The organism is Aminobacter sp. BA135, from assembly GCF_050859125.1.
In the GTDB taxonomy this organism is placed as follows: Bacteria; Pseudomonadota; Alphaproteobacteria; order Rhizobiales; family Rhizobiaceae; genus Aminobacter; species Aminobacter ciceronei.
This window is the reverse complement of record NZ_CP139572.1, coordinates 111,136-222,925: the sequence shown is the minus strand read 5'-3', so window position 1 is coordinate 222,925 and position 111,790 is coordinate 111,136. Positions and strand designations below refer to the sequence as shown.

Annotated in this window: 110 protein-coding genes, 1 tRNA gene and 2 riboswitches (2 of these 113 running past the window's edge); of the genes, 62 read left to right on the top strand and 49 right to left on the bottom strand. The window is 63.8% G+C overall.

Going from position 1 to position 111,790, the window contains the following annotated elements; translation table 11 throughout:
- A protein-coding gene (locus tag SLT36_RS01110) for an Hsp20 family protein (RefSeq protein WP_109575873.1) crosses the window boundary here: on the bottom strand, positions 1-32 show its start. It extends 394 nt beyond the left edge of the window; only the first 32 of its 426 coding nucleotides appear in the window; it begins with the start codon at positions 30-32; its stop codon lies beyond the left edge, outside the window.
- Between the two features lie 129 nt (positions 33-161).
- Between SLT36_RS01110 and SLT36_RS01105 the strand changes: the two genes are divergently transcribed.
- Entirely contained in the window at positions 162-1,103 is a 942-nt protein-coding gene (locus SLT36_RS01105; RefSeq protein ID WP_432285405.1) for a nucleoside hydrolase, read from the top strand.
- A gap of 72 nt (positions 1,104-1,175) precedes the next feature.
- On the opposite strand, the gene SLT36_RS01100 is transcribed toward SLT36_RS01105, so the two are convergent.
- The 7 genes from SLT36_RS01100 to SLT36_RS01070 form a co-directional block, all read right to left on the bottom strand.
- Entirely contained in the window at positions 1,176-1,790 is a 615-nt protein-coding gene (locus SLT36_RS01100; RefSeq protein ID WP_067954851.1) for a LysE family translocator, read from the bottom strand.
- A 67-nt stretch (positions 1,791-1,857) separates the two neighbouring features.
- A complete protein-coding gene (locus tag SLT36_RS01095; RefSeq protein WP_432285404.1) occupies positions 1,858-2,757 on the bottom strand; it encodes a ribokinase in 900 nt (299 codons plus the stop codon).
- A 66-nt stretch (positions 2,758-2,823) separates the two neighbouring features.
- The gene (locus SLT36_RS01090; RefSeq protein WP_432285402.1) at positions 2,824-3,291 is read right to left on the bottom strand and encodes a hypothetical protein; all 468 of its coding nucleotides are present in this window, start codon (positions 3,289-3,291) and stop codon (positions 2,824-2,826) included.
- Positions 3,288-3,785, bottom strand: coding sequence for a hypothetical protein (locus SLT36_RS01085; RefSeq protein ID WP_432285400.1), 498 nt, complete (start codon positions 3,783-3,785; stop codon positions 3,288-3,290). Before SLT36_RS01085 ends, SLT36_RS01090 begins: the two co-directional genes overlap by 4 nt.
- Complete coding sequence (locus tag SLT36_RS01080; protein WP_432285398.1) at positions 3,752-4,141, bottom strand: hypothetical protein; 390 nt, start codon at positions 4,139-4,141, stop codon at positions 3,752-3,754. The genes SLT36_RS01085 and SLT36_RS01080 overlap by 34 nt, the downstream gene beginning before the upstream one ends.
- Positions 4,142-4,175: 34 nt before the next feature.
- A complete protein-coding gene (locus SLT36_RS01075; RefSeq protein WP_432285396.1) occupies positions 4,176-4,649 on the bottom strand; it encodes a hypothetical protein in 474 nt (157 codons plus the stop codon).
- Positions 4,650-5,259: 610 nt separating this feature from the next.
- Positions 5,260-5,526, bottom strand: a complete 267-nt coding sequence (locus SLT36_RS01070; protein WP_067954840.1) for a hypothetical protein — start codon at positions 5,524-5,526, stop codon at positions 5,260-5,262.
- Positions 5,527-5,744: 218 nt separating this feature from the next.
- On the opposite strand from SLT36_RS01070, the gene SLT36_RS01065 reads away from it, so the two are divergent.
- Entirely contained in the window at positions 5,745-6,659 is a 915-nt protein-coding gene (locus tag SLT36_RS01065; RefSeq protein WP_432285394.1) for an EamA family transporter, read from the top strand.
- Here the strand turns inward: SLT36_RS01065 and SLT36_RS01060 are convergent.
- Both SLT36_RS01060 and SLT36_RS01055 read right to left on the bottom strand, forming a co-directional pair.
- Positions 6,589-7,515 carry a methylated-DNA--[protein]-cysteine S-methyltransferase gene (locus SLT36_RS01060; RefSeq protein WP_432285393.1) on the bottom strand — a complete coding sequence of 309 codons (927 nt, stop codon included), beginning with the start codon at positions 7,513-7,515 and terminating at the stop codon, positions 6,589-6,591. The genes SLT36_RS01065 and SLT36_RS01060 overlap by 71 nt on opposite strands.
- A gap of 62 nt (positions 7,516-7,577) precedes the next feature.
- A complete protein-coding gene (locus SLT36_RS01055; protein WP_432285392.1) occupies positions 7,578-8,072 on the bottom strand; it encodes a DUF2244 domain-containing protein in 495 nt (164 codons plus the stop codon).
- A gap of 22 nt (positions 8,073-8,094) precedes the next feature.
- Between SLT36_RS01055 and nth the strand changes: the two genes are divergently transcribed.
- Positions 8,095-8,901 (top strand): endonuclease III, encoded by an 807-nt coding sequence (gene nth / locus SLT36_RS01050; RefSeq protein ID WP_432285391.1) that lies wholly within the window; start codon positions 8,095-8,097, stop codon positions 8,899-8,901.
- Here the strand turns inward: nth and SLT36_RS01045 are convergent.
- Complete coding sequence (locus tag SLT36_RS01045; protein WP_263005227.1) at positions 8,895-9,335, bottom strand: DUF2214 family protein; 441 nt, start codon at positions 9,333-9,335, stop codon at positions 8,895-8,897. The genes nth and SLT36_RS01045 overlap by 7 nt on opposite strands.
- A 541-nt stretch (positions 9,336-9,876) precedes the next feature.
- Between SLT36_RS01045 and SLT36_RS01040 the strand changes: the two genes are divergently transcribed.
- Positions 9,877-10,437: a GNAT family N-acetyltransferase gene (locus SLT36_RS01040; protein WP_432285390.1), complete on the top strand. Its 561-nt coding sequence runs from the start codon at positions 9,877-9,879 to the stop codon at positions 10,435-10,437.
- On the opposite strand, the gene SLT36_RS01035 is transcribed toward SLT36_RS01040, so the two are convergent.
- Both SLT36_RS01035 and SLT36_RS01030 read right to left on the bottom strand, forming a co-directional pair.
- On the bottom strand, positions 10,417-10,989 hold the full coding sequence (locus tag SLT36_RS01035; RefSeq protein ID WP_432285389.1) for a transglutaminase-like cysteine peptidase: 573 nt from the start codon (positions 10,987-10,989) through the stop codon (positions 10,417-10,419). The two genes, SLT36_RS01040 and SLT36_RS01035, sit on opposite strands and share 21 nt — an antisense overlap.
- Positions 10,990-11,122: 133 nt before the next feature.
- Positions 11,123-11,719, bottom strand: a complete 597-nt coding sequence (locus SLT36_RS01030) for a hypothetical protein (protein ID WP_432285387.1) — start codon at positions 11,717-11,719, stop codon at positions 11,123-11,125.
- Positions 11,720-12,055: 336 nt separating this feature from the next.
- Between SLT36_RS01030 and SLT36_RS01025 the strand changes: the two genes are divergently transcribed.
- From SLT36_RS01025 to SLT36_RS01005, 5 genes are read left to right on the top strand one after another with little or no spacing between them, the layout of a single operon-like run.
- Positions 12,056-12,727, top strand: a complete 672-nt coding sequence (locus SLT36_RS01025; protein ID WP_432285386.1) for an amino acid ABC transporter permease — start codon at positions 12,056-12,058, stop codon at positions 12,725-12,727.
- Positions 12,727-13,398, top strand: coding sequence for an amino acid ABC transporter permease (locus SLT36_RS01020; protein ID WP_432285385.1), 672 nt, complete (start codon positions 12,727-12,729; stop codon positions 13,396-13,398). Before SLT36_RS01025 ends, SLT36_RS01020 begins: the two co-directional genes overlap by 1 nt.
- On the top strand, positions 13,399-14,130 hold the full coding sequence (locus SLT36_RS01015) for an amino acid ABC transporter ATP-binding protein (protein WP_067954817.1): 732 nt from the start codon (positions 13,399-13,401) through the stop codon (positions 14,128-14,130). It begins immediately after the preceding gene.
- 1 nt (position 14,131) lies between these two features.
- Positions 14,132-15,055 (top strand): isoaspartyl peptidase/L-asparaginase, encoded by a 924-nt coding sequence (locus SLT36_RS01010; protein ID WP_432285383.1) that lies wholly within the window; start codon positions 14,132-14,134, stop codon positions 15,053-15,055.
- A gap of 20 nt (positions 15,056-15,075) precedes the next feature.
- Positions 15,076-15,873 (top strand): transporter substrate-binding domain-containing protein, encoded by a 798-nt coding sequence (locus SLT36_RS01005; protein ID WP_154384579.1) that lies wholly within the window; start codon positions 15,076-15,078, stop codon positions 15,871-15,873.
- 47 nt (positions 15,874-15,920) lie between these two features.
- Here the strand turns inward: SLT36_RS01005 and SLT36_RS01000 are convergent, their stop codons facing one another.
- A complete protein-coding gene (locus SLT36_RS01000; RefSeq protein ID WP_067954807.1) occupies positions 15,921-16,919 on the bottom strand; it encodes a LacI family DNA-binding transcriptional regulator in 999 nt (332 codons plus the stop codon).
- 84 nt (positions 16,920-17,003) lie between these two features.
- Between SLT36_RS01000 and SLT36_RS00995 the strand changes: the two genes are divergently transcribed.
- Together SLT36_RS00995 and SLT36_RS00990 are read left to right on the top strand one after the other, a co-directional pair.
- Positions 17,004-17,918: an ROK family protein gene (locus tag SLT36_RS00995; RefSeq protein ID WP_432285382.1), complete on the top strand. Its 915-nt coding sequence runs from the start codon at positions 17,004-17,006 to the stop codon at positions 17,916-17,918.
- Positions 17,911-18,636: a copper homeostasis protein CutC gene (locus tag SLT36_RS00990; protein ID WP_432285381.1), complete on the top strand. Its 726-nt coding sequence runs from the start codon at positions 17,911-17,913 to the stop codon at positions 18,634-18,636. The genes SLT36_RS00995 and SLT36_RS00990 overlap by 8 nt, the downstream gene beginning before the upstream one ends.
- Before the next feature lie 7 nt (positions 18,637-18,643).
- Here the strand turns inward: SLT36_RS00990 and SLT36_RS00985 are convergent, their stop codons facing one another.
- Genes SLT36_RS00985 through SLT36_RS00975 form a run of 3 tightly spaced genes read right to left on the bottom strand, consistent with a single transcriptional unit; the run spans position 18,644 to position 23,498 of the window.
- Positions 18,644-20,200 carry a SpoVR family protein gene (locus tag SLT36_RS00985; protein WP_067954801.1) on the bottom strand — a complete coding sequence of 519 codons (1,557 nt, stop codon included), beginning with the start codon at positions 20,198-20,200 and terminating at the stop codon, positions 18,644-18,646.
- A gap of 9 nt (positions 20,201-20,209) precedes the next feature.
- Positions 20,210-21,526: a YeaH/YhbH family protein gene (locus SLT36_RS00980; protein WP_432285379.1), complete on the bottom strand. Its 1,317-nt coding sequence runs from the start codon at positions 21,524-21,526 to the stop codon at positions 20,210-20,212.
- Between the two features lie 22 nt (positions 21,527-21,548).
- Positions 21,549-23,498 (bottom strand): PrkA family serine protein kinase, encoded by a 1,950-nt coding sequence (locus SLT36_RS00975; RefSeq protein ID WP_432285378.1) that lies wholly within the window; start codon positions 23,496-23,498, stop codon positions 21,549-21,551.
- Positions 23,499-23,902: 404 nt separating this feature from the next.
- Here SLT36_RS00975 and SLT36_RS00970 point away from each other — a divergent pair, with 404 nt between their 5' ends.
- The 11 genes from SLT36_RS00970 to SLT36_RS00920 all read left to right on the top strand — a co-directional run bounded on the left by SLT36_RS00970 (position 23,903) and on the right by SLT36_RS00920 (position 34,952).
- The gene (locus SLT36_RS00970) at positions 23,903-24,340 is read left to right on the top strand and encodes an OsmC family protein (protein WP_067965774.1); all 438 of its coding nucleotides are present in this window, start codon (positions 23,903-23,905) and stop codon (positions 24,338-24,340) included.
- Between the two features lie 135 nt (positions 24,341-24,475).
- Positions 24,476-25,426, top strand: coding sequence for a sugar-binding transcriptional regulator (locus SLT36_RS00965; protein WP_067954795.1), 951 nt, complete (start codon positions 24,476-24,478; stop codon positions 25,424-25,426).
- A 200-nt stretch (positions 25,427-25,626) separates the two neighbouring features.
- Positions 25,627-26,937, top strand: coding sequence for an ABC transporter substrate-binding protein (locus SLT36_RS00960; protein ID WP_154384584.1), 1,311 nt, complete (start codon positions 25,627-25,629; stop codon positions 26,935-26,937).
- Between the two features lie 93 nt (positions 26,938-27,030).
- Positions 27,031-27,903, top strand: a complete 873-nt coding sequence (locus SLT36_RS00955; protein WP_432285377.1) for a carbohydrate ABC transporter permease — start codon at positions 27,031-27,033, stop codon at positions 27,901-27,903.
- 10 nt (positions 27,904-27,913) lie between these two features.
- Positions 27,914-28,738 carry a carbohydrate ABC transporter permease gene (locus tag SLT36_RS00950; RefSeq protein WP_154384586.1) on the top strand — a complete coding sequence of 275 codons (825 nt, stop codon included), beginning with the start codon at positions 27,914-27,916 and terminating at the stop codon, positions 28,736-28,738.
- Positions 28,739-28,759: 21 nt separating this feature from the next.
- Positions 28,760-29,758, top strand: coding sequence for an ABC transporter ATP-binding protein (locus SLT36_RS00945; protein ID WP_154384587.1), 999 nt, complete (start codon positions 28,760-28,762; stop codon positions 29,756-29,758).
- Positions 29,755-30,531: an L-iditol 2-dehydrogenase gene (locus SLT36_RS00940; RefSeq protein ID WP_432285376.1), complete on the top strand. Its 777-nt coding sequence runs from the start codon at positions 29,755-29,757 to the stop codon at positions 30,529-30,531. The genes SLT36_RS00945 and SLT36_RS00940 overlap by 4 nt, the downstream gene beginning before the upstream one ends.
- Before the next feature lie 179 nt (positions 30,532-30,710).
- Positions 30,711-32,189, top strand: a complete 1,479-nt coding sequence (locus SLT36_RS00935) for a mannitol dehydrogenase family protein (RefSeq protein WP_432285374.1) — start codon at positions 30,711-30,713, stop codon at positions 32,187-32,189.
- A gap of 160 nt (positions 32,190-32,349) precedes the next feature.
- Positions 32,350-33,921, top strand: a complete 1,572-nt coding sequence (locus SLT36_RS00930; protein WP_432288207.1) for an FGGY-family carbohydrate kinase — start codon at positions 32,350-32,352, stop codon at positions 33,919-33,921.
- A gap of 41 nt (positions 33,922-33,962) precedes the next feature.
- Positions 33,963-34,553 (top strand): isochorismatase family protein, encoded by a 591-nt coding sequence (locus tag SLT36_RS00925; protein WP_432285373.1) that lies wholly within the window; start codon positions 33,963-33,965, stop codon positions 34,551-34,553.
- Positions 34,554-34,727: 174 nt separating this feature from the next.
- Positions 34,728-34,952: a hypothetical protein gene (locus SLT36_RS00920; RefSeq protein ID WP_432285372.1), complete on the top strand. Its 225-nt coding sequence runs from the start codon at positions 34,728-34,730 to the stop codon at positions 34,950-34,952.
- 311 nt (positions 34,953-35,263) lie between these two features.
- On the opposite strand, the gene SLT36_RS00915 is transcribed toward SLT36_RS00920, so the two are convergent.
- From SLT36_RS00915 to SLT36_RS00900, 4 genes are all read right to left on the bottom strand, one after another.
- On the bottom strand, positions 35,264-36,106 hold the full coding sequence (locus SLT36_RS00915) for a ChaN family lipoprotein (protein ID WP_432285371.1): 843 nt from the start codon (positions 36,104-36,106) through the stop codon (positions 35,264-35,266).
- 5 nt (positions 36,107-36,111) lie between these two features.
- Positions 36,112-36,837: a hypothetical protein gene (locus SLT36_RS00910; protein ID WP_432285370.1), complete on the bottom strand. Its 726-nt coding sequence runs from the start codon at positions 36,835-36,837 to the stop codon at positions 36,112-36,114.
- Between the two features lie 9 nt (positions 36,838-36,846).
- Complete coding sequence (locus SLT36_RS00905) at positions 36,847-38,583, bottom strand: ABC transporter ATP-binding protein/permease (protein ID WP_432285369.1); 1,737 nt, start codon at positions 38,581-38,583, stop codon at positions 36,847-36,849.
- A 65-nt stretch (positions 38,584-38,648) separates the two neighbouring features.
- Entirely contained in the window at positions 38,649-40,952 is a 2,304-nt protein-coding gene (locus tag SLT36_RS00900; RefSeq protein ID WP_432285368.1) for a TonB-dependent hemoglobin/transferrin/lactoferrin family receptor, read from the bottom strand.
- Positions 40,953-41,358: 406 nt separating this feature from the next.
- Here SLT36_RS00900 and SLT36_RS00895 point away from each other — a divergent pair, with 406 nt between their 5' ends.
- The 9 genes from SLT36_RS00895 to SLT36_RS00855 all read left to right on the top strand — a co-directional run bounded on the left by SLT36_RS00895 (position 41,359) and on the right by SLT36_RS00855 (position 56,216).
- A complete protein-coding gene (locus SLT36_RS00895) occupies positions 41,359-42,297 on the top strand; it encodes an IS481 family transposase (protein ID WP_432285367.1) in 939 nt (312 codons plus the stop codon).
- Positions 42,298-42,336: 39 nt separating this feature from the next.
- Complete coding sequence (locus SLT36_RS00890) at positions 42,337-44,097, top strand: peptidase domain-containing ABC transporter (protein ID WP_432288206.1); 1,761 nt, start codon at positions 42,337-42,339, stop codon at positions 44,095-44,097.
- Between the two features lie 74 nt (positions 44,098-44,171).
- Positions 44,172-44,382, top strand: a riboswitch (cobalamin riboswitch).
- Positions 44,383-44,492: 110 nt separating this feature from the next.
- Positions 44,493-47,378 (top strand): ribonucleoside-diphosphate reductase subunit alpha, encoded by a 2,886-nt coding sequence (locus SLT36_RS00885; RefSeq protein WP_432285366.1) that lies wholly within the window; start codon positions 44,493-44,495, stop codon positions 47,376-47,378.
- A 27-nt stretch (positions 47,379-47,405) separates the two neighbouring features.
- On the top strand, positions 47,406-48,533 hold the full coding sequence (locus tag SLT36_RS00880; protein WP_154384598.1) for a ribonucleotide-diphosphate reductase subunit beta: 1,128 nt from the start codon (positions 47,406-47,408) through the stop codon (positions 48,531-48,533).
- Positions 48,524-48,757, top strand: coding sequence for a hypothetical protein (locus SLT36_RS00875; protein ID WP_263005210.1), 234 nt, complete (start codon positions 48,524-48,526; stop codon positions 48,755-48,757). Before SLT36_RS00880 ends, SLT36_RS00875 begins: the two co-directional genes overlap by 10 nt.
- Positions 48,754-49,512 carry a precorrin-6A synthase (deacetylating) gene (cobF, locus tag SLT36_RS00870; RefSeq protein WP_432285365.1) on the top strand — a complete coding sequence of 253 codons (759 nt, stop codon included), beginning with the start codon at positions 48,754-48,756 and terminating at the stop codon, positions 49,510-49,512. Before SLT36_RS00875 ends, cobF begins: the two co-directional genes overlap by 4 nt.
- A 186-nt stretch (positions 49,513-49,698) precedes the next feature.
- Positions 49,699-53,436, top strand: a complete 3,738-nt coding sequence (gene metH, locus SLT36_RS00865; protein WP_432288204.1) for a methionine synthase — start codon at positions 49,699-49,701, stop codon at positions 53,434-53,436.
- Between the two features lie 87 nt (positions 53,437-53,523).
- Positions 53,524-53,730, top strand: a riboswitch (cobalamin riboswitch).
- Between the two features lie 118 nt (positions 53,731-53,848).
- Entirely contained in the window at positions 53,849-55,096 is a 1,248-nt protein-coding gene (locus SLT36_RS00860) for an aromatic ring-hydroxylating oxygenase subunit alpha (RefSeq protein WP_432285364.1), read from the top strand.
- A gap of 22 nt (positions 55,097-55,118) precedes the next feature.
- Positions 55,119-56,216: a 2Fe-2S iron-sulfur cluster-binding protein gene (locus SLT36_RS00855; RefSeq protein ID WP_432288530.1), complete on the top strand. Its 1,098-nt coding sequence runs from the start codon at positions 55,119-55,121 to the stop codon at positions 56,214-56,216.
- 49 nt (positions 56,217-56,265) lie between these two features.
- Here SLT36_RS00855 and SLT36_RS00850 read toward each other — a convergent pair whose 3' ends face one another.
- The 16 genes from SLT36_RS00850 to exbB form a co-directional block, all read right to left on the bottom strand.
- Entirely contained in the window at positions 56,266-57,024 is a 759-nt protein-coding gene (locus SLT36_RS00850) for an iron ABC transporter ATP-binding protein (RefSeq protein ID WP_432285363.1), read from the bottom strand.
- The gene (locus SLT36_RS00845; protein ID WP_432285362.1) at positions 57,021-57,962 is read right to left on the bottom strand and encodes an iron chelate uptake ABC transporter family permease subunit; all 942 of its coding nucleotides are present in this window, start codon (positions 57,960-57,962) and stop codon (positions 57,021-57,023) included. The genes SLT36_RS00850 and SLT36_RS00845 overlap by 4 nt, the downstream gene beginning before the upstream one ends.
- Positions 57,955-58,917 carry an ABC transporter permease gene (locus SLT36_RS00840; RefSeq protein WP_432285361.1) on the bottom strand — a complete coding sequence of 321 codons (963 nt, stop codon included), beginning with the start codon at positions 58,915-58,917 and terminating at the stop codon, positions 57,955-57,957. Before SLT36_RS00840 ends, SLT36_RS00845 begins: the two co-directional genes overlap by 8 nt.
- Positions 58,917-59,822: a siderophore ABC transporter substrate-binding protein gene (locus tag SLT36_RS00835; protein WP_432285360.1), complete on the bottom strand. Its 906-nt coding sequence runs from the start codon at positions 59,820-59,822 to the stop codon at positions 58,917-58,919. The genes SLT36_RS00840 and SLT36_RS00835 overlap by 1 nt, the downstream gene beginning before the upstream one ends.
- Positions 59,823-59,894: 72 nt before the next feature.
- Positions 59,895-60,740, bottom strand: coding sequence for a sugar phosphate isomerase/epimerase family protein (locus tag SLT36_RS00830; RefSeq protein WP_432285359.1), 846 nt, complete (start codon positions 60,738-60,740; stop codon positions 59,895-59,897).
- A complete protein-coding gene (locus tag SLT36_RS00825; RefSeq protein WP_432285358.1) occupies positions 60,737-62,038 on the bottom strand; it encodes a DUF6005 family protein in 1,302 nt (433 codons plus the stop codon). The genes SLT36_RS00830 and SLT36_RS00825 overlap by 4 nt, the downstream gene beginning before the upstream one ends.
- Complete coding sequence (locus tag SLT36_RS00820) at positions 62,038-63,306, bottom strand: AMP-binding protein (RefSeq protein ID WP_432285357.1); 1,269 nt, start codon at positions 63,304-63,306, stop codon at positions 62,038-62,040. The genes SLT36_RS00825 and SLT36_RS00820 overlap by 1 nt, the downstream gene beginning before the upstream one ends.
- A gap of 10 nt (positions 63,307-63,316) precedes the next feature.
- Entirely contained in the window at positions 63,317-65,029 is a 1,713-nt protein-coding gene (locus SLT36_RS00815; protein ID WP_432285356.1) for an IucA/IucC family protein, read from the bottom strand.
- Positions 65,013-66,794, bottom strand: a complete 1,782-nt coding sequence (locus SLT36_RS00810) for an IucA/IucC family protein (protein WP_432285355.1) — start codon at positions 66,792-66,794, stop codon at positions 65,013-65,015. The genes SLT36_RS00815 and SLT36_RS00810 overlap by 17 nt, the downstream gene beginning before the upstream one ends.
- Positions 66,795-66,886: 92 nt before the next feature.
- Positions 66,887-67,171 carry a DUF2218 domain-containing protein gene (locus SLT36_RS00805; RefSeq protein WP_432285354.1) on the bottom strand — a complete coding sequence of 95 codons (285 nt, stop codon included), beginning with the start codon at positions 67,169-67,171 and terminating at the stop codon, positions 66,887-66,889.
- Positions 67,172-67,230: 59 nt separating this feature from the next.
- Positions 67,231-69,507: a TonB-dependent receptor gene (locus tag SLT36_RS00800; RefSeq protein ID WP_432285352.1), complete on the bottom strand. Its 2,277-nt coding sequence runs from the start codon at positions 69,505-69,507 to the stop codon at positions 67,231-67,233.
- 130 nt (positions 69,508-69,637) lie between these two features.
- A complete protein-coding gene (locus tag SLT36_RS00795; RefSeq protein ID WP_432285351.1) occupies positions 69,638-70,609 on the bottom strand; it encodes a FecR family protein in 972 nt (323 codons plus the stop codon).
- Between the two features lie 112 nt (positions 70,610-70,721).
- Complete coding sequence (locus SLT36_RS00790) at positions 70,722-71,225, bottom strand: RNA polymerase sigma factor (RefSeq protein WP_432285350.1); 504 nt, start codon at positions 71,223-71,225, stop codon at positions 70,722-70,724.
- 374 nt (positions 71,226-71,599) lie between these two features.
- A complete protein-coding gene (locus SLT36_RS00785; protein WP_432285349.1) occupies positions 71,600-72,511 on the bottom strand; it encodes a TonB family protein in 912 nt (303 codons plus the stop codon).
- A complete protein-coding gene (gene exbD / locus SLT36_RS00780; protein ID WP_067954728.1) occupies positions 72,508-72,969 on the bottom strand; it encodes a TonB system transport protein ExbD in 462 nt (153 codons plus the stop codon). Before exbD ends, SLT36_RS00785 begins: the two co-directional genes overlap by 4 nt.
- Positions 72,970-72,979: 10 nt before the next feature.
- Complete coding sequence (gene exbB / locus SLT36_RS00775) at positions 72,980-74,032, bottom strand: tonB-system energizer ExbB (protein WP_432288529.1); 1,053 nt, start codon at positions 74,030-74,032, stop codon at positions 72,980-72,982.
- A 421-nt stretch (positions 74,033-74,453) separates the two neighbouring features.
- Here exbB and SLT36_RS00770 point away from each other — a divergent pair, with 421 nt between their 5' ends.
- From SLT36_RS00770 to SLT36_RS00740, 7 genes are all read left to right on the top strand, one after another.
- Positions 74,454-74,849, top strand: coding sequence for a cupin domain-containing protein (locus SLT36_RS00770; protein WP_115729520.1), 396 nt, complete (start codon positions 74,454-74,456; stop codon positions 74,847-74,849).
- A 29-nt stretch (positions 74,850-74,878) separates the two neighbouring features.
- Positions 74,879-75,874 carry a hypothetical protein gene (locus SLT36_RS00765; protein ID WP_432285348.1) on the top strand — a complete coding sequence of 332 codons (996 nt, stop codon included), beginning with the start codon at positions 74,879-74,881 and terminating at the stop codon, positions 75,872-75,874.
- Between the two features lie 10 nt (positions 75,875-75,884).
- On the top strand, positions 75,885-76,577 hold the full coding sequence (locus SLT36_RS00760) for an HpcH/HpaI aldolase family protein (protein WP_432285347.1): 693 nt from the start codon (positions 75,885-75,887) through the stop codon (positions 76,575-76,577).
- Positions 76,574-76,924, top strand: a complete 351-nt coding sequence (locus tag SLT36_RS00755) for a RidA family protein (protein ID WP_067954718.1) — start codon at positions 76,574-76,576, stop codon at positions 76,922-76,924. Before SLT36_RS00760 ends, SLT36_RS00755 begins: the two co-directional genes overlap by 4 nt.
- Positions 76,925-77,031: 107 nt before the next feature.
- On the top strand, positions 77,032-78,207 hold the full coding sequence (locus tag SLT36_RS00750; RefSeq protein ID WP_432285346.1) for a Gfo/Idh/MocA family protein: 1,176 nt from the start codon (positions 77,032-77,034) through the stop codon (positions 78,205-78,207).
- Positions 78,204-79,031 (top strand): sugar phosphate isomerase/epimerase family protein, encoded by an 828-nt coding sequence (locus SLT36_RS00745; RefSeq protein WP_432285345.1) that lies wholly within the window; start codon positions 78,204-78,206, stop codon positions 79,029-79,031. Before SLT36_RS00750 ends, SLT36_RS00745 begins: the two co-directional genes overlap by 4 nt.
- Before the next feature lie 13 nt (positions 79,032-79,044).
- Entirely contained in the window at positions 79,045-80,514 is a 1,470-nt protein-coding gene (locus tag SLT36_RS00740) for an amidase (RefSeq protein ID WP_432285344.1), read from the top strand.
- A 3-nt stretch (positions 80,515-80,517) separates the two neighbouring features.
- On the opposite strand, the gene SLT36_RS00735 is transcribed toward SLT36_RS00740, so the two are convergent.
- From SLT36_RS00735 to SLT36_RS00715, 5 genes are all read right to left on the bottom strand, one after another.
- Entirely contained in the window at positions 80,518-82,227 is a 1,710-nt protein-coding gene (locus tag SLT36_RS00735) for a glycoside hydrolase family 3 N-terminal domain-containing protein (protein ID WP_432285343.1), read from the bottom strand.
- Between the two features lie 110 nt (positions 82,228-82,337).
- A complete protein-coding gene (locus SLT36_RS00730) occupies positions 82,338-83,138 on the bottom strand; it encodes an ABC transporter permease (RefSeq protein ID WP_432285342.1) in 801 nt (266 codons plus the stop codon).
- Positions 83,131-84,051: an ABC transporter permease gene (locus tag SLT36_RS00725; RefSeq protein WP_432285341.1), complete on the bottom strand. Its 921-nt coding sequence runs from the start codon at positions 84,049-84,051 to the stop codon at positions 83,131-83,133. The genes SLT36_RS00730 and SLT36_RS00725 overlap by 8 nt, the downstream gene beginning before the upstream one ends.
- Complete coding sequence (locus SLT36_RS00720) at positions 84,048-85,097, bottom strand: ABC transporter ATP-binding protein (protein WP_432285339.1); 1,050 nt, start codon at positions 85,095-85,097, stop codon at positions 84,048-84,050. Before SLT36_RS00720 ends, SLT36_RS00725 begins: the two co-directional genes overlap by 4 nt.
- Before the next feature lie 30 nt (positions 85,098-85,127).
- A complete protein-coding gene (locus SLT36_RS00715; protein WP_432285338.1) occupies positions 85,128-86,189 on the bottom strand; it encodes an ABC transporter substrate-binding protein in 1,062 nt (353 codons plus the stop codon).
- Between the two features lie 402 nt (positions 86,190-86,591).
- On the opposite strand from SLT36_RS00715, the gene SLT36_RS00710 reads away from it, so the two are divergent.
- Together SLT36_RS00710 and SLT36_RS00705 are read left to right on the top strand one after the other, a co-directional pair.
- Positions 86,592-86,972 carry a hypothetical protein gene (locus tag SLT36_RS00710; RefSeq protein WP_432285337.1) on the top strand — a complete coding sequence of 127 codons (381 nt, stop codon included), beginning with the start codon at positions 86,592-86,594 and terminating at the stop codon, positions 86,970-86,972.
- A 492-nt stretch (positions 86,973-87,464) separates the two neighbouring features.
- Positions 87,465-87,617, top strand: coding sequence for a hypothetical protein (locus SLT36_RS00705; RefSeq protein ID WP_245431856.1), 153 nt, complete (start codon positions 87,465-87,467; stop codon positions 87,615-87,617).
- A 13-nt stretch (positions 87,618-87,630) separates the two neighbouring features.
- On the opposite strand, the gene SLT36_RS00700 is transcribed toward SLT36_RS00705, so the two are convergent.
- Positions 87,631-88,320, bottom strand: coding sequence for a TetR/AcrR family transcriptional regulator (locus SLT36_RS00700; RefSeq protein ID WP_432285336.1), 690 nt, complete (start codon positions 88,318-88,320; stop codon positions 87,631-87,633).
- A 328-nt stretch (positions 88,321-88,648) separates the two neighbouring features.
- On the opposite strand from SLT36_RS00700, the gene SLT36_RS00695 reads away from it, so the two are divergent.
- The 3 genes from SLT36_RS00695 (at position 88,649) to SLT36_RS00685 (ending at position 90,031) form a co-directional block, all read left to right on the top strand.
- The gene (locus SLT36_RS00695; protein WP_432285335.1) at positions 88,649-89,137 is read left to right on the top strand and encodes a RidA family protein; all 489 of its coding nucleotides are present in this window, start codon (positions 88,649-88,651) and stop codon (positions 89,135-89,137) included.
- A gap of 319 nt (positions 89,138-89,456) precedes the next feature.
- A complete protein-coding gene (locus SLT36_RS00690; RefSeq protein ID WP_115729494.1) occupies positions 89,457-89,666 on the top strand; it encodes a cold-shock protein in 210 nt (69 codons plus the stop codon).
- A 140-nt stretch (positions 89,667-89,806) separates the two neighbouring features.
- A complete protein-coding gene (locus SLT36_RS00685; protein ID WP_432285334.1) occupies positions 89,807-90,031 on the top strand; it encodes a hypothetical protein in 225 nt (74 codons plus the stop codon).
- Between the two features lie 41 nt (positions 90,032-90,072).
- Here SLT36_RS00685 and SLT36_RS00680 read toward each other — a convergent pair.
- Positions 90,073-90,162 (bottom strand) — tRNA-Ser (locus SLT36_RS00680).
- Between the two features lie 347 nt (positions 90,163-90,509).
- On the opposite strand from SLT36_RS00680, the gene SLT36_RS00675 reads away from it, so the two are divergent.
- From SLT36_RS00675 to SLT36_RS00655, 5 genes are all read left to right on the top strand, one after another.
- The gene (locus SLT36_RS00675) at positions 90,510-91,223 is read left to right on the top strand and encodes a hypothetical protein (protein ID WP_432285333.1); all 714 of its coding nucleotides are present in this window, start codon (positions 90,510-90,512) and stop codon (positions 91,221-91,223) included.
- A gap of 70 nt (positions 91,224-91,293) precedes the next feature.
- Positions 91,294-91,614 (top strand): hypothetical protein, encoded by a 321-nt coding sequence (locus SLT36_RS00670; RefSeq protein ID WP_067954665.1) that lies wholly within the window; start codon positions 91,294-91,296, stop codon positions 91,612-91,614.
- A gap of 46 nt (positions 91,615-91,660) precedes the next feature.
- A complete protein-coding gene (msrA, locus tag SLT36_RS00665) occupies positions 91,661-92,326 on the top strand; it encodes a peptide-methionine (S)-S-oxide reductase MsrA (RefSeq protein WP_432285332.1) in 666 nt (221 codons plus the stop codon).
- 194 nt (positions 92,327-92,520) lie between these two features.
- A complete protein-coding gene (locus tag SLT36_RS00660) occupies positions 92,521-93,510 on the top strand; it encodes a BMP family lipoprotein (protein WP_432285330.1) in 990 nt (329 codons plus the stop codon).
- Positions 93,511-93,591: 81 nt separating this feature from the next.
- Positions 93,592-93,963, top strand: coding sequence for a VOC family protein (locus SLT36_RS00655; RefSeq protein WP_432285328.1), 372 nt, complete (start codon positions 93,592-93,594; stop codon positions 93,961-93,963).
- A gap of 20 nt (positions 93,964-93,983) precedes the next feature.
- Here the strand turns inward: SLT36_RS00655 and SLT36_RS00650 are convergent, their stop codons facing one another.
- Complete coding sequence (locus SLT36_RS00650; RefSeq protein ID WP_432285327.1) at positions 93,984-94,193, bottom strand: SlyX family protein; 210 nt, start codon at positions 94,191-94,193, stop codon at positions 93,984-93,986.
- Positions 94,194-94,375: 182 nt separating this feature from the next.
- On the opposite strand from SLT36_RS00650, the gene SLT36_RS00645 reads away from it, so the two are divergent.
- The 6 genes from SLT36_RS00645 (at position 94,376) to deoA (ending at position 100,661) form a co-directional block, all read left to right on the top strand.
- Positions 94,376-95,908 (top strand): ABC transporter ATP-binding protein, encoded by a 1,533-nt coding sequence (locus SLT36_RS00645; RefSeq protein ID WP_432285326.1) that lies wholly within the window; start codon positions 94,376-94,378, stop codon positions 95,906-95,908.
- Entirely contained in the window at positions 95,905-97,047 is a 1,143-nt protein-coding gene (locus SLT36_RS00640; protein WP_432285324.1) for an ABC transporter permease, read from the top strand. The genes SLT36_RS00645 and SLT36_RS00640 overlap by 4 nt, the downstream gene beginning before the upstream one ends.
- Before the next feature lies 1 nt (position 97,048).
- Complete coding sequence (locus tag SLT36_RS00635; RefSeq protein ID WP_432285323.1) at positions 97,049-98,020, top strand: ABC transporter permease; 972 nt, start codon at positions 97,049-97,051, stop codon at positions 98,018-98,020.
- A 2-nt stretch (positions 98,021-98,022) separates the two neighbouring features.
- Positions 98,023-98,415 carry a cytidine deaminase gene (cdd, locus tag SLT36_RS00630; protein WP_432285322.1) on the top strand — a complete coding sequence of 131 codons (393 nt, stop codon included), beginning with the start codon at positions 98,023-98,025 and terminating at the stop codon, positions 98,413-98,415.
- The gene (locus SLT36_RS00625; RefSeq protein ID WP_432285320.1) at positions 98,412-99,218 is read left to right on the top strand and encodes a purine-nucleoside phosphorylase; all 807 of its coding nucleotides are present in this window, start codon (positions 98,412-98,414) and stop codon (positions 99,216-99,218) included. Before cdd ends, SLT36_RS00625 begins: the two co-directional genes overlap by 4 nt.
- A gap of 123 nt (positions 99,219-99,341) precedes the next feature.
- Positions 99,342-100,661, top strand: coding sequence for a thymidine phosphorylase (deoA, locus tag SLT36_RS00620; RefSeq protein ID WP_432285319.1), 1,320 nt, complete (start codon positions 99,342-99,344; stop codon positions 100,659-100,661).
- 33 nt (positions 100,662-100,694) lie between these two features.
- Here the strand turns inward: deoA and SLT36_RS00615 are convergent, their stop codons facing one another.
- On the bottom strand, positions 100,695-101,909 hold the full coding sequence (locus tag SLT36_RS00615; RefSeq protein WP_432285318.1) for an MFS transporter: 1,215 nt from the start codon (positions 101,907-101,909) through the stop codon (positions 100,695-100,697).
- A gap of 75 nt (positions 101,910-101,984) precedes the next feature.
- On the opposite strand from SLT36_RS00615, the gene SLT36_RS00610 reads away from it, so the two are divergent.
- Positions 101,985-102,941 carry an AraC family transcriptional regulator gene (locus SLT36_RS00610; RefSeq protein ID WP_432285317.1) on the top strand — a complete coding sequence of 319 codons (957 nt, stop codon included), beginning with the start codon at positions 101,985-101,987 and terminating at the stop codon, positions 102,939-102,941.
- A 3-nt stretch (positions 102,942-102,944) separates the two neighbouring features.
- Here SLT36_RS00610 and SLT36_RS00605 read toward each other — a convergent pair whose 3' ends face one another.
- The 3 genes from SLT36_RS00605 to SLT36_RS00595 form a co-directional block, all read right to left on the bottom strand.
- The gene (locus SLT36_RS00605; protein ID WP_432285315.1) at positions 102,945-103,487 is read right to left on the bottom strand and encodes a retropepsin-like aspartic protease family protein; all 543 of its coding nucleotides are present in this window, start codon (positions 103,485-103,487) and stop codon (positions 102,945-102,947) included.
- A 100-nt stretch (positions 103,488-103,587) separates the two neighbouring features.
- Entirely contained in the window at positions 103,588-104,214 is a 627-nt protein-coding gene (gene upp, locus SLT36_RS00600; RefSeq protein WP_067954623.1) for a uracil phosphoribosyltransferase, read from the bottom strand.
- 102 nt (positions 104,215-104,316) lie between these two features.
- On the bottom strand, positions 104,317-105,291 hold the full coding sequence (locus SLT36_RS00595) for an adenosine deaminase (protein ID WP_067954616.1): 975 nt from the start codon (positions 105,289-105,291) through the stop codon (positions 104,317-104,319).
- A 110-nt stretch (positions 105,292-105,401) separates the two neighbouring features.
- On the opposite strand from SLT36_RS00595, the gene ubiE reads away from it, so the two are divergent.
- The 7 genes from ubiE to kdpA form a co-directional block, all read left to right on the top strand.
- The gene (gene ubiE, locus SLT36_RS00590) at positions 105,402-106,178 is read left to right on the top strand and encodes a bifunctional demethylmenaquinone methyltransferase/2-methoxy-6-polyprenyl-1,4-benzoquinol methylase UbiE (RefSeq protein ID WP_432285313.1); all 777 of its coding nucleotides are present in this window, start codon (positions 105,402-105,404) and stop codon (positions 106,176-106,178) included.
- Between the two features lie 13 nt (positions 106,179-106,191).
- Complete coding sequence (gene ubiB, locus SLT36_RS00585; protein ID WP_432285311.1) at positions 106,192-107,766, top strand: 2-polyprenylphenol 6-hydroxylase; 1,575 nt, start codon at positions 106,192-106,194, stop codon at positions 107,764-107,766.
- A 7-nt stretch (positions 107,767-107,773) separates the two neighbouring features.
- Positions 107,774-107,998, top strand: a complete 225-nt coding sequence (locus tag SLT36_RS00580; protein WP_432285310.1) for a hypothetical protein — start codon at positions 107,774-107,776, stop codon at positions 107,996-107,998.
- A gap of 9 nt (positions 107,999-108,007) precedes the next feature.
- On the top strand, positions 108,008-109,225 hold the full coding sequence (gene coaBC / locus SLT36_RS00575; protein ID WP_432285308.1) for a bifunctional phosphopantothenoylcysteine decarboxylase/phosphopantothenate--cysteine ligase CoaBC: 1,218 nt from the start codon (positions 108,008-108,010) through the stop codon (positions 109,223-109,225).
- Positions 109,226-109,351: 126 nt separating this feature from the next.
- Complete coding sequence (gene gstA / locus SLT36_RS00570) at positions 109,352-109,957, top strand: glutathione transferase GstA (protein ID WP_432285306.1); 606 nt, start codon at positions 109,352-109,354, stop codon at positions 109,955-109,957.
- Positions 109,958-110,325: 368 nt separating this feature from the next.
- A complete protein-coding gene (gene kdpF, locus SLT36_RS00565) occupies positions 110,326-110,415 on the top strand; it encodes a K(+)-transporting ATPase subunit F (protein WP_067954606.1) in 90 nt (29 codons plus the stop codon).
- Positions 110,416-110,446: 31 nt separating this feature from the next.
- Positions 110,447-111,790, top strand: partial view of a potassium-transporting ATPase subunit KdpA gene (gene kdpA, locus SLT36_RS00560; protein WP_432285305.1) — the 5' portion only. Its footprint extends 360 nt past the window's final position; 1,344 of the gene's 1,704 nt are visible here — the first part of the coding sequence; its start codon is at positions 110,447-110,449; the stop codon falls past the right edge of the window.

Here is a 111,790-nt window from a genome sequence, read left to right as displayed (position 1 = left end):
AGCGGGCTCGAGAAGGGCGTCATACGGCTCATGTTACAGCTTGTCCTCCGAGAGCGACATAATGCGGAAAAACCCGGATGGCATTTTCCCGTCTGTTGTTGATATGGTCCGCGCCGTCGGCAACTTCAAGACTGCAAAAAACTGCCCAACAAGGAAAGAAAATGCCCGTACCGCGCAAGATAATCATCGACACTGACCCCGGTCAGGACGATGCCGTCGCCATTCTGCTGGCGCTGGGGAGCTCCGAGCTCGACATTCTGGGAATTACCGCTGTCGCCGGCAACGTGCCGCTCAAGCTGACCGAAAACAATGCCCGCAAGATCTGCGAGTTGGCAGGCCGTCCCGACATCAAGGTCTATTCCGGCGCCATCAGGCCGCTGATCCGCGAACTGGTCACCGCCGAGGAAGTGCACGGCAAGACCGGCCTGAACGGCCCCGATCTGCCCGAACCTACAATGAAGCTGCAGGAACAGCATGCCGTCGACTACCTCGTCGAGACGCTGATGCGCGAGGAAGCCGGCACCATCAGTTTGTGTCCGCTCGGCCCGCTCACCAACGTCGCGCTCGCCCTCATCCGCGAACCCAGGATCGCCCCGCGTATCAAGGAGATCGTCCTGATGGGCGGCGGCTTCTTCGAAGGCGGCAACGTCACCCCTGCCGCCGAGTTCAACATCTATGTCGATCCGCATGCGGCCGACGTGGTGTTCCGCTCGGGCGTGCCGATCGTCATGATGCCGCTCGACGTCACCCACAAGGCGCTGACCACGACCAAGCGCATCGACGCCTTCCGCAAGCTCGGCACCAAGGTCGGCCTTGCCACGGCGCAGATGCTGGAATTCTTCGAACGCTATGACGAAGGCAAATACGGCACCGACGGCGGCCCGCTGCATGATCCGTGCGTCATTGCTTACCTTCTCAAGCCGGAGCTGTTCCAGGGCCGCCACTGCAATGTGACAGTGGAAACCTCCTCGGAGCTGACCATGGGCATGACCGTCATCGACTGGTGGGGCGTCACCAAGCGTCCGAAGAACGCCATGGTGATGCGCGACATCGACCATGACGGCTTCTTCGCGCTGCTGGTCGAGCGCCTCGGCCGGCTGTAAAGCCGCCAATGTTTGGATGAAGAAGGGGCGGCACACGGCCGCCCCTTTTGCATTGCCGATCTGGCGAAAGATCTACCGCGTCCGCGAAAACGCCAGCCAGACGCCGCCGCCGACAAGGAACGTGCCCGAGATGCGGGTCATCAGCTTGAGGCGTTTGGCCGACAGGAATTTGCCGGCGCGGCCGGCGGCAATCGCGTAGGCCGAATCCGACATCGCCGCGAAGACCATCGCTGTGACGCCCATGATGACGATCTGCTGGGCGTAGTTGGCGCTCGGGTCGATGAACTGCGGGATGAAGGCGCCAAAGAAGATCAACGTCTTGGGGTTGCTGATCGCAACCAGGAAGCCCTGCAGGAAAAAGCCGCCGCGCGGCCGCCTGGGCGTGCCGTCGGCGGCAAGCTCGCCTCCCGAGCGGAACATCTGAATGCCGAGCCAGATCAGATAGGCGGCGCCCAAAAGCCGGACCCACTCGAACCAGTGCCCCATCGCCTCGATCATCTGGTTGAGGCCGATGCCGACGATGGCGATCATCATGGCGACGCCGATCTGCGTGCCAGCGGCGTTGGCGAGGCCGGCGCGCGTGCCGTGCCTGATGCTGGACGCGATGATCAGCGTGACCGTCGGCCCCGGTATCAGCACGATGACGATGCAGGCGACGACATAGGCGGCGTAGAGTTCAAGCGACATGTTCCGTTCCTCCGGCGGTCGCCCGACACTAAACACGCGGAGTTTTTGCGTGTCCAGTGGGCGGAACTCAACCCTTGAGTGCTGTGTCCACCTCGGTGGCCAGCGGGATCGCCGGCTGGGCGCCTGGCTTCAGGCAAGCGAGCGATCCGGCGGCGGCGGCGCGGCGGAGCGCGTCCTTGAGGTCGAGTCCCGCGGACAGGCCGGCAGCGAGATAACCGCAGAAGGTGTCGCCGGCACCGACGGTGTCGACCGGCGTGATCTTGAGCGCCTCGACATGGATGAGCTCGTCGCCCCTTGCCGCCAGGACACCATCCCCGCCGAGCGTGACGATGACAGTGGCGCCGGTGCTGCGGGCGAATTCGCCCATCCGCTCCGGCCGTTCGCCCGCGGGCAGCGAAAGCGCCTCGGCGTAGAGGTCGAATTCGGTTTCATTGGCTACGACATAGTCGGCCTTGCCGACGAAGCTTGCCGCCTCGGCGCGGAAGGGGGCAGTGTTCAGCATGGTCACAGCGCCTGCCTTGCGCGCCGCCTCGAGAGCTGCATCGACGGTGGCAAGCGGGATTTCGTGCTGCAGCAGCACGATATCGCCCTTCTTGAACTGGGCCTTGGCGAGATCGCCCGGCACCACCGAGCCATTGGCGCCCGGCACCACCGCGATCATGTTCTCGCCGTCACCGTCGACAAGGATCAGCGCGATGCCGGTGGCAGCCTGGATTTCGGCCACGCCGGAAAGGTCGACGCCGCCGCTCTTGAGATATGCGACAGCCTCGCCGGCGAAGGCATCCTTGCCGACCGCGCCGACCATGCGCACCTGAGCGCCCGCGCGCGCTGCGGCCAGTGCCTGGTTGGCGCCCTTGCCGCCGGGCGCCGACTTGAAGTCGCCGCCGGGTACGGTCTCGCCCGGGCCGGGAAGGCGGCCGACGGTTGCGATGAGATCGAGGTTGATGGATCCGACAACGGTGATCACGGCAGTCTCCTGAAAAGTCAGCCGGAAACTACATTGTGTCGCGGTCGCTTGCCAGATGGTGCCTGGTCATTCGCAGCGGAAGACGACCTGGGCCTGGTAGGTGCCGGCCGGGAAGATACCGGTCGACTTGGTGGCTGTCAGGTTCACCGGGATGATCCTGGTTCCGTTAGACACCCGCGTGATGGTGCTGCCGCCATAAGTCACACTATCCACCGTGTAGGTGGAAGCGAAGGTGACGTTGGCATCGCCGCCGCTTGGCGCCGAGAGGAAGTTGACCGGGGCGGGCGCCGACAGGCCGTAGCAGTCGAGCAGGTTAAGCAGCGAGCACAAGAGGGAGCTGGTGGTCACGCTGACCGAGGCGGCCGAGCCGCCGGCCTGGGTCGAGCCGAAAACGTTGATCGTCGGATTGGGCGACAGCGTGCCTGTGGTCTGGACGTTGATGGTGCAGGTGCCGATGATCGCCGCCTGCGCAGGCGCAGCGGTGAGCCAGAGGCTCAAGATCCCCAGGACCGAAGCGCCGCCGCGCATGGTCATTGCCCGGTCTGGTTCTGGGGTGGTGCCTTGCCGTCGGTCCAGCCGGTATCTGCCCAGCCGGCCTTGGAATGCTGCACCGAGCCGGTGACGTCGCCGCCGCCCTGCGCGCCCAGACCCATCTTCAGCAGCTTCAGCTCCATTTGCAGCCGCGCCACTTCGAGCTCATAAAGTTTGGAGCAGTCGAGCCGTTTCGGCGTGCGCCCGATCGGGATGACGACGCGGCCATAGGTGGCGATGTCGTTGTTTTCGCGGTTGTTGCCCTGGATCACGCCGACATCGAGATAGGCGCCGCTGCCCGATACGGCCGAACGGCAGGTGGTGCCATCTGCGGCACGCACCTCGTCCTGGCCCTGCGGCAATGTCACGCCCGGCAAGGAGAAGCCGCTCTGGTTCTGGTTGAGATTGTAGACGTCCTCTGCCCAGGACGCGCAAGGCGTCAATGCGGCCAGGCTCGTGAGCGTCAGAAACGCCGCGTTCCGAGAAATTTTCCGCATATCTGAGCCTTGATCTGCGTCTGTTCATTTGGAAATGGCACGCTTTCCGTACAAATACGCACTTTACGCTCATTGTTGCCGTCAAACGGCACAACCACCAGGACCGGCCGTGACGCCTCGGCGCCCAGCATGAAGCTGTCGGGCGCTATTCTTGCGTCGACCGGCTGGAAATTCTGGTCGTAGACCCGGACATCGATCCTGATCTTCTTGTTGTAGGGATTGGACGGAAACACCCTGACAGCGAAGGCGTCGGTGAAACTCGTCACCTCGCCGCGCATCGGCGACATCGACTGGGCGTGCGCCGCGGTTACCGCCAGCGCCAATCCGAAGAACGGAATTGCAAGACTTCGTGACATCAAGCTCCCCCTATCTTTCCTGTCTGCGCAGGCGTTACTGGCATGTGACCGTGACGGTGGCCGAATAGTTGCCGGCGGCGAAGATGTCGGAGCCGGTCTTGGTGCCGGTGAGGTGGACGGTGACGGTGTCGACGCCGGGCGTCGTCAGGTTCGCAGACGCTCCTGTTTCCGCAACCGTATGGGCGCCTGCCACGGAATAGGTCGGCGACCAGGTGATCGGGGTGACATCGGCCGGCGGCACGGTGATGGCAGTTGGCGCGCCAACGCTGATCGTGACATTGCCGGTCGTGGTGGCCGTCATGGTGCCGGCCACGCCGCCCGCATTGTGCGAGCTCAGCGACTGCAGGCCGGGGCTTGCCGTCATCGTGCCGCTGCCATTGGTGACCACCAGCGTGCAGATCGCCGCGACCGTGCCGTTGAAGGTGACGTTGCCGGTGGCCGCGAGTGCCGGCTGGGCAATCGAGCAAGCCGCTACGGCAAGACCTGCAGTGAGAATGCAGTATTTCATTCTGCTCTCCGGGACCGCGATAAATGCATCTGTCCTGGAGGCGACGGTGATCCAGTATGGTTAATTTGATATTAACGCCAAACTCTGACCAAAAGTTCGTTTGTATGCATATAATTTATTCTACATGACTTCGAGATTTTCGACACGGTGTCAATCTCGTTTGCTGTGTTGAATTAAAGTATATTTTTGAAATTGTTTTATCGAAGCAAATTATTTGCTCGAAATGAGTGGCCATGCCGTTAAGTATCTGTGCGTTACGGTTGAACCAGCCGTGAGGTGACTATGGTCCACAGCAGCAAGAATATGCTCGTCGACTAAGCATGGCGAGATTTTGCCGCAGTCTCTTTCAAACAATATGATCGATGGCTGATATAATCTCGCCATGGCGCGCAGCACAAGCATACGAGCTTATGCGGCGTCAGGCCCGCAGTTGATCCAAAGGCAGCGGGCGCGAGTTAGCCAGGCACAACCAACCAATGACGATTGGCGAACCAGCTGATTAGATTGAGCTTGAAAAGCGTCGCCTGGAACTCGATACCTTCAAGGAGCCAAGACGAAAACACGATTTCGTCACCGCCGGAGGCGGACCGTCATCATTTGCAGATCGGTGCTACTGCTTGGAGCCGCCACTGGGTTGCTTTGACGCTTCGATCAGGTCCGCCTGGCGGACGAGACCTTCTGCGATTTTCCGTGCCTGGTGCGGCTTTATCAGAAGTTCCACACTCTCAGCCGTGGCCTCTCCACGACGAACCCGCTCGATATGCTCCTGGGAGGTCACATACTCAAGACGAACAATAAGGTTCCCCGGCTCCAGCGCGTTGATATGCACGTTGATCAGGTTCGGTGTGTTGGTCGTGTTTTCAAATTTTGCAGGCATGGGCGTTCCTTCCGAATCTGCGGATCATGCCGCTCCACCAACCAATAGTCTACCAGCCGCCTCAACGCACTTCTCGCCAACGAGTGCGATCGACCGTGGTCAGAGATGAAACCCGAAGCCGGCGCAATGGTCAGGTCTTTCCCTCCGGGTCATCATCGTATAGGATAAAAAGTCAATAAATCCAAATATTTGATCGATAGCGTCAGGAAAATTGAAGCATGCGCCCGCGCCATCTGCTGCTCGCACTGAGCATTGTTCTGATCTGGGGCGTCAACTTCGCCATCATCAAGATCGGCCTCAAGCAGGTGTCGCCACTGGCCCTCGGCGTCGCCCGCTTCTTCCTTGCTGCCTTCCCGTGGGTCTTCTTCATCAAGCGCCCGAATGTGCCGCTGTCGATGATCGCCACCTATGGCCTGCTGATCTTTGCACTGCAGTTCGGCTTCCTGTTCACCGGCATGAAGATCGGCATGAGTGCGGGGCTGTCGTCGCTGATCCTGCAGTTGCAGGTGTTCTTCACCATCGGCCTGTCGATGATCCTGCTCGGCGAGCGGCCGACACCCTGGCAGTTGGCCGGCGCTGCGCTGGCGTTCAGCGGTGTCGGGCTGGTTGGGCTGCATGTCGGTGGTGACGTGACCATGGTCGGATTGTTGCTGCTGATCGCAGCGGCTGCTGCCTGGGGCGGCGGCAACGTCGTTTCCAAGCAGATTTCGCAGCGTGCCGCCACGGCACCTAACATGCTCGGCCTCGTCGTCTGGGGCAGCCTCTTCGCCTTGCCGCCGCTGCTGGTCGTGGCGCTGGTCCTCGACCCCGAGCATTTCGTCAGCAGCTTCACCGGGCTCGACTGGGCGTCGGTCGGCTCGATAGCCTATATCGTCTATCTCTCCACGCTGTTCGGCTTTGCGGCCTGGAGCGGGCTCCTGGCGCGCTATCCGGTTTCGACCGTTGCGCCCTTCACCTTGCTGGTGCCGGTGTTCGGTTTCCTCGGTTCGGCGGTGCTGCTGGGCGAGCCGCTACAAGACTGGAAGCTGGTGGCTTCCAGTCTTGTCATCGCCGGTCTGTGCATCAACCTGTTCGGGCCACGGCTGTTTTCGCGTCCGCAGCGGTCAGTTGCCCCGCCTCCCAGCCCAGAATAGCCCGCTTGCGTGTCAGACCCCAGTGGTAGCCGGTCAGCGCGCCTGACTTTCCAAGCGCCCGGTGGCAAGGCACGACGAACGACAGCGGGTTGGCTCCGACGGCAGCGCCAACCGCCCGGCTTGCCTTGGGCGAGCCAACTTCCGAGGCGATCGCAGAATAGCTGCAGGCCCGACCCATCGGGATCTTGAGCAGCGCCTCCCACACCCGCACCTGGAAGTCGGAGCCGATCATGACCACGCGCAAGGGCTGATCCTGGCGCCAGCGGGTCGGGTCGAAGATGTGTGCGGCATAAGGGGCCGTCGCACTCATGTCCTCGACATAGGTGGCGTTCGGCCAGCGGCCGGACATGTCGGCGAATGCGGCGCGCTCTTCGCCTGCGTCGTTGAAGGACAGGCCGGCGAGGCCGCGGTCGGTGACCATGACAAGTGCCACGCCGAAGGGTGAGATGTGGAAGCCGTAGCGGATGGTAAGCCCGGCGCCGCGTGTCTTGTAGTCGCCCGGCGACATCGCCTCATGGGTGACGAACAGGTCGTGCAGGCGGCCCGGCCCCGACATGCCGACCTCGAATGAGGTTTCGAGCAGCGGCAGGCCGTCGTCGAGCAGCTTGCGGGCGTGGTCGAGCGTCACCGCCTGCAGGAAGGCTTTTGGCGACAGGCCGGCCCAACGGCTGAACAGCTTCTGCAAGCTTGTCGGTGTCTCGCCGACCTCGGCGGCCAGCGTATCGAGCGACGGCTGGTCGCGATAGTCGAGGCTGATCTTTTCGATTACCCGGCGCACAGTCTCATACTCCGAACCGGTCGGCGTGATGTCGTGCTGCAGCGTGGCGACAGGTTTCATCTGCGTCTGGGCGTTCATGGCTTGATCTCCTTGGACGCCAATATCGCGTTGGCTGTGGGTATTTCCCACCCGATTCCTGCTCATCTGCTCCTTGCGGTTGCAAGAGCCCGCGAAAAAGCCGTGGCAAAGCTCTCGCGGTCATCGGGGTTGAGGAAACTTCCGATCGCTACGCTGTTGTCACGCGTCTCGACCGCCATGCCGATGATGCCGATCTCGTCATGACGGGAAACTGCGAATCGCGCCCAGAACGGATTGAAATGGTATTGCTCCGACTTGCCCGACGGGGCGGTCTTGAGGATGTCGAGGCTGGTGCGGGAGACGCTGACCTCCTCTCGGGCGCGCGCGGCGCGATAATTGAGGCGGAAGGCGACATAAAGGGCTGCGACGTCGAGGCCGAGGAAGCCGAAGATCGGCCAGGCACCGTGGCTGAGAAATATGGCGCCGGTGACCATGCAGCCAAAGGTCAGCGTACCCATCAGGATCATGAATCCGGTGTGCCCGAGCGAGCGGTGCGGCAGAAGCAACGCTTTGAAGAATGGCTCGTCAGCGGCAAAAGTGGCGTTTGTCTCGCTCATGCCGGTTAATTATAGAGGGGCGATGAAAAACCCCAAGCCCAAAGATAAGGCCAAGGCCCTGCCGAAAGGCCGCACGTCCGGTGCCGCAGCCAAACCGCGCGCCACGCGCCGCCGTTCACTCTATTCGGCGGCCGAAGTGCGCGAGATCTTCCGCCGCTTTTCGGTCCAGCGGCCGGAGCCGAAGGGCGAGCTCGAACACGTCAACGCGTTCACGCTTTTGGTTGCAGTGGTGCTGTCGGCGCAGGCGACCGACGCCGGTGTCAACAAGGCGACGCGCGCGCTGTTTGCCATCGCCGACACGCCCGGGAAGATGCTGGCACTGGGGGAGGAAATCGTGGGCCAGCACATCCGCACCATCGGTCTGTGGCGCAACAAGGCCAAGAACGTGATCGCCCTGTCCGAGGTGCTGATCCGTGATCATGGTGGTGCGGTGCCCGACGACCGTGACCAGCTCGTCGAGCTGCCCGGCGTTGGCCGCAAGACCGCCAATGTCGTGCTCAACATGGCCTTCGGCCAACACACCATGGCCGTCGACACCCACATATTGCGCATCGGCAACCGCATCGGTCTGGCACCTGGCAAGACGCCCGAGCAGGTCGAAGATACGCTGGTCAGGATCATCCCTGACGAGTTCATGCGCCATGCCCATCACTGGCTGATCCTGCATGGCCGTTATGTCTGCAAGGCACGCAAGCCCGACTGCTGGCGTTGCGTCATCGCCGATATCTGCAAGTCGCCTGAAAAGTCGACCAACGAACCGGCGCCGCTGGTGCCTCTCGACGACATCGACCCGATCGAGGTCGCCGAAGCCGAAGTGGCGGCTCAGTAGCCGCGCGCCATCGCCGCCGCAAATATCGGGATCAGCGCGAACACGGCGATCTCGGCCTTGAGGAAGTTGCGCACCCTGGCAATCTCGGCATCCGGGACGACATAAGCCTCGCCACCGCCGGCGCCGCGCCAGCGCGCGATACGGATCGTCGGTGCAATCGACAGCAGGCCTACGGCCGCGAACGCCACCATCTTGGCCCAGAAGGTCGGGTTGTAGATATAGAACTCCCAGCCCTTCAGCCCGAAATAGACACGCGACGCGCCGATGAGCACCAGCAGTGCTGCCAGTCCACCATAGACCGCGTCGATGCGTCCGAGCAGTGCGAGATTGCGCCGGCCGAGCCCGGGGCGAACCAGTATCACCTCGGCAGCGAGCACGCCCGCAAGGGAGAATGCCAGGAGGTGGTGAATGATGGTCAGGATAAGGTCAGTCATCAGTGCCTCGTGATGCGACTCGACCGCGGCACCTTAGCAACGGACCTAGGGCAAGCATATGACGAGGCAGATGTCAGCAAACGTCAGCTGTCTGTCACTTGTCGAATTGACGAAGAGACTGAGGAAATACACGTTTCAACCATGGCGCTGACACGACAGATCAACCCGATGCCCGACTGGATCCACAACGAGCTCGTCTCGCGTGGCTTGGTCGGCGCCTATGAGGGGCGGCCAGACTACCAGCGCAATGATTATCTTGGCTGGATCGATCGCGCCAAGCTGGCGACGACCCGCCGCGGCTCGACCAGATGCTGGATGAGCTCGATCGTGGCGACGTCTATATGCGGATGGCCTGGCACGGTTAGAGCATGGTTCCGAAAGCAGGGACGGTTTCGGATAAGACCCCACCAGGAAGCCCGGGCCGTTCCATTTTTCGGACCAGGACAGGTTGACCACTGGCGGACAGCGTCACCGGGTTCTGGCCTGCTGTTCTGCCGGCCATCTGTGCTAGACCCGCTGTCATTGTCCATGGAGATCGACGATGGCCGCCTTTTCCCTTGCCGACATTCCCGTCATCGAGACCGAGCGAACGGTGCTGCGGCCGCATCGGCTTGAAGACTTCGATGCCTATGCCGGGATGTGGGCCGATCCGGTCGTCACGCGCTTCATCGCCAAGCCGCGCACACGCGAGGAAAGCTGGCAGCGTTTCCTGCGTCATGCCGGTTCATGGTCGCTGATCGGCTACGGTTTCTGGGCGATCGAGGAAAAGGCGACGGGCCGCTTCATCGGCGAAGCGGGTTTCCACGATCTCAAGCGTGACATCACGCCTTCGATAGAAGGTATCCCTGAGGCCGGCTGGGGTTTTGTCGCTGGCATGCACGGCAAGGGCATCGCCAGCGAGACGGTCGCGGCGTTCGTGCGCTGGGCCGACAGCCGCTTTGCCGGCCCTACCGTCTGCATCATCGATCCGGCAAACGGTGCGTCATTGCGGGTCGCCGAGAAGAACGGCTACCGCGAGACTGGCCGGACCACCTACCACGGTGAGCCGACCATCCTGCTAGAGCGGAGAGGCTCGGTTGGGTCAGCCGCCCACGGCGGTTGAGGTGACCGGCTTGGCGCCGCCGATGCGTTCCCAGCTTTGGCCGTTGCCCTGAGCCTGGCGTGCGAAATAATTGTAGGGCGTGCTGGACCAGTCGCGGACCGAACTGGTCAGGTTGTCCAGGATCAGGTCGCCCTCGTTGGTGCGTACCGTCAGCACCGTGTGGCCCTGGCCGCGGTAGCGGGCCACCGTCAAAAGCAACGCCGAAGCGGGCCAGCCCCGCTTCAGCAGCTCGCGCTTCTTCAGGATGGCAAAATCCTCGCAATCGCCATAGGCGACAGGTATGCGCCAGTCGTCGCCGGTGTCGTTGCGTTCCTTGATGCGTGAATTGACGGAGCGGTTGACCTGCTTGAGCTCGGCGGAGAGCTCCGGCTGCAGGGTCACGACCTTTTTACCGCCCGATGTGCTGCACAGCCGAGGCTCGCGCGCACAGAACGGAGAGAAGGCCGGCGGCGCGAAAGCCGGTCCGGCGGTTGTCATCAGCGTGCCGGCCTGGGCGGCAAAAGTACAGGCAAACGACGCCGATAACGCGATCAGCGCGACAAAACGTTTCACAGTGATAGTCCCCGATGCGTGAGTCTAAGAATGGGCCAATGCAGTTAATGAGCGGTTGCTAAAATGATGCCGGGGCCGAAAAGTGTCCAAATCCTTAACAAATTGTAACTTGAATACATAACATTTGAAGCGGCTAGATGGCCGTGGTTGCGGCGCAGTCCCATGGAGACAGGCAATGTCTGCAATCCGGAAATCCGTAGCTGAAGCTTTGTTCATAGTACTTTCGCTGTCGACTTCTTCTCTCTATTTGGCGGGAAATGCCCAAGCGGCGGTTCGACCGATGATGTCGGTCGCAAAATGCAGTCCGCTGACTGGTTCCAATTACCAAAGCTGTTGCATTGCTTTGAACAGGAGCCAGATCCTCACCCCTTACGAGCTTAATCAATGTCCGCCCCTGGCGACGGCGGTCATCGGCGTCGCCAACGGTCAGAGTGGTGACGAAGAGCGTTCGAGCGGCGATGGCAACCGTCCTTCGGGCGGGACAAGCGGCGGCGGTGACAATGGCGGCACCGGCGGCGGAGACAATGGCGGTGGCAACAACGGCGGCGGTGGCAACAATGGCGGCGGTGGCCACGACCGCGACCACCACCACCATGATCATGACCACCACGGCGGCGGCGACGATCACCATGGCGGCGGCGACGATCACCATGGCGGTGGCGACGATCACCATGGCGGCGGCGACGATCACCATGGCGGCGGCGATGATCACCACGAAGGCGGCGATCAAGGCCACAACAAGTAGGCACTTGCAGCCGGCCAGGGATCAGCCAGGTACAAAGCGGAGCATATCCACGGTCCGCTTTGGGGTTGAGCCGGCGACATCGAGTGAGTGATTGCTTGGGGGAGCGCGCAGGCCGGGCGTCCGGTCACCCGAGGCAATTCGAGGTGCTTCGGTGGACGCCCAGTTTATCGTCTGCATGCTGGAGCCGGCAAGTTGATGCAGCGCCTCCATCGTGGGCGCATCTCTTTCCTCGAAAAACTGAAGGCATGGCTGTGCCAGGCGTTGACATCGCCTCGGCTGTTTTGCAGAGTGAAACCGGTTTCACTTTTGGGAACATGCCGCTTGAAGTTCGACCTGTCGATCCTTGCCAAGCATATCCCCTTCCTGTTGGAAGGGGCGTTGCTGACGTTGCAGGCCTGCACGCTTGCCGTCGTCGGCTCGCTGGTGCTGGGTCTTGTCGTTGGCGCGATGCGCACCTCGGCGTTGCCGCTGCTCAATCGGGTGGCTGCCGTCTATATCGACATTTTTCGCAACATCCCGTTCATCGTGCAGCTGTTCTTCTTCTATTTCGGCCTGCCCGAGATCGGCATCTACATCGACGCCTTCACCACCGGCGTCGTCGCGCTGTCGATCGCCGGCGGCGCCTTCACCTCTGACGTCATCCGCTCGGGCATCCTGGCAATCGACCCGGGCGTCATCGAGGCAGCGCAGGTCAGCGGTCTGAGGAAGATCACAATCTTCCGCAAGATCATTCTGCCGATTGCCCTGCGCGCCTCGGTGAGACCTTTGGGCTCGGTCTTCATCAACCTGATCCTGACATCGTCGATCCTGTCGACGATCACGCTCAACGAACTGACCGGCTCGGCCAAGATCGTCGCATCGAACACCTTCCGTCCGTTCGAGGTCTATTTTGTCCTGCTGGTTGCCTACGCCGCGCTGACCTATGCCGTCTCGATCCTGATCGGCATGCTGCACCGCTACCTCAACCGTCACCAGGAAGAGGGAGCCGTCTGATGCGCTACGGGGATTTCACGCCGTTCGACATCATTCTGCTGCTGCAGGGTCTTGGCGTTTCGCTGGCCTTGTTCGTCTCGACCACGCTGATCGGCCTCGTCATCGGCACCGCATGGGCGGTGGTCCGCTTCTACCGCGTGCCGGTGCTGATGCAGCTCGTCACCTTCGTCGCCGAGCTGCTCAAGAATTCGCCTGTCCTGGTGCAACTGTTCCTGGTGTTCTTTGGCCTGCCGGCGTTCCTCAAGATCAACGTCACACCGACCGAAGCCGCCGTCATCACGCTCTCGGGCAACAGTGCCGCCTTCATCTACGTCATCGCCGTTTCGGCCATCGAGTCGGTCGGTCGCGACCAGATCGAGGCCGCGCGGGTCTTCGGCCTGACGCGCTGGCAGATCCTGCGCCGGGTGATCGCGCCGCAGGCGACAGCCTTTGCCATCGGGCCGCTGACCGGCCTTCTGGTCAACCAGTTGCAAGTCACCTCGCTGATCTCGGTCATCGGCGTGATGGATGTGACCAAGGTCGGCAACATTCTCAACCTGCGCACGCTGAAGCCGTTCATCGTCTGGACCGCCGTAGGCCTGCTCTATTACCTCACCGCCAAGCTGGTGACCTATGCCGGCGCGCGCTTCGAGAAGCGGCTTCGCGCCCATACTGCCTGGAAGGGTCTGTAAATGATCAGCATCACCGGCCTGCGCAAATCCTTCGGCGCCGCCACCGTGCTCAACGGGATCGACCTCGAGATCCGCCAGGGCGAGGTCGTCTCGGTGCTCGGCTCGTCCGGCTCGGGCAAGTCGACGCTGATCCGCTGCATCAACGGCCTGGAGAAGATCGACGCCGGCAAGATCACTGTCGACAATTTCGACGTCTCCAAGCCGCGCGAGCTTGCCGAGGCGCGCAAGCGTTCGGGTACCGTGTTCCAGCTGTTCAATCTTTATCCGCACATGACGGCGGTGCAGAACGTGGCACTTGCCCCGGTCGAGGTGCTGAAGGTGCCGCGCAAGCAGGCCGAGGCAGAGGCGCGCGAGCTGTTGAATTCAGTCGGGCTTTCCGAGCGTGCCGACGCCTATCCGTCGCAGCTCTCAGGCGGCCAGCGCCAGCGCGTCGGCATCTGCCGCGCGCTTGCGATGAAGCCGAGTTACCTGCTGCTCGACGAGGTCACCAGCGCGCTCGACCCCGAGATGACGTCTGAGGTGTTGTCGATCCTGGCCAATCTCGCCAAGGGCGGCACGACGATGGTCTTCGTCACCCACGAGATCGAGTTCGCGCGCTCCATCTCCTCGCGTATCGCCTTCCTCGACAAGGGCCAGCTCATCGCCGACCTGCCGACCGAAGATTTCTTCTCCGCCACGGGCATGGCCCTGCCGCGCGTGGCCCAGTTCCTCTCCAAGATGCGTAAAGACTGAAATGATCCTGCTTGCCAATTCCGAGGCCTGGCCCGGCTTCTCCAAGAGCGTCGACCTTCTGAAGGCTGGCCGCCACGGCATCGATGCCATGGTTGCCGGCATCAGCGAGGTCGAGCGCGAGGTCAAGGTCCGTTCGGTCGGCTTCGGCGGCTGGCCGAACATGCTCGGCCGCATGGAGTTCGACGCCGGCGTCATGGACGGCACGACGCGCGAAGTCGGCTCGGTCGGTGCGGTGCCCGACACCATCCCGGTGGCAGCGCTCGCCCATGAGGTGATGAAGAGGCTGCCGCACGTCATGCTGACCGGCGACGGCGCCCGCCGCTTCGCCACCGAGATCGGCTTCGGCGTCGACGAAACGCTCTACGAAGACAGCAAGCGTGTCTGGTGGCAGCGGCTCGAGAAGGAACTGTCGCCGGAGGAGCTGGCGAAGTTCCCGGACATCGCGCTCGCGCCGCTCAGCCGCACCATCACCGACCCCGAACGGGTGCGCGACACCACAGTGTTCCTGTCCAAGGACAGCCTTGGCGGGCTCAATGTCGTGACCTCGACGTCGGGCTGGGCGTGGAAATATCCCGGCCGTCTCGGCGACTCGCCGATCCCAGGCGCCGGCTTCTACGCCGACAGCCGTTTCGGCGCCGCCGCCTGCACCCATACCGGAGAGATGACCATGCGCTGCGGCACCGCGCGCACCATCGTGCTCGCCATGCGCCTCGGTCATTCGCTGGAGCAGGCCATAGCCCTTGCCATCGACGAGCTGCGCGAGCTGAAGGACGGCTTCTTGGCCGGCGTCGTCATCCACGCGCTCGACGCCAAGGGCAACCATATGGTCGTCAGCCTGAATTGCGAAGAGCAGATCAAATACTGGTTCTGGGACACCGATTTGCCCGAACCGGAACATCGCTTCGCCGAACCGTTCACATCCTAACAACCCGAGGGAGAGGGAATATGAAGAACCTGATCACGAAACTCGCCGGCATGGCCCTGGCCGTGGGCCTTGCGGCCACCGGGGCTGCCCAGGCCGGCAAGATCGACGAGATCCGCGAGCGCGGCACCGTGCGCATCGGCGTGTCGCTTGGCGGCGAGCCGATCGGCTTCCGCGACGCCCAGAACAACCCGGTCGGCTATGACGTCGACGTTGCCACCCAGCTCGCCGAGAAGCTCGGCGTGCCGGTCGAATTCGTCGACGTGTCGGGCGATGCCCGCATATCGATGCTGGTGTCGGGCCAGATCGACATCGCCGTTGCCAACACCTCGGCGACGCTCGAGCGCGCCAAATCGGTGGATTTCTCGATCCCTTACAACCGCGCCGGCCTGCGCATCATCGTCCAGAAGGACGCCGGCATCACCTCGCTGGAAGGCCTCGCCGGCAAGAAGATCGTCGTCGGCCGCGGCTCGACCGGCGAGACCTTCATCAAGAAGGCAGCACCTGAGGCCGAGCTCGTTTATACCGACAACTTCTCGCCGGAAGGCGTGCTGCTCCTGCAGCAGAAGCGTGTCGACGCGGCCATCGAGGACTCCTCGCTGCTCGACTATCTCGCCACCAAGAACGAGAACCTGGTGACGCTACCGGGCCTGCACTCCAACGACCCGATCGGCATCGCTGTCGCCAAGGGCGACGAGGGCTTCGTCCGCTGGATCGACATGTTCGTCTCCGACTACATCCAGAGCGGCGCTTATGAGACCAACTACAAGAAGTGGTGGGGCGAAACAGCCAACCCGCCGGCACTGACCCCGCTCTGGTAAGACAGGGCTGAGGCAGCGGGCAGGCGGGAAGCCTGCCCGTTTTGCATTCAGGACGTTGCCCTTGCCACGAAGAAGGTCGGCACCGTCACCTCGGCATGGCCGTTGCCAAACTGCTCCGGCGTCGCCAGGAAGCGCAGGATTTCGCCGACATAGGTCTTCTTGTCATAGCCGATCGACGAGATCGGGTAGGCCTCGAAATCGGTCAGCGACAGATTGTCGAAGCCATAGAGGCGGAAGCGCTCTGGCCTGTTGCCGGGAAAGGCATCGCGGTGGACGTCCATGATGCCCATGGCCATCGCATCCGAGGTGCAGAACACCGCGTCGGTCGTTGGCCATTCGGGCGACAGCGCGACGTGGCGGCCGCTCTGGTAGGAGTAGTCACCGCGCAGTTCGGCAACCAGCCTTATGCCGCGCTTGGCCATCTCGGCCTTGTAGTTGGCGATGCGCTGCTGCTCGACCGGCGAGGACACGCGGCCGGTCACAAGCGCTGCGGTGGCAACGCCCTTGCTGGCGGCGTCGGCGACAGCTCCGGCAATGCCGGTCGCTTCATCGGGTACGACTGAAGGCGACGAGCCGTCATGCATGCCGTTGAGCATCAGAACGTCGTCGCTGCGGAACATCTTGCGTACGCTTTCGGCGTCGGCGAAGTCGGAAAACACCAGTGCGGCATCGACATGATAGGCAACGCCGTTGCGCAGGAACTCCTCGATGCGCTCGACCGAGCCGACGCGCAGGAATATCACCTGCTTGCCGATCGACTGGATGTCGCTGATCAGCAGGTCGAACAGGTCGAGGTCGGAGAAGTCGTGGATGTGGTTGACGATGACGGCAATCAGGTTGACCGTCTTGGTGGTCAGGCTGCGGGCCAGAAGATTGGGCTTGAAGCCGAGCTTGTCTGCTGCTTCAAGCACACGCGCGCGCTTGTCGGCGGAGACGGGACGGCTTTCGCTCGACAGCGCCCGCGAGGCGATCGCGCGCGACACGCCGGCCAGCTCGGCGACATCGGCGATGGTCGGCGAGGTGCGTCGTTTGCGCGAACTGTCCATAAGTGCCTTTGCGAGTTTTGGTCTTGATTTTCGGGCGCCGTGGCCAGACGTCCCGCAGCATTCATCCATCCGGGAACTGATTTCATGCTTACCTGCTTCGACATTGGCGGTTCAACGATAAAAAGCGCCCGGGCGCGCTCGGCCGGCGAAATCGAGATCATCGACCGGGTGAAGACACCGCTCGACGACTTTGCGGCCTTCGCCGCCGTCATTGCCGAACGCGTGGCGCTGGATCGCTGCGCAACACGGGGCGTTGCCATTTCGATCGCCGGCGTCGTCGACCCGGCCTCCGGCAGCCTGAAATGCGCCAACATCCCTTGCGTCGACGGCCGCATCATCGCCGCCGATCTCGAGGCTGAGATCGGCCTGCCGGTGTGGATCGCCAACGATGCCGACTGTTTTGCCATGGCGGAAGCGACAGAAGGGGCAGGGCGCGGCCATCGCAATGTCTTCGGCATCATCCTTGGAACCGGCGTCGGCGGCGGGCTGGTCATCGACGGGCGCTTGGTCACCGGTGCTGGCGGTTACGCCGGCGAATGGGGCCACGGCCAGGCGCTTGCCACAAGGGTCGGCACGCCGCCGGTCGACATCCCGCATTTCGCCTGCGGCTGCGGCCAGGTCGGCTGCGTCGACACCATCGGCGGGGCGCGCGGGGTCGAGAAGCTGCATCATTTCCTGTGCGGTGACGCGCTGTCGAGCACCGAGGTCATCGACCGCTGGCGCGAAGGGGAGCCGAAGGCGCGCCGCACCATGGACATCTATCTCGAGCTCGTCGGCGTTCCGCTGGCGCTGACCATGAACATCATCGGCTCGTCCATCGTTCCCGTAGGTGGCGGCCTGTCCAACGTGCCCGAGCTGATCGAGGCGCTCGACAACCAGGTGCGCAGCCGCACGCTGCGGCGTGCGCAAGGTCGGCTGGTGGTCAAGGCCGCCTTGACCACCGAACCGGGCCTCATCGGCGCCGCAGCCGTCGGTTTCCAGGAGCTCGCCAATGTCTGAGAAAATCCGTCTCGAAGTCTGCGTCGACAGCCCGCAAAGCCTGGCTGCGGCGATTGAAGGCGGTGCCGACCGCATCGAATTGTGCGCGGCGCTCGAAACCGGCGGCCTCACGCCGTCGCCCGGCCTGATGGCGCTTGCCGCCCAGGCGCCGATCCCGGTCTATGCAATGATCCGCACCCGCCCCGGTGCCTTCGTCTTTGACGATGCGGATGTTGTTACCTTGCTGGCCGACATCGACGCGGTGCGTGCCGCCGGGCTGGCGGGTGTCGTGCTCGGCGCCAACAGGCCGGACGGTTCGCTGGACCACGAGTTACTTGCGCGCCTGGCCGGCAAGGCCAAGGGGCTCGGCATGACGCTGCATCGCGCCTTCGACCTTGCCGGGCCTGATTTCAGTGAGGCGGTCGAGCTCGCCGTCGATCTCGGTTTCGAGCGCATCCTGACCTCGGGCGGCGAAACCACGGCATTGAAGGGCCTCGACGCGCTGGCCAGGTGCTTCGATCATGCGCAAGGCCGCATCGTCATCATGCCGGGGTCGGGCGTCAATCTCGATACTGTCGGCGCGATCAAGGCGCGGCTGCCGCTGCGCGAAATCCACTCGTCCTGCTCGGTGGCATCAGACGCGCCCGCGGACAAGGCGCTGGAACTCGGCTTTGTCGCGCCCCGGCCAAAGCACACCGACACAAGCGTCGTGCGCAGGATGAAGGCGGCACTGGCGTAGGATAGGCTTAGGCCTTCTCGCCCAGTTCCTTGGACGAGACCTCGTAGAGCACCTTGTCGGTCTGGGCATCAACACCGACAAGGCTGACCTCATGGCCCCAGAGCCGCTGGATGTAGCGTATCGTCTCGTTGCGCGTTTCCTCGACCAGCGTCGCGCCATTGTGCACGGTGTGCTTGATGCGCAGCTTGCGGTCGCCCTTGAGGTCGGCATCCACTGCCTGGATGTCGGGCTGGGTCATGCCGACATCGTAGCTGTTGGCGAGGCTCGAACGTACGCGTTCGTAACCGCGCTCGTCGTGGATCGCCATCACCTCGTAATAGGGGTCCGACGATTCTTCCTGCAGCGAAAACAGCCGCATGTCGCGGATCAGCGCCGGGCTCAGGAACTGCCGGATGAAGGATTCGTCGCGGTGCGTCGCCCAGGCGTCGAGCAGTGTGCCGCACCAGTCGCCATTGCCGGCGAAGTCGGGGAACCAGTCGCGGTCTTCCGCCGTCGGTTCGGTGCAGATGCGCTGGATGTCGCGCATCATGTTGAAGCCCAGCGTATAGGGATTGAGCCCACCATAGCGCGGGTCGTCGAAATGCGGCTGGAACACGACGTTGGAATGGTTCTGCAGCACCTCCAGCATGGTGCCTTCGCTGATCTGGCCCTTGTCATAGAGGCTGTTCATGATTGTGTAGTGGACAAAGGTGGCGCAGCCCTCGTTCATCACCTTGGTTTGCCGTTGCGGGTAGAAATACTGCGCGATGACCCGGACGATGCGCAGAATCTCGCGTTGCCAAGGCTTGAGCACCGGGCTGTTTTTCTCCAGGAAGTAGAGCAGGTTCTCCTCGGGATACTCGATCGCCGACTGCCGTTCCGACATGTCGGTCTGGACCTCGCGCGGGGCTTCTGCCTCGGCCGCTTGCGGCAGGGTGCGCCACAGGTCGCTGAAGGTGCGCTCTTCGTGCTCCAGCCGCTCTCGAATGCGTGCCCGCTCGCGCTCGACCGACAGGCGCGGACGGCGGCGGTAGCGGAACACTGCCTGCGGCATCAGCGCGTGCGCTGCATCCAGAACGGCCTCGACGGCAGCCGGGCTGTAGCGTTCCTCGCAACGCGCGATGAAGCTCTTGGCAAACTCCATATAAGGGAGGATTGCGCCAGCGTCGGTCCATTGCTGGAACAGGTAATTGTTCTTGAAGAAGTGATTATGGCCGAACGACGCATGCGCGATGACCAGCGTCTGCAGCGCCATGGTGTTTTCTTCCATGAGATAGGTGATGCAGGGATTGGAGTTGATCACCAGCTCATAGGCGAGTCCCATCCGCCCCTTGCGATAGAGGTTGGACTCGTGGACGAAATGTTTGCCGAATGACCAGTGCTGGTACATCAGCGGCATGCCGATCGAAGAATAGGCGTCGAGCATCTGCTCGGACGAGATCACCTCGATCTGGTTGGGGTAGAAGTCGAGGCGAAGCTCGTTGACCGCGATCTCGCGGATCGCGTCATAGGCGCGCGACAGGTCGTCAAAGTTCCAGTCGGAACTGGTGAACAGCAGCGGCAACTGTTTCGAACGTTTTTCCAACTTGCATCCTCATCCGCGTTTGGCCGCGGCTGGCGCCTTGGCGAACAACTCGTGAAAGACGGGATAGATGTCGGACGGCTTGGCAATGCGTGTCATCTCGAAGTTCGGCCATTCGGCGCTGACTTCGCGGTAGGCATTCCACAATGACGTGCCGTTGTCGGCGTGGCGGAACATCTCGCTTTCGCGCTCGTCGATGATCTCGACATAGGCGTAGTACTGGCAGAGCCGCATCAGCGTGCTGTCGAGCATCGACACGCATTTTTCTGAATCGTTGGGGATGTTGTCGCCGTCGGATGCCTGGGCGGCGTAGATGTTCCACTCCTTGGCCGGATAGCGCTCACGGATGACGCGCAGCATCTCGTCAAGTGCGGTGGAAACGACGGTGCCGCCGCTCTGCGTGCTGTAGAAGAAGGTGTCTTCGTCGACCTCGGAAGCTTCGTGGGTGTGGCGGATGAAGACGATGTCGGTCTTGGCGTAACGCCGCTTGAGAAACAGGTGCAGCAAGACAAAGAAGCGCTTGGCGAGGTCCTTCTCGCGCTCGCCCATCGAGCCGGAGACGTCCATCAGGCAGAACATGACGGCATTGGCATTGGGCACCGGCTGCGGCTCGAACCGGTTGAAGCGGATGTCGATGGGGTCGATGTAGGGGATCAGCTTTCGCCGCCGCGCGAGTGTTGCAAGCTCCTCGCGCAAGGCCGCGATGCGTTGCAGAATGGCGGCGCTTGGCCGCCTCTCACCCTCCAGCTTGGCGAGCTCCGCCGCGACCGCGTCGATCTCGGCCTGCCGCGGCCGCCGCAGCGCGATGCGCCGGCCGAAGCTGTTGAACATGGTGCGCCCGACACTGATGCTCGTCGGGTTGCCGCTCATCGTGAAACCTGCCCGGCGCGGCCGGAATGTCACCACTTCCTTGAGGTTGAGCTTGACCAGGTCGGGCAGTTCGAGGTCCTCGAAAAACAGGTCGAGCACTTCCTCACGCGACAGCACGAAATTGAAATCGTCCTCGCCGTCTCCCGAAGACGACGGGTCCGAACCCTTGCCGCCGCCGGCGGCCGGGCGCGGAATGCGGTCGCCGGTACCGAAGGACTTGTTGCCAGGAAGGACCTCCTCCCGGCGGCCCGAATGCGGTGCGCGTTGGAATGTCGGCTCGCCTATCCCCTTGCGCGGGATCGGGATGACCTGGTCTTCCCCCACCGCGTCGATCTTTCCGGATCTGACTCGGTCGTTGATCGCCCGTTTCAACTCGTCCCGGGCGCGTTTCAGAAAACGCTGCCTGTTGCCAAGGCTCTTGTCCTTGGGATTGAGGCGCCGATCGATGAAGTTCGGCATTTCGGTCCCCGCTCGCTCCCGGTCAGCCTGCCTTGTTGACCCGCATGTACCAATCGACGAGACGCCTGACCTGGCGCTGCGTGTAGCCGCGCTCGGTCATGCGCTCGACGAATTCGGCATGCTGCTTCTCGGTGGTGCTGTCGCGCTTGGCACCGAAGCTGATCACGGGCAAAAGGTCCTCGACCTGGCCGAACATCCGCTTCTCGATCACCTCGCGCAGCTTCTCATAGCTCGTCCAGGACGGGTTACGACCATTGTTCTTGGCGCGTGCCCTGAGCGTGAACTTCACCACCTCGTTGCGGAAGTCCTTGGGGTTGGCGATTCCGGCTGGCTTCTCGATCTGCGACAGCTCGGAATCGAGGATGCCGCGGTTGAGGATCTGTCCGGTATCGGGGTCCTTATAGTCCTGGTCCTCGATCCAGGCGTCGGCATAGGCGATGTAGCGGTCGAACAGGTTCTGGCCGTACTCGCTGTAGGATTCGAGATAGGCCTTCTGGATCTCGTGGCCGATGAACTCGGCATAGCGGCTGGCGATCTCCGACTTGATGAAATCGAGATAGGAGGATTCGATCTCGCCGGGGAACTGCTCGCGCTTGATTGCCTGTTCGAGCACATACATCAGATGCACTGGGTCGGCGGCGATCTCCTTGGTGTCGTAGTTGAACGTCTCCGACAGCACCTTGAAGGCAAAGCGCGTGCTGACGCCGTTCATGCCTTCGTCGACACCGGCGGCATCGCGATACTCCTGCATCGACTTGGCCTTCGGGTCGACGTCCTTCAGGTTCTCGCCGTCATAGACGCGCATCTTGGTGTAGAGCGGTGAGTTCTCGTGTTCGGAGAGCCGCGTCGACACGGTGAAGCGGCTCAATATGTCGAGCACCTCCGGCGCGCATGGGTTGCTCACCAGCTCGCTCTCGCGCAGCAGCTTCTCGTAGATCTGGCGCTCTTCAGTGACACGCAGGCAGTAGGGCACCTTGACCACCAGTATGCGGTCGAGGAACGCCTCGTTGTTCCTGTTGCTCTTGAACTGCAGCCATTCGGACTCGTTGGAATGCGCCAGCACGATGCCCTGGTAGGGGAAGGCGCCGAAGCTCTCGGTGCCGTTGTAGTTGCCCTCCTGTGTCGCGGTCAGCAGCGGGTGCAGGACCTTGATCGGCGCCTTGAACATCTCGACGAATTCGAGAAGCCCCTGCGTCGTCCGGTTGAGGCCGCCGCTATAGGAGTAGGCGTCGGGGTCGGCCTGGCTGAAATTCTCCAGCTTGCGGATGTCGACCTTGCCGACGAGCGCCGACACGTCCTGGTTGTTCTCGTCGCCGGGCTCGGTCTTGGCGATGCAGATCTGGCGCAACCGCGACGGCATCAGCTTGACGACGGAAAATTTCGAAACGTCGCCGCCGATTTCTTCGAGCCGCTTGGCGGCCCATGGCGAAATCAGACCGGTTAGCCGGCGCCGGGCGATGCCATACTTGTCTTCCAGAAGGCCGGCCATGCGTTCGGGATGGAACAGGCCGAGAGGTGATTCGAATATCGGGCTGAGCTGGCCGTTGACCTTGAGCGTGTAGATCGGCCGCTCCTCCATCAGCTTCTTCAGCCGCTCCGCGAGCGACGACTTGCCGCCGCCGACGGGGCCGAGCAGATAGAGGATCTGTTTGCGTTCCTCGAGCCCTTGCGCGGCGTAACGGAAGTAGCCGACGATGCGCTCGATCGTGTCTTCCATACCGTAGAATTCGGCAAACGCCGGATAAACCTTGATAGTTCGGTTCGCAAAGATACGGCCCATGCGCGGGTCGGCACTGGTGTCGATCAGCGTTGGCGCGCCAATTGCGTCGACCATTCGTTCGGCTGCCGTGGCGTACATGGCAGGCTGGTCGCGGCAGGCGAGCAGATATTGCTGGAGGCTCATCTCCTCGGTCGTCTGACTGCTGTAGATTTCCGAGAAGAGGTTGAAGACGTCGTTTTCACGTGTTTGCATGGCACCCTCACAATGCCGAAGACGGTGGCAGTGTAACACCACTTCGACCTTTTGCCTTCCTCTCAACTTCCCTGAACAGGCAAAGTTCCGCACAGAATGTCGTGATTGAAGATTTAGTTTGCACGCGTCGAATTGTGGCACGGCACGGGCTTCGATCTGCCTCGGCCGTGGCCTGATTCCACGGGCACTCGGTCAGGTTTTCGTCTCAACTTTCGGCTGCACGCGACGCAGCCTCTCGAACACACGGTCGCTCGGCAAGACAAGTTTCGGGTCGGCGACCGCGACGATTTTTCCGGCTCAAAAGGCCCCCCCACTCATGGCCAAGTACTCGACGCTCCGGCCAGCATCCGGCTATGAACGTTGACCGCAGTCGCGGAACGTTTTTGCAGGGAAGGATCGCCGTCATGAAGGCACGCATCAAATGGGTTGAGGATCGCACCTTCGTCGGTCAGTCGGGCAGCGGGCACAAGATCGTGCTCGGGACCTCCAAGGAACCGGGTGGCGAGACGCCTGGTCCGAGCCCGATGGAGCTGATGCTGATCGGCGCCGGCGGCTGCTCGGCCTATGACGTCGTCCACATCCTGGAAAAGGGCCGCGAGGCGATCGAGGACTGCTCCGTCGAGCTCGATGCCGACCGCGCCGACACCGACCCCAAAGTGTTCACCCGCATCCACATGCATTTCGTCGTCAAGGGCCGTGGCCTGGCGCCGGCCAAGGTCGAGCGCGCGGTCAACCTGTCGATCGAGAAATACTGCTCGGCTTCGGCGATGCTCGCCAAGTCCGCCGTCATCACCCATGACTTCGAGGTCGTCGACACCTCCGCGCCGGCCAGCGCCGACTGACCCGCGCCGACTGGGCGTGGCCGTCGCTGCCGCGTTCTGTCCAGAATTGATATCGAGCAAATGCGCGATTTCAGGGCAATTGCGCATTTCCGAAAACCCTGCGAAACTGCCTCGGCAGATGAAGAGGCGTGACGCATGAGTTCCCGGAGCGAAAACCCAAGGCTCGACGAGGCAGCCCGCGCCGGCTGGCTCTATTATGTCGCCGGCAACACCCAGGACCAGATCGCAACCAAGCTCGGCGTCTCGCGCCAGACCGCGCAACGGCTGGTGTCGCTCGCCATGTCGGAAGGCCTGATCAAGGTTCGGGTCGACCATCCGATCGCCAACTGCCTCGATCTTGCCGCCAAGCTTCGCTCGCGCTTCGCGCTCGACCTCGTCGAGGTCACCCCAAGCGATCCTGATTCGTCGTCGACGACGATCGGCATCGCCCAGGCCGCCGCCGCTGAAATTGAAAAGTGGCTGCGTTCGCCCGAGCCGATCGTGATGGCGATCGGCACCGGCCGCACGCTGAAGGCTGCGATCGAGCAACTGCCGCCGATGGAGTGTCCGCAGCACAAGGTGGTGTCTTTGACCGGCAACATCTCGCCGGACGGTTCGGCCGCCTTCTACAACGTCATCTTTACCATGGCCGACACCATCAAGGCGCGCAGCTTTCCCATGCCTTTGCCGGCGATCGCCTCGTCTTCCGACGAGCGTCGCATGCTGCATGGCCAGCCACTTATCCAGCCGACGCTGGCGCTCGCCGCCCAGGCCGACGTCACCTTCGTCGGCGTCGGCGACATGGGCCCACAGGCGCCGCTCTATGAAGACGGCTTCATCACCGAGGCCGAGCTCAAGGCGCTGCAGAAGGCCGGCGCCGTCGGCGAGATCGTCGGTTGGGCCTTCGACCGCGACGGCAAGCTGATCGAAGGTATCACAAACGATCGCGTCGCCTCTGCACCGCTGCCGTCGCGCGAGCGCTCGCTGGTGGTGGCGCTGGCCATGGGCGAGCGCAAGCTGCCAGGCATCCTCGCCGCCGTCACCCGCCGCCTCGTCAACGGGCTGATCACCGACGAGCGCACCGCGGCGGCATTGCTCGCCGGCTAGCACCGTCCTTTTCCGAATTGCCCGGTGCCGCGCTTCAGTGCGCCGTCGTACGCCATTTCCCGGCATTCTTTCCCGCGCGTCGCCCGCCGGACTAGCGGTTGCACTGTCATGTCCAGATTCTCGCTTGACATAAATCACGTCAGATGAATAATTGCCCACAGCCAAGGCAAATGCTCACTTTGGCTTTTGGGAGGAATTCGATGAAACTGAACACGCTCTTCCTGGGCCTGTGCGGAGCGAGCGCGCTTGCGTTTGCCGCTCATGCCGAGACCATCACCATCGCCACTGTCAACAATGGCGACATGGTCCGCATGCAGAAGCTGACGGACGACTTCACCGCCAAAAATCCCGACATCCAGCTCGAATGGGTCACGCTCGAAGAGAACGTGCTGCGCGAGCGCGTCACCACCGACATCGCCACCAAGGGCGGCCAGTATGATGTGATGACCATCGGCACCTACGAGGTTCCGATCTGGGCCAAGCAGCAGTGGCTCTTGCCGCTCGACAACCTTGGTGCCGACTACGACGCCGCAGACATCATCCCGGCCATCGCCGGTGGCCTTTCGGCTGATGGCAAGCTCTACGCCGCACCCTTCTATGGCGAGAGCTCGTTCGTCATGTACCGCAAGGATCTGATGGAGAAGGCAGGGCTGACCATGCCCGACGCGCCGACCTGGGATTTCATCGCCGACGCGGCGCGCAAGATGACCGACCGCGCCGCCGACATCAACGGCATCTGCCTGCGCGGCAAGGCTGGCTGGGGCGAGAACATGGCCTTCCTGACCGCCATGTCCAACTCGTTCGGCGCGCGCTGGTTCGATGAGAAATGGCAGCCGCAGTTCGATCAGCCCGAATGGAAGAAAACACTGCAGTTCTATGTCGACCTGATGAAGGACGCCGGCCCGTCCGGTGCCTCCTCCAACGGCTTCAACGAGAACCTGGCGCTGTTCCAGCAGGGCAAGTGCGGCATGTGGATCGATGCCACCGTCGCTGCCTCCTTCGTCTCCAATCCGAAGGATTCGACGGTCGCCGACAAGGTCGGCTATGCGCTTGCTCCCGACACCGGTCTCGGCAAGCGCGGCAACTGGCTGTGGGCATGGTCGCTCGGCATTCCGGCCGGCACGCAAAAGGCCGAGGCGGCGCAGAAGTTCGTCTCATGGGCGACCGGCAAGGGCTATCTCGACCTCGTCGCCTCGAAGGAAGGTTGGGCCAACGTTCCGCCCGGCACGCGCACCTCGCTCTACAACAACCCCGAGTACCAGAAGGCCGCGCCCTTCGCCAAGATGACGCTCGACTCGATCAACTCGGCCGATCCGACCAAGCCCACCGTCAAGCCGGTGCCTTATGTCGGCGTCCAGTTCGTCGCCATTCCCGAGTTCCAGGGGCTGGGCACGACCGTCGGCCAGCTGTTCTCGGCGGCACTGGCCGGCCAGTCGAGCGTCGATGACGCGCTTGCCGGTGCACAGACCGCAGCGGTCCGTGAGATGACCCGCGCCGGTTACATCAAATAGGCAGATCCTCCCTGCCTGGCCGTCCGGTCTCCCAGTCCGGACGGCCCCTTTCGGTGACCTGAAACCTCATCTGTCCGAACCGGGGTGATCGCCATGGCTACTCGACAGACCAGTTCGCTGGCGCGCCTGATGATGGCGCCTTCGGTGATCCTCCTTTTCATCTGGATGATCGTGCCGCTGGCGATGACCCTGTGGTTCTCGTTCCAGAACTACAATCTGCTCAATCCGGCCAATGTCAGCTTTGCCGGCCTGTTCAACTACAAGTTCTTCTACACCGATCCGGCCTTCTTCCTATCGATCTGGAACACGCTGGTGCTGGTGGTCGGGGTGTTGTTGATCACCGTCGTTGGCGGCATCGCGCTGGCGCTTTTGCTCGACCAGCCGATGTTCGGCCAGGGCATCGTCCGCATCCTTGTGATCTCGCCTTTCTTCGTCATGCCGCCGGTGGCCGCACTGGTGTGGAAGAACATGATCATGCATCCGGGCTATGGCGTGTTCGCCGACATCGCCAAGTTCTTCGGCGCCCAGCCGGTCGACTGGTTCGCGCAGTACCCACTGTTTTCGATCATCATCATCGTCGCCTGGCAATGGCTGCCATTCGCGACGCTGATCCTGTTGACGGCGCTGCAATCGCTCGACGTCGAGCAGAAGGAAGCCGCCGAGATGGACGGCGCAGGCTTCGTCAGCCGCTTCATCTATCTGACGATCCCGCACATCTCGCGCGCCATAACGGTCGTCATCCTGATCCAGACGATCTTCCTGCTCGGCGTCTATGCCGAGATTCTTGTCACCACCAATGGCGGCCCGGGCTACGCCTCAACCAACCTGCCATTCCTGATCTACCGCACGGCACTGCTCGGCTACGACGTCGGCGGCGCTTCGGCCGGCGGCATCATCGCAGTCATCCTTGCCAACATCGTCGCCTTCTTCCTGATGCGCGCCGTCGGCAAGAACCTGGACAAGTGAGGAGGAGACGATGGCACGCGCAGTTTCGACACGCCGCAAGATCGGCTTCACCGTTGCAGCCTGGGTGGTCGCCCTGCTGATCTTCTTCCCGATCCTCTACACCATCATCACCAGCTTCAAGTCGGAGACCGAGGCGATCGCCGGCTTCAGCCTGGTGCCTTCGGGCACGCTGGAGAGCTACGCCGAGGTTCAGGCGCAGAGCAACTATTTCAAGTTCTTCCTGAACTCGGTGGTCATCGCTGTCGGCTCGACGATCCTGGCGTTGCTGATCGCCATTCCGGCCGCCTGGTCGATGGCGTTTTCGCCGACCAAGCGGACCAAGGACATCCTGATGTGGATGCTCTCCACCAAGATGATGCCGGCTGTCGCCGTACTGGTGCCGATCTACCTGATTTTCCGCGACGCCAACCTGCTCGACACCCGCATCGGGCTGACGGTCATGCTGATGCTGATCAACCTGCCGATCGTGGTGTGGATGCTCTACACCTACTTCCGCGAAATCCCCGGCGAGATTCTTGAAGCCGCACGCATGGATGGCGCCACCCTGTGGGGCGAAATCGTCCATGTGCTGACGCCGATGGCGGTACCCGGCATCGCCTCGACCATGCTGCTCAACATCATCCTGGCGTGGAACGAGGCATTCTGGACGATCCGCCTGACAACCACCAACGCAGCACCGCTGACCGCCTTCATCGCTTCGTTCTCCAGTCCACAGGGGCTGTTCTGGGCGAAACTGTCGGCGGCATCGACGCTGGCCATCGCACCGATCCTGATCATGGGCTGGTTCTCCCAGCGCCAGCTCGTCCGCGGCCTGACATTCGGCGCCGTGAAGTAGTCGACCCCGCGGGAGGAAACCATGGGAAACATCACCCTCAAGAAAGTGTCGAAGTCATTCGGCGCAACGACAATCATCCCGGAGATCGATCTCCAGATCGAGGACGGCGAATTCGTCGTCTTCGTCGGGCCATCGGGCTGCGGCAAGTCGACCTTGCTCCGGCTGATCGCAGGATTGGAGGACACGTCAGGCGGCAGCATCAGCATCGATGGGCGCGACGTTACCGGCGAGGCGCCGGCCAAGCGCCGGCTGGCGATGGTGTTCCAGTCCTACGCGCTCTATCCGCATATGACTGTCTACAAGAACATCGCCTTCCCGCTGAAAATGGCGGGCGAGGACGCAGCCGTCATCGACAAGAAGGTCAAGGACGCGGCGCGTGTGCTGAACCTGACCAACTATCTCGAGCGCCGTCCCGGCCAGCTCTCGGGCGGCCAGCGCCAGCGCGTCGCCATCGGCCGCGCCATCGTGCGCCAACCCTCGGCCTTCCTGTTCGACGAGCCGCTGTCCAACCTCGACGCCGCGTTGCGCGGCACGATGCGGCTGGAGATCAGCGAGCTGCACCACCAGCTCAAGACGACGATGATCTACGTCACCCACGACCAGGTCGAGGCGATGACCATGGCCGACAAGATCGTGGTGCTGAACGCCGGCAACATCGAGCAGGTCGGCTCGCCGATGGAACTCTACAAGACGCCGAAGAACCTGTTCGTCGCCGGCTTCATCGGTTCGCCCAAGATGAACCTGATCAACGGCACCGCCGCCGCTAAGCATGGCGCGACGACGATCGGCGTGCGACCCGAGCATCTGGGCATCTCGACCACATCAGGCGAGTGGAAGGCGACAGTCGGCGTCGCCGAACATCTCGGCTCCGACACCTTCCTGCATGTCCAGGCAGGCGACGTCGGCACGCTCACGGTACGGGCCGATGGCGAGCTTGGCGTGCGCCATGGCGAAACTGTCTACCTGACACCGAGCCCGAACAAGATCCACCGTTTCGGCGCCGACGGGAGGGCCATGTGAGCGGTCGTCTCGAGGGCAAGTCGGCGCTCATCACAGGGGCCGCGCGCGGTATCGGCAGGGTGTTTGCCGAGGCCTACATCCGCGAGGGGGCTAGGGTCGCCATTGGCGACATCAATCTCGACGCGGCGATGAAGACGGCAGCCGAAATCGGCCCGTCGGCCTATGCCGTCAGCCTTGACGTCACCAACCAGAGCTCGATCGAGGCGGCGATCAAGGTCGTCGAGCAGAAGACCGGCGGGCTCGACATACTGGTCAACAATGCCGCCCTGTTCGACCTCGCGCCGATCGTCGAGATTTCCAGAGCGAGCTATGACCGGCTGTTTTCGGTCAATGTCGCCGGCACCTTGTTCACCTTGCAGGCCGCCGCCCGCGCGATGATCGCGCGCGGCAAGGGCGGAAGGATCATCAACATGGCGAGCCAGGCCGGGCGTCGTGGCGAAGCGCTCGTCGCCGTCTACTGCGCCACCAAGGCGGCCGTCATCAGCCTGACCCAGTCGGCGGGGCTCGACCTGATCAAGCATGGCATCAACGTCAACGCCATCGCCCCCGGCGTGGTCGAGGGCGAGCACTGGGAGCATGTCGACGAGCTGTTCGCCCGCTACGAGAACCGACCCCGCGGCGAGAAGAAGCGCCTCGTCGGCGAGGCCGTTCCCTTCGGCCGCATGGGCACCGCCGAAGACCTCGTCGGCATGGCGATCTTCCTCGCCGGAGCCGAGAGCCAATATGTCGTCGCCCAGACCTACAACGTCGATGGCGGCAACTGGATGAGTTGAAATGTCCTTCTCCCCTGGGGAGAGGGTGGCCGAGTGGAGCGAGGTCGGATGGGGGTGTTCCAGTGTGACGCTCCGCCCAGCAACCCTCATCCGTCTCGGCGCTGCGCGCCGATCCACCTTTTCCCGCAAGGGGAGAAGGTGTCGCGAAAGTCGGCGCCTAAACAGGAAAGCGTCGAACCATGACCGTGAAGCTCTCCCTCGCCACGCTGCCGGATTTGCCTGCCAAGGTCGCGCGCCCGACTTACGACCGCGCCGCGCTGAAGGCCGGTATCGTCCATTTCGGCGTCGGCAACTTCCATCGCTCGCACCAGGCGATCTATCTCGACGAGCTGTTCAACACCGGCCTCGGTCATGACTGGGCGATCGTCGGCGCAGGCGTGTTCGAAGGCGAGAAGGTCGGACACGCGAAACTCGCCGGACAGGACTGGCTGACTTCAGTCGTCGAGCAGGACAGCGGCCATATGAGCGCCCGCGTCACCTCCGTCATGGTCGATTTCCTGACCCCTGGCGATGCTGCGGCCATCATCGAACGGCTCGCCGACCCGGCGATCCGCATCGTTTCGCTGACCATCACCGAGGGCGGCTATTTCATCGATCCGGCGTCCGGCATCTTCAATCCGACGCACCCCGACATCGTTGCCGATGCCCAGAATATTGCCGCGCCCCGGACCGTCTTCGGCATCATCCTTGCCGGCCTCCGGCGTCGTCGCCAGGATGGCATCGTGCCTTTCACAGTGATGTCCTGCGACAACATTCCCCACAATGGCCGCGTCACAGCCGATGCGGTGATCGGCCTGGCGCGGCTCGCGGACGAAACCTTCGCCGACTGGGTCCGCGACAACGTGGCTTTCCCGAACTCCATGGTCGACCGCATTACGCCCGCCACAACCGACCGCGAGCGCGGCATTCTCGCCAGCGACTTCGGCGTCGAGGACAATTGGCCGGTGTTCTGCGAGCCGTTCAAGCAATGGGTGATGGAAGACCATTTCACTGACGGCCGTCCGGCGCTGGAAAAGGTCGGCGTCCAGTTCGTCCATGACGTCGCTCCGTTCGAGCTGATGAAGATTCGCATCCTCAATGGCGGCCACGCCACGATCGCCTATCCCGCCGGGTTGATGGACATTCATTTCGTCCACGAGGCGATGGAAAATCCACAGGTGCGCGCCTTCCTGGCCAAGCTGGAGCGCGAGGAGATCATGCCCACGGTGCCGCCGGTACCCGGCGTGGTGCTGGAGGAGTATTGCCAGCTCATCGAGCGCCGGTTTTCCAATCCCAAGATCGGCGACACCGTCCGCCGCCTCTGTCTCGACGGTTCTAACCGGCAGCCGAAATTCATCATCCCAACCATATCGGATCGCCTGAAGGCGGGCGCTGGCATATCGGGGCTGGCGCTCGAATCGGCACTCTGGTGCCGCTATTGCTTCGGGGTGACCGATTCCGGTGCCATCATCGAACCCAATGACCCGAGCTGGGATCGCCTGCAGCAGACAGCACAGGCAGCAAAGAATGCGCCGTCGGCCTGGCTTGCGATGGAAGACATCTATGGCGATGTCGGCCGGTCGGCGATCTTCGTTGAAGCTTTCGGCGACAGCCTCGGCATGCTCTGGCAACTGGGCACCAAGGAGACGTTGATGCGGTATCTCGGCGGTCGTCTCTGAGCCAAATCCAGGCCGCCGCTGACAGCTGGAATTGGCCATGGTGCGCATATAGACTACGCGTCATGATGTTGCTCCGTGCATCCTTTCATCGGCTGAAACCGCCACCGGCATGCCCTGGTCATGGCACCTCAATCGCGCCGTTCGGGGCGTCGTCGTTCTGATGGCGGCCTATCTGTGTGCGGTCGATGTCGGTACCGGCAGCGCGCGCTCCGGCATTTTCGATGGCTCAGGCAAGCTGCTCGGACGCGCCGAACATTCGATCGCCATGAACCGCTCGGCATCGGGTCATTGCGAACATGATTCCGAGCAAATCTGGTCGGCTGTCTGTCAGGCAGTACGCGGTGCCCGCAAGGCTGCCAGCGTCGACCCAGCCGAAATCGTCGGCATCAGCTTTGACGCGACATGCTCGACGGTGTTCCGCGGCAAGGCAGGCGAACAGGTCGGCGTTTCGAAAAGTGGGGAACAGCGTTGGGACACCATCGTCTGGCTCGACCATCGCGCCCTGGCCGAAGCCGACGAATGTACCGTCACCCGCCACGACGTGCTCGGTTATGCCGGCGGGGTGATGTCGCCCGAAATGGCGACGCCCAAGCTGATGTGGGTCAAGCGCCACCTGCCACAAAGCTGGGCGCGAACCGGCCAGCTTTTCGATCTCGCCGATTTCCTAAGCCACAAGGCCTCAGGCTCGCTCGCCCGCTCGCAATGCACGCTGACTGCCAAATGGACCTATCTGGCCCATGAGCGCGAGGCCTGGCGCCACGATTTCTTCGCTGCCGTCGGCCTCGCCGACATCTTCGAGCATGCCGCTCTGCCCGAGCGCGCCAGCCCGGTCGGAGCCGACCTTGGCCCGCTCACCCAGACGGCTGCCGAAACGCTTGGGCTGACCACCGCCTGCCGTGTCGGCGCCGGCATGATCGATGCCTTTGCCGGCGCCATCGGCGTCATCGGCGGGCTGTCCGGCATCGAACGCCACCTCGCGCTGATCGCCGGCACGTCGAGCTGCGTCATGGCGATGTCGCCCGAGCCGCGCGCTTTTGCCGGTGTCTGGGGGCCGTATTTCGGCGCGGCTCTGCCCGGCCTGTGGCTGAGCGAGGGTGGCCAGTCGGCGACCGGTGCACTGCTTGACCATGTCATCCGCTGGCACGGCGCTGGCGGCGAACCCGACGCAGCCCTGCACCGGCGCATCACCGAACGCATCATGGAGCTGCGGGCGGTCGAGGGCCTCGACCTCGCTGGTCGCCTTCATGTACTGCCCGACTTCCACGGCAACCGCTCGCCGCTCGCCGACCCGCATGCACTCGGCGTGATCAGCGGGCTGACGCTCGATGCCTCCTTCGACAGCCTGTGCCGGCTCTACTGGCGCACGGCTGTCGCCATCGCGCTCGGGCTTCGCCATGTGCTCGACGCGCTCAATGCCAATGGCTACGGCATCGACACGCTGCACGTTACCGGCGGCCACACCCGCAATCCTGTGCTGATGGAGCTATACGCCGACGCCACCGGCTGCACCGTCGTCGAGCCTCTGGGCGGCGATGCCGTGCTGCTGGGAACGGCGATGGCCGCTGCTGCAGCCGCCGGCCTCTATCCGAGCCTCACCGACGCTTGCAGGGCGATGCGCCAGGAAGGCCGCGCGCGGCAGCCGAACCCCTCGGCACGGCAACGCTTCGACCGGGATTACCGCGTGTTCCTGGAAATGCACCGCCAGCGCAAGGCGCTTGATGACATCGCCTGAAGCGCTCCCCATATCCCGTGTTCATTCAGACGGGGGGATCGGTGGAGGCAAATCGCGAAACGGACAGGGACCAAGCTCGGAGCGCCGAGGCACTGATCATCGTCGACGTCCAGAGCGCGTTTGTGTCTGGCGCCGAGGCGGTACCGGGTCACGTGAGGCTTCTGGCTGCGGTGACGACGCTGCTCGAGAGGGCGCGTGCGTCTGATGTACCCGTCATCTTCATCCAGAACGACGGTCCGACAGGTGCCGTCGATGAGCCGCATACACCGGGTTGGCAGCTGCATTTCATGCCTTTGTCAGGCGAACATGTCGTGCGCAAGCAGGTCGACGATGGCTTCGATGGCACCGGTCTGAACGACCTTCTGGCGGCCGCTGGCGTCGAAACCATCGCCTTCTGCGGCATGCTTTCGGAGATGTGCCTGGCGGCGACGGCGCGAACCGCGATGTCGATCGGATACGGCGTGATCCTGCCACATGACGGCCACGCCACCTACGACGTGCCGCCCGGCCCAGGCGGTTCCGAAGGCGTTCCGGCGCAGCTCGCGGCACGGGCCGCGGAATGGTCGCTTGGCGATGAGATTGTCATTGTTCCGTCGGCTGCGGATGTCGGATTTTCCGAACGAACGGCGTGAATAGGCGTCATCCAAAAAGTATCTGAAAATAAACTCTTGAAATGCGCTTTTGAAACGATGGCCTGGCATTAAATATGCCATTCAATTGAATTTTGCCCCGGGAATCCTTATTTAAGCGAAGAATGATTTTTATCTCCTCCGCCACGAAGAAGATTTCAAAAATTGGGTGAAGATATGGACAGTTTTCTGGATAAAGCTCAGTTGCGTTCGATAGAGGCGCAGAAGAAGACGGCAGAGCGCAACAGCGCCATGGCCGAGTATCAGTCCGAAGCCAAGGCGCGGGCCGCCAAGACTGCGAAACTGCGCGAGTTGCGCCTTGCCCGGGAAGAGGCCGACCGAGCGGCCGAGGCTCTCAATCCCGAGCCTAAGAAAAAGCGTGCCGTACGCGCCGCGAAGTAGGCACCGAACCAGGCATCGTTGGTCGACGCCTCGGGGTTGACCCCGGTGAGGCGGCGGCCAATAGGGATCGTGCCCCTTGTTATCTCCACTCGGTATCCCTATATGGGGTCCATCGGCATTCCGCCGGGAGCGAAACGCTCATCGAGATACGATGTCGGGTTTTGCCGCGGGATGCTGCATTTGCCCTGATTGACAGCTGGCCGACCACGAATGTACCGGCGGCATGCAAGTCTCAGGAGCCAGAGGGAAGCGGGCCTATGCCCGCTTTTTTCTTTTCTGGACAGCTTTTGCCAAAACCAGCTCCTGCCGCATCAGCCCGCCGGTCTGGCGTCGGCTTGCGGTTGCAGCCGGAACAGCGCCCGGGCAATTCCCTCGACCTTGCCCGGGTCGAGCTCCGCCGTGTCGTTGGGCAGCAGCGTCGTCACCTTGTCGATGCCGAGATCCTTCAGCTGGATCGGCGTGCCGTGGCCGAATTCGAGATGGCCGCAGCCGATGATGCCGATCACCAGAGGCGGAGTGTTGGTTGCCTGCGCCCTGGCGATGTTGCAGGCAAAGGCCCGATCCCATGTCTGCTGCGCCCTGACGAAACGGTCGAATTCCGGCGCTTGCGGCGAGGTCACCTTGCGCGCCGGCGAGCCGCCGCCGGTGATGTCGAACAGATATTGCCGGTAGGCCGGCGTCGCGTTTGCCGAGGGCGTAAGCCCGTCGCGCTCGTCGACAGGGATGGCATCCCAACCTTCCTTTCCGACCCGCGTCACCAGTTCGCGGTAGCAGTTGAGTGCCAGCATCGGCACGCCGAACTCACGGCAGAAATGGAAGATCGGCAGATAGAGCTCGGCCGGGAACCCCCAGACCTTGCCCCATTCGGCGGCCTTGAGGAATTCGTCGCGCTCCATGTCGCCGGCGACCCACTGGTCGAGCACCGGCTGCAACCGGTGCGGAAACATCTCGAAGCCGATGGCGATGTCGTTGCGCAACGTCCGCATCGCCGAGCAGACATGCAGCTGCCAGCGATGGATGTCGTAGCGGTCGTGCGTTTCGCCGAGCAGCAGCACGTTGCTCTGTGCAACCTCCCGCATCAACGTGGGATGGTCGAGCAGCGCGCCGCTGTCGGGGTCGAGCCAACTGGCGACAGGGTGGTTCCATTTGGTCATGACGGTCACCCGAAGCTCGCCGGCGCACCAGTGACGGTGAGCCCCGTCTCGGCGCCGTCAGCGGTGAGGGCTACGAAACGCAACTGGTCGATACCGTCCTCGCGCCGCCAGCCGCCGACCGAGCCGCCTTTGAGATGGAGATGGAAGTCCGGCTGCATGACGTTCACGTAGCCCATGACGGGCTTGACCGCCGGCATGTCGCCTTCCCAGGCCTGCCAGAAGGACGGACGGCTGAACTCGATCTTGACGCGGCCACCGCGGCGCTCGGCAGCCGCGAACGGCTCGAGGCCTGCATCCTCGGCGTCGAGTTCCTTGCGCTCGTCCAGGCTGCTGCTGCGCCGCTCTTCGATAGCAAGCTCGGTGCCTTGCGGGAAGGCCGCAAGCACGGCGTCGAAAGGGTCGAGCCCCTCGAAGCCGGTGACGTTGGCGATGCTCTCGCCGTCGGCGCCACGCAGTTCGATACGCGGATAGGATTTCTCACGCATCACCGACGTGCGGTCGACGATGACGGTGGCGATCGCCGCCAGCTCGATGCGGGAGTCGTGCTCGGCACCTTCGCATACAAGCCAGCCATCCTCCATCCGGACCTTCTCTACCGAGCCGATGCGCTCATGGGTGGCGCCCAGCCGTTCCGAATTGATCATCACCCGGCCGATGGCCGGCAGCCGCGCAAGCAGGGCGGCGGGTGCGACGTCGAGGCGTTCGCGTTTGTGGGGCGTGCGGGCGGTCATGGGCATTTCCTATGCGAATTGCAGTGCTGGATTTTCGTTCGCCGCTTCGGCTTTCGGCTCGAGATCGATGACACGAATGGTCCCCAGCGCCTTCGGGCTGCGGTGCGCGACGATAACGAATGTCGTGGCCGGCAACTCTTTCTTGAGCACGGAAAACAGTTCGGCCTCGGCCGTCTCGTCGAGCGCGCTGGTGGCTTCGTCGAGGAACAGCCAGTCCGGCTTCAGCACAAGCGCGCGAGCCAGCGCCAAGCGCTGCAGTTCGCCGCCAGAGAGGCCAGACAACACCAGCGGATGGCCTTCCCAGGCATCTTCGAGCCGCAGCATGTCGCTGTCGCCGAAGCCGACGGCTTCGATAGCCTGTCGCAATTCCTGTCGCGTGAAGGCCTCGGCTGGCGCGGGGTAGGCGACCGCTTCGAAGACGTCGCCTTGCGGGAAATGGGCCTTCTGCGACAGGAACAGCTTGCTTGCCGAAGGCATCTCGATGCGGCCATCGCCATGATCCCAGCCGCCGGCCATCGCCTTGAGCAGAGTGGTCTTGCCGAGCCCCGACTGCCCGCGCAGCCACACTGTTTCGCCGGCGCCGATATCGAGGCGCGGTAGCGGCAGCAGCTTGCGCCCCTCCGGTGTCCGCAGCGTAAGCTTGTGCACATGCAGTCCGCCGGACGACGCCTCTTGGACGATGCCCGAAGCACGGCCGCGCACCGCCTCGGTTGCGGCGAGGAAGCCATCGAGACGGGAAGACGCGGCGACGAGGTTCGACAGCGGCTTGTAGGAGAAGATGAACCAGGACAGCGTGGTGACGACGTTGGAAAACGCCATGGCGATCTGCATCAGGCCGCCAAGCGCGATGCTGCCGGCGAGAAAGCCGGGCAGGGCAACGAACAGCGGGATGCGCAGCACCGTGTGCGAATAGGGAAAGGTGAAGCAGCCGAGCAGGAATTCGCGGCCCGCCATCTTGCGCCAGTTCTGCGCGATGCCGTCGAAGCGGCGGTCGAGCCCGGTGCGCTCGACGTTCTCGCCACCCATCAGCGCGATCTCGTCGGCCGACTGGCGAATGCGCGCCATGGCGAAGCGGAAATCGCCTTCGCGCTTCTGCTGCGTGTAGAACAGCGATTTCAGCGGCCGGCCGAGCAGATGCGTCAGCCCGCTCGACAAGGCGACATAGATGAACGCCGCCCAGACCATGTAGCGTGGGATCGAGATGTCGAAACCGAACAGCGAGAAGCTGAGCGGGAAGGTCGACAGCCCCCACAGCAGCGCGAGAAAGGAGAAGATGCCAACGATCTTGGTAATCAGTTCAATGCCTTCGTCGAGGATACCCTTGACGAACAGGCCGCAATCGTCGGCGATGCGCTGGTCGGGATTGTCGACGTCGCGCGGGCAGTCGCCCTGGGTCAGCCGCCAATAGGCGCGATCGGCGAACCACGAGCCGAGTGCTGCCTCGGTCAGCGACTTGCGCCACCTGATGTGCAACATTTTCTGCAGGTAATCTGCCGTCAGTGAGCGCACCGAATTGGCCGCGACGATGCCGGCAAAAATCCAGATCTGCCAGACCGCCGCCTTGGCGTCGACCTTTTCCAGCGCACCGTAGAATTCCGAGGTCCAGCTCACCAGCCTGATGGTGAAATAAATGCCGGCAAGTTGCAGCGCGATGACCGCGGCGAGATAGACGAGGCTCGTCTTGCCACCCTTGCCGGCAATGCAGAGCTTGAGCAGGCGAACGAACTGCCTGAGGACGTTGGTCACCGCGAAGGCCTTTCATGCAGAGACGCAGGGCAACGTGCCCTGCGTCGGATCGCTGTCGATTTGGCTCAGAAGCGCACGGTTGCACCGAGCTTGAAGGTGCGGCCTGGCGCCACCTGCATTTCCGGATTGTTGGCGTTGGCCACCGACCCCGAGATCACGTTGGTGACGCCAGTGAGGGTGTTGGGGAAATAGCGGCGGTCGAAGATATTCTGAATGCCGAAGTCGACATCGACATTTTCGGTCGGCTTCCAGCGGGCATAGGCGTCGAACACAGCATAACCGCCCGGCTTGAAGGCGTTGGGGTCGGCGCGTTCGGTGACGCCATGGGCGAAGGTGGCGACGAGCTCGGTCTCGAGGTTCCAGTCGGGGATGAGGTAACGGCTGCCGAGCACCGCGGTCAGCGGCACGGCGCCGTCGAACGCAGTTTCGGCGGCACCCGCCGAAATCCGCTGCGTTCCCTTCTGGTAGGAGATCGAGGCATTCAGGAAAAGGTTGTTGTAGACCTCGTATTCGCCGCCGAACTCGATGCCCCAGACCTTGACGTCCTCGACATTGTCGGAGGTGTATCGCTCTGTTGGGCCGGGCAACGGCTGCAGCGAGCGGATGAAGTCCTTGTAGTCGGCGTAGAAGCCGGTGAGGCTGAAGTAACCCTTGTCGAGTTCGCCTCGCACGCCGACCTCATAGCTGCGAACGAATTCCGGCTTTAGATTGGGGTTGGGGATCACCTCGACGAGCCCGGTGGAACCGATCGACAGGGACGACACGAACAGCTGCTGCGACGTCGGCATCTTGAAGCCTTCGCCATAGCCGGCATAGATCGAGTAGGTATCGTTCAGTTCGTACATTGCGCTGATGCGTTTGATCAGCCTGGTCTCGTCGATCTTCTTCGGCTGAAAGCCGGGCAGCGGAACGTAGTCCTTGTCGCCGGTCGGATCGATCGAATAGTGCGCCAGGCGTGCGCCTGGCGTGATGGTCAGCCGATCGTCGAGCAGCTTGATCTCGTCCTGCAGGTAGAGGTCGGCGCGGACGGTATCGACTTCGGGGAAGTTGAAACCCTGGTTGTTGGCAGTCGTCGAAGTGCCGGTGGTCAGGTTATTGGTGATGTTGTAGCCGGAATAGCTACTGTTGGTCAGGTCGCCGTCGAAGCCGTAGGTCAGCTTGTGCGACAGGCCGCCCAATTCGAAGGACGAGTTGGCCTGAACGTCTGCCTCTAGGAAATCCTCTCCGTAGTTGCGGACCTGGATGTTCTGCTGGCGGCGTGTCGGATAGGTGCGCAGCTGGTTGCTGTAGGTGTCGCGCTTCTGCGGCGAATAGGAGACCTGCCACTTGATCTCGTCGAGCCAGGGCGCATCGACCTTCCAGTCATGCGAGATGGCGAGCCTGTAGCGCTCCATCTCCAGCTCCCGCTGCCAGTTCGTGTTGGCGTAGCCTCCGAGTGCCGCGCTGGAATCATACATCTGCTGGATCGTCGTGTTGCGGTTGAACCACTCACCGGTCAGCTTGACCTCGTGATCCTGGGTCGGGTTCCACTGCAGCTTCATCAGGCCGTTGAAGGCGTCGGTGTCGGCTGGGAACGCCTTGTTGCAGGGCCAGATCGCCTGGCGCGGGCAGCCCCACTGGCCGCCATCGGCCCGGCTGTTGCTGAAATCGCCTTCCGACGCCCCAAGATGGCCGAAGCTGCCGAGAAACTTGAAATCGCCGGATTCGGCGGCGGCACTCACCTGCTTGCGGAATGAATCGTCGTAGCTGTCATAGGCGGTCTTCATTTCGACTGCCCATGGCTTCGAGCCGTCGAGCAGGTCGTCGGGGTCGAGCGTGCGGAAGGCAACGGCGCCGCCGAGTGCGTCGGCGCCCTGGAGCACCGAGTTCGGGCCGCGCACGATCTCGGCGCTGCGCATGGTGAACGGGTCGACGAAGTCGCGGCTGCCGTCGATGATCTGCTCCTGGATGCGGCTGCCGTCGACGGACATCTGGACGCGGTTGCCGCCCATGGCACGGATGTTGAAGCCGGTCAGCTGGCCGAACGGATTGGTAAGCGATGTCGTGCGCGAGACGGTGACGCCCGGCTCGTAGCGCACCATGTCCTGGATGTCGCGGACGACATGGCGTTGCAGCGTCTCGCGGTCGATGACAGAGACCGACATTGGAATGTCGAGCACCTTGCCGGTGGTACGCGCCGAGGTGACGACGAGCCTGTCGAGCACGATGCGCTCTTCATTGCTCAGCAGCGGCTTGACTTCCTCTGCCTTCTTGGCCGGTGTCGTTGCCGTCTGGGCACTGACGATGCCGGCCGACTGCAGCAGCAACAGCGAAACGCCGGCCAGAAGCATTTGCGACCGCGAACCGCGACCGGTGTGAACGTTAGACATGACAGCCCCCTCGAAAAATCTGGAAAAGCTGGCTGTCCGCGAACGAAGGGCTGGCGTAAGTTAATATGAGTCTATGACTCAAGATTATTGATGGCTGTATAATGGGTCCTGCGGTGTGTGCAAGCCGGAGGATGCGCGGCGCGACACCTGGCCTCACCCGGAACAGGCACATGCCGGCGCCGGCCAGCTACGGCTGGCGAGGATTTGGAAGACTTGTTTTGCGCGTCGTTCCGTGTGGCGGGCGATTTTCGCCGAAGCGTTTCATAAAAATATGACTATCATTGTCATATTATTTGACAGGAAAGCGCGAATGACCTAGCTGTCGAAGCTATGAAGGTTGTTCATTCGAGGATGGACTGAGAAGCTGGGGTTGCGAAGCCAACCAACCTTCAGTGGAGCTCCCCGAATGAACGTTCATAAGAATGCGCTTTTGACGCCTTCAGGTCGAGTGCTTTTGGTTCAACGCATTGAACAGGGCTGGAGCGTGCGGCGTGCTGCCGGTTCGGCCGGGGTTTCGGAACGGACGGCCTATCGCTGGCTCGGCCGCTACCGGGCCGGCGACCGGGTTCTGCACGATCGCAGTTCAGCGCCGCACCGCTGCCGGCATCGGCTGGCAGCCATGCAGGTGTCTCGGATCGAGCAGTTGCGCCGCCAGCGTATGACGGGGCCGGCGATTGCCCGGTCCTTGGGCCTGGCGCGCTCGACGGTGGGCCTGGTGCTGCGCCGGCTGGGACTGAACCGGCTGGCCTGGCTTGATCCCCGGCCGCCGGTGCTGCGCTACGAGCGGCAGCGACCGGGCGAACTGATCCACATCGACATCAAGACCCTGGGCCGCATCGACGGCGTTGGCCACCGGATCACGGGCCAGCACCAGGGCCATCATCGCGCCCGAGGTATCGGCTACGAACACCTGCATGTCGCCATCGACGATGCCTCGCGCCTCGCCTATGTCGAACTGCTGCCAAGCCTGGGCCGGGAAGATGCCACCGGTTTCCTCAACCGGGCACTGGCCTGGTATGCCAGGCTGGGCGCCAGGGTTGAGCGGGTGATGACCGACAACGGCTCGGCTTATCGCTCCAAACTGTTCGCCCAGGCGCTCCAAGGTGCCGGTGCCCGACACATCCGCACAAGACCCTACACCCCGCGCACCAACGGCAAGGCCGAGCGCTTCATCCAGACTTCGCTGCGCGAATGGGCCTATGCAAGGCCATACGCCTCATCGAACGAACGCGCCAAAGCCATCCACCATTGGGCAGCCAACTATAACCTGGAACGCCCACATTCCGCCCTTGGCGGCATCAGCCCGTTCCAAAGACTGAACAACCTTCTTGGAAACGACACCTAGCGAACCCGTCCCTGTTGTTCGAGCGGCGTCGGGCTGGTGATGAAATTTCGAGAGAAACTGAACGCCTTGCGCAAGATACCGCTCGGCGATTGGCGGATACTGATGCGGATCATGGGCATCTACCGCCGTAAATTTTTTCTTGCCATTGCGCTTTCGCTGGCCGGAATCGTGCTCTCGGTGACCGTTCCGATCCTTTCGCAGAAGATCGTCGACAGCGTCATGGTCGGCAAGGACGGTTGGGCAGCGACCCAGTTCGCCGCCATCGCCATCGTGGCGGCGGTTATCAGGCACATGACCTCACGCTGGCACAACTCGCTGATCAACGACGTGGACGCAAGGTTCACCGCCCGGCTGTCGAGACGCATCTACTTCCGCCTCATGCGCATCCCCTATGAGAGTTCGGCATCCGCAGGCGGAAGCACGATCAACCTGCTCAACGAATCCCAGCGTGTCGCCAGCTTCATGCTGAGCGCTGCGCCGAATTTCTTCCTCACCATCTTGGGTGCTGCCGTCTCGTTCGCCGTGGCGCTGTACTACGACTATATCATCTGCCTGCTGGCCTTTGTCGTTGCCCTGATCTTCGCCGTCTTTGCCCGCAAGACTAATGCCCAGCTGGGCGAGGCCAGCCGCAGCTCGTTCCGCCTCAACGGCGCCCTGCAGGGGGCGACCGCTGAAACGGTAGGCAACATCCGCGGCATCAAGTCGAATGCGGTGGAGCGCTTCTTCATCGGGCGCTGGTCCGCGAAGTCGGCCGAAGCCATCAAGGCGCGCTGGCACATACTCGACCTCTCGCACTCCTATTCGTTCACCCTTGGCCTGCTGAGCGAGATCCTGACGCTGCTCGTCGTTCTTGTCGGCTGCTGGCGCATCCTGCGCGGCGATCTGACGATCGGTGGCCTGCTTGCGCTGCAGCTGCTCGTCACCCGGGCGACCATGCCGATGCTGACCAGTGCCGGCATCCTGATCCAGTTCCATTCGGTCAGCGCCACCATCTCGGCCCTCGCGTCTTTCCTCAAGCGCCAGCCGGAGCGCGCCATCGTTGCCCCGGCGCTGCGTACTGCTGATTTCGGCCCGATCACGGTCGAGGATCTGACCTTCCGCTATCCCGAGGCGACGGCTGCGGCACTCAACGGTGTCAGCCTGGTGCTGCCGGCGACCGGCGTCGTGGCGATCGTCGGCCGCAACGGTTCCGGCAAGTCCAGCCTGTTGCGTGTGCTTTTGGGGCTCGAGCGCGATCATGCCGGCAAGGTGGCAATCGGCGGCATCGACGTCCGTGCCTACAATCCGCGCTGGCTGCGCGGCCGAATCGGTGTCGTCGACCAGGAGACGTCGCTGTTTTCGGGTACCATCCGCGAGAACCTTCAGGCGTCGCTGCCGCGCCCGCTTCGCGACGACGAGATCGATAAGGCGCTGGCGTTTTCCTCTGCCGACAAGTTCACCGCCGGCCTGCCCAAAGGCATCGACACCGAACTGGTCCAGGCAGGGCAGAACCTCTCCGGCGGCCAGCGCCAGCGCCTGGCGATTTCGCGCGCCGTGCTGCGCGATCCGCACATCGCCGTTTTCGACGAACCGACCTCGGCGCTCGATGCCGAATCGGCGATGGCGCTCGAGCGTGAGTTGCTGGCCTTCGGCCGCGACCGCCTCGTCATCATCGTCACGCATCATCTCTTTTCGGCGCGTTCGGCCGACATGATCGTCGTGCTCGACGATGGCAGGATCGTCGGCACGGGCAGCCATGAGGCCCTGAGTTCCGAGTGCGCGGTCTATCAGGCGCTGTGGCGCGACTACGTCAGGGATTGATCGGCCGCCGGCGTTGATCGGTCGATGAGGTGGAAATGACTCTTCCACCTGTTGACACGACACCCGTCAGTCATACTACATGTAGACATCGTGGTCTTCCGAGTTGATTCCAGCTCGGGAGCTAAGAGGGAAGCCGGTGCGCGATTTCGCAATGCCGGCGCTGCCCCCGCAACTGTAAGCAGTGAGTTGCTGTCGCATACGCCACTGGCGCCAATGGGCGCTGGGAAGGCCAGACAGCGGCAATGACCTGCGAGCCAGGAGACCTGCCGCGATCGAGTCTGAACGTCCACGGGCGGGGTGTCCGGTGGTGCGCTTGCGTTCTGCCGGCTTGCGCCGGCCGAAATCCGGCATGCGTCCGCCCAAGGCCCTTCGCCCCCAAACCATCGGGGAAGATGATGCCGGCGACCTCCACACTTCAATCCAGCGGAACCAACAGCGTTCCGTCCACTCTCAGCCAGGGTTCCGAGACTGCGTCCGAGTCTGGCTACCGTGTCATCCGGCGCAACGGCGCGGTGACGCCGTTCGACGCGACCAAGATCACTGTGGCACTGACCAAGGCGTTTCTCGCCACCGAGGGTTCGGTGGCCGCCGGTTCGCGCCGCGTCCACGACGTCGTCGAGGAACTGGCCGTCCAGGTGTTCGCCGCGCTGACCAGGCGGGCAGATAGCAGCCGCACCTTCCACATCGAGGAAATCCAGGACCAGGTCGAACTGGCGCTGATGCGCTCCGAGCATCACAAGGTCGCCCGCGCCTATGTGCTCTACCGCGAGGAACGTGCCCGCGAACGCGCTGCCGCCAAGGTCACGTCGGTCGAGGTCGCCGCACCGCCGCTCCAGGTCAAGGCCGATGACGGCAGCCTGGCACCGCTGGACGAGACGCGCCTGGCCCGCATTGTCGACGAGGCCTGCAGCGGGCTCGAGGCCGTCTCGGCGGATGCGATCCTGGCCGAGACAAGGCGCAATCTCTATGACGGCATCACCGTCGACGAGCTTTCGCTGGCGCCGATCCTGGCCGCCCGTACGCTTGTCGAAACCGAACCGAACTACGCCTTCGTCAGCGCCCGGTTGTTGCTGGACCGGTTGCGGCGCGAGGCACTGAGCTTCGTCTCGGCCAGGTCTGAGCAGGCCACGCAGGCCGAAATGACCGAGCGCTATGCCACCTATTTCCCCGCCTTCATCGCCACCGGCATCAAGGCCGAATTGATCGACCCCGAACTTGGCCGTTTCGACCTTGCCAGGCTCAGTGCCGCGCTGAAGCCCGAGCGCGACCTGCAGTTCCAGTATCTGGGTCTGCAGACGCTCTATGACCGCTATTTCCTGCACAGCAAAGGCAAGCGTTTCGAACTGCCGCAGGCCTTTTTCATGCGCGTGGCGATGGGCCTGGCAGGCCGCGAGATCGACCGCGAGAGCCGCGCCATCGAGTTCTATGATCTTTTGTCGTCCTTCGATTTCATGGCCTCGACGCCAACGCTGTTCAACTCCGGCACGCTGCGCCCGCAATTGTCGTCCTGTTTCCTCACCACCGTCGCCGACGATCTCGACGGCATCTTCAAGGCGGTGAAGGACAATGCGCTGCTCGCCAAATATTCCGGCGGGCTCGGAAATGACTGGACCCCGGTGCGCGGCCTCGGCGCCCACATCAAGGGCACCAATGGCGAGAGCCAGGGTGTGGTGCCGTTCCTCAAGGTTGCCAACGACACGGCGATCGCCGTCAATCAGGGCGGCAAGCGCAAGGGTGCTGTCTGCGCCTATCTCGAGACCTGGCACGTCGATATCGAGGAGTTCCTCGACCTCAGGAAGAACACCGGCGACGACCGCCGCCGCACCCACGACATGAACACCGCCAACTGGGTGCCGGACCTGTTCATGGAGCGCGTCGAGGCCGATGGCGCGTGGACGCTGTTTTCGCCCGACGAGGCGCCCGACCTGCACGATCTCTATGGCACGGCATTCAAGGCGGCCTACGAAAGCTACGAGGCCAAGGCTCTGGCTGGTGGCATCAAGGTGTTCCGCACGGTCAGGGCGCTCGACCTGTGGCGCAAGATGCTGACCATGCTGTTCGAAACCGGGCATCCGTGGATCACCTTCAAGGACCCGTGCAACATCCGCTCGCCGCAGGGCCACATCGGCGTCGTGCATTCGTCGAACCTCTGCACCGAGATCACCCTCAACACTTCGAAGGATGAGGTCGCCGTCTGCAATCTCGGTTCGGTCAATCTTGCCAATCATATCGCAGCCGAGGGGCTCGACATCGACCGTCTGGCCCGCACCGTGAAGACGGCGATGCGCATGCTCGACAATGTCATCGACATCAATTTCTACACCATCCCCGAAGCCAGGCGCTCCAACCTGCAGCATCGTCCTGTCGGCCTCGGCCTGATGGGTTTCCAGGATGCACTTCAGGCGCTGAAGATCCCCTATGCGTCAGACGCTGCCGTGGCCTTCGCCGACGCCAGCATGGAGGCGATCTCCTACAACGCGATTTCGGCGTCCTGCGACCTTGCCGCCGAACGCGGGCGTTATCCGAGCTTTGACGGTTCGCTGTGGTCGAAGGGCATCCTGCCGATCGATTCCATCGACCTCTTGGCCAAGGCGCGCCCCGGTGTCGACATGGACGACGCCTCGACGCTCGACTGGGATGCCTTGCGCAAGCGCGTCAGGAAGACAGGTATGCGCAACTCCAACACCATGGCGATCGCGCCGACGGCGACCATCTCCAACATTTGCGGTGTCGCGCAGTCGATCGAGCCGGCCTACCAGAACCTGTTCGTCAAATCGAACATGTCCGGCGACTTCACCGTGGTCAACGCAGCACTGGTGCATGAGCTCAAGGTGCGCGGCCTGTGGGACGAGGTCATGGTCTCCGACCTCAAATATTTCGACGGCTCGATCGGCCGGATCGACCGCATCCCCGACGATCTCAAGGCGCTCTTCGCTACCGCCTTCGAGATCGACAGTGCCTGGCTGATCGAGGCGGCATCGCGTCGGCAGAAATGGATCGACCAGGCCCAGTCGCTCAACCTCTACATCGCCAATCCGAGCGGCAAGAAGCTCGACGCGCTCTACCGCCTGGCATGGAACAAGGGCCTGAAGACGACCTACTATTTGCGCTCGCGCTCGGCCTCGCATGTCGAGAAGTCGACGCTGAAGGGCACCGACGGCAAGCTCAATTCCGTCTCCGCTGTCGCTGTTGCAGCGTCAGCCCCAATCATCGTCAACGCCGATGTCGCATGGGGCAAGGCCTGCGCCATCGACGATCCCGAATGTGAAGCCTGCCAGTAAGCGGCGATCAGGAAAAGGAACAACAAGATGCTCGACTGGTCCGAACCAAAGGCTGCCGCCGCAACCATCCACCCCGCCTTCACAGGCGACGTCCCGCTTGCCGATGCCACGGGGCTGGGTGTGATCGAACGCGGCGGTGGCCGCGTCCGCGTCGACGACAAGCGCATGATCAACGCCCGTGCCGACGTGAACCAGCTTCTGCCGCTCAAATACCGCTGGGCCTGGGAGAAATATCTCGCCGGCTGCAACAATCACTGGATGCCGACCGAAGTGTCGATGCAGGCCGACATCGGCCTGTGGAAGTCGAAGGATGGGCTGACCGACGACGAACGGCGCATGATCAAGCGCAATCTCGGCTTCTTCGCCGCGTCGGAGAGCCTGGTTGCCAACAACATCGTGTTGGCCATCTACCGCCATCTGACCAATCCGGAATGCCGGCAATATCTGCTGCGCCAGGCCTTCGAGGAGGCGGTGCACACCCACACCTTCCAGTACATCGTGGAGAGCCTCAGCCTGGACGAAGGCGAGCTGTTCAACATGTACCGCGAGGTGCCCTCGATCACCGACAAGGCGGCATGGGCGCTGAAGCACACCCAGCATCTCGACGATCCGGATTTCAGGACCGGCACGCCTGAAGCCGATCAGGCTTTCCTGCGCGACCTCGTCGCTTTCTACGTCATCTTCGAGGGCATGTGGTTCTACACCGGTTTCGCCCAGATATTGTCCTTGGGCCGGCGCAACAAGATGGTCGGCATTGCCGAGCAGTACCAGTACATCCTGCGCGACGAGTCGATCCATCTGAACTTCGGCATCGACGTCATCAACCAGATCAAGCACGAGAACCCGCATCTGTGGACGCCGGCGTTCCAGGACGAGATCCGTGGCATGATCCGCACGGCGGCCGAGCTCGAGGCCTCCTATGGCCGCGATACGATGCCGCGCGGTTTCCTTGGCCTCAATGCAGCGCTTTGCGAAACCTATATGCACTTCATCGCCAACCGGCGCTGCGCCCAGCTCGGCCTGCAGCCGGTCTTCGCCGAAGTCGAGAACCCATTCCCATGGATGTCCGAGGCGATGGATTTGAAGAAGGAGAAGAACTTCTTCGAGACCCGTGTCATCGAATACCAGAATGGTGGAGCGCTGGCATGGGACTGACCTGGAACCGTCCCACCATTGCATCGGTCATGCCCGAACCCGAACAGGTGTTCCTGGCTTGGCTGGTCGCGCAGCCTGAAGGCGGCAACCTCCACGAGGCCGCCTCGCGGCAGGCCACTCGGCTCGCCGAATATGGTGGCAGGCATCCGGGGCCGCGCCGGCTCAGGCAATTGTTCCTGGACCTTGCCGCCGAACTCGGCGGCGGCAGGGCCATGCCGTCATGAAGCGAAAGATCCTTGTCATCGGCATCGGTGCGGGCAATCCCGACTATGTCACGATCCAGGCTGTCGATGCGCTCAACCGGGTCAACGTCTTCTTCATCCCCGACAAGGGTATCGAGAAGGACGGGCTGGCGCGGATCAGGCGCGAGATCTGCGAACGCTTCATCCGCGACCAGAGCTATCGCACCGTCGCGTTCGAGGTTCCTCGCCGCAGGCCGGCGGCGGAGGACTACGGCACCGCCGTCGCAGATTGGCATGACGCTGTCGAAGGCGTCTACCAACAGCTGCTCATGGAGGAACTCGAGGAAGACGAGTGCGGCGCGTTCCTCGTCTGGGGCGATCCGACGCTTTACGACAGCACCCTGCGCATCCTCGACCGGCTGCAGGCCAAGGGCGGCTTCGAACTCGAATATGATGTCATTCCGGGTATCACCAGCGTCCAGGCGCTTGCCGCCCGGCACAAGGTCACGCTGAACAGGATCGGCCAGTCGATCGCCATCACCACCGGTCGCAAGCTTGCGGAGGGTTTTCCCAACAATGCCGACAGCGTCGTCGTCATGCTCGACGGCGAAGGTGCCTTCGCCGGTCTCGATGGTGATCTCGACATCTGGTGGGGCGCCTATGTCGGCACGCCGGATGAAATCCTGGTGTCGGGCAAGTTGCGCGAGGTCGTCGGCGACATCGAGCGCATCCGCAAACAGGCGCGCGAGCAAAATGGCTGGATCATGGACACCTATCTGCTGAAGCAGCCGGACTAGCCGGCAGGCTGGTCGTGTTGCGCGTGGTCGCAAACGCAACAACGACGCACTCGACATATTGACATAAAGATGTCTTTATGTGACCTGACGGCTTTGTCGCCGAAAGGATGAAAAGTGTCGCAAAACGCCACCTCGCTCGACGCCCTGTTTGGGCCGGTTGCCGCCAAGCCAGATGGTTCGGAGGTGATGGCAGCGCTGAAAGCGGCGGCGCGCGAGCGCATCCTGATCCTCGATGGCGCGATGGGTACCCAGATCCAGGGGCTCGGCTTCGACGAGGACCATTTCCGCGGCGACAAATTCACCGGTTGCGCCTGCCATCAGCAGGGCAACAACGACCTCCTGATCCTGTCGCAGCCCAAGGCGATCGAGGAGATCCACTACAAATACGCCATCGCCGGCGCCGACATCATCGAGACCAACACCTTTTCGTCGACCTCCATCGCCCAGGCCGATTACGGCATGGAGGACATGGTCTATGAGCTCAATCGCGACGGCGCGCGGCTGGTCCGCCGCGCCGTCGTCCGGGCGCAGCAGGAAGACGGCAAGCGCCGCTTTGTCGCCGGCGCGCTCGGGCCGACCAACCGCACCGCCTCGATCTCGCCTGACGTCAACAATCCCGGCTACCGCGCCGTCACCTTCGACGATTTGCGCATCGCTTACGGCGAACAGCTGCGCGGCCTGATCGACGGCGGCGCCGACATCATCCTGATCGAGACCATCTTCGACACGCTCAACGCCAAGGCGGCGATCTTTGCCTGCGACGAGATTTTCATCGAAAAGGGCGTGCGCCTGCCGGTGATGATTTCGGGCACCATCACCGACCTGTCCGGCCGCACATTGTCCGGCCAGACGCCGTCGGCCTTCTGGAATTCGGTCCGCCATGCCGATCCGTTCACGGTCGGCCTCAACTGCGCGCTTGGCGCGGCCGCCATGCGCCCGCATCTGGCCGAACTGTCCGATGTCGCCGAGACCTTCATCTGCGCCTATCCCAATGCCGGCCTGCCCAACGCCTTCGGCCAGTATGACGAGAGCCCCGAATTCATGGCCTCCCAGGTCGAGGAATTCGCGCGCGAGGGTTTCATCAACATTGTCGGCGGCTGCTGCGGCTCGACGCCTGAGCATATCCGCGCCATCGCGCAGGCTGTCGCCAAATATCCACCGCGCCAGGTGCCGGAGCTCAAGCCGCAGATGCGCCTGTCGGGCCTCGAGCCGTTCACGCTCACCGACGAGATTCCCTTCGTTAATGTCGGCGAGCGCACCAACGTCACCGGCTCGGCCAAGTTCCGCAAGCTGATCACCGCAGGCGACTATGCCGCCGCCCTCGACGTCGCCCGCGACCAGGTCGTCAATGGCGCGCAGATCATCGACATCAACATGGACGAGGGCCTGATCGACTCGAAGAAGGCGATGGTCGAGTACCTCAACCTGATCGCCGCCGAACCCGATATCGCCCGCGTGCCCGTCATGATCGACAGCTCCAAATGGGAGGTGATCGAGGCCGGGCTGAAATGCGTCCAGGGCAAACCGATCGTCAATTCGATCTCGATGAAGGAAGGCGAGGAAGCCTTTCTGCATCATGCCCGGCTGTGCCGGGCCTATGGCGCTGCCGTCGTCGTCATGGCATTCGACGAGCAGGGTCAGGCCGACACCAAGGCGCGCAAAGTCGAGATCTGCACTCGCGCCTACAAGCTCTTGACCGAGCAAGCCGGCTTCGCGCCCGAGGACATCATCTTCGATCCCAACATCTTCGCTGTCGCCACCGGCATCGAGGAGCACGACAATTACGGTGTCGACTTCATCGAGGCGACAAGGCAGATCACCCAGACCTTGCCGCATGTCCATGTCTCGGGCGGCGTGTCGAACCTGTCGTTCTCCTTCCGCGGCAACGAGCCGGTGCGCGAGGCGATGCACGCCGTGTTCCTGTATCACTGCATCCAGGCCGGCATGGACATGGGCATCGTCAATGCCGGCCAGCTCGCCGTCTATGAATCGATCGACCCGGAGCTGCGCGAGGCCTGTGAGGACGTCGTGCTCAACCGCCTGCCCAAGGCCGGCGGCACCGCCACCGAACGGCTGCTGGATATCGCCGAGCGCTTCAAGGGAGCAGCCGGCAAGGAGGCCAAGGAGCGCGACCTTGCCTGGCGTGACTGGCCTGTCGAGCAACGCATCAGTCACGCTCTGGTCAACGGCATCACCGAGTTCATCGACGCCGATACCGACGAGGCGCGGCTGAGGGCAGAGCGTCCGCTGCACGTCATCGAAGGCCCGCTGATGGCCGGAATGAATGTCGTCGGCGACCTCTTCGGCGCCGGCAAGATGTTCCTGCCGCAGGTGGTGAAATCTGCCCGTGTCATGAAGCAGGCGGTGGCCGGCTTGCTGCCACATATGGAGGCGGAGAAGGCGGCCAACGCCGCCAATGGCATCGACAATGGCGAGCGCCAGAGCGCCGGCAAGATCCTGATGGCGACCGTCAAGGGCGACGTGCACGACATCGGCAAGAACATCGTCGGCGTCGTGCTCGCCTGCAACAATTACGAGATCATCGACCTCGGCGTCATGGTTCCGGCAACCAAGATCCTCCAGGTCGCCAGGGACGAGAAGGTCGACATCATCGGCCTGTCGGGCCTGATCACGCCCTCGCTCGACGAGATGGCGCATGTCGCTGCCGAAATGGAGCGCGAGGGGTTCGACATTCCGCTGCTGATCGGCGGCGCCACCACCAGCCGCGTCCACACGGCGGTGAAGATCCACCCGCGTTACGAAAAGGGCCAGACCGTCTACGTCACCGATGCCAGCCGCGCTGTCGGTGTCGTGTCCAACTTGCTGTCGCCTGAGGCCAAGGGCGGTTACGTCGAACAGGTGCAGGCCGAATACAAGAAGGTCGCCGACGCCCATGCCCGCTCGGAAGCTGACAAGCAGCGACTGCCGCTGGCCAAGGCGCGTGCCAATGCGCACAAGGTCGACTGGACTACCTATGCGCCGCCTAAGCCAACCGTCCTCGGCACCAAGGTGTTCGAAGCCTGGGACCTGGCCGAGCTTGCCCGCTACATCGACTGGACGCCGTTCTTCCAGACCTGGGAGCTCAAGGGCCGCTATCCAAAGATCCTCGACGACGAAAAGCAGGGTGCCGCGGCGCGCCAGCTGTTCGAGGACGCGCAGGCGATGCTGAAGAAGATCATCGACGAGAAGTGGTTCGCGCCCAAGGCCGTCATCGGCTTCTGGCCGGCCAATGCCGTTGGCGACGACGTCAGGCTGTTCACCGACGAGGCACGCAGCGAGGAGCTTGCCACCTTCTTCACCTTGCGCCAGCAACTGACCAAGCGCGACGGCAAGGCCAATGTCGCGCTGGCGGATTTCATCGCTCCCGCCGACAGCGGCAAGCCGGATTATCTCGGCGGCTTCGTGGTCACTGCAGGCATCGAGGAAGTGGCGATCGCCGAGCGCTTCGAACGCGCCAATGACGACTACTCCTCGATCATGGTCAAGGCACTGGCCGACCGTTTCGCCGAGGCCTTCGCCGAGCGCATGCACGAGAAGGTGCGCAAGGAGTTCTGGGGCTACGCGCCTGATGAAAACCTCGCGCCCGACGACCTGATCGGTGAGCCCTATCGCGGCATCCGTCCGGCGCCGGGCTATCCCGCCCAGCCCGACCACACCGAAAAGGTGACCTTGTTCCGCCTGCTCGATGCCGAGAAAACCGCCGGCGTCAGCCTCACCGAAAGCATGGCGATGTGGCCGGGCTCGTCGGTGTCGGGCATCTATCTCGCCCACCCCGAAAGCTATTATTTCGGCGTCGCCAAGGTCGAGCGCGACCAGGTCGAAGACTATGCACGGCGCAAGGACATGACCGTCGCCGAGGTCGAACGCTGGCTCGGGCCGATCCTCAACTATGTGCCGGCATCGTTCGCCGAAGCGGCCGAATAGCAACACGATGACATCACATGGGCTCTGTCGCCTTTGCGCTGAGCCCGTGTCGTTTTCATGCTCGTGCCCGGCCACCAATCCGTGGTCTGATCCGGTCATGTTCAAGGTGCTGCTTCGAGTGTGAGACGAAGCGGAGAATTGGGAAGCCGGTGAGAAGCCGGCGCTGCCCCCGCAACGGTGGCGGAGTTATTGTTTCGACGGGAGACCACTGGGCCAGCCGGCCTGGGAAGGTGTCGAGACAGTCCGAAAGGACAGCTCCGAAGCCCGGAAACCAGCCTTGAACCTGACAGAACTCGACTGATCGCGGTGGGCGGTCAAGAGGCGGATCGTTGCTGCACGGACCTCTGCGTCCGCCGGCTGGCGTTCTTCCCAAATCAAGCCACCCGTTCAGTCCTTGGTGCGAGGACAGGACATGGATGCGAAGAACGAAATGCTGAAGCTGCTGCGCGGACGCCGCGACGGGTTCAGCCTGGCACAGCCCTTTTACACCGACCCGGATTTCTACCGGCTCGACCTCGAGCTGATCTGGTACCGCGACTGGCTGTTTGTCGGCCATGACTGCGAACTGGCCAAGCCGGGCAGCTTCTTCACCGTCCAGGTCGGCGACTATCCCGTCGTGCTCGTCCGCGACCAGAAGGGCGAGCTGCGCGCCTTCCACAATTCCTGCCGCCACCGCGGCAGCCGCGTCTGCACCACAGAAAAGGGCACCGCGGCAAAGCTCGTCTGCCCCTATCACCAGTGGACCTACGAACTCGACGGCCGCCTGCTGTTCGCGCGCCAGATGGCGGAAGGCTTCGACAAGAGCCAGTTCGGCCTGAAGCCGGTCGCCTGCGAATCCGTCGGCGGCTACATCTTCATCTGCCTCGCCGACGAGCCCGCCGACTTCGCGCCGATGCGGGCCATGGTCGAGCCGTACCTGCTGCCGCACCGGCTGCGCGAAGCCAAAGTCGCCTTCGAAAGCACAATCGTCGAGAAGGGAAACTGGAAGCTGGTCTGGGAAAACAACCGCGAGTGTTACCACTGCGCCGGTAATCACCCTGAGCTGTGCAAGACCTTTCCCGAGGCGCCGAACGTTACCGGCGTCAATGGCGCCGAAAGCGATCCCGAAATGCTGGCGCACTGGGCAAAGTGCGAGGCGGTGGGGTTGCCGAGCAAGTTCCGCATCGATGCCGGCGGCCAGTACAGGGCGACACGCGCGCCACTGCTGCGTGACGCGGTGAGTTACACCATGTCGGGCAAGCGCGCAGTGCGGAAGAACCTCTCCGACAGCGTCTCGGCCGACAGGATCGGCACGCTGCTGCTCTATCACTATCCGACAACCTGGAACCATGTGCTCGGCGACCATGCCGTCACCTTCCGCGTGCTGCCGATCAGCGCCACGGAAACCGCCGTCACCACCAAATGGCTGGTTCACAAGGATGCCGTCGAAGGCGTCGACTACGACCTGGCCGAACTGACCCATGTCTGGACAGAGACCAACGACCAGGACCGCCGCATCGTCGAGGAAAATGCCTTCGGCATCAAATCGCCGGCCTACGAGCCCGGGCCTTATTCGGAGGAACACGAGGGCGGCGTCATGCAGTTCATCGAATGGTACGTCGGCTTCATCGAACCGCGGCTGGCCGACGGCGGCAAGCCGGTCCTGCGCAACGTCGCCTGACCGGGAGAGGGGCATGAACGCGATGACCGAGCTTGGCCTTTACCGCAACCTCGACGAAATGGCGCCCTGGAACGACCGGCTCCAGGTGCTGGAGGTCATCGGCGTCACCGACGAGGCGCCCGACGTCAGGACCTTCACCTTCCGCTCCGACAACCAGACCTGGTTCCGCTACAAGCCGGGCCAGTTCGTGACGCTCGAACTGCCGGCCGAACCGGCACCCGTCATGCGCACCTACACGCTGTCGTCCAGCCCGTCGCGGCCGTTCTCCATCGCCGTCACCGTCAAGGCGCAGGCGGGCAGCGTCGGCACACGCTGGATGTTCGACCATCTGAAGCCGGGCGGCCGCATCAAGGCCTATGGACCTTCAGGCGATTTTTCGCTGCACCAGCATCCGGCCGCCAAATACCTGTTCGTCTCGGCCGGGTCCGGCATCACGCCGATGATGTCGATGCTGCGCTGGCTCAACGACTGCGCGCCGTGGACGGACGTTGCCTTCGTCAACTGCGCGCGCCGTCCGGAAGAAATCATCTTCCGGAAGGAGCTCGAACTGCTGGGCACACACATGCCCGGACTGTCGCTCGGCTTCATGATCGAGGAGCGGTCGAGCCGCGAAGGCTGGTTCGGCCATATGGGCCGCATCGATGCGGTGCGACTGCCGTTGCTGTCGCCCGACTTCCGTGAGCGTGAGGTGTTCTGCTGCGGCCCAGATCCCTTCATGCGCGCCGTGCGCGGCATGCTCGAGTCTTCCGGCTTCGACATGTCCCGCTACCATCAAGAAAGCTTTGCCGCACCTGCCGTCGAGGAGGTCCCCGCGCCGTTCTCGACGCCGGGCGGGGACAGCGAGACTGTGCCGGATGCCGTCCTGCCGGTCCGTTTCGCGTTGTCTGATGTCGACGCCGACTGCCTCTCCGGCCAGACCGTGCTGCAGACGGCGCGTGCTTCGGGCGTGCGTATTCCGGCGGCCTGCGAGTTCGGCCTATGCGGCACCTGCAAGGTCAGGAAGCTCTCCGGCGAGGTCGAGATGAGCCACAATGGCGGCATCCTCGACCACGAGATCGACGATGGCTTCATCCTTGCCTGCTGCTCGAAGCCGCTGTCGGCGATCGAGGTCGAGGCGTAGCGCAAGTCAGGAAAACCGTGCAGCGGTTTCCGTCCGGAGTTGGGAAAAGTCAGCGGTGGTGCAGCACCAGCGGCGCGCCGCCGACGTCGATGACGTCCATGCCGTAGCCGAAGACGCGGGCCAGCATGTCGGGCTGCAGCACCTCCGCCGGCGATCCGTCGGCGACGACGCACCCCGATTTCATTGCAACGATCCGGTCGGCATAGACGGCGGCGTGGTTGATGTCGTGCAAAACGACGATGACGGTGCGCCTGTCGTTGTCGGCGGCCGCGCGCAGGTCGCGCATCAACTGGCGGGCAAACAGCATGTCGAGATTGTTCAGCGGTTCGTCCAGCAGCATGTAGTCGGTGCCCTGGCAGAAGGCCATGGCGACCATGGCGCGCTGGCGCTGGCCGCCCGACAGATTGTCGAGGAAGCGGTCGGCGAGATCCATCAGGCCGAACTGCTGCAAGGCCGCCTCAATCAGCTTCATGTCGTTTGCGTCGATTCGCCCGCGCTGGTGCGGAAAGCGGCCGAAGCCGACGAGTTCGCGCACCTTGAGCCGGCTTGCCACCGCCGGGTCCTGGCGCAATATGGCGAGCGTCCTGGCCAGCTGGCGGCTTGGCGTCGTGTCGACCGGCAGGCCGTCGACCGAGATCGATCCGCTCTGCAGCGGCTGCAGCCGGGCGATCAGCGACAACAGGCTCGACTTGCCGGCGCCGTTGGGGCCGACCAGCGCCGTCACCCCGCCCTTGGGCATGGTCAGCGACACATCCTCCAGGATTTGCGTGTCGCCGAGGCGCAACGAAACATTCTTGATCTCGATCATCGCTTGCTCGTTGTGATCAGCATGGCCAGGAAGACGAGGCCCCCCACGAATTCGATGACGACGCCGAGCGTCGCGGCACCGCCCAGAAGATGCTGCAGCACCATCTGGCCGCCAAGCAGCACGATGACGGCGGTCAGCATCGCCGCCGGCAGCAACAGGTGATGGCGGCGGCTGTCGACGATGCGCTCGGCCAGCGCCACCACCAGAAGCCCGAAGAAGGTTACCGGCCCGACCAGCGCCGTCGACACCGCAACCAGGGCAGCCACCAAAAGCAGCAGCCCGGTCAGCGCCTTGGTCCATGACACGCCAAGCCCGGTGGCACTGTCGGCGCCCAGGGCGACGATGTCGAGCAGGTGGCGCTGGCGCCAGAGGATGATGGCGGCAATCGTCGTCACCACCAGGCCGATGACGACCAGGTCCGGCCGCACCGTGTTGAAGTCGGCGTAACTCGAACCCTGGACGACGGCGAATTCGTTCGGGTCGATCAGCCGCGCGATCAGCGAGGCGAGGCTGCGGAACAGCACGCCGAGCACGACGCCGGTCAGCAGCAGCAGGCCGATGTCGAACCGCCGCCGCAGCATCGGCAGGAACAGTACCAGCGCCATGACCATCATCAGGCCGGCCTCGCCGGCGAATTTCAGGCGCGGGTCGAGCGCGACGTAACCGACGCTGCCGAGCGCCAGCACCAGCGCCATCTGGCCGAACAGGTAAAGCGCGTCGAGCCCCATGATCTGCGGCGTCAGCACCCGGTTGGCGGTCACCGTCTGGAACACCACCGTCGAGATTGCGATTGCCAGGCCGACCTGAATCAGCGTCACCAGCCGCACGGCGCGCAGTTCGAGCGCGAAGGCGATGTTGCCGCGCAGGCCGATGGTCATGAAGGCAATCACCGCGATCAGGGCCGCGACAGCCATTATCAGGAGACGTTTGTCAGGCACGCTGCGCTCGCCCGAACAGGATCCACAGGAACAGCCCCGAACCGACGACGCCGAGCACGGTACCTACAGGAATTTCGTAAGGGTAGCGGATGACGCGGCTGACGACGTCACAGGCCAGCAGGAGCGTAGCGCCGGTGACGGCGACCCAAGGCAGGGCGCTCTTCAGATTGTCGCCCATCAGGCGCGAAACGAGATTGGGTACCACCAGTCCAACGAAAGGGATCATGCCGACGACGACGACGGCCAACGACGAGATCACCGCCACCATGACCAGGCCGAGCTGGACGATGCGTTGGTAGTTGAGGCCGAGCCCGAGGCTGACCTCGCGCCCCATCGCGGCGATGGTCAGCCGGTCGGCGACCCACCAGGCCAGCGCCACCATGCCAGCCGTGATCCACAGCAGCTCGTAGCGTCCGCGCAGCACGCCGGAGAACTCGCCATTGGTCCAGACGTCGACATACTGCAAAAGGTCGGTCTGCCAGGCGGTGAACGTCACCGCAGCCCCGATGACGCCGCCATAGACGAGGCCAAACAGCGGGATGAGAAAGGGCTGCGTCGGCGGCAGCCGATGCGCGATGCCAAGGAAGATCGACGTGCCGGCAAGTGCGGTCACGCTGGCGCCAAGCGTCTTCATCGCGATCGAGGCGGTCGGAAACAGCAAGGTCACGGCAAGCACGCCGAGTGCGGCGCTCTGGCCGGTGCCGGTGGTGATCGGCTCGACGAAGCGGTTGCGCACCAGGATCTGCAGCACCAGCCCCGCAATCGCCAGGCCGGCGCCGGTCAGCACCACGGCCACGGTTCGCGGAAGGCGGCTGACCAAAAGAAGCTGCAGTGCGCCAGCGTCGCTGAACACGCTGCCCATCGGCAGATCATCGACGCCGATGCTCAGGCTGACGGCAAAAAGCCCGACGAGCCCGGCGGCGACGAGCAGCCGGGCGTTGGGCAACGCTGCCATCACTTGGCCTTGGAGAAGGCTTGCTCGATGGTGGACAGCACGCGATGCGTCGACTGCACGCCACCGGCGGCGATGTAGAAGTCGGGCGACGGCAGGAAGATCACCTGGCCCTTCTTCCATGCGGTCGTCTGGGCCACCAGCTCGTTGTCGAGCGTTGCCTTGGCGCCCTGGTCGTTCGAGCCGATCGCCGCGGCGCGGTCGAGCACCAGCAGCCAGTCCGGGTTGGTCTTGCTGATGAATTCGAACGAGATCGCCTCGCCATGCGTTGCCGCCTCGACGTCGGCGACAGCCGGCTCCAGGTCGAGCGTCTTGTGCACCCAGCCGAAGCGCGAGCCGGGGCCGTAGGCGGTGATCTTCGGGCCGTTGGTCATCAGGATCAGCGCCTTGCCCTTGCCCTTGACGGCCTGCCTTGCGGCTTCGACCGCGGCGTCCAGCTCCTTGGCGGCAGCGGCTGCTTCGTCAGGTTTGGCAAACAGCTCACCATAGGCGGCGAGGCGCGCCTTGGCCTGGGTCACCAGGTCGTCGCCATCCATCGTCATGTCGATCGTCGGCGCCACGCGCGACGTCGCCTCGACCTGCGTCGACGAACGGCCGCCGACGATCACCAGATCGGGGGCGAGCGCATTCAGCGCCTCGAGATTCGGCTCGAACAGCGTGCCGACGACGGCAGCGCCCTTGGCGACGCCGGCGAGTTCCGGCACGAACAGCTTGTCGGGGATGCCGGCCGGCTCGATGCCGAGGCGGTTCAGCGTATCGATCGCGGCGATGTCGTAGACGGCGACCTTGGCCGGTACCTTGTCGATGGTCTTGGGGCCGGTCGCGGTGGTGATCTCGACTGCAAGGGCGGGTGCGGCGGCAATAGCCAGTGCCGCCGAAAGAGTGGCCAGCAGGCGAACAAACTTCATCTGTTATCTCCGTCCTTGACGATGGGCGTTGGTTGGATAAAACCTTCGCTAAATACTCTTCTTTTGCGCATATCAGAAGCTGCCGGTGCGCAGCAAGACTTCATTGGGGCTTTTCAGACGCTTGATTGCTTGTCGGTCACTGCGCAGGACATTGAAACAATCATTGCCGAACCATTCGAGCGAAGCCTCGACAGTGGGGTCGTCGCGCAGCTCTGCAAGGAAGCGCCGGTAGTCGACCTTGCCGTCGAACAGCGGCGTCATGCCTTCGCGGCTACCGGCTGCAGCATAGACATTAGCCGGCTCGAAGACCCTGAGATCGGCGCGCGAGCGCACATTCTTGAGATGGTAATGGCGGATATGCGGACGCATCGCTGCATGCGCGGCGACGGGGTCGTCGCCGCCTTCCCAGACATGCAGCGTGTCAAAATTGATCTTGAACGCCGGATGGTCGACCTCGGCGACCAGCCTGAGCGTCGAGGCGCCGCAATCGGCCAGCGTGCCGGGATGCGTTTCGGCCAAAAGTTCGAGGTCGAAATCCGCGGCGATCCCGGCAACCTCGTGCAGCCGCGCGGTGAGGATACGCCTGACCTCGGCCGGGGTATCCCGGCTGCCGCGGCTGCCGGCAAAGGTGCGGATCTTGCCCGCCCGCCAATGCCGGGCGAGGCGGCACAGGTCGACGGTCTTCTTGCGCAAGGTTTCGGCGTCGCCATCGAGCGGCAGGTAGTCGCTGACCATCGGCACATTGAGCCCTTGCCCGGCCAGCCAGTCGGCGTCGCATTGCGGCTGGTAGGCCAGGTTACGCGCATGCGCCCCCCACAGCTCGATGCCCTGGAAGTCGTTGGCCCCAGCCCATCTGGCGATGTCCTCGAGCGAGACGAGGTGATGGCGGAAGGTGATGGTGCAGAGCGAGATTTTCATTCGGCTGCTCCGAGCAGTTCGGCGGGAAGTGTGTGGGGAATGCCCTTTGTGGCGCACCAGGCCTGGAAGACCTCACCGAGCCTGGCCTTGATCCGCCTTTCGAGCCCGTCCAGTGTGTCGAGCCGTAGCAAGACGTCGTCGGCGAGGCTGCGGTCCCCGGTCTGGGCCAGCTTCATGACGGCGTAGTGCAGCGCCTTGAAGTCCTGGATCACCCGCTCGATCTCGTCGCACCAATGGTCGAAATCGGCATTGGCCAGCTTCATCTCGCGCCAGAAGAAGGCGAAGCCGTGCTCATAGGCATATTTGCGGATCGAGATGACAGGCACCTCGCGCAGTGCCGCGCCAAGATCGGCGAGCTTGACGCCGTCCCTGCCGTCGAGATGGGCTGAAACGATGCGGCGCACCCCGTCGACCAGCGGATTGTGGTCGGGCTGGTAGCAGGCAAGGAAGAAGTCGCGCAGGTCGGTGGCGGTCGGCACGCGCGCTTCCAGCCGGTCGAAGATGTAGCCGCCGCCGACGGTTGGCTGGCGGATGGCGTGGATGACCTTGTCGCGGGCGATCTGACCTTCCCAGCGGAAGTCGGGATCGTTGACCTGCCAGATCTTGGGATCGTCGGTCTTCTCGATCATCAGATAATGCGGGAAGGGGTTCTGGTTGAACTTGTTCTCCCGCTCCGGCAGGTGGAACAGGTCCAGCATCACCATCAGATATTCACTGTCGCGCTTGCGCTCGAGCAGGTCGAGCATGACGACGATGTTCTGGTCCTTCGACCGTGCCGGGTCGTACCAACAATGCATGCCGACGCCGTAGAGCCGCTGGTACCAGGCGCGGAAGAAATCGTGGTTGATCGACTTGTCGTGATAGGCGAGCTGCCAGCGCTCGTTGATGGCGAAGCCGGCGTCCCAGACGCTGAAATAGAATGGCCGCTGGTCGATGCCGGAGCGCTTCAGCGCGTCGCAAACGCTGCTGACGAAGCAATGCACCTTGATGTCGATATAGTCCTCGCCATGCACGCCTTCACCGGCCGGCGCGGAGCGCTCTGCAGCGACACTCGCCTCGCCGGTGAACAGCTGCGCCAACTCGCGTACCGTCTCGATGTCCTGGCGGTTGATTGCTTCCTCCGGCGCGGCCAGGCCGAACTCGAGCTCCAGGCTGAGGAAGATCTCGAGAATCAGCACCGAGTCGAGATAGAGGTCCTCGTTGAGCCGTGCCTCGGGTCCGAAACGGTCGACATGGGCGTGCTTCATGGGATCGTGCAGCACTGTGCCGATCGCTTCGATCACCTGTTCGGTGTTCATCACGCGACCTCCCTGGCCACTGCCGTGAACTGGCCGGCGGCATGCTGTGCCGCCACTTCGCGCCGGCTGATCTTGCCGTTGGCCTGGCGTGGTATAGCGTCGACCTGGACGATCTCCATCGGCAGCTGGTGGCTGGCGAGGTTCTGCGCGCACCATTGCCGCACGACGGGCCCCTCCAGCCGCTCGGTGGCGCTGAACAGCAGGCCGACCCGCTCGCCGGCCAGCGTATCGGCCTTGCGGAAAGCGACGGCGTCGGTGATGGCGGGCATAGACATCACCACGTCCTCGACCTCGCGCGGATAGACGTTGAGGCCGGAGACATTGATCGTGTCGTCGAGCCGGGAGACGAACACCAGCATGCCATCAGGCCTGTAGTAGCCGAGGTCACGGGTGGCGACGTCGCCGTTGGGACCGCTGACGATCATCTCGGATGGCGCAACAGCACTGTTGCTGCAGGCAACAACGTGGTGCGGCAGCACGAAGCCCATGTCGGCGGCGTCGGTGACATCAGGATTGACGGCGATGCAGCCGGTTTCCGAGCAGCCATATTGCTGGAACAGATACGTCGTCCGTGCGCGGATGCGGGCGAACCATGGCTCGGGCAGCACCGTGCCCGAGGTCATCGCCGCATGGAGCTTCTCGCCTTCGGGCATCAGCCGGGCCAGCGTGTGCAGCACCGCCGGCGACGAATAGAGCAATGGCCGCTCGATACCGCGCAGGGTCCTGAGCAGGTACTTCGGATTGCCGGCATCGACGATCACTGGCGTGCGGCCGCGCTTTAGGGCGACGAGAATACCGCAGATCAGCCCGTAGGAATGCGTCGTCGGGCAGGCGATGACGGGCGTCATGTCTTCCGGCTTGCGGAAGGTCGCGACATAGCTTGCCACCTCGGCGTCGATCTCGGCCCAGCCGCGGGCGATGCATTTCGGCGCGCCCGTCGTGCCCGAGCTCATCTGCAGCAGCTGACCGGTGGCGCCTGGCGCGGTTTCGCTCGACAGCGTCTCGGCGTCGAGGCTGTTGAAATAGAGCGCGTGGCAGCCCGCCGCGACGGCCAGGCGCCGTGCCGCGGCATGCGGCGTTGCCGGATGGATCGGGAAGACGCTGGCGCCGATGTTGCGGATGGCGAAGAACAGCACCAGCCAGGCCGCCGTGTCGCTGAAACAGACGGCATAGCGCCCGTTCGGGTCAAGTCCGGCACGGTCGGCGCTCTGCGCCAACATCTGCTCGAACTTCTGTCGGTCATAGTACCTGTCGTCGATCTGGAACATCGATTTTCCTTCAGGTGTCGGGGGTGGAGAGGGGGTTGGGAACGGCGTGGCTCGAACGGCCGGTGTTCAGCTTGCGGGCGAGCAGGGCTTCAGCCGTCAATGTCGGCCTCCTGAGCCCGAGCTGGTCCTGGCGCGCGCCAAGCCCGTGGGCGGCAGCATAGTCGGCCAGCATCCGCCTGATGGCTGTCCAGAAGTCGGCTTCGCGCAGGCCGTAGAATGTCTGCAAAAGGTGCGAGACCTCGGCGAGGTTGAAGACGAACAGCGCGTCCGTCACCAGTTCGCCTAGCGTCTCGACATCCTCCATCCAGTAGTACTGGTCGGGCAGCGCGTCCCGATAGGCCGGATCGAGGGCCAGGAAATCGGGCACCTTGTCCGGCTGGCGCAGGAAGCCGGGCACATATTCGACGCTGTCGTGGAAGTCGCGCAGCACCAGCCGCACCGGCCAGCCGTCGCGATGGACGAGCACCATGTTCTGACCATGCGCTTCGGTGGCGATGCCGTGTCCGACGAGCAGGTGCCAGACCGGCAGCACAGCGACTTGCAACAATTGCCCCAGCCAGTTGCGGAAGCCGTGGCGGTGCACCCACGCGTCGATGAAGGGGCTTCCGTCATGCTCGACAGCCATCAGTGCGTTGAACGGCACGGCCTGTTCCCCGTCGGCCAGCGTCGAGGTGACGCTGCAGCGCCAGATCGCCGCCAACTGGCCGGCCAGCGGCCCGTCGCGGCCGGCAATGATGCCGGCATATTCGCCGAGCACGACAAGCGGATAGGTCGTCCTGAACAGCGGATCGCCGGCGACGATGTCACCGAGCCAGCGCGAGATCACTGGTGCCGTGCACACGGAATGCGGCTCGATCGTCCTGAGCGACGACGAGTTGCGAATATTCATCGACAGTTTGACGTTGGCAGCGTCCGGACGATCTGCGTTGAGCAAGGTCCGGATCGACTGGCTCGCAATGTAGCGGTCGCCGGCGAAACCGGCGAAATGCGCCGTGCCGTCCGCCAGCCATGGCGAAAGCAGCGTCTCCCGCAGCGACTGCCACTGCCAGGGGTGCAGCGGCAGCAGCGCGAAGTCGTCCCAGCTCACGCCGAGCTCGGCGCGGCGCCGGTTGATCGCGGCAAAGGTCTCAGCACCGAGTTCGTCGTGCCAGAATGTCGTCTCGTCGCCGGGCAGGCGCTGTCCTATTTCGTTTCGCCGCACCAGCAGCCAGGCGAGCTGGAAGCTGTTGCCGGCTTCGGGGCCGAAATCGCGGTGATCGCTTTCGCTGAACCCCGACCGTGCCTTGAAGCACGGGTGGTAGGCATGACCCTCGTGCAGCGCGCCTTCGAGCGCGGCGAAGCCAAGGTCGCTGCGCGGGCCATAGGGCAGGTTGCGTTCGTTCCAGCTGCAATGTGCGACCGTGCTGTACAACTCGCCCAACAGCCGGCGCTTGTCTTCCGCCGATGCCGGCAGGCTTGCCACCAGCTCGTCGAGTGTCGCAGCGTGCCACGCGCCGTCGCGGCTCTCGCTCTCGATCGAGCCAGCTGAAAGGCGGATGCGACCGAACGCGCCTTTCACGCCGGTGCAACGAAACCGTTTTGCACCATGCGACCACACGAAGATCTGCAGGGCAGCGTCACCGGTTACCGTCGTCTCGACGAGCCCTTCATACAGCACGGCCTCGACAAGCTGCCTGACCACGCGCTCATCGGGGCGGCCGGTCAGGTCAAGAGGCAAGGGCACTGCCGTCTCCGTGGTAGAGGCCGGTCATCGCAGCAAAGAGCGGGTTGGGCTGGCGGGCGTAAAGCGAGCGCTCGTTGCTTGTCTGCAGCTCGTCGACATCGAACAGCCGCGTCATCAGATTGGCCTTGAACGCCACGGTCGGGCGGTCGAGTACGCCGCGGACGAATTCGCGGCCGACGCCCGATGTCGTTCGCGACAGCACCTCCAGCCGGTCGCGCAGCATGTGCAGCAGGACCTCCTCGTCGATCAGGCCGTCATGTCCCATGCGGGCGATGACCGAGAAGATCTGGTTGACGATCAGATAGTAGGCGAAGCGGTCCTGGATATCGCGGTCGTCGTAATAGAGCGAGGCGATCTCCGCCGCCTCCGGCACATGCTGGCTGAGGCGGGCGCGATGGCGTTTCGACAGGTAGAAGCCCTGATTGTCGCGATAAAAGCCCGTGCTCGGATAGCCCTGGCTGACGTCGATCAGGCTGTTCTGCTGGTGCGCTTCGAGTGCCAGGCCGAAATCGTCATAGAGGCAGACCAGCGGGTCGAGCGCGCAGTCGAGATAGCGCTGGAACCAGTAGCGGCAGACCAGATCGGGATGGGTGCCGTCCCTCAGGCAGATGTTGCGGATGATGCGTTCGAGCCGCGACCATTCACCCGGCAGCGGTTCGGCGGTCAGTGCTGCGATGGTGATCTTGCCCTGGCCTTTGCAGGCGACAAACGGGTTTTCGCGCAGGATCACCTCGAACCCGCTTTCGGAGCGATCGGGCAGATCGAGCGTGATGTAGGCCGGATCGGAAATGATCCTGAAGCGGCCGTCGCCGCCGCCTATGCCTGTCCGCTGCATAAGCTTCGCCATGGCGACGCCTGCTTCCAGCTCCTTGCGGCTGTTGACCCTGAGCGAATTGGTGATCCGCACCGGCAGCGAGAACTTCAGCATCCATGGCAGATCCTTGTTGTAAACCGTGCGCACGGAGGACGTTGCGGTGAATGCCGGGCCGGCCGGACCGATGAGGCGCAGCTTGCCCGATGCCTGCAGGTCGCGGATGCCGTCGTCGAGCAAGAGCGCTTCGCCCTGCAGCGGATGCATCGGCAGCAGCATCTCACCACGCCGGGTCTCGATCTCGTCCTGGCCTGCAAGCGACGCGACGATCTCGGGTGCCGATTGCCTGGCGGCCGACTTGTGGCTGACGAGGGACGCATCGACGGCGAAATAGACAAGCTGGAAACTGCCGCGCAGCTCAGGCGCGTAGCTCGGCTCCTGCCAGGAGCTCATGCCTTGCCGGCTCTTCGGCGTCGGGTGCAGCGAATGGCCGAACACCAGCGACTGTTCGGCTGCGATGAAGCTGTCGTCATCTTCGTCGACGCGATGCGCTTCGATGTAGCGCAGCGTCTGCTGGTAGCTCTGCAGCGCCCGGCCGAGCAGTTCGAGTTCGCAGCCGCGCATCGCATCGCCGCGCTCGTCATGCAGCTGCCTGTAGGCCTCCTGCAACAAAAGCTGGAGTGCGGCGAAGGGCTCGACATTGCGCCAGCCGCCTTCCGTCGCCCGGCGCTGCCAGACCTGTCCGAAGCGGTGCGGGCCGCAGAGCGAGTGCGACCGAAGCTCGGCGCGCAGCACCAGCTGCTGTGCTGCCAGAACCAGTTCGATGCAGTCGACGGGGTCTTCCGGTCCGACCCTGTGCTGGGTCACCCTGCCGGGCGAGATTTCGCGGACATAGCAGTTGGCGAAATTCTGGAACGTCGCGTGTTCGGCAACCTGCCGCTGCGTGAGCTTCATCTGTCGTCACCACATGGTTTGACCGATAGAGTCCCTTGCAGCAGCTAGGTATCTGACGGATTTTCTCGGGAACGTAGGCGCTGCCTGGCGCCTCAGGCACTCCACGCGATGCTGCGTTCCGGCTCGCGGAAGGCGAAGCGGACGAGGTGGTCGTCGATGACGGCCTTGGTCCGCGCCAGCTGTTCGGCGTCGGGCGCATCCACCTCGATGGTCAGGGCGATGGCATCGGCATTCATGACGGCATGGCCGAACGGGAAGTGGCATTCGCCATGTCCGTCGCCATGGCTCACCTCGACCTTGTGGGCAAAATGCCTGCACAGCTGGGTCAGATACTTCACGCCGTGCTCGGTCTCGAACCGTCCCGTCGATTGAAACATGCTCTCTCCGTCCGTGCTTCAGTTGAAATGGCCACGGACAACGCCCGTGGCCATCAGGGTCAGAACTTGGCCGTCGCGCTCAGCCGGAATGATCGGCCCGGCTCCAGCAACGGCTTCACAGTGACGAACTCCTGTCCATATGTGGCCCGGCCGGCATAGTTCTCGTCGAACAGGTTCTTCACCTCACCGCGGAAGGTCAGGTTCGGGTTCGACTCCGGCTGGTACTCGGCAAAGATGTTGACGACCTCATGCCCCTTGAAAACATCGTCCTTGAGCGCGATCTCGACGTCGCCGCCGAGTTTGACGCCCCAGTCGTCGAAACGGTGCATCGCCGAGAGCGTGATGATCTGGCCAACCGGCGTTACCAGGTAGGTGCCAAGGTCGGAATCGGCAGGCTTGCCGTCAATGGTGACGTCGATATTGGCGTATTTGACGCTGACATTGCCCGCACCCCAGTCGTAGCCGCCGGCGATGGTGAAGCCCTGGGAACGTACGTCATGGGTCTCGATGCCCCGCGGTACCTGGTAGCGGGCGGTGCGGGCATCGTAGATGTCGGTGCGGAAGATGCTGCCTTCCAGAGTGAAACCTTCATAGGTCGCGAGAAGGCCGGCCGTCAGATTGTCCGATGTCACCGGCTTCGGGCCGGCGCCATAGTTCCAGTTCGGATTGAAGATGAAGTTCTCGGCCAGCGGCACGCCGGCCCAGACATGCGAATATCCGGCCTTGGCAGTGAGGAACTCGGGAACGAGGTCATATTCGCCCGAGATGTTGCCGCTCAGACCGGCATTGGTCCATTCCTGTCCCGTCGTTCCCTCGAACCACTGATTATCGCCGCGTGCGCCGAATGACAGCCGCGTCCGCTCCCATGGCTCGAGACGAGCCTGAGCATAGATGCCGACATTGCTGGCGTGCTCGGTTGCCGGTTCGAACTTGTCTTCGAGATCGGCGGTGTCCTTGTAGAAGTCGAAGCCGGCGGTGATGCTGCCGATGTCGAGCGCGAAGCGGTTTTCCGCCTTGCCGTTGAAGCTCTCGGTCAGGCCAATTGCGGTGTATGGCGCGGAAACTGCGGGCTTCGGATAGACGGTCGTCTCCACCTTGCTGCTGGTATAGGCGATCACGACCTTTGGGTCCCACCATCCCTCGGGGGACTCATCGGTGTAGGTGAAGACTGTGCTGCGACGATCGAGCTTGTAGTCGCGGATCAGCGGCTCCCAGGGCTTCGGATTGGGAACCAGTTCTCTCATATTGGCGCGGAACGGCCTCGGCGCATCGTCGCGCGACTGTTCGTGGCTGAGCTCGAAGCGGTGGCCGCTTTCGGCCTGGTAGGCGACCTTGCCGAGGCCGCTCAAAAGGTTGGCGCTGGTGCCGTCGACGATGCTGCCGTCGCCGGCGGTGTAGTTGTCGCCCTTGGCAAAGTTCAGATAGCCGAAGAACTCGAAACCGTCCTTCATGCCATATGCCGATAGGCCGACGGTCGAGGTCTTGCTGTTGAAGTCGTAGGTGCCGGTGACCAGGCCGCCGAGGCTTTTGCCCGGCTCGAGCAGGTCGCGCGCGTCCTTGGTCTCGTAAGCGATCGAGCCGGCGAGCGCGCCGGGGCCGGCATCGGCGGGCGCCACGCCCGCATCGACGCTGACGGCCTTCAGCAGCGAAGGGTCGATCAGGTTGGTCGCGTTGTGGTGGAAGACCTTGTTGTTCTGCCGTGCGCCGTCGACCGTCACGGCAAGGTTGTTTTCCTCGATGCCCTGGACATAGACCTTCTGCGATGTGGTGGTCGATCCGCCGACGGCGACTTTGGGCTCGTTGGCGAACACTTCCTGCAGGTCGGCAGGAGCTTTCTGCGCCAGGTCCTCGGCCGTGATCTGCACATTGTTGACGCTGCCGCCGGAGCCCAGCGTGGTCACGTCGATGGTGTCGAGAACCACCGCGCCGTTGGCCGAGACGCTAAGCCCGCCGGTCGCCGCGCTGGCGGAGGCCGACTGGACCGAAACCGTATTGGGCCCGGTAAAACGATAGTTGAGGCCACTGCCCGCGAGCAGGCGCTGCAGCGCCTGTTCCGGCGACAGGTTACCCGAGACGGCAGGGGCGGCTGCCCCGCCGATGTCAGCGGTTCCGAAAGCGATCTGCAGGCCGGTCTGCGCCGCCAGCTGCCTCAACGACTGGCCGAGCGACTGTGCCGGCAGGCTGATGCTCTGCGCGCGCGTCGCCGATTGTGCATGGGCAACACTCATCGCCGTGCCAGCCGTCAGCATACCGGCGCCAAGCGCCGTGCCCACAAGAAGCCGTGCCAGCAGGCGCCCCGACGCCCTGCTGCCAAAATCCATGTTGCTGTTGCCCATCGTGCTGGTCCCCAAAGGTCTGGCGCACGCATCCGCCGCGCGCCCTCGATGGTGTGACGCGCGAACGGGCCAACTGCCTAAAGAGCCAGTTGCGATTTTTCTGAAATAAGTTGGATCGACTTCGTCGGGCTCAGGAGATGACGATGACGACGCCCGGAACCCGATGCACCGACATCCCTTGCGTCTGGGCCAGGGCCTCGATCGCGTCATGGGCGTCGCGCGTCAGGAACACGGCGCTTACAGGGCTCGCATCATGGGTGTGCGTAGCGATCACGAGGCGTTCGGGCACGTAGCGACCAAGCTCGCCGATGGCGCTGCCGAAGGGCTTGCCCTCGAAGACCACGCGGCCGCCACGCCAGGCGAGTTCGCTCTCGAGATTGACGTCGGCAACTGCGAGCGGCGCCTTCCCAGTGAGGTAGCGCGTCTGTTGGCCGGGGGCGAGCGACACGGTGTTGGCCGCATCGGCCTTGGCGCCGCCCGAGACGGAAATGCGTCCTGCCGATGCCGTGACCGTCACTTCGTCTGCGATGGAACGAACAGCATAGGTGCCTTCGACGGCATCGCTGTTGCCGCCGAGGGCCGCGACACGGAACGGTGCGCGGGTATCGGGCCTGACCGAGAATTCCACCTCGCCCGAGAGCAGGTTCACCAGCCGCAGACCCGGCTGGAAATCGACGTCGACGGCGCTGTTGGTGTTGAGCAGCATCGTCGAGCCGTCGGGCAGGGTGGCGGTTGCCTGTTCGCCAGCACCGGTGGTGAAGTCCGACCGCATCCAGGTCAGGACGCGCGGGGCAACGACAGCCGCCGCAGAGGCGGCGACGGCACCGCCAACGAGGAATTTGCGCCGGCTGACGGTCGGCCGAGGCCTTGGCGCAGCAACCGGGGCGACATCCAGGCCGCTGCCGTCGACATTTTGCAGCAGCTGCCAGAATTCCTTCTCGTGGGCGAAGGCCCGCGCATGCTCCGGTGACTGGGCACGCCAGGCGTGGAACCGGTCGAGATCCTGCCGGCTGACATTGCCGGCCGTCAGTCGCACGATCCAGTCGCGCGCATCCAGTGCGACGCTACGGTCGATCTCGGATCGTTGTTGCCCTTTGCCCATCGCCACACGCAGTACGTGCCCATCCGTTCGGGCACACTAACCATCTTGCTATCATAGACACGCGAGATGGCACCACGCCTAAGCGTCACGGCAAAATAAATCTTGGAACAGGTCAGCCGTTGCTGTCGCGCAGCTCGGCCAGGCGTTCGATCACCCGGCGGATATGGTAGTAGACGGCCTCGTCGCTGATGCCGAGCTGGCGGGCGATTTCGCGGTGCGAGACACCATTGACGCGGTTCATCAGGAAGATGCGCCGGCTTCTCTCCGGCATCGTCTGCAATGCCTTGTCGACGGCGCGGAGCATGTCGCGACCCATGACGATGCGTTCGGGCGAGATCTCGTCGACCGACGTCGACAGAAGCTCATTGACCTCGGCGTCGATCGCGTTGCGCCGCTGCTGCTTGCGGAAGTGCCCGATGGCAGCATTCTTCGCCGCCTGCATGGTGAAGGCGGCGTGGTTGTCGATGGCGTCGTCATGACGGACGTTGGACAGCCTGATCCACGTGTCCTGAACGATGTCTTCGGCGGTCGCGCTGCAGCCGACGCGGCCACGCGTCAGCGCCTCGATGCGCGGACGCAACGTCGCAAAGCTGGTCATCAGCCTGGTGAGTGTCATTTTTTCACTCTTGTTTGCACCAGTTCCGATCGCGCATGCCTGGGGGGCGGCCGCGACGGACGTTCGATAGGCCATCAAAAAAGTGCCTGCAACCCCAACACCTTAGGGAAAAACACGGCACTGTCCGAGTTGCGGATTAAAACCTTCCTATTTTTATCATGTTTAGTGTTTGATTCTGCTGAACTAACAGCGATGGACGTGAGGCGGTCCGGACGAATTGTCGCAACAAGAAAGTTTTACGGGTGTAGCGGAAACGCCACACGGCACGCGCGGGCGCCAACGCCGATCGCCAGCCGACCATGGAGGCAGGACGTGAACCACGAGGCGTTTCGATGAGGGACTGCGCCTGGCTGCATCTGACAGGGAGGCGCCCGTCAGCGCTTGAAGTCGATCGGAACCACGATCACTGACGGCACCGCCGGCGGCGGCGCCGGGATCGGCGAGGACCGGCGCACCAGGCTGACCGCAGCTTCGTCGAGGGCCGGGTCGCCAGACGAATTGATAAGTTTGACCGACAGCACGTCGCCGCCGGAATTGAACGAGAACTGAACTGCGGCAACGCCCCGGTTGCGCACGTTGCGCGGCTTGTGCCTGTTCAGATGGGCGAAGACGCGCGACTGCCAGCGCGCCGGCGACATTGCCTTGCCGCCGCCCTGGCCGGGTGCGGGCGCGCGCACGCTGTCGGAGCTCTGCGCCGACTTCTTCGCCGCGGCGCTCTGCTGCGACGGCTTCTTCTCGATCTTGGCTTCCTTGACCGGCTCGGGCTTCTTCTGCACCGGCTTCTTTTCGCGCACCGGCTTTTCCACCGGCTTCGGCTTCTTGATCTCGGGACGCGGTTCGGGGATCGCCATCGCCACTTCGGGCAGCGGTGCCTCGACGAGGTCGGGGATCACTTCCTCGATCGGCTCGGCCTTGGTGACTTCTTCCAGAGGCTCCGGCGTCAGCTCCGCGACCTGCTCGACGGGTTCGATCGGCTCGGTCACCGGCTCGACTGGATCGGGCGGAATGGTCTCGGTCATTTCCTCGACGTTTTCGGCCGCCGCACTGTCGACCATGTCGGTCGCGTCCTGCTCAACGGCTTCCGGGGCCATTGCCATCGGCGCGAGGTCGATCATCACGGCGGACTGCGCCTGCATGTCTTCCATCATCATTGGCGGTTGCTGGTTGAGATACCAGGCGCCGGCCATGTGGACGGAGAGGATGACGGCCGCCGCCGTCGACCACAGCAACGCCTCGCTGCGGCTGATGCCGCCGAAGCTGAACTGGTCATGCGTTGCAGCACTCATTGCGCCTGCCCCTCGCTGACCGCAGGCGGAGTGGCCTGCACCTGCTCCAGCCCGACGAGCGCTATCTTGAGGTAGCCCGCGCCGCGCATCAGGTTCATCACTTCCATCAGCTCGCCATAGTCGACGCCGCGGTCGGCGCGCAGGAAGATGCGGGTTTCCTTGTCGGCCTTGGCGGCGGTATCGAGCTGCTGCTGGAAGGCGGTGCGCGCAACCGCGTCCTGGCCGATCGAGATGCTGAGGTCTTCCTTCAGCGTCACGTAAAGCGGCTCCTCAGGGCGCGGCGTGGCGGTTGCGGTCGAGGCCGGTAGGTCGACATTGACGTCGACGGTGGCCAGTGGTGCTGCCACCATGAAGATGATCAAGAGCACCAGCATGACGTCGATGAACGGCGTCACGTTGATCTCGTGGTTTTCCTGGAGATCGTCCTCGTCAACGGATTGTCTGATGCCGCCGGCCATGGCCCGTCTCCTAGACAGCGACGGCAGGCGCGCCACGCCCGTTGCCGCGCATGGCTTCATTGGCCGGCAAGCGCTCGCTGCGCTGTGGCTGGCGATCGAGATCGCGGCTGACCAGGCGCAGCACGCCGGCTGCGGCGTCGGCCAGGCCCTGGCGGTAACCGGTGATCGAACGCGCAAAGACGTTGTAGATCACCACCGCCGGAATGGCGGCGATCAGGCCGACGGCGGTCGCGAGAAGCGCTTCGGCGATGCCGGGAGCGACGACAGCGAGGTTGGTCGTTTGCGATTCCGAGATGCCGATGAACGAATTCATGATGCCCCAGACGGTGCCGAACAGGCCGACGAAGGGTGCCGTCGAGCCGATCGTGGCGAGCACGCCGGTGCCGCGGCTGAGGCGGCGGCCGGCCTGCGCCTGAATGCGCATCAGCCTGGACTCGACGCGCTCCTTGATACCGGAGGCGTCGGCATGGCCGAATTCGTGGCCCGACATCTCGAACTCGTCGACGGCGGCGCGAACAAGTACGCCGCCGATGCCGGCGCGTTCGCCGAGCGCCTGCGAGGCGTCGGCGAGCCTGCGGGCGTGCAGGATACCGCGCAGCGCCTTCTTCAGCCGCGCCTTGCTGGCGGCGATCTCGAGTGATTTGGCCAGCCACACGGTCCAGGTGATCAGCGAAGCGAAGGCAAGGCCGATCATCACGCCTTTGACCACCCAGTCGGCGGCCATGAACATGCCCCAGGGCGACAGGTCGTGCGGCAAAAGGCTCTTGGGAACGTCCGTGCCGGCAGGTCCACCGACGGTCGTGTCGATTGGCGCGGACACAGCAGGCTGCCCGGTTGCAGGCGCTGTGGCCGCCGGTGCGACTGTCGGCTCACCGGGAGCCTGGTCCGCTTGTGGTGCGACGTAGGCGCCTGGCTGCGGCAGGGCGTTGATACGTGGCTGCGTTGCTTCGGCCGGAGCCGTTGGAGCGCTCGTTGCGGGTGCCGTGGGCTCCACCTCAGTCGGCGCGGTCTGCTGGGCGAAAGCCGCGCCCGCGCTCAGAGTGATGCACAGCGCCGCTGCCATGATGCGTCCGGACCGATACTGAGCTTGCGACCCGAAAGCCGTCCCGGTGCTTGTGATGCCCCAGATGCTTCTCATGTCCGCAGTCTCCGATCGCACGCAAATGACTCAAAGGCAGGTGTCGTGCCGGGCCTCTAACATTGTTGACTTCTTTAATCAAGAAAAGCGCCAAAGAAACATGAGAATGACACACCAGAATTCATGCGTCGAGGACGAAGCGCGATCGAAAGGGCTGACGCGCAGGGAAATCGGAGGCACGGCTGACCGCCTTCGACGTTCGTACGAGCGCGCTGCGGCTTATCAATAAAGTTGGCGATAACCCATTTCTGGCCAGCGCCAAGGGCCGTTCGTAAGGTCCGGTCCATCGCAGGGCCTTGAGGCCCAGACAACAAGATCAGCATTGGCCGGCTAAAGGAGCGCTCCGATGGACATCCGCTCGAGCGATTTCACGCGACCGACACTCGAGCACCAGGGCACCACGCCGGTGTGGTGGCTGGTGCCGCCGCGCGAGATGCGGGACGAGACGCTGGGCGGCCATCTCGAACTGATCAGCGAGTTCGAGATTCGCGCCGGCGGTGAGGTCAACACCCACCACCACCCCACCTACGAATTCTATTTCATGCTCTCCGGCCGGGCGCTGATGACCATCGAGGACGAGACACGCGAGATCGGCCCCGGCGACCTGGTCAAGATTCCGCCCAATGCGCGGCACTCGATCAAGCCGGCGCACGAGCACAACGGCATCCGGGCGCTCGCCATGGCCTTCGGCGTCAAGGATGCGCCCGTCGTCGACTATTCGACCGACCCGGAAAGCTACTGACCCCTTTCATCCAGGCTGCGACCACGACAATGACCATCACCCTTTATGCGGGGCTCGCCGGCGACACCGATCCCGGCCGCTTCATGAGCTCAGGCCTGCTGCGCAGCCGTGACGGCGGCGCCTGGGAGCGGATCGAAACGGGTTTCCCCGATGTGCCGCAGACATTCGCGCTGCTCGCCGATCCCAGGCATCCGGGCGAAGTGTTCGCCGCCGCGCAGGACGGCATTTTCCGCAGCGCCGACCATGGCGACAGCTGGACCCGGCTCGACGCGCCGAAGCCGGAGTTCGCGGTGTGGTCGCTGACCCGTCATCCGCATGAGCCGGACACGCTGTTCGCCGGCTACGAGCCGACGGCGATCTTCAAGTCGACCGACAATGGCCGCAGCTGGCGCAACCTCGACGTCTCGGTCGGCTACCCCGACATCACGGCCGGCATGCCAAGGCGCATCACCCGCATTGCCGTCGACCCCACCAATGCGGACAGGATCTACGCCAGCATCGAGATCGGCGGCCTGATCATGTCGGAGGACGGCGGCCGCAGCTGGCGCCAGGCGCTCGACGGGCTCTATGTCGTCGAGGATGCCGTCGACCTGCATTCGGTGCTTGTTGGTGCCGAGGGCAAGGTGTCGGTGACGACACGTGTCGGCGCTTTTCAGAGCAGCGATCATGGTCGCCGCTGGCGCAAGCTGCCGGTGCCGGCACTGCGCGAAAAGGGCTCCTATTGCCGCGTCCTCGGCCAGGGCCCGGCTGACACGATCTATCTCGGCGCCGGCAACGATTTCGATGGCGACCTGGGCGACTTCTTCCGTTCTACAGATGGCGGCGCGAGCTTCCAGCGCCTTGATCTCGGCGCGCCCCTGAAGAGCACCGTCTTTGCCATGGCTGTCGACCCGACCGACCCGAAGCGGCTCGTCTGCTCGGACAAGTTCGGCCACGTTTTCCTGAGCGACGATGCCGGCGACAGCTGGCGTGCGCATCCGCTTCCCCGTGGCATCGGCCATGTCTTTTCCATCGCCATCGGCTGAGGGGCGCATCATGGCCAATCCGTTCAAGCAACGCCTTCTGCGGGACGAACCCGTCGTCGTCCTCAACCCCGACCATCCCTCGCCGGCATTGACCGAGTTCCTCGGCCGCCTCGGCGTCGACGGCGTGTTCATCGATTGCGAGCATGGCACGGCCTCGATCCAGACCGTACAGGACATGTGCCGCGCGGCGCGTGCGGCCGGCCTGCAGTCCATCGTTCGGCCGGAAGCCAATCTAGACCATCTGCTCACCCGCTACCTCGACGCCGGCGCCGGCGGCCTCATCGTGCCGCATGTCGACGATGCCGACGGCGCCCGCAGCATCGTCGCGGCGGTCCGCCGTGCCCGGCCGCAGAACCATGAGGATACCGTGGTGGTGGCGATGATCGAGTCCCTTGAAGCGGTCGACAACCTCGACGCCATCGTCGCCGTCGAAGGCGTCGACGTGTTCTTCATGGGCCCCAACGACCTGTCGCACTCGATGGGCCTGAACGGCCAGACCCATCATCCCGACGTCAAGCGGCTCGTCCTCGACTGCGCCGCAAGGATTCGCGCCGCCGGCAAGGTGCCGGGCACGCTGGTGACGCGTGACACGGTCGCTGCCTTCGTCGGCGGCGGATGCCGCTTCCTCTACGAGCACGCCAACAATTTCCTGATCACCGGAGCCAACGACTTCCGGCACATAATGAAAGAGAGCAACATATGAGCAAGATTGAACGGCTGCGCCAGGGCGAGCGCATGTCGCAGATCGTCATTCACGGCGACACGGTCTATCTCGCTGGCCAGACGGCCACCGATCCGGTGCCGTCCGTCGCCGAGCAGACCCGGCAGATCCTCGCCAAGATCGACACCTATCTCACTGAGGCCGGCACCGACAAGTCGAAGATCCTGTCGGCCAACATCTGGCTCACCGACGTCGCCACCTTCGAGGAGATGAATGCCGTCTGGGATGCCTGGGTCGCCAAGGGCAATACGCCGGCGAGGGCAACAGTCGGCTCGCCGCTGGCGCGGCCGAAGAACCTGGTCGAAATCGCCGTCATCGCGGCGCGTTGAGCGCTGCGCCAAACCTCAACTGAAAACCCGGTCCGAACCGGCAAGCGCTTGCTCGACCTGTCGAGCGGGAATGCCGGCCTGCGGCCAGAGAAAACGGAAGGACTGCCATGTCACGTCAATTGGGAGTGGGGCTCTACGGGGCCGGAAATATTGTCCACGACGGCCATGCGCCGGCCGTGGCGGCGGGTGCCTCGACCAGGCTCGCCGCGGTTTGCGACATCGACGAGGCGCGCGCCCGGACGCTGGCCGACGCCTATGGCGGCGCCAACATCTACACCAGCCTGGACAAGATGCTCGCCGACCCGTCCGTCGACATCGTCATCATGGCAACGCCCAACAACCTGCACCGCCGCGATTTCGAGGCCTGCGCCCGCGCCGGCAAGCATGTGCTGTGCGAGAAGCCGCTGGCCGTCACCTATCCCGACGCGCTCGCCATGGCCAGGATCGCCGAGGAGCACAAGATCGTGCTCAAGACCGGCTTCAATCAGCGCTACCTCAACCAGATCCGCCTGGCTAAGCTCGCTATCGAGGCCGGCCTGATCGGCGAGGTGTTTTCCTTCCGCACCGTGTTCTCGGCCAAGTGGGACAACTGGGTCGACGGCAGCAATTTCCGCTGGAATCTCGAAAAGTCGGGCGGCGCCACCACCAACGACAACCTGATCCACCGCTTCGACATGCTGCGTTACCTGCTCGACGACGACTATGCCGAGGTCGTGGCCGATGTCAGCCACTGCGTCATCCCGCCCGTCGTAGACGACAACGTCCACCTCATGGTGCGCACCAACAAGGGCGCGCGCGGCTCCTTCATCGCCGACCGCTATTCGCCGGTGCTCGGCGATGCCACCGAACTCTACGGCACCAAGGGCTCGCTGTTCTTCTGGACCAATGCCGGCTCGCCCTTCTTCGACGTCCCGCTGGCGATCAACACCAATGTCCCGATGAACGAGCTGCCGGAAGAGATCCGCAAGGCCGTCTACCCGACCGCGCGCTCGAAGCAGAACCGCCATGTCTGGGACGGCTGGCTGTCGATCTGGCCGCCGCGCAACGAGTGGGACACCTATGCCGAGCAGCTCGCCGGCATGGCTGAGGAAATCCTCTCCGGCACCCGCGACGGCATCGGCGCCACCGGCTTCGACGGCGCCCGCGCCACCGAACTGGTCCATGCCGCCTACAGCTCGCAGATTGCCCGTGCCTGGGTGTCGCTGCCTTTGGCCGACGACGCGCCCTTCGCATTTCCCGATTTCGAGGGCCCCGGCTCCGAGGCCAAGGCGGGCCGGTCATGATCAGCGCCGGCTTCTACAGCACCTTCCTGCACCAACTGCCGGTTGCCGATCTCGCGGGCAAGCTGTCGCAGGCCGGCTACAGCTCGGTCGAGCTCAACGGCGACCTGTGGAGCAACGGCTTCGTGCCGCATGTGACGCCGGCGCTCGATGCAACCGGCCGGGCGGACGTCGCCCGCGCCATCGCGGATGCCGGCATGAGCATCTCGGCATTGAGCGCCTGCCTGCATCTCGCCAAGGAGACACAGGAGGAACGCCGCGCCGGCATCGACTATCTCAAGGCATCGGTGGATCTGGCCTGTGACATCGGCGCGCCGATGGTCTGGGTCTTCACCGGCCGCGCCTTCGGCGGCATCGACATCGCCACGGCGCGAAAGTACCTGGCGGCGGCACTGGAAGAGGTCTGCGACCACGCCAGGGATCGCGGCGTCAAGTTCGGCATCGAGGGCTGCTCGATGCACATCGTCGCCAAGTCCGACGAATATCTCGACCTGTTCCGGGCGATCCCGGGCTCCGATGTCCGCGTCGCTTTCGATCCGACCCATTTCCAGCTGCGCGGCGAGGATCCGGTCAGGGCGGCGGAGCTGCTGTTCGACCGCATCAGCAATCTCCACGTCAAGGATTCGGTCGGCCTCTATCCCGACTTCAAATGCGTGCCGCTCGGCACCGGCGAGGTCGACCTGAAGGCCGTCACCGACACCTTGAGGCGCCTCGGCTACGCCGGTTCCGCCTCGGTCGAATATGAATCGCACCTGTTCGGCTGGGAGATCCCGGCCGACGACGTCATCCGCGACAGCCGCGCCTTCCTGCGCGGGCTCGGCATCTGAACGGGAGACGTTAATGTCGCGCTCGCCTATCGGGCCGTTCAAGGAGTTCGACGACTACGACGCGCTCGGCCTTGCCGATCTGGTGCGCCGCCGCGAGGTCAGCTCCCGCGAACTCGTCGAGACGTCGATCGCCCGCATCGAAGCGCTCGACGGGGTGCTGAATGCCGTCGTCATCCGCTGTTTCGAACAGGCGCTTGCCCTTGCCGAGACCGCGCCACCCGCCGGACCCTTTGCCGGCGTGCCCTATCTGGCCAAGGACCTGCATACCTCCTGGGCCGGCATTCCCTCGACAAACAGCATCTCGTCCTTCGCCGGCAGCGTGTCCCAGTCGGATTCGCTGATCACCCAGCGGACCAAGAACGCCGGCTTCATCCTGCTCGGCAAGACCAACACGCCGGAATGGGGCTGGTCGCTGACGACAGAGTCGCCGATGCACGGCCCGGCGCGAAACCCCTGGGCCTTCGACAGGACACCGGGCGGTTCGAGCGGCGGGGCGGCGGTGGCGGTCGCGGCGGGATATCTTCCGCTCGCCGACGCCGGCGACGGCGCCGGTTCCACCCGCGTGCCCGCTGCGATCAATGGGCTTGTCGGCCTCAAGCCGTCGCGCGGCCGCATTTCGCCGGGACCCGAGGCGGCCGACTTCTGGTTCGGCGGCGGACAGTCCTCATGCGTGTCGAAAACGGTGCGCGACACAGCGGCCATGCTCGACGCATTGCAGGGCGGTTATCCGGGTGAGCCCTATTACATCAGGGAGCGCCCGTCGTTCCTCGACAGCACTGCGCCCTCCAATCGGCGTCTGCGCATCGGCTTCAGCCCCAACAACCCGCGTGGCGATGCCAACAGCACCGTCGTCGACGAGGCCGTCTGCGATGCAGCGCGGCTCTGTGGCGCGCTCGGGCACGAGGTCGAACCGTTCGATTTCGACTATGACTTCGAAGGTTTGTGGCGTGCCTATACCGGCATGATCCGGGTCCAGACCGCGGCTCAGTTCGACGATCATGCCCGGGCGCGGGGTGTTCCCAACAAGCCGTCCGACATGTCGGCGACGATCTGGACGACGATCGAACGCGGTCGGGCGACCAGCGCCATCCAGCACAGCCGCGACATCGAGGCGATGCGCCGGCATTCCCGCCACATCGCCACGCTGACCTCGCGCTATGACGTCGTGCTGCTGCCGGTCCTGCCGCAGGGTACGCGCCCGCTCGGCTATTACGACATGTCCAAGGACATCGACGCCTATGACGCCTCGGCGATGGGCGAGGACACGGTCTACATGATGCCGTTCAATGTCTCGGGCCAGCCGGCACTGTCGCTGCCGCTCGGCATGGACCGTTCGGGCCTGCCACTCGGCGTCCAGCTTGTCGCCCCACCGGCCGGTGAAGCCACGTTGATCGAGCTCGCGGCATCACTTGAACGGGCCCGCCCCTGGTATGATCGGCGCGCGCCGTTCCATGCCGCCAACGGAGTTGGCGGCAGGTTCTGACAATCAGTGCCGGACGCCGTTCGCCATGTGATGGGCGAACGGCCGATCGAAATGCGCCGCGCACAATTTGCCCAGGCGCTCGAGGTCCTGGTCCTCCAGCGCCTTGACCATCTCGTCATGTTCGGCGAGCGCCGGCTCGACGAGGGTGTCGGTCATCAGGCTCGCGGCATCGATGCTGCGCATGCCGGCATCACAATCATGGATCGAGCGGGCAATGAACTCGTTGCCGGTCGCCTCCAGCAGCAGGTCGTGGAAGGCGCGGTCCTGGACATAGGCGAGTTCGAGATCGCCGACCGAAATGGCCGAGCGATGGATCTGCCTTGCATGTTCGAGCTTGTTCATCAGCACCGGCGACACCGGCAGGCGGATGCGCTGCACGGCGGCGGCGATCAGAAGCTGGCGCACGTCGTGCAGCTTGATCAGATCGTCGGGTGACAGGTGGCGCACCACCGCACCGCGATAGGGTTCGAGCTTGACCAGCCCGGTGCGTGCCAGTTCCTGCAGCACGGCACGTGCGACGTGGCGCTTGACGCCGAGGCCGTAGACCAGCTCGTCCTCCATGATCCGCTCCTTGGGCAGGATGCGGCCGAGCACGATATCGCGCTCGATCTTCTTGGCGACATTGCCGACGATCTCGGACGAGCGCGTCGCGCCGGACTGGCGGGCCCGCGCGCCAAGCGGCTTGAGCAGTTCCTCCAGCTTGCGGGCGGTTTCGGCCAGGTCGATCGCCGAAGGCCGGCGACGCATGCGCTCGGCGCGGTGCAGGCGCTCGACCGCATTCTCCGACAACGGCATCGCGGCATCGGCGACGCGCTGCATCTCGTCCATGTCGCCGCTGCCGTGCAGGATGACGTCGCAGCCGGCCTCCTGCGAGGCGCTGACCTGCGCGTCGAGTGGGTGGGTGCGGCTGATGTCGGAGACGTCGTCGCTCATCAGCACGCCGTCAAACCGGATCATGCCGCGGATGATTTCGTCGATGACGGTGCGCGAGGCGGTGGCCGGCGCGTCGCGGTCGATGGCCCGGTAGATGACGTGGGCTGCCATGGCGCAGGGCATGTCCTGCAGCGAACGGAACGGCACGAAGTCGGCCGACTGCATTTCGTCGAGCGAGGCATTGACCACCAGCAGCGCCTCCGACTTGTCCTGCCGGGCGCGGCCATGGCCGAGGATATGCTTGATGACCGGCAGTACGCCGCCGGCCAGCAGCCCCTCGCAGGTGGCACGACCCAGAATGCTCGCCATTTCAGGCGTGTCACCCAGCGCCCGGTCGCCGATCACCAGGTCGCCCTTGCCGATCGGCAGGTCAAGCACAGGCGCGATGTTGATGTCGATGCCGAGGTCGAACAGTTCGGCCGCGACGAGGCGTGCGTTGAGGCGCACGGCATCGAGCGCGCGCTTGACGTCGGTGCGGGCGATCTGGGCGAACAGCGAGGCCGGCGGCGGGGCGCGCCAGTGCGGCGGCGCCAGCCGGGCGACGCGGCCGCCCTCCTGGTCGATCAGCACGCGCACGTCGCTGCGGCCGACGCTTTCGCGCAGTTCCGCCACCAGCGTGCGCAACTGTGCCGGATCGGCGCAATTGCGCTTGTGCAGGATAAAGCCCCAGGGCTGGGCGGCACGGAAGAAACTGCGTTCGGCAGCGTTCAGGCTGGTGCCCGAGCAGCCGAACACCACGGCCTTCGGTTGGGTTCGGTCAATTGTCAGCGGCATGGTCATCACACTCTCGGCGGACTGCACAAGACCGACTTGTCGCCACCACGGCCATCAGCTTGGCAGAAAAGCTGCCGGCACGGAAGCCGCCAGCGCCCGTACCCGCCGCCTGCCGGTCACGACAGCTCCTGCCGCTGGCGCCCGAAGACCACCGTGACGACGATGGCGACAAGCACGATCCAGATCGTCGAGATCACTGCGGCCTGAGGGTCGACGCGGTCGCGCAGGCCGAGGAACATCACCTTGGTCAGCGTCGTGTTGGCGCCGCCACCGACGAACATCGACACGATCACTTCGTCGAGCGACGTCAGGAAGGACAGCAACGCCGCCGACAGCAAGGGAAAACGCATCTGCGGGATGACGACAGAAATCATCGTCCGCCACCAGCCGGCGCCAAGGCTGCGCGAGGCCTTCTCCTGGGTGAAATCGAAGCGGGCAAAACCGGCGGACAGGATGACATAGGCGGTCGGAATGGCGATGACAGTATGCCCGAGCCAAAGGCCCGGGAACGAGCCGACGAGATGCAGGCGGGCCAGCACGAAGAACAGGCCGATGGCGACGAGGATCGGCGGCACGGTGGCCGGCATCAGGAGAACGCCATAGAGCGGCAGCCTCGCCCAGCCGAGCGAACGCGTGGTGGCGTAAGCCGCGGCAAAGGCGATCGGCACGGCAACCGCGGCGGTGACGGTGGCCAGCAGGAGGCTGGTCTTGGTCGCCGGCATCCACAGGTCGGACTGCCAGTACTGCTGCCACCAGCGCAGCGAAAATTCGGTCGGCGGGAACTGCAGCAGTTCGGAGGCCGAGAACGACATCGGCACCACGATCAGTGAAGGTGCCAACAGGAAGGTCGCCACCAGCGCGGTGAAAATGCCGATCGCCAGCCGCAGCGGCCAGGAGACGTCAAAACCGTCAAACATTGGCAGCTCCTCCGAGGGCCTTGATGCTGCGGCGGAGCAGGAAGGTGACCAGGAACACCAGCCCGACCGACAGCAGCAACAGCACGCCGAGCGCACTTGCCGCCGGCCAGTCGGACAGCACCGAGACGTTCTGCTCGATGCGGGTCGAGATCATCGGTACGCGGCCGCCGCCGAGGACGGCCGGTGTGACATAGAAGCCGAGGCTGAGCACGAACACCAGCACGGCGCCGGCGAAAATGCCGTTGGCGGCCAGCGGCAGGATCACCGCCCGCAGGGTCAGGAACTTGCTGGCGCCGAGGCTGGCTGCCGCGCGGATGATATTGTGGTCGATCTGCTTAATCGCCGCATAGACCGGCAGGATGAACAGCGGCAGCATCACATGGGTCATGCCGACGATGGTGCCGAAGAAATTGTTGATCAGCGGCAGCGGCTCCGAGACCAGCCCGGTGTCGATCAGGAAGCTGTTGACCAGGCCGTTGCGCTGCAACAGCACCGAGAGCGCGTAGGTGCGGACCAGCAGCGCCGTCCAGAACGGCAACATCACCACGAGCAGCAGGACCGAAGCGAGCCGCTGGCCGGCGCTGGCCATGACCAGCGCGAATGGCGTGCCCAGGAGCATGCAGGTCAGCACCGTCATGCCGCTGACCTGGAAGGTGGTCAGTACCGAGCGCGTATAGACCGGAGTGCTCAGGATCCTGAGATAGGTGTCGAGCGACACAGAGCCGTCGGGCCGGGCGATCGATATCCAGAACATCGCCGCCAGCGGCACGACGATGGCGATGGTGACCAGCAGCACCGCCGGCAGCGCCAGACCGAAGAAGCCGATCTGCGCCAATTTGCGGTCCCGCCGCAGGAGGGCCGAGTTGTCGAAGGCGCCGTCTGCCGCCGGCAAGGTCATAGCCGGCGCGCTCATGCGTCGATCACCGGGATCAGCGCATCGCGCCGCACATGCAGCTTGAGCGGCGCACCTTCGGCCAGCGCCTCGAGGTTGAAATTCGCCGCCTCGGCAGCGGCGATACGCGCCGAGACGGCTCCGCCGTTCGCCAGATCGACGGAGATGAGCCAGCTGTCGCCCTGGAACACCGTGCGCGTCAGCGTGCCACTGAGTGATACATGGTCGTGGCCGCTGGCATCGGAAAGTGACAGTCTTTCGGCGCGGATCATCAGCTTGCGGCCAGCACCAGTGGCATCCCGCTCCGGGGCAACGAAGCTTTCCACCGCATCGAATTCGAGAATGTTGGCCTCGCCGAGGAACTCGGCGACGAAGCGCGACGTCGGCCGATGATACAACGAAGCCGGCGTGCCGAGCTGGCGGATGACACCGTCGCGCATCACGGCAATGCGATCCGACATCGTCAGCGCCTCGCGCTGGTCGTGCGTGACATAGACGGTGGTCAGCCCTAGCCGGTCGTGCAGCTTCCGAATCTCATACTGCATCTGCTCGCGCAGGTTCTTGTCGAGCGCCGACAGCGGCTCGTCCATCAGCATCAGCCGGGGTTCGAACACCACGGCGCGGGCGAGCGCCACACGCTGCTTCTGCCCGCCGGACAACGTGGCGATGTCACGTTCGGCCATGCTGGCGAGATCGACGATGTCGAGCGCCTTTCTGGCGCGCTCGGAAGCCTCTGCGCGGCCGATGCCGCGGACGCGCAGAGGAAACATGACGTTGGCAGCAACATTCATGTGCGGAAACAGGGCGTAGTTCTGGAACACCACGCCGATGCCGCGCTTGTTGGCGGGCAGGCGGACAAGGTCGCGTCCATCGACGGAAATCTGTCCGCGATCAGGCCTGACGAACCCGGCAAGCGCCATCAGAAGCGTGGTCTTGCCGGAGCCCGAGGGGCCGAGAATGCTCAGGAATTCGCCGCGCCCGACGTCGAGGCCGACGTCGTCGAGGGCGCGGAAGGATCCGTAGGCTTTCGAAAGATTGCGGATTTCGATGAACGCAGCACTTGTCATGTCGCTTGAGCCGACCTGTTCCTGCCGCGCTCAGCGCGACATCATTTCCTGGAAGCCGAGCTGGGCTTCGCCAACATGTTCGACCCACCATTCATTGCGCTGGGCAAGCTGGTGCGCGGCGTTGTCGGGATAGGTCGGCAGCTTCTTCGAGACGTCGTCGGGGATGAGGCCGGTCTCGTAGGCACGCTTGTTGGCCGCACCATACTTCACCCCGACCGAAAACTTGGCCTGGGCTTCCGGCTTGGACATCTCGTTGATCATCTTCATCGCTTCGGCGGCATGCGGGGCTCCGACCGGCACCGCCCAGCAATCCATGCTCATGACGCCCTGGTTGAAAGTGTAGTCGATCTTGGCCCCGTCCTTCTTGGCCGCTTCGAAACGGGCGTTCCAGCCCACCGACATGTCCACTTCCTTGTCTTTCATCAGCTGCGCATGCTGCGCACCCGAATTCCACCACACCGCAATGTGCGGACGCAACTGCTCGATCTTGTCGAGCGCGCGCTGCATGCCGCCCTCAGATCCCAGCACCTCGTAGACCTTGTCCATCGGGACGCCGTCGGCAAGCAGCGCGATCTCGAGTTGCGCCTCGGCGTCGTTGCGCATGGCGCGGCGGCCCGGGAACTTCTCGACGTCCCAGAAGTCGGCCCAGCTCTGCGGCGCCTTGTCCTTGTAGGCGTCGGTGTTCCACGCCATGACCCAGGAGAAGATCAGCGCCGAGATGCAGTATTTCTGCGCCGTGCCTTCTATGAAGTCCTTGGAGTCGATGACGCTGTAGTCGAGCGGCATGAACAGACCCTCGCGGCCGCCCTTTTCGGCCTGGAAGGCGTTGGTCTGGACGAGGTCGAAGGTCACCGCATTGGCCGCCGCCTGCAGCTTCACCGAGGCATAGGCATCGTTGATGGTTTCCTCGCGCACGGTGTTGCCGAGCGTCTTGGCCGCCGGTCCCCACAGGGTCTCGCGACCGACCTCCTGGATCACGCCGCCACCGACGGCGACAGTCACCTCAGCCGCCTGGGCGGCCTGGCCTGCAATGCCCCACGCGGCAAGCAGCGCACAGGCAGAAAGAGAGTTCCTCACATTTTTCCGGATCATGGCAATTCCCCACGGGGCTGGTTTTCGTCCAGCAGTTTTCTTTTCCCTGAACAGCACTGGAAGGCTTGGTTTGCCCGGTGTTCAGCGCCCTTGGCTATGTCGCCAGGGCCAGGTCCAGAATTACCGTAGGGCATGTTTGGCAGGTATCCGCGATTTATCGATCGGCTTATCGATAATTTTGTTCTCGCTATTTCCCAAGTCTCGCCGGCGGCCTTCGCAAGCGCCGCGGGCCCGTCACGCCGATGAGGCGTCACCCGGGCAGGCTGCGCCGGTCCATCTTGTCGCGACAGGCCAAGGTTAGGAGGCGAAGCCATCGCCAGGCTTGCGAGGCCTGCAAGCCGATGTTCCCGCCATAGTTGAGCCGAGGCCCGGTTGCACCGTGCCTGCCTGGTGGGGGGATCCATGGCAGCGGCACGTCTTGCTTCGATAATGCTGGGTTTGGGCTTGAGTGTCGCGGCCCCACCCATGGCACATGCCATCGTCGAGCTCGATGCCGTCGTGAGGCCGAGCCTTGCAGCGTCTCAAAGAGCCTGGATGAATTGCGCGCTGAACACCGCCGAAGAGCTGCTAGCCATGGCTCCTGCCCTGAACTCGCCTGCCATCGCCGACAGGGCGATCGCCTCCTGTCGCAAGGGCGAAGACCTCATGGAGGAGGCCATGTTCGACGACGGCAGCATTTTTCGGGACTACAACCCCGTCACGCGCATGGCTGCCAGGCTCCGCAAGGCACTGATCGAGTATCTCGACCATTCCCGCAGCGCGGCGCCTGCTGTGAATCCATGAAACGCGCGTGCTGGAACAGCGAAGGCCTGCCGGGAGGGGGTCGCGGCAGGCCCCACTGATAGAGCGAAAAGGTGGTTCTGGATCTTCGCTCCAGCACTTCAACTCGCTGGGCCGCGCAGAGTTCCTCGCCGCATCAGCAAATGGCGCTTTCCATCGAAGTCAGTGGGAGTGATGGAAGCTGGGTGTCGCTTCCGTCCGCGCAACAATGCAGCGTGGCGTCGAATTGGCTGGCAGCTGCCCTTCCCCGATTCACGCAAGCTGCTCTCCAGGCTGGCGATCGTATGTAAGACGGAGCAAAGGCCGAGCCTCGTCTCGGCGAAATGGACGATGTCCTGTCCTCGGATGCAGCCAGGGATTCACCATTCGTTAACCCAAGCCTTGCTCATCATCTAATTTTAGTGCTCACTCATATTGCTGAGGGGTTCTCCGGCGGGATGGCGGACAATGAGGTATCGGGAAGTACAGGAGCAGCTACGGCTGGTTGGAATTCTCATGAGCAAGAGGGGCGGAAGCCATCGGGTCAATCATTTCGGTGGTGGCCCGGAGACGGCATACGTCACACCGGACCTCGACGAGGCCCTCCGCGCCGGCCTGTCCATGGCCAGACCAAAACATCTGCCCAAGAACTGGTGCATGCTGCGCTAGCGGGAACCAGCGTTCATCGTATTGGGGCAAGACCATCGAGCAGATAGTCGAGGCCCTTGCGGAAGGCGCCGTCCCAATCGTTGTCCAGCAACAGGCGGGAGCGTTCGATCGTGGGATAGCGTTCGCTGAGTCCGGCGAGGCGTTGCTGTGCTTCGGCCTGGTCGTCGTCGGTGCGTTCGAAGCTCGCCCGGGTGATGGTCGAGCCCATCACGTGGTTCCACAGTGACCAGATCGCGACGTTCAGATCTGCATCCGCTACACCTGCTTTGGACAAGGCGTTGGCAAGCAATTCCAGGCGACCGAGGATGTTCGGGCCGAGTGCCCGGCGCGGCAACAGCGATGCCGACCAGGGATGGCGCAGCATGCTGGCGCGCCAGTCCTCGAGCACATGTCCGGCCTCTTGCCGCCACCCCTGGGATTCGGCCCTGTCGGACGGCGCGCGGTATTCGAGCACCTTGTCGAGCGCAAGGTCGAAGACGTCCTCCTTGTTGTCGACGTGCCAGTAGAGGCTCATCACCCCTGAGCCGAGACGATCGGCCAACCGGCGCATCGTCAGTCCGTCGATGCCTTGGGTGTCCAGCAGCTCCACCGCGGTCGCCACGATGCGTTCCAGAGACAGGGGCGGCTCGCCGCGCGGCTCGCGCGTCGGTCTTGGCGACTTGCCGGGCTGAGGCCGTTTTTTGCCGCTGCGTTCGACTGCCATCCGTCGTCCCCACTTGCGCCACGATTTCTGAATTCGCTGCCGATATTCGTTTTGCAGTCGGACGTCGCAAATCGAAAGGCCTGAAATCAATAAGTTGCCGTCATCACGGCGCGGAGTTCTGCCCGTCGCCTGATTTCCAATTCGAGCGAAAACACCGTTCGTGAGCCTCGATTTTGGCAGTCGACGTCAGGAAAGTCGATGCCCGGCAGTTGACTCGTACAATGTACCATAGGACTAATCGCACATCGTACGAGTCATCCTGACGACGATGGGCCGAGTTCGATCATGCGGCCGCCAGCGGCGGGCCGCGGAACCAAAGAGAAAAATCATGTCACGCAAGATCAAGCATCTGCTTGTCGGAGGCCTAATCACCATGACCATGTCACTTCCCACCGCGACGACGGCCAACGAGAGCGATCTCAGGCTGACAATCGTCAACCCCGAGAACCTCTACGACCCGACGCAGAACGGCTACAGCACGGCGGTCATCGTTCCCGCCGGTGCGCGTGTCGCCTACATCTCGGGGCAGGGCGGCCAGGACGCCACCGGCAGCCTGTCGCCCGACTTCGCCGTCCAGGTGAAGCAGGCCTATGCCAATCTGCGTAGCGCTCTCGACGCTCTCGGCGCAAAGCCCGACCAGGTCGCCAAGCTCACCGTCTACGTCGTCGACCACGACATGTCGAAGCTCGGCGTGCTGACGGAGAACGTCAAGGCGATGTTCGGCGACACGCTGCCGGCACAGACGCTGATCCCCGTCCCCAAGCTCGCCGTCGACCCAATGCTGTTCGAGGTCGAGGCTGTCGTCTTGCTGAAATAGTGGTGGCTCGCCCGGCGCGACTGATGCGTCGGCGCACGATGTTTGACCGTCAATCGGGAGGCCGGCCTCACCGGGTCGCGCATCCCGTTGAACCTGGAATTTCCAACCGGAGAAACGTCAGTCCTGGAGAGCAGAATAATAAAATTGACATCGACAGCCAATAAATATAAAAACCGGCTGTCGATATTTGCTTGTTCGATTTTTGTTATTGCGCAAAATCGCTGTGCGCCAACGAACATCCCTTCAAATAAAATCGCGATGTAAAACAGCCACGCACTCGCCTGGTTGTCGATGAATATTGCCATGAAAGGGGTTTGTTATGACCACTGGCACAGTGAAATGGTTCAATGCTACCAAGGGCTTCGGCTTCATCCAGCCTGACAACGGCGGTCCGGACGTGTTCGTCCACATTTCCGCGGTTGAGCGGGCCGGCATGCGTGAAATCGTCGAAGGCCAGAAGATCGCCTACGAGATGGAGCGCGACAACAAGTCGGGCAAGATGTCTGCCGGCCAGTTGCAGGCCGCCTGATCGGTCTTAGTGCCCTTCGGTGACCACGGATGTACTGGCACCGTCACAGGGCGCGATCGACTTACAAAAGCCAGGCAGTTTGCCTGGCTTTTTTGTTGGCAGCGTTCAGTCCTCTTTTCGAGAATGTAGGGATAACAAGCATGACTGATTCCCAGAGCAAGGCACGAGAGCAAGCCGAGTCAGCCTTCGGCAAGACGCAGTCGCAATCTCTTGCCCGCAACCGGATAAACTCGGAGATCGACGAGGTCGTTCAGCAGCGCGAGGAAAAGACGTTGCGCTTGCGCGCTCTGCGGCTGGAAAGGGAAGCCACCGAGCTTGCCGCCGGCCCATCTTCCGTTCGCGAGCGCGCAGCCGGCAAGAAGTAAGAAACAGATATTAGATCAGTGGCCTAGGTGATCAAAGTTGCTGGCGGAGAGAGCGGGATTCGAACCCGCGTTACGGTCTCCCGTAAACACACTTTCCAGGCGTGCGCCTTCAACCACTCGGCCACCTCTCCGCATGCGCGCTGTGCGCCGGCTGGTTATGCCGGGCCGGTTGGGAGTGCGCGCGTCTCCTTGGCGTCGGCTCGTCGAGCCGTCATTAGGGTGCAGCCAACCTGCCGGGCACCCATCGCCTGCCACCGAACACATTAGCGTCCGGCTGCGGGGCTCATCTAGTCGATCCTGCGCCGCTTGCCAAGCGCTGACGTGGCAAATGTTATCAGGCAAAACGATCGTCGTGCTGCGCAGCGCCGGCAAAGCCACGATCCGCAGCGGCGAGGCGCCTTGCTGGCACCGTCGCCGCCCTTCTTGCAAGTGCCTGGCGCTCTGTCACAAACTGTTTTGAAGGGCAGGGGGAGATTCGATGTCGTCAGAGAGCGAACCGTCCGGCTGGGACATCTGGCGCTGGCTGCCGGTGGCCTGGCTGTGCCTCGTCATGGCGCTCAGCGCGCGCGGCATCGACGCCAGCTTCGCCATCATGCTGGATTTCTCGATGCCGTCGGCAGTGCTGGGGCTGATCTATGTCTCGGTCGCCTTCAGCGCGGTGACGATCGGCTGGGGCATCTACCTGCTCGTGCTTGCCTACAATCGCGATCCCAGGTTCCGGCGCGCCTTCACCATCTGGCAATGGGCGATCATCGCCTTCCTCGTCCTCAAGCAGGTCTATATTCTTGTCATGCCGAATTTCGCCTTTGGCCTCGTCGGTCTTGCCTGGGACGGCGGCGAGGTCGCCATCGGCCTTGCCATGATCTGGCTGGTCGGCCGACAGGACCAGCCACAAGCCTTGTTGAGCAGCGGCCCGCACGAGCGGCCGCGTCTGCTGGTTTCGATCGTCGCCGCCATCATCGGCGTCATCGTCGGTGCAGCAGTTGGCGCGGGTGTCGGGCTCGCGCTGGGCACGGGCATTTCCGAAGCCACCGATATGAGCTGCTTCGAGGGCGCCTGCGGCTATTTCGTCGTGCTGATTGGCCTCGGCGGCCTGCTGGTCGGCGCGGTTGCCGGCGGCATCTTCGCTGTCTGGCGGGCCAATCGTCGCAAGCCGAAGCCGCCAGTCCCACCGCAAACGCCTGTCAATTAGCCGTGTCTTCGATTGCACCCACCGGCGGTGCGGCCTATTTCTCGTTCATAACCGATATCCAGGACCGCCGATGATCCGCTTCGTGTTCCGTCTTGCCGCCGCAATAGCGCTTTCGGTCGCCGTCATCATGGCCGTGCTCGACGCCACCCGCACCGTCGCCGTGTCACGGTTGGTGATGACGCCGCTCGATACCAGCTGGTCGACGGCCTCGCCCGATACCCTTGCCGCGACCGAGACATTCGTCCGTGACAAGACCGGCCCGGCTGTCTGGGACAGCGTCGTCGTGCCGGTGCTCAACCAGCCGGGCTTCGCGGTCTTTGCCGTACTCGCCTTCCTGCTCTACGCAATCGGCCACCGGCGCCGCGCCGGCCGCTTCACCGGCGAGGTCTGACGCCCACGGCAGCAAGCTTCGGCGCAACGACGAGGAGGGAAGGCAGATGTTTTTCCTGAGCGACATGCTGAACAAGAAGCTCAAGCTGCCGACGTCTGGCGAAGCGCTGCCCGGCCGCGCGCGGGCGATTCCGACCGCATCGAAGCACTACGTCTCCAGGCGCCCGCTCAAGGGGCCATATCCCGAAGGCTTCGAGCAGGCGCTGTTCGGCCTGGGCTGCTTCTGGGGTGCGGAGCGCCTGTTCTGGCAGATCCCAGGCGTGTGGGTCACGGCAGTCGGTTATGCCGGCGGGCTGACGCCCAATCCGACCTATCAGGAGACCTGCACCGGCCTTACCGGTCATGCCGAAGTCGTGCTGGTGGTCTACGACCCCGCTCAGGTCAGCTACGGCGAGTTACTGAAAATCTTCTGGGAGGCGCACGATCCGACCCAAGGTATGCGCCAGGGCAACGACGTCGGCACCACTTACCGCTCGGCGATCTACACATTCTCCGACATCCGGCAGGCCGAGGCGGTTGCCTCGCGCGATGCCTATCAATCGGCGCTCAAGGCTGCCGGTCGCGAAAAGATCACCACCGAGATCGCCGCAGCACCTCAGTTCTACTTCGCCGAAGACGATCACCAGCAATACCTTGCCAAGAATCCCTATGGCTATTGTGGCCTCAAGGGCACCGGCGTTGCTTGCACAATCCCCGATAAGGCAGCCGTTTAGACATTCGTTTCAGACGCCATTTGCGATGCCTGTGCATTTTTCCAAAAGGTCAAGATTCCGCGTGAATTTTGTCTTGGCCCGTGCAAGATATGGCCATGCGCGGGGGGAGAGATCCTCGCCATAGGCCGTGCGGCAGCCGGAGGAACGGCTCGCGCGGCGATTGCAAAAAAGACAACCGACAGGGTGTGGATCACATGAAACGTATCGTCCTCGGCCTTCTGGCGGCCACCGCCATGTGCCTTCCGGCGTTCGCTGCTGATGTTCAGCCGGCGCTGCTCTACGATCTCGGTGGCAAGTTCGACAAGTCGTTCAACGAAGCGTCCTTCAATGGCGCCGAGAAGTTCAAGGCCGAGACCGGCATTCCTTATGTCGAGTTCGAAGTCTCCAACGCCTCGCAGCGCGACCAGGCCCTGCGCCGCTTTGCCGAGGATGGCCGCAATCCGATCGTCATGGCCGGCTTTGCCTGGTCCGAGGCGCTCGCCAAGGTCGCTGCCGACTATCCGGACCTCAAGTTCGCCATCATCGACATGGTCGTCGAAAAGCCCAATGTGAAGTCGATCGTGTTCAAGGAGCATGAAGGCTCCTACCTCGTCGGCGTCATGGCAGCCCTTGCCTCGCAGTCCAAGAAGGTCGGCTTCGTCGGCGGCATGGACGTTCCGCTGATCCGCAAGTTCGGCTGCGGTTATGTCGGCGGCGCCAAGGCTGCCGGTGCGACCGAAGTCATCCAGAACATGACCGGCGACACGCCTGCCGCCTGGAACGACCCGACCAAGGGTGGCGAAATCACCAAGACCCAGATCTCGCAGGGCGCTGACGTGATCTACGCTGCGGCCGGCGGCACCGGCGTCGGCGTGCTCCAGGCTGCTGCTGACGGCGGCAAGCTCGGCATCGGCGTCGATTCCAACCAGAACGGCCTGCAGCCGGGCAAGGTGCTGACCTCGATGCTCAAGCGCGTCGACGTCGCCGTCTACAACGCCTTCATGGATGCCAAGAACGACAAGTTCGAAGGCGGCATCAACAATCTCGGCCTCAAGGAAGGTGGCGTCGACTACGCCATGGACGATAACAACAAGGCGCTCGTCACCGACGAGATGAAGGCAGCCGTCGAAAAGGCCAAGGCCGACATCATCGCCGGCACCATCCAGGTGCATGACTACACCTCGGACGACAAGTGCCCCTATTGATCCCTGCCTGAATGAAACGCGCCGCCGGACCCTGGTCCGGCGGCGTCGATCATTGTGGGCCAGTCCTCGGGACGGCAATCGATGTTCACCGTGACCGGAATTGGCGGCTTCTTCTTTCGCGCCAATGACCCTCAGGCGCTCGCTGTCTGGTACGAAAAGCACCTCGGCATTTCAGACATCTCGCGCGCTGTCTGGAAGCAGCAGGCGGGGCCGACGATCCTTGCGCCCTTCAACCGGGACACCGAATATTTCGGCCGTCCGGAGCAGCAATGGTTGATCAATCTGCGTGTCGACGACCTCGACGCCGCAATGGCCGATCTGAAGGCAGCCGGCATCGCGGTGGAAACGCGGGCGGAGTGGGACTCCGAGGTCGGCCGGTTCTGCCGGGTTCACGATCCTGAGGGCAATCCGATCGAGCTGTGGCAGCCATCCGAAGCGGCTGGTCTGGCCTGAGGCTTGGCTCTGGCGCGGCGTCACCAGTGGGGCGGCTTGGTCACCGGCGTGTCGGGTGCCGTCTGTTCCTCGATCACCAGAAAGCGTTCGGTGAGGGCGTCGAGCTTCTTCTGCATCCGCTCGATGATCTTCCATTGCTCGGCGATCTGGCCGGAAAGCTCCTCGATCGTATGCTCCTGTTCGGCGGCGCGTATTTCGAGCGTCGTCAGCCGGTCATCGGGCGTGGTCATGGTCGATCCTCATTGGGGCGATCCTCATTGGGCCGTCATATCGGTCGTTGCCTCGAAATCGGCCATGGGTCGGTCAATTCCTCGGGGTCACCGGGCGAGCCGATTGGCAGGGCAGTATCGGCGTGCTAGCTCTTTCGGCAAGCCATAACAAGAACATAAGAAACCTGAGGTGGGACGGTCGTATGGCGGAAGCAGCTATCGAACTGATCGGCATCAACAAGAGTTTTGGTGCTGTCCGCGCCAACCGCGACATCGCGCTCGAGATACCGCGCGGCACCATCCACGGCATCATCGGCGAAAACGGCGCCGGCAAATCGACGCTGATGTCGATCCTCTACGGCTTCTACCAAGCCGACAGCGGCGAAATCCGCGTCAATGGCAAGCCGACGAACATCAAGACGCCGAACGACGCCATCGCCGCCGGCATCGGCATGGTCCACCAGCACTTCATGCTGGTCGAGAATTTCTCGGTGCTGGAAAACGTCATCCTCGGCGCCGAAGGCGAGGCGCTGCTCAACAAGTCCATCGCCAAGGCGCGCTCCGAGCTGCGCCGGCTGGAACAGGAATACGGCCTCGAGGTCGATCCCGATGCGATCATCGAGGAACTGCCTGTCGGCCTGCAGCAGCGCGTCGAAATCCTCAAGGCACTGTATCGGGGTGCTGAAATCCTTATCCTCGACGAGCCGACTGGCGTGCTCACCCCGGCCGAGGCCGACCACCTGTTCCGCATCCTCCAGCAGCTCAAGGAACAGGGCAAGACGGTGGTGCTGATCACCCATAAGCTGCGCGAGATCATGGCCATCACCGACAACGTGTCGGTAATGCGCCAGGGCACGATGGTGGCGACCCGCAAGACCAGCGAAACCACCGTCGAGGAGCTGGCCGAGCTGATGGTTGGCCGCCGCGTGCTGTTGCGCGTCGAAAAGGGCGAGGCCACGCCTGGTGCCGTCAAGCTTTCGGTCAAGAACCTGACGGTCAAGGATTCGCGCGGCGTCACCATGGTCGACGACGTATCCTTCGACATCCGCGCCGGCGAGATCGTCGGCATCGCCGGTGTCGCGGGCAACGGCCAGTCGGAGTTGATGGAAGCCGTTTCGGGCATCCGCAAGGCCGTCTCCGGCACCGTCATGCTCGACGGCAAGCCGATCGACCTGACCGGCCAGGCCGACCCTGGCGAATTGCGCGACCGTGGGCTGGCTCATGTGCCTGAGGACCGCCACCATGTCGGCCTGGTGCTCGCCTTCGACGAAAGCGAGAACTCTATCCTTGGCTATCACGACAAGCCGCAATATCTCAAAGGCCCCTTCCTCAATCTCGATGCGATCCAGAAGGACGCACAGGAAAAGATCAAGAAATACGACATCCGTCCGGCCAATCCGCGGCTCAAGACCGCCAATTTTTCCGGCGGCAACCAGCAGAAGATCGTGCTCGCGCGCGAGATCGAACAGGACCCCGGGGTGCTGATCGTCGGCCAACCGACCCGCGGCGTCGATGTCGGCGCCATCGAATTCATCCACAAGCGCCTGATCGCCATGCGCGACCAGGGCAAGGCGGTTCTGCTGGTCTCGGTCGAGCTCGACGAGATCCGCTCGCTCTCCGACCGCATCCTGGTAATGTTCGCCGGCCGCGTCGTCGGCGAGCGCGGACCCGAAACCGGTGAAGGCGAGCTTGGGCTTCTGATGGCAGGCGTCGAACACAAGGAGGCCGCCGAATGAGCACGCCTTACGCAAAACTCCCGGCCTGGGCCGATTATGGGCTCATTCCCCTCATCAACCTGCTCGTCGCCTTCGTCGTCGCCGGCCTCGTCGTGCTGCTCGTCGGTGAGAATCCGCTGCGTGCCGCCGTCATCCTCGTCGAGGGCGCCTTCGGCAGCGGCCAGGGCCTCGCCTACACGCTGTTCTACGCCACAAACTTCATCTTCACCGGCCTGGCCGTCGCGGTCGCCTTCCATTGCGGCCTGTTCAACATCGGCGGCGAGGGCCAAGCCTACATCGCCGGCCTCGGCATCGCCATCGTCGTCCTCGCCTTCGACAGCACGCTGCCCTGGTGGGTCGTCTTCCCGATGGCGATCATCGCCTCGGCGCTGTTCGGCGCGCTCTGGGCGCTGATCCCGGCCTATCTTCAGGCCAAGCGCGGTTCGCACATCGTCATCACCACCATCATGTTCAATTTCATCGCCGCTTCGGTGATGGTCTACATGCTGGTCAACGTGCTGAAGCCGGCCGGCTCGATGGCGCCGCAGACGCGCCAGTTCGTCGAAGGTGGGCAATTGCCCAAGCTCGGCTGGCTGCTCGCCGAATTCGGCCTGACCGTCAGGCCCTCGGCGCCGCTCAACATCTCGTTCCTTCTGGCGCTGGTCATGGCCTTCGTGGTCTGGGTGCTGATCTGGCGCACCAAGCTCGGTTATGAGATCCGCACCTTCGGCTTCAGCTCGAAGGCCGCGCGCTACGCCGGCATTTCCGAAATCCGGATCATCATCGTCACCATGCTGATTTCGGGTGCGCTCGCCGGCATGATGGCGCTCAACCCGATCATGGGCGACCAGCACAACGTGCCGCTCGACTTCGTCTCCGGCGCCGGTTTCGTCGGCATCGCGGTGGCGCTGATGGGCCGCTCGCATCCGGCCGGCATCGTGCCGGCGGCGGTCCTGTTCGGCATGCTCTACCAGGGCGGCGCCGAGCTCGCCTTCGAGATGCCGAACATTTCGCGCGACATGATCGTCATCATCCAGGGCCTCGTGATCCTGTTCGCCGGCGCGCTCGAGCACATGTTCCGCCCGGCCATCCAGGGCATCTTCGCGAGCTTCAGCCCGCGATCCGTCGGCATCACGGCGACCAAAGGGGAGCGCGCCTGACATGGAATTCATCGACGCGCTCATCAACATCCTGAACTCGACAATCCGCGTTTCGGTGCCGCTGCTGCTTGCCTGCCTTGCCGGCCTCTATTCGGAACGCGCCGGCGTCTTCGACATCGGCCTCGAAGGCAAGATGCTGGCTGGCGCTTTTGCCGGCGCGGCCGCTGCGGCGGTGTTCGCGTCGGCATGGATCGGCCTGCTCGTCGCCATACTGGTTTCGGTCGGCATGGCGCTGGTCCACGGCTTCGCCTCGATCACCCATCGCGGCAACCAGATCGTCTCCGGCGTGGCGATCAACTTCATCGCCGCCGGCTCGACGATCATCCTCGGCCAGGCCTGGTTCCAGCAGGGCGGGCGCACGCCTTCGCTGCCGCCGGAAGGCCGCTTCGGCGCAATCAACCTGCCTTTTGCCGACGCGCTGCGCGACGTGCCTGTCATCGGACAGCTCTATTCCGGCCTGCTGTCGGGCCACTCGCTGTTGACCTATGTCGCCTTCCTCGCCGTGCCCTTCACCTGGTGGGTGCTGTTCCGCACCCGCTTCGGCTTGCGCCTGCGCGCCGTCGGTGAGAACCCGGCGGCCGTCGACACCGCCGGCATCTCGGTTGCCTGGCTGCGCTACCGCGCCGTCATCTGCACCGGCATCCTCACCGGCCTCGCCGGCTCCTACATGGCGCTCGCCCAGAACGCCGGCTTCGTCAAGGACATGACCGCCGGCCGCGGCTACATCGCGCTCGCCGCATTGATCTTCGCCAAGTGGAAGCCGGTGCCGGCGATGTTTGCCTGCCTGTTGTTCGGTTTCCTCGATGCGCTGTCGATCCGCCTCCAGGGCACGCCCTTGCCGATCATCGGCAAGGTGCCGGTACAGCTGATGCAGGCGCTGCCCTACATCCTCACCGTCATCCTGCTCGCCGGCTTCATCGGCAAGGCCATCCCGCCACGCGCCGGCGGCGTGCCTTATGTGAAGGAGCGCTGATCTTGTCCGATGATCTCTTCCAGGCGGCGACCGCCGCCATGGCCAAGGCCTACGCGCCCTATTCGAAGTTCCCCGTCGGCGCTGCTCTGCGCACCGAGGATGGCCGCATCTTTGCCGGCGCCAACATCGAGGTTGCCTCCTATCCCGAAGGCTGGTGCGCCGAGACCACCGCACTTGGCCATTACATCATGGGCGGCGGCGGCAAGATCACCGAGATCACGGTCGTTGCGGAGCGCATGGCCCGTATCACGCCCTGCGGCGGCTGCCGCCAGCGCCTTGCAGAATTCACCAGCCCGGACACCAAGCTCTACCTCTGCGACGATGCCGGCATCGTCGAAACGGTCACCATGGGCCAGATGCTGCCCTACGGTTTTGAAGGTGAGATCCTGAAATGAAGGAAGCCGTCGATCGCCTCGTCGAGCAGCTCGACGGTCTTGCGCCTCAAACCGCCATGGTCCTGGGCTCCGGACTGGGCGGCCTCGTCGACGAGGTCGAGAACGCCATCCGCATCCCTTATGCCGCCTTGCCCGGTTTCCCCCGCAGCGGCGTGACCGGCCATGCCGGCGAGCTTGTTGCCGGCCTGTTCGGCGGCCAGCCGGTCATCATGATGGCCGGCCGCGCCCATTATTACGAGCATGGCGATGCCTCGGTCATGCGGCCGGCGCTCGAGACGCTGGCCGGCATCGGCGTCACCCAGCTCGTGCTGACCAATGCCGCCGGCTCCGTCGATCCCGGCATGCTGCCCGGCTCGATCATGCTGATCGAGGACCATATCAATTTCGCCGGCGCCAATCCGTTATTCGGCGAGCCGACCGACCGGCGTTTCGTCGGCATGACCGAGGCTTATGACGCCGGCCTTCGCAAGGCGTTCGAAGCGGCAGCTGCAGCCGCAAGCATCGACTTGCACAAGGGCGTCTACATGTGGTTTTCGGGCCCGTCCTTCGAGACGCCGGCCGAGATCCGCATGGCCCGCATGTTCGGCGCCAATGCGGTGGGCATGTCGACGGTACCGGAGGCGATCATCGCCCGCTTCCTCGGCCTCAAGGTGCTCGCCTGCTCGGTGATCACCAATCTCGCCGCCGGCATGACCGGGGCCGAACTGTCGCATCGCGAGACCAAGGACATGGCCCCCATCGGCGGCGGCCGCCTCGCCACCGTGCTGCGCAAGATGTTCGAGAAGGGCTCGCTCGATGGCTGAGGCGAGGGTGGCTACCGCGGAGAAAACCTCGTTCCTTCGCGCTCCCCTCTCGCCTGCCGGCCATCTCCCCCACAAGGCGGGCAACGTCGAGTACCGCCCGTCGCCGACTGCGAGCGCCATCTGATGCTCCCCCAGGAAATCATCCGCCGCAAGCGCGACGGCAAGGCGCTTACCCCGGCCGAAATCACAGCCTTCGTCCAGGGTATCACTTCGGGTGCCGTCTCGGAGGGCCAGATCGCGGCCTTCGGCATGGCCGTCTTCTTCAATGGCATGAGCCGCGACGAGGCGGTGGCCTTGACGTCAGCCATGCGCGATTCCGGCGATGTGCTCGACTGGTCAGACCTGCCCGGTCCCGCAACCGACAAGCATTCGACCGGCGGCGTCGGCGACAATGTCTCCTTGATGCTGGCGCCCATCGTTGCGGCGTGCGGTGCCTATGTGCCGATGATCTCGGGCCGTGGCCTCGGCCATACCGGCGGCACGCTCGACAAGATGGATTCGATCCCGGGTTATGTCAGCCAGCCCGATCTCGCCCTCTTCCGTCGTGCCGTGCGCGAAGCGGGCTGCGCCGTCATCGGCCAGACATCCGACCTCGCTCCCGCCGACAAACGCTTCTACGGCGTCCGCGACGTCACCGCGACCGTGGAATCGGTGCCGCTGATTACCGCCTCGATCCTGTCCAAGAAGCTCGCCGCCGGCCTCGGTTCACTGGTGCTCGACGTCAAGATCGGCAATGGCGCCTTCATGGAAAAGGCGCGCGATGCGGCAGCACTTGCCGCCAGCCTGGTCGAGGTCGCCAATGGCGCTGGGCTGAAGACGACTGCGCTGATCACCGGCATGAACGAGCCGCTGGCGTCTGCCGCAGGCAATGCCGTCGAGGTCGGGAACGCCGTCGACTTTCTCACCGGCCGCCTCCGCGATCCGCGCTTGGAGGAGGTCACGCTGGCGCTCGCCGCCGAGATGCTGCTGTCCGCCGGCCGCGCAAGTTCGCAGCGCGAGGGGCTTCAGCGGGCACGCATGGCGCTCGAAGACGGCACCGCCGCCGACATCTTCGGCCGCATGGTTTTTGTGCTCGGCGGCCCCGTGGATTTCGTGACGAACGCGGCCAAATATCTGCCCAAGGCAGATGTGGAACTGGTGGTGAAAGCCCCGCGCGGCGGCTTCGTCTCGGCAATCGCAACCCGTGACATCGGCCTTGCGGTCGTCGCCCTGGGCGGCGGCCGCACCCGGCCCGAGGACAAGGTCGACCATGCCGTCGGCATTACCGGGCTGCTTCCTGTCGGTGCCGAAGTGCGGGCCGGTGAGGCGCTCGCCCGCATCCATGCCCGCAGCCCGCTTGCAGCAGAGACGGCTGCCGCTTCGGTGCTTGCCTGCTACACGCTGGATGAAGCCAGGCCAGTGGCGGCGAAGGTGGTCGCCAGACGCATTGCGCCGCGCAGCTAGAAAGCCACGCGGCGCAAGTCACATCCCTTGAGGTCAGCTTGCGTGCCTCCTGCCGAAGCAGGCAACGGCGATTGCAGCCAGCAGGGTCGCGGCACCGCTGTAGATGAAGGCACTGTTGACGCCTGCAGTGTCGACCAGCACGCCGCCGAACACCGCACCCAGCGCGATCGCCACCTGGAAGGTCGCGACCATCAGGCCGCCGGCACTTTCAGCCTGGTCGGGCGCTGCGCGCACCATCCAGGTCTGCACGCCCACCGGCACCGCGCCGAAGGCAAAGCCCCACACGGCGATGGCGACGCCCGCGATCCCGGCCGACGAACCCGCCAACAGCAGCGCCAGCGCCGAGATGGCGATGAGCAACGGAGCCAACGTCACCGCCGACCGCAGGCTGCGTTCGGCCATGAAACCGCCGGCGAGATTGCCGAAGAAACCGCCAATGCCGAAGGCCAGTAGCACCAGCGATATGGTCTCGATGCCGAGTGCCGGCACCTGCTCGAGGAAGGCACGGAAATAGGTGAAGCCGGCGAAATGGCCGGACGCGGTCAGGATGACCAGCAGCAGCCCGACGCGGATCATCGGGTTGCGGGAGACGTCACGCAGGGCACCGAAGCTGGCGATGCTGATGGGCGGAAGCTTGGGCAGCGTGGCGAACTGCACGATCAGCGTGACCAGACCGACGCCGGCGGCGATGATGAAGGCGCTGCGCCAACCCCAGACGTCGCCGACATAGGCGCCCACGGGGGCGGCGCAGACGGTCGCCACAGAAACGCCGGTCAGGATGATCGACATGGCGCGCGGCAGCACCTCGCTGGGCACCAGCCGCATCGCGATGGCCGCCGACATCGACCAGAAGCCGCCGAGTGCCACGCCCAGCAGCACACGCGCGAACAAAAGCGACGGCAGTGACCAGGCGGTTGCCGCGAGCAGGCTCGATACGACCAACAACAGCGACAATCCGATCATCACATGCCGACGGTCGATCTTCCTTGTCGCGATCGCCATTGTCGGCGCGGCGATCGCGGCGACGACGGCAGTCGCCGTCACCGCCTGTCCAGCGGTGCCTTCGGTGATGCCGAGATCCTGCGCCAGCGGCGTCAGCAGGCTGGCCGGCAGGAATTCCGCCGTCACAAGGCCGAACACGCCGAGCGACAACGACAGAACGGCGCCCCACAGGGGTTCAGCGCGCTCCTCGGCCTTCGCTTTCTGGATCGGAATGCCGTCCAGCGTTGCGGTTGCGATATCGTTCATTTGGGAGGCTCTCCGATTGCAGTGCGGTGCAACATGGGGGTGACGATTTGGCGTTTCCATGCTAGAAACGCCAGCATGAATGATCGTTCGTCCAAACTTGCCGCCGACCCGCTGACCGATATCCTCAGGGGTTTGCGCCTCGAAGGCGTCGAATATGGCCGCTGGGAACTGAAGGAGCCGTGGAACATCGAATTCCCGGCCCAGGCAACGGCACGCTTCTACTTCGTCGGACAGAAGGCGTGCTGGCTGCGCCAGCCCTCGGGCGAATGGGTCGAGCTTCGCTGCGGCGACGCCGTGCTCCTGCCGCGCGGCGTGGCCCATGTGATCGCCAGCGAGCCAGGCGCAAAATCGTCGCCGATCAACGGCTACGAGATCAAGCAGATCTGCGAGAAGGTCTTCTGTCTTTCGACCGAGGGCTGCCGGCCGGGCACGCTGCTGTTCTGCGGCAGCATGCATTTCAACCTCGACGGCCTGCACCCGCTGCTCGGCATGATGCCTGACGTCATGCGCACGACCGAACTCGAGGCGCATGACCCCGGTATCACTCACATGCTCGAAACCATGGCCCGCGAGGTCAAGCTCGAGCGCGTCGGTTCCGCCGGCATCGTCGCCCGGCTCGCCGACGTGCTCGCCGCCATCATCATCCGTTCATGGGTCGAGCGCGGCTGCGGCGATTCCAGCGGCTGGATCGCTGCGGTCAGGGATCCCAAGATCGGCAAGGTGCTGGCCGCGATCCATCTCGAACCGAGCCACAACTGGACGGTCGAGGCGCTGGCTCGGATGATGGGCGCATCGCGCTCCGGCTTCGCCGATCGCTTCGCGGCGATCGTCGGCGAAACGCCGGCGCGCTACGTCACTCAGGTCAGGATGCACCAGGCGCGGCAGTGGCTGGTCCGCGACCGCCTGCGCATCTCGGTCGTCGCGTCACGGCTGGGCTACGATTCGGAAGCTGCCTTCAGCCGCGCCTTCAAGCGCGTTATCGGCCATCCGCCCGGCCACTTCAGGACTGCGGATCAGCAAACCGCGGCCTGAGGCTCACTGCACCAGAAGCAGCGCGCCATTTTCGACCTGGTACTTCTTGAGCCGCGACAGGAAGCTCATTCCGATCAGCGTGCCGTCGAGGGCCTTGTCCTCGAGCACCACCACCGGCACGTCGTCGACGCTGATCCGGCCGATCTGCAGCCTGTCGATGCGCGAAAGCGCTGCGCGCGCAGCACCATTTGCCGTGTTGACCTGCTGGGTGAAATCCCCCGGCGCGACCTTCACCCCGGCCTTGCGCGCGGTCGAAAGGTTGATCGCCACCAGCGTCGCCCCGGTGTCGACCATTGCGTCGACCGAGCGACCGTTGATCTTGAAGCTTGCCGTGAAATGGCCGCGCATGTCGGCGTCGATCTTGACGCTGCGTCCGGCGGTGGAGGCAGTCGCAGCACTGACTTCGACGGGCTTGGGCGCCGGCGTAATGGTGCCCGTCGCCATCTCGGTCAAAGCCTTGAACTTCTCACCGTCCTTGTCCCACAGCATGGGCACTGACGCGGATGCGCCGGCACAGACACCGAATATGATGAGCTTACGCAGCATGTGACGCCCCGATTTGAGGCGTCACGATAGTCCGGACAAGGTGATCGTGGCTTTAACGCAGCCATCCCGATGTCAAAGGCGGTAAACCGTGGGTTAAGGCCTATTTGGTGCCGTACATACGGTCGCCGGCGTCGCCGAGGCCGGGGATGATGTAGCCCCGCTCGTTGAGCTCGCGGTCGATCGAGGCGGTGAACACCGGAACATCCGGGTGCGCCTTGGTGAAGCGCTCGATGCCTTCGGGCGAGGCCAGCAGGCACAGGAAGCGCAGGTTGGTGGCGCCGCGGCCCTTCAGCTTGTCGATCGCCGCGATCGCTGAATTGGCGGTGGCCAGCATCGGGTCGACGACGATCACCAGGCGGTCGCCGAGGTCGCTTGGCGCCTTGAAGAAATACTCCACCGCCTCCAGCGTCTCGTGGTCGCGATAAAGCCCGACATGGGCGACGCGGGCTGCCGGCACCAGGTCGAGCAGGCCTTCGAGCAGGCCATTGCCGGCGCGCAGCACCGAGGCGAACACCAGCTTCTTGCCTTCGAGCGTCGGCGCCTCCATCGTCTCGATCGGCGTTTCGATCATCTTGGTGGTCAGTTCGAGGTCGCGCGTCACCTCGTATCCGAGCAGCAGGGAGATCTCGCGCAGCAGCCGCCGGAAGCCGGCCGTCGAGGTTTCCTTGTCGCGCATGATTGTCAGCTTGTGCTGCACAAGCGGATGGTCGACGACGGTCACGGTCATGGCTTACGCTCCTGAAACTCGGATAATTCAGGCCATTCTATCGGCTGGCGCGCCGCCGACCAATGTCGCGCCAGCCTTGAACCACAGTTTTGTCGGCCAAATTCAGCGTTTATGGCCATCGAGACGGGCAAGAAGCGCTGCTTTGGTCTTCCTGTCGACGAAAGCGGCCTCGATCGCCGTGCGGGTCGTCGCCATCAGCGCCTTGTCGTCCATGCCGAAATGCTCAGTGGCGATGTCATATTCGCGCTTCAGGCTGGTCCAGAAATAGGGCGGATCGTCGGAGCTCAGCGTCACCTTGCAACCAGCCGCCCGGAACTTGGGGAAGGGGTGGTCGGCAAAGCTGTCGAACACCTTGAGCGCGATGTTCGACCCCGGGCAGACTTCCAGCACGATGCCTTCGTCGGCGATGCGTTTGACCAGATCGGGGTTTTCGATGGCGCGTACGCCGTGGCCGATCCGCGATGGCTTGATGTGGTCGAGCGCCTGCGCCACGCTCTCCCAGCCCAGCAGTTCGCCGGCATGGATGGTGATGCCGAGGCCGGCCTCGCGGGCGATCTCGAAGGCGCGCACATAATCCTCGAACTCGCCCATACGCTCGTCGCCGGCGACGCCGAAGCCGGTCACCAGTGGATGGTTGCACCTGGCGGCAAAGCGTGCCGCCGCCTCGATCGATTCGACACCGACATGGCGCACGCCGGTGACGATCATCCGGCCCTCGATGCCGGTCTTGGCCTTGGCCCGCAGCATGCCTTCGCCGAGCGCGTCGGTATAGGCCTTGGGCGACAGCCCGGCCTTGATGGCATGGTCGGGCGAAGTGAACACTTCCGAATAGATCGCGCCGTCACGGGCGAGGCTGGTCAGGTAGTGTTCTGAAAGCCGGGCGTAGTCCTCTTCGGTGCGGAAAAGGTCGGCGGCGAAGTCGTAGGCCGCAAGGAACGAGGTGAAGTCGTTCCAGACGAAGGAGCCGTTCTGGATGAAGGGGGAAACGTCCTTGCCGTATTTCTGCGCCTGGCGGACGACGAGTTCTGGTGCCGCCGCCCCTTCTATGTGGCAGTGCAGCTCGGCTTTCAAAGGCATTCGTGCTTCCTTGTCTTGACGGCGCGGGCGCGGCCTAAAACCGCGCCTCAAACAATAGCGCCCGCTGGTGTGATCGGCTATGGTCCCGCCGGATTTGATTGGACAACAAAATGTCAGAACAACGGACGACGGCTGTCGGCGGCATGGAAACCTCCTACGGTTTCCGCAATGTCGGTGCTGGCGACAAGCAGGGCCTGGTCAACGAGGTCTTCCACAAGGTCGCCGACCGCTATGACGTGATGAACGACCTGATGTCGGGCGGCCTGCACCGTATCTGGAAAGACGCCATGGTTGCCTGGCTCAACCCGCCCAGGCGTCAGGGTTGGAAGGTGCTCGACGTTGCCGGCGGCACCGGTGACATCGCCTTCCGCATCGTGGACGCCTCGCATGGCAACGCGCATGCCACCGTGCTCGACATCAACGGCTCGATGCTTGGCGTCGGCCGCGAGCGCGCCGAAAAGCGAGGCCTCGCCGACAAGACGGATTTCGTCGAGGCAAACGCCGAGGAACTGCCTTTCGCCGACGAGACCTTCGACGCCTACACCATCGCTTTCGGCATCCGCAACGTGCCGCGCATCGATGTGGCGCTGTCTGAAGCCTGGCGCGTGCTGAAGCCGGGCGGGCGCCTTTTGGTCCTCGAATTCTCCGAGGTCGAGATGCCCTTGCTCGACAAGATCTACGAAGCCTGGTCGTTCAATGCCATTCCGCGCATTGGCCAGGCCGTGACAGGCGACGGCGAGCCTTACGCCTATCTCGTCGAATCGATCCGCAAGTTCCCCAACCAGCAGAACTTTGCCGCGATGATCACCCGCGCCGGCTTCGACCGCGTCACCTTCCGCAACTACACCGGCGGCATCGCAGCGCTGCACTCGGGCTGGAAGCTTTGACGGACGGCGCGCGATGAGCAGTCTCGGAGCGTCGTTCCGGCTCGCGCGTGCGGGCTGGGTGCTTGTGCGTGAAGGCGTGGTCGCGGCGTTGCCCGGCGACCAGCTCGAGGGCCTGCCGAAGATCGGCTGGCAGGTGGCGCGCCTGCTGACCCGGCGCCGCGCCCGCAAGAGCGTGCGCAGCGATCGCCTTGCCAAGGCGGTCGCCCGCCTTGGTCCGTCCTACGTCAAGCTCGGCCAGTTCCTGGCGACCCGTCCTGACGTCGTCGGCGACGACATCGCGCTCGACCTGGCGTTGCTCCAGGACAGCATGGCGACCTTCCCGATGTCGGAAGCCGTGGAGGCGATCGAAGGTTCGCTCGGCCGCAAGGTCTCCGATCTCTATCTCAGCATCGGCGCGCCGATTGCCGCCGCGTCTATCGCCCAGGTCCATCCGGCCGAAGTTGCGACGCCGGAAGGCCCGCGCAAGGTCGCCGTCAAGGTCATCCGCCCCGGCGTGCGCCGCCGCTTCTTCCAGGATCTCGAAAGCTACTTCCTGGCAGCCCGGCTGCAGGAGCGTTTCGTTCCGTCGAGCCGCCGCCTGCGTCCGGTCGAGATCACCGAGACGATGGCCCAGACAACCAAGATCGAGATGGACTTCCGCCTTGAGGCGGCGGCCTATTCCGAACTTGGCGAAAACACCAGGGATGATCCCGGCTTCCGCGTGCCGTCTGTCGACTGGGAGCGCACCGGCCGCGACGTGCTCACCATGGAGTGGATCGACGGCGTCAAGCTCAACGACATCGAAGGGCTGCGCGCCGCAGGCTTCGATCTCAAGGCGATCGCCGCGACGCTGGTACAGTCGTTCCTGCGACATACGCTGCGCGACGGCTTCTTCCATGCCGACATGCACCCCGGCAACATGTTCGTCGACGCCAATGGCGATATCGTTGCCGTCGATCTCGGCATCTCCGGCCGTCTCGGCAAGAAGGAGCAGCGCTTCCTTGCCGAGATCCTCTACGGCTTCATTACCCGCAACTACATGCGTGTCGCCGAAGTGCATTTCGAGGCCGGCTATGTGCCGCGCCACCACAATGTCGCGGCCTTCGCCCAGGCGATCCGCGCCATCGGCGAGCCGATCCACGGCCAGCCGGCCGAAACCATCTCGATGGCCAAGCTGCTGACGCTGCTGTTCGAGGTCACCGAGCTCTTCGACATGGAGACGCGGCCCGAACTGGTGCTGCTGCAGAAGACCATGGTCGTCGTCGAGGGTGTTGCCCGCACGCTGGACCCGGCCTTCAACATGTGGAAGACGGCCGAACCCGTGGTCGGCAACTGGATCGCGGGCAATCTCGGCCCGCGCGGCCTGATGATCGATGCCCGTGACGGTCTTGGCGCGCTTTTGTCGCTCGCTCGCCAAGCTCCCGATCTCTCCGCCCGGGCCGAGCGTCTGTCGCGCGAGATCGACGCCATGGCTGAAAACGGCCTGCGCTTCGATGCCGCGACCGCGCGCGCCATCGGCAAGGCAGAAGCCCGCCACACGCGCTCCGGCCGTGTCGCGCTCTGGGTCATTGCGCTCACGCTCGTCTACATCGCCTGGCAACTGCTCTGATCGGACAATGCCGGCATTGCTGGCAGTGCCGTCATTGAATGCGCCCCCCGTCGGCGCTACTTTTGCGTCAGACGCGCATCGCCGCTTCGGGAAGGGTTCGAGCCATGCGGTCAATCTCAACTTCGACGACTGCTGCACTCAGCTGCTCGCCAAAACCCGGAACGTGCCGCCGCTTTCCAAGGGCGATTATTTCATCCATACCGACATCGTGCCGGCGCTGAAGCCGGCTTGAGGGCCAAGCATGTTCCTTTCCGGCAAGCGCATCCTGCTCATCATCGGCGGCGGCATCGCGGCCTATAAGTCGCTCGACCTGATCCGTCGGTTGCGCGAGCGCGGCGCATCGGTCCGGGCGGTCATGACCTCTGCCGCCCAGGAGTTCATCACGCCTCTGTCGGTTGGCGCACTCACCGCCGACCACGTCTTCACCGATCTCTTCGACCGCCAGGACGAGCAGGATGTCGGCCACATCAGGCTGGCGCGCGAGACCGACCTGATCGTCGTTGCCCCTGCTACCGCCGACCTGATGGCCAAGCTCGCCAACGGCCATGCCTCCGACCTCGCCTCTGCCGTGCTGCTCGCCACCGACAAGAAGGTGCTGTTTGCGCCGGCCATGAACCCGCGCATGTGGTCGAACCCGGCGACGCGCCGCAACCGCGCCACGCTGGAAAAGGACGGCATCCATTTCATCGGCCCGATGAAAGGCGAGATGGCCGAAAGTAACGAGGCAGGGGAGGGCCGCATGGCCGAGCCGTTGCAGATCGTCGGAGCGGTCGAGGAACTGCTCGATATCAGGCCGAAGCCGCTGTCGGGCCGCAAGATCATCATCACCTCAGGCCCGACGCACGAGTCCATCGATCCCGTGCGCTACATCGCCAACCGCTCGTCGGGCAAGCAGGGTCATGCGCTCGCCGCCTCGCTCGCCCGGCTCGGCGCCGATGTGCGCCTCGTCTCCGGCCCGGTGACCATTCCAGATCCTGCCGGTGTGAAGACGGTGCATGTCGAAAGCGCGCGCGAGATGCGCGATGCGGTCGAACAACTGCTACCGGCCGATGCCGCCATCTTTGTCGCCGCCGTCGCCGACTGGCGCACAGCCGCCTCTGCCGATGAGAAGATCAAGAAGGTGGCGGGCGAGGGGCCGCCGGCGCTGCAGATGGTCGAGAACCCCGACATTCTCGCCGGCGTCGGCCACCACGCCAAGCGTCCCTATCTGGTCATAGGTTTCGCTGCCGAGACCCAGGACGTTCTCAAGAATGCCCAGGCCAAGCTGGCGAGGAAGGGCGCCGACTTCATCGTCGCCAACGATGTCAGCCACGAAGGCGGCGTCATGGGTGGCGACCGCAACCGGGTGAAGATTGTGAGCAAGTCGGGCGTCGACGAATGGCCTGATTTGCCCAAGGAAGAGGTCGCCGAGCGGCTCGCCCAACTGATCGCCGAAAGGCTCAGGACAGTCACGGTCTGAGCCCCGGCGATCTTTTCGCTGCCGGGTCTGCGCCGGCGGCAACAGAGTGTTCACCGGATGGATGCTTGGCCACCCCGCCCGCGCATGCGAGGTGAGTGCCGACCACCATCCGGAGTTCTCCAAGACATGAAGCTTTTCTACATGCCCGGCGCCTGTTCGCTGGCCCCGCACATCGTCGCCAACGAAGTCGGCATCGACCTCGAACTCGTCAAGGTCGACGGCAAGACCAAGACCACTGAAACCCAGCAGGACTTCCTTGCCACCAATCCCAACGGCTATGTGCCGGCGCTGGTGCTCGGCGATGGCGAGCTGATGACCGAATCCTCCGTCCTGGTGCAGTACCTCGCTGACCAGAAGCCCGAGAGCGGCCTGATGCCCAAGGCCGGCGACATGGCGCGCTACCGTGTCCAGCAGTGGCTGGCCTTCGTCGCCACCGAACTGCACAAGGTCTTCGGCACCTTCTTCAAGCCCAACACGCCCGAGGCCACCAAGGAGATCAACCGCGAGCTGCTCGCCAGGCGCCTGGCCTATGTCGACGGCAAGCTCGACGGCCGCGCCTATCTGATGGGTGATGCCTTCACTGCGGCTGACGCCTATCTCTGGACGATCCTAGGCTGGGCCAAGCATGTCGGCATCGATCTGTCTTCCTTTGCCAACATCCAGCGCTATCTCGGCACCGTGGCTGCCCGCCCGGCCGTGCAGAAGGCCCTGCGCGCCGAAGGCCTGGCCTGATCTCCGGCTCCAGCAACTGCCGCCGCTGTTAAGCGGCAATTGCAGATTTGATAATTGACGGCCTCGAGGCTCACGCCTTGGGGCCGTTTTCTTTATGGCATTCCTATTTCTTTGTCCGCCCCGCTCTCTCGAACCTTAATGTGGTTCGGAGCCATATTCCTTTGCGAAATCCAGACCCGGCCAACGTCGTCAGCATGCCTGACGCCGTCGTTTGGCGCGTGGGGATGGTCCTTATGCCCTCGGCTTAAGGTTTCAACGGAACAGGAGTTTTCGAAGATGGACATCTTCGTTCTCGCCATAGGCGTGGTCTTCTTCGCCTTGTGCTTCGCCTACGTCAAAGCCTGCGACATCCTCTGAAGGAACGCCAAATGTTGCTCGAATACATCCTCGGCGGCGCAGTGACCGTGTTCCTGCTTGCCTATCTGACCTACGCGCTCATCCGCCCCGAACGGTTCTGACCGCTCAGCGCTCGCACGGAAAGCTTCTCAAATGACCATCAATGGCTGGATACAGATCGCCGCATTCTGCGCGGTCATCATTCTGCTCGTGAAGCCGCTCGGCGGCTACATGACCCGCGTCTTTACTGGCGAGCGCACGTTTTTGTCGCCGCTGCTCGGGCCGGTTGAGCGCGTGCTCTACCGGCTTGCCGGCACCAGCGAGCGCGAGGACCAGCACTGGACTGGCTATGCCGCCGCCATGCTGTCCTTCAACATCGCCGGCTTCCTGCTGCTTTTTGCGATGCAGAGGTTCCAGGGCTCGCTGCCCTTCAACCCGGCAGCCATGGGTGCTGTGCCGCCCGAGCTCGCCTTCAACACTGCCGTCAGCTTCGTCACCAACACCAACTGGCAGAACTACGGCGGCGAAAGCACGATGTCCTATCTCGTGCAAATGGCCGGCCTGACGGTGCAGAACTTCGTCTCGGCCGCCACCGGCATCGCCATCGGTATGGCGCTGATCCGCGGTTTCGCCCGCGCCTCGGGCAAGTCGATCGGCAACTTCTGGGTCGATCTGACGCGCGCCACGCTCTACGTGCTTTTGCCGCTCTGCATCGTGCTCACGCTCGCCTATGTCTGGCTCGGCGTGCCGCAGACGGTCGGTTCCTACATCGCTGCCACCACCGTCGAGGGAGCTCAGCAGACCATCGCTGTGGGACCAGTCGCCTCGCAGCTCGCCATCAAGATGCTCGGCACCAATGGCGGCGGCTTCTTCAACGCCAACTCGGCGCATCCGTTCGAGAATCCCGACGCCATCTCCAACTTTATCCAGATGGTCTCGATCTTCGCGCTGGGTGCCGCACTCACCAACGTTTTCGGACGCATGGTCGGCAACCAGCGCCAGGGCTGGGCGATCTTCGCCACAATGGGCATCCTGTTTGTCGCCGGCGTCGCCATCACCTACTGGGCCGAGGCTGCCGGCAACCCGCTGGTGCACGCGCTGGGCATCGATGGCGGCAACATGGAAGGCAAGGAAGCCCGCTTCGGCATCGTCTTGTCGTCGCTCTTCGCCGTCATCACTACGGCTGCCTCCTGCGGTGCGGTCAACGCCATGCACGGCTCGTTCACAGCCCTCGGCGGCATGATCCCGCTGATCAACATGGAACTCGGCGAGGTCATCGTCGGCGGCGTCGGCGCCGGCTTCTACGGTATCCTGATGTTCGTCGTCATTGCCATCTTCGTCGCCGGCCTGATGGTCGGCCGCACGCCGGAATATCTCGGCAAGAAGATCGAGGCCAAGGAAATCAAGATGGCCGTGCTTGCCATCCTGTGCCTGCCGCTCGCCATGCTCGGCTTCACGGCCATCGCCGTGCTGTTGCCGAGTGCCGTGGCTTCAGTC

What these genes read in the sequence shown, in the direction of transcription:
- SLT36_RS01105 (WP_432285405.1), top strand. Translation starts at nt 162, where the DNA reads ATGCCCGTACCGCGCAAGATAATCATCGACACTGACCCCGGTCAGGAC.
- SLT36_RS01100 (WP_067954851.1), bottom strand. Translation starts at nt 1,790, where the DNA reads ATGTCGCTTGAACTCTACGCCGCCTATGTCGTCGCCTGCATCGTCATC.
- SLT36_RS01090 (WP_432285402.1), bottom strand. Translation starts at nt 3,291, where the DNA reads ATGACCATGCGCGGCGGCGCTTCGGTCCTGGGGATCTTGAGCCTCTGG.
- SLT36_RS01085 (WP_432285400.1), bottom strand. Translation starts at nt 3,785, where the DNA reads ATGCGGAAAATTTCTCGGAACGCGGCGTTTCTGACGCTCACGAGCCTG.
- SLT36_RS01080 (WP_432285398.1), bottom strand. Translation starts at nt 4,141, where the DNA reads ATGTCACGAAGTCTTGCAATTCCGTTCTTCGGATTGGCGCTGGCGGTA.
- SLT36_RS01075 (WP_432285396.1), bottom strand. Translation starts at nt 4,649, where the DNA reads ATGAAATACTGCATTCTCACTGCAGGTCTTGCCGTAGCGGCTTGCTCG.
- SLT36_RS01070 (WP_067954840.1), bottom strand. Translation starts at nt 5,526, where the DNA reads ATGCCTGCAAAATTTGAAAACACGACCAACACACCGAACCTGATCAAC.
- SLT36_RS01065 (WP_432285394.1), top strand. Translation starts at nt 5,745, where the DNA reads ATGCGCCCGCGCCATCTGCTGCTCGCACTGAGCATTGTTCTGATCTGG.
- SLT36_RS01060 (WP_432285393.1), bottom strand. Translation starts at nt 7,515, where the DNA reads ATGAACGCCCAGACGCAGATGAAACCTGTCGCCACGCTGCAGCACGAC.
- SLT36_RS01055 (WP_432285392.1), bottom strand. Translation starts at nt 8,072, where the DNA reads ATGAGCGAGACAAACGCCACTTTTGCCGCTGACGAGCCATTCTTCAAA.
- nth (WP_432285391.1), top strand. Translation starts at nt 8,095, where the DNA reads ATGAAAAACCCCAAGCCCAAAGATAAGGCCAAGGCCCTGCCGAAAGGC.
- SLT36_RS01045 (WP_263005227.1), bottom strand. Translation starts at nt 9,335, where the DNA reads ATGACTGACCTTATCCTGACCATCATTCACCACCTCCTGGCATTCTCC.
- SLT36_RS01040 (WP_432285390.1), top strand. Translation starts at nt 9,877, where the DNA reads ATGGCCGCCTTTTCCCTTGCCGACATTCCCGTCATCGAGACCGAGCGA.
- SLT36_RS01020 (WP_432285385.1), top strand. Translation starts at nt 12,727, where the DNA reads ATGCGCTACGGGGATTTCACGCCGTTCGACATCATTCTGCTGCTGCAG.
- SLT36_RS01015 (WP_067954817.1), top strand. Translation starts at nt 13,399, where the DNA reads ATGATCAGCATCACCGGCCTGCGCAAATCCTTCGGCGCCGCCACCGTG.
- SLT36_RS01010 (WP_432285383.1), top strand. Translation starts at nt 14,132, where the DNA reads ATGATCCTGCTTGCCAATTCCGAGGCCTGGCCCGGCTTCTCCAAGAGC.
- SLT36_RS01005 (WP_154384579.1), top strand. Translation starts at nt 15,076, where the DNA reads ATGAAGAACCTGATCACGAAACTCGCCGGCATGGCCCTGGCCGTGGGC.
- SLT36_RS01000 (WP_067954807.1), bottom strand. Translation starts at nt 16,919, where the DNA reads ATGGACAGTTCGCGCAAACGACGCACCTCGCCGACCATCGCCGATGTC.
- SLT36_RS00995 (WP_432285382.1), top strand. Translation starts at nt 17,004, where the DNA reads ATGCTTACCTGCTTCGACATTGGCGGTTCAACGATAAAAAGCGCCCGG.
- SLT36_RS00990 (WP_432285381.1), top strand. Translation starts at nt 17,911, where the DNA reads ATGTCTGAGAAAATCCGTCTCGAAGTCTGCGTCGACAGCCCGCAAAGC.
- SLT36_RS00980 (WP_432285379.1), bottom strand. Translation starts at nt 21,526, where the DNA reads ATGCCGAACTTCATCGATCGGCGCCTCAATCCCAAGGACAAGAGCCTT.
- SLT36_RS00975 (WP_432285378.1), bottom strand. Translation starts at nt 23,498, where the DNA reads ATGCAAACACGTGAAAACGACGTCTTCAACCTCTTCTCGGAAATCTAC.
- SLT36_RS00970 (WP_067965774.1), top strand. Translation starts at nt 23,903, where the DNA reads ATGAAGGCACGCATCAAATGGGTTGAGGATCGCACCTTCGTCGGTCAG.
- SLT36_RS00965 (WP_067954795.1), top strand. Translation starts at nt 24,476, where the DNA reads ATGAGTTCCCGGAGCGAAAACCCAAGGCTCGACGAGGCAGCCCGCGCC.
- SLT36_RS00960 (WP_154384584.1), top strand. Translation starts at nt 25,627, where the DNA reads ATGAAACTGAACACGCTCTTCCTGGGCCTGTGCGGAGCGAGCGCGCTT.
- SLT36_RS00955 (WP_432285377.1), top strand. Translation starts at nt 27,031, where the DNA reads ATGGCTACTCGACAGACCAGTTCGCTGGCGCGCCTGATGATGGCGCCT.
- SLT36_RS00950 (WP_154384586.1), top strand. Translation starts at nt 27,914, where the DNA reads ATGGCACGCGCAGTTTCGACACGCCGCAAGATCGGCTTCACCGTTGCA.
- SLT36_RS00945 (WP_154384587.1), top strand. Translation starts at nt 28,760, where the DNA reads ATGGGAAACATCACCCTCAAGAAAGTGTCGAAGTCATTCGGCGCAACG.
- SLT36_RS00935 (WP_432285374.1), top strand. Translation starts at nt 30,711, where the DNA reads ATGACCGTGAAGCTCTCCCTCGCCACGCTGCCGGATTTGCCTGCCAAG.
- SLT36_RS00930 (WP_432288207.1), top strand. Translation starts at nt 32,350, where the DNA reads ATGGCGGCCTATCTGTGTGCGGTCGATGTCGGTACCGGCAGCGCGCGC.
- SLT36_RS00920 (WP_432285372.1), top strand. Translation starts at nt 34,728, where the DNA reads ATGGACAGTTTTCTGGATAAAGCTCAGTTGCGTTCGATAGAGGCGCAG.
- SLT36_RS00915 (WP_432285371.1), bottom strand. Translation starts at nt 36,106, where the DNA reads ATGACCAAATGGAACCACCCTGTCGCCAGTTGGCTCGACCCCGACAGC.
- SLT36_RS00910 (WP_432285370.1), bottom strand. Translation starts at nt 36,837, where the DNA reads ATGACCGCCCGCACGCCCCACAAACGCGAACGCCTCGACGTCGCACCC.
- SLT36_RS00900 (WP_432285368.1), bottom strand. Translation starts at nt 40,952, where the DNA reads ATGTCTAACGTTCACACCGGTCGCGGTTCGCGGTCGCAAATGCTTCTG.
- SLT36_RS00895 (WP_432285367.1), top strand. Translation starts at nt 41,359, where the DNA reads ATGAACGTTCATAAGAATGCGCTTTTGACGCCTTCAGGTCGAGTGCTT.
- SLT36_RS00890 (WP_432288206.1), top strand. Translation starts at nt 42,337, where the DNA reads ATGAAATTTCGAGAGAAACTGAACGCCTTGCGCAAGATACCGCTCGGC.
- SLT36_RS00885 (WP_432285366.1), top strand. Translation starts at nt 44,493, where the DNA reads ATGCCGGCGACCTCCACACTTCAATCCAGCGGAACCAACAGCGTTCCG.
- SLT36_RS00880 (WP_154384598.1), top strand. Translation starts at nt 47,406, where the DNA reads ATGCTCGACTGGTCCGAACCAAAGGCTGCCGCCGCAACCATCCACCCC.
- SLT36_RS00875 (WP_263005210.1), top strand. Translation starts at nt 48,524, where the DNA reads ATGGGACTGACCTGGAACCGTCCCACCATTGCATCGGTCATGCCCGAA.
- cobF (WP_432285365.1), top strand. Translation starts at nt 48,754, where the DNA reads ATGAAGCGAAAGATCCTTGTCATCGGCATCGGTGCGGGCAATCCCGAC.
- metH (WP_432288204.1), top strand. Translation starts at nt 49,699, where the DNA reads ATGGCAGCGCTGAAAGCGGCGGCGCGCGAGCGCATCCTGATCCTCGAT.
- SLT36_RS00860 (WP_432285364.1), top strand. Translation starts at nt 53,849, where the DNA reads ATGGATGCGAAGAACGAAATGCTGAAGCTGCTGCGCGGACGCCGCGAC.
- SLT36_RS00855 (WP_432288530.1), top strand. Translation starts at nt 55,119, where the DNA reads ATGACCGAGCTTGGCCTTTACCGCAACCTCGACGAAATGGCGCCCTGG.
- SLT36_RS00850 (WP_432285363.1), bottom strand. Translation starts at nt 57,024, where the DNA reads ATGATCGAGATCAAGAATGTTTCGTTGCGCCTCGGCGACACGCAAATC.
- SLT36_RS00840 (WP_432285361.1), bottom strand. Translation starts at nt 58,917, where the DNA reads ATGGCAGCGTTGCCCAACGCCCGGCTGCTCGTCGCCGCCGGGCTCGTC.
- SLT36_RS00835 (WP_432285360.1), bottom strand. Translation starts at nt 59,822, where the DNA reads ATGAAGTTTGTTCGCCTGCTGGCCACTCTTTCGGCGGCACTGGCTATT.
- SLT36_RS00830 (WP_432285359.1), bottom strand. Translation starts at nt 60,740, where the DNA reads ATGAAAATCTCGCTCTGCACCATCACCTTCCGCCATCACCTCGTCTCG.
- SLT36_RS00825 (WP_432285358.1), bottom strand. Translation starts at nt 62,038, where the DNA reads ATGAACACCGAACAGGTGATCGAAGCGATCGGCACAGTGCTGCACGAT.
- SLT36_RS00820 (WP_432285357.1), bottom strand. Translation starts at nt 63,306, where the DNA reads ATGTTCCAGATCGACGACAGGTACTATGACCGACAGAAGTTCGAGCAG.
- SLT36_RS00810 (WP_432285355.1), bottom strand. Translation starts at nt 66,794, where the DNA reads ATGAAGCTCACGCAGCGGCAGGTTGCCGAACACGCGACGTTCCAGAAT.
- SLT36_RS00805 (WP_432285354.1), bottom strand. Translation starts at nt 67,171, where the DNA reads ATGTTTCAATCGACGGGACGGTTCGAGACCGAGCACGGCGTGAAGTAT.
- SLT36_RS00800 (WP_432285352.1), bottom strand. Translation starts at nt 69,507, where the DNA reads ATGGGCAACAGCAACATGGATTTTGGCAGCAGGGCGTCGGGGCGCCTG.
- SLT36_RS00795 (WP_432285351.1), bottom strand. Translation starts at nt 70,609, where the DNA reads ATGGGCAAAGGGCAACAACGATCCGAGATCGACCGTAGCGTCGCACTG.
- SLT36_RS00790 (WP_432285350.1), bottom strand. Translation starts at nt 71,225, where the DNA reads ATGACACTCACCAGGCTGATGACCAGCTTTGCGACGTTGCGTCCGCGC.
- SLT36_RS00785 (WP_432285349.1), bottom strand. Translation starts at nt 72,511, where the DNA reads ATGAGTGCTGCAACGCATGACCAGTTCAGCTTCGGCGGCATCAGCCGC.
- exbD (WP_067954728.1), bottom strand. Translation starts at nt 72,969, where the DNA reads ATGGCCGGCGGCATCAGACAATCCGTTGACGAGGACGATCTCCAGGAA.
- exbB (WP_432288529.1), bottom strand. Translation starts at nt 74,032, where the DNA reads ATGGCAGCGGCGCTGTGCATCACTCTGAGCGCGGGCGCGGCTTTCGCC.
- SLT36_RS00770 (WP_115729520.1), top strand. Translation starts at nt 74,454, where the DNA reads ATGGACATCCGCTCGAGCGATTTCACGCGACCGACACTCGAGCACCAG.
- SLT36_RS00765 (WP_432285348.1), top strand. Translation starts at nt 74,879, where the DNA reads ATGACCATCACCCTTTATGCGGGGCTCGCCGGCGACACCGATCCCGGC.
- SLT36_RS00760 (WP_432285347.1), top strand. Translation starts at nt 75,885, where the DNA reads ATGGCCAATCCGTTCAAGCAACGCCTTCTGCGGGACGAACCCGTCGTC.
- SLT36_RS00755 (WP_067954718.1), top strand. Translation starts at nt 76,574, where the DNA reads ATGAGCAAGATTGAACGGCTGCGCCAGGGCGAGCGCATGTCGCAGATC.
- SLT36_RS00750 (WP_432285346.1), top strand. Translation starts at nt 77,032, where the DNA reads ATGTCACGTCAATTGGGAGTGGGGCTCTACGGGGCCGGAAATATTGTC.
- SLT36_RS00745 (WP_432285345.1), top strand. Translation starts at nt 78,204, where the DNA reads ATGATCAGCGCCGGCTTCTACAGCACCTTCCTGCACCAACTGCCGGTT.
- SLT36_RS00740 (WP_432285344.1), top strand. Translation starts at nt 79,045, where the DNA reads ATGTCGCGCTCGCCTATCGGGCCGTTCAAGGAGTTCGACGACTACGAC.
- SLT36_RS00735 (WP_432285343.1), bottom strand. Translation starts at nt 82,227, where the DNA reads ATGACCATGCCGCTGACAATTGACCGAACCCAACCGAAGGCCGTGGTG.
- SLT36_RS00730 (WP_432285342.1), bottom strand. Translation starts at nt 83,138, where the DNA reads ATGTTTGACGGTTTTGACGTCTCCTGGCCGCTGCGGCTGGCGATCGGC.
- SLT36_RS00725 (WP_432285341.1), bottom strand. Translation starts at nt 84,051, where the DNA reads ATGAGCGCGCCGGCTATGACCTTGCCGGCGGCAGACGGCGCCTTCGAC.
- SLT36_RS00720 (WP_432285339.1), bottom strand. Translation starts at nt 85,097, where the DNA reads ATGACAAGTGCTGCGTTCATCGAAATCCGCAATCTTTCGAAAGCCTAC.
- SLT36_RS00715 (WP_432285338.1), bottom strand. Translation starts at nt 86,189, where the DNA reads ATGATCCGGAAAAATGTGAGGAACTCTCTTTCTGCCTGTGCGCTGCTT.
- SLT36_RS00710 (WP_432285337.1), top strand. Translation starts at nt 86,592, where the DNA reads ATGGCAGCGGCACGTCTTGCTTCGATAATGCTGGGTTTGGGCTTGAGT.
- SLT36_RS00705 (WP_245431856.1), top strand. Translation starts at nt 87,465, where the DNA reads ATGAGCAAGAGGGGCGGAAGCCATCGGGTCAATCATTTCGGTGGTGGC.
- SLT36_RS00700 (WP_432285336.1), bottom strand. Translation starts at nt 88,320, where the DNA reads ATGGCAGTCGAACGCAGCGGCAAAAAACGGCCTCAGCCCGGCAAGTCG.
- SLT36_RS00695 (WP_432285335.1), top strand. Translation starts at nt 88,649, where the DNA reads ATGTCACGCAAGATCAAGCATCTGCTTGTCGGAGGCCTAATCACCATG.
- SLT36_RS00690 (WP_115729494.1), top strand. Translation starts at nt 89,457, where the DNA reads ATGACCACTGGCACAGTGAAATGGTTCAATGCTACCAAGGGCTTCGGC.
- SLT36_RS00685 (WP_432285334.1), top strand. Translation starts at nt 89,807, where the DNA reads ATGACTGATTCCCAGAGCAAGGCACGAGAGCAAGCCGAGTCAGCCTTC.
- SLT36_RS00675 (WP_432285333.1), top strand. Translation starts at nt 90,510, where the DNA reads ATGTCGTCAGAGAGCGAACCGTCCGGCTGGGACATCTGGCGCTGGCTG.
- SLT36_RS00670 (WP_067954665.1), top strand. Translation starts at nt 91,294, where the DNA reads ATGATCCGCTTCGTGTTCCGTCTTGCCGCCGCAATAGCGCTTTCGGTC.
- msrA (WP_432285332.1), top strand. Translation starts at nt 91,661, where the DNA reads ATGTTTTTCCTGAGCGACATGCTGAACAAGAAGCTCAAGCTGCCGACG.
- SLT36_RS00660 (WP_432285330.1), top strand. Translation starts at nt 92,521, where the DNA reads ATGAAACGTATCGTCCTCGGCCTTCTGGCGGCCACCGCCATGTGCCTT.
- SLT36_RS00655 (WP_432285328.1), top strand. Translation starts at nt 93,592, where the DNA reads ATGTTCACCGTGACCGGAATTGGCGGCTTCTTCTTTCGCGCCAATGAC.
- SLT36_RS00650 (WP_432285327.1), bottom strand. Translation starts at nt 94,193, where the DNA reads ATGACCACGCCCGATGACCGGCTGACGACGCTCGAAATACGCGCCGCC.
- SLT36_RS00645 (WP_432285326.1), top strand. Translation starts at nt 94,376, where the DNA reads ATGGCGGAAGCAGCTATCGAACTGATCGGCATCAACAAGAGTTTTGGT.
- SLT36_RS00640 (WP_432285324.1), top strand. Translation starts at nt 95,905, where the DNA reads ATGAGCACGCCTTACGCAAAACTCCCGGCCTGGGCCGATTATGGGCTC.
- SLT36_RS00635 (WP_432285323.1), top strand. Translation starts at nt 97,049, where the DNA reads ATGGAATTCATCGACGCGCTCATCAACATCCTGAACTCGACAATCCGC.
- SLT36_RS00625 (WP_432285320.1), top strand. Translation starts at nt 98,412, where the DNA reads ATGAAGGAAGCCGTCGATCGCCTCGTCGAGCAGCTCGACGGTCTTGCG.
- deoA (WP_432285319.1), top strand. Translation starts at nt 99,342, where the DNA reads ATGCTCCCCCAGGAAATCATCCGCCGCAAGCGCGACGGCAAGGCGCTT.
- SLT36_RS00615 (WP_432285318.1), bottom strand. Translation starts at nt 101,909, where the DNA reads ATGAACGATATCGCAACCGCAACGCTGGACGGCATTCCGATCCAGAAA.
- SLT36_RS00610 (WP_432285317.1), top strand. Translation starts at nt 101,985, where the DNA reads ATGAATGATCGTTCGTCCAAACTTGCCGCCGACCCGCTGACCGATATC.
- SLT36_RS00605 (WP_432285315.1), bottom strand. Translation starts at nt 103,487, where the DNA reads ATGCTGCGTAAGCTCATCATATTCGGTGTCTGTGCCGGCGCATCCGCG.
- upp (WP_067954623.1), bottom strand. Translation starts at nt 104,214, where the DNA reads ATGACCGTGACCGTCGTCGACCATCCGCTTGTGCAGCACAAGCTGACA.
- SLT36_RS00595 (WP_067954616.1), bottom strand. Translation starts at nt 105,291, where the DNA reads ATGCCTTTGAAAGCCGAGCTGCACTGCCACATAGAAGGGGCGGCGGCA.
- ubiE (WP_432285313.1), top strand. Translation starts at nt 105,402, where the DNA reads ATGTCAGAACAACGGACGACGGCTGTCGGCGGCATGGAAACCTCCTAC.
- ubiB (WP_432285311.1), top strand. Translation starts at nt 106,192, where the DNA reads ATGAGCAGTCTCGGAGCGTCGTTCCGGCTCGCGCGTGCGGGCTGGGTG.
- SLT36_RS00580 (WP_432285310.1), top strand. Translation starts at nt 107,774, where the DNA reads ATGCCGGCATTGCTGGCAGTGCCGTCATTGAATGCGCCCCCCGTCGGC.
- coaBC (WP_432285308.1), top strand. Translation starts at nt 108,008, where the DNA reads ATGTTCCTTTCCGGCAAGCGCATCCTGCTCATCATCGGCGGCGGCATC.
- gstA (WP_432285306.1), top strand. Translation starts at nt 109,352, where the DNA reads ATGAAGCTTTTCTACATGCCCGGCGCCTGTTCGCTGGCCCCGCACATC.
- kdpF (WP_067954606.1), top strand. Translation starts at nt 110,326, where the DNA reads ATGTTGCTCGAATACATCCTCGGCGGCGCAGTGACCGTGTTCCTGCTT.